This window comes from Variovorax sp. V15 (assembly GCF_041154425.1).
GTDB classification, from domain to species: Bacteria; Pseudomonadota; Gammaproteobacteria; order Burkholderiales; family Burkholderiaceae_C; genus Variovorax; species Variovorax guangxiensis.
Genome location: NZ_AP028660.1, coordinates 284921 through 395367, shown reverse-complemented (window position 1 = coordinate 395367; position 110447 = coordinate 284921). Strand labels below are relative to the sequence as shown.

The 110447-nt window shown below is 65.0% G+C and carries 109 protein-coding genes and 9 pseudogenes (2 of these 118 running past the window's edge); 65 read left to right on the top strand and 53 right to left on the bottom strand.

All coding sequences use genetic code 11. The annotated features are described in order from the left end of the window. Together ACAM57_RS34250 and ACAM57_RS34245 are read left to right on the top strand one after the other, a co-directional pair. Window positions 1-507: the 3' portion of a putative zinc-binding metallopeptidase gene (locus tag ACAM57_RS34250; RefSeq protein WP_369662915.1), read on the top strand. Its footprint begins 555 nt before the window's first position; the window shows 507 of its 1062 coding nt (coding positions 556-1062); the start codon falls outside the window, past its left edge; its stop codon occupies window positions 505-507. 38 nt (window positions 508-545) lie between these two features. Further along, window positions 546-632, top strand: a pseudogene (locus tag ACAM57_RS34245) (3-oxoacyl-ACP reductase); the annotation flags it as partial. A 23-nt stretch (window positions 633-655) separates the two neighbouring features. Here the strand turns inward: ACAM57_RS34245 and ACAM57_RS34240 are convergent. Then, a complete protein-coding gene (locus tag ACAM57_RS34240; protein WP_369662637.1) occupies window positions 656-874 on the bottom strand; it encodes a TetR/AcrR family transcriptional regulator C-terminal domain-containing protein in 219 nt (72 codons plus the stop codon). Between the two features lie 93 nt (window positions 875-967). On the opposite strand from ACAM57_RS34240, the gene ACAM57_RS34235 reads away from it, so the two are divergent. After that, window positions 968-1105, top strand: coding sequence for a hypothetical protein (locus ACAM57_RS34235; RefSeq protein ID WP_369662636.1), 138 nt, complete (start codon window positions 968-970; stop codon window positions 1103-1105). A 956-nt stretch (window positions 1106-2061) separates the two neighbouring features. Here the strand turns inward: ACAM57_RS34235 and ACAM57_RS34230 are convergent. Beyond that, window positions 2062-3765, bottom strand: coding sequence for a phage integrase family protein (locus ACAM57_RS34230; RefSeq protein WP_369662635.1), 1704 nt, complete (start codon window positions 3763-3765; stop codon window positions 2062-2064). A gap of 236 nt (window positions 3766-4001) precedes the next feature. Here ACAM57_RS34230 and ACAM57_RS34225 point away from each other — a divergent pair, with 236 nt between their 5' ends. The 3 genes from ACAM57_RS34225 to ACAM57_RS34215 all read left to right on the top strand — a co-directional run bounded on the left by ACAM57_RS34225 (window position 4002) and on the right by ACAM57_RS34215 (window position 9089). After that, a complete protein-coding gene (locus ACAM57_RS34225) occupies window positions 4002-5711 on the top strand; it encodes a tannase/feruloyl esterase family alpha/beta hydrolase (protein WP_369662634.1) in 1710 nt (569 codons plus the stop codon). A gap of 380 nt (window positions 5712-6091) precedes the next feature. Continuing rightward, on the top strand, window positions 6092-8233 hold the full coding sequence (pabB, locus tag ACAM57_RS34220; protein ID WP_369662633.1) for an aminodeoxychorismate synthase component I: 2142 nt from the start codon (window positions 6092-6094) through the stop codon (window positions 8231-8233). Window positions 8234-8264: 31 nt separating this feature from the next. Beyond that, window positions 8265-9089, top strand: a complete 825-nt coding sequence (locus tag ACAM57_RS34215; RefSeq protein ID WP_369662632.1) for a DMT family transporter — start codon at window positions 8265-8267, stop codon at window positions 9087-9089. A gap of 79 nt (window positions 9090-9168) precedes the next feature. Here ACAM57_RS34215 and ACAM57_RS34210 read toward each other — a convergent pair whose 3' ends face one another. Next, window positions 9169-9741: a helix-turn-helix domain-containing protein gene (locus ACAM57_RS34210; RefSeq protein WP_369662914.1), complete on the bottom strand. Its 573-nt coding sequence runs from the start codon at window positions 9739-9741 to the stop codon at window positions 9169-9171. A 477-nt stretch (window positions 9742-10218) separates the two neighbouring features. On the opposite strand from ACAM57_RS34210, the gene ACAM57_RS34205 reads away from it, so the two are divergent. After that, window positions 10219-10803: an acyl-homoserine-lactone synthase gene (locus tag ACAM57_RS34205; protein ID WP_369662631.1), complete on the top strand. Its 585-nt coding sequence runs from the start codon at window positions 10219-10221 to the stop codon at window positions 10801-10803. A 51-nt stretch (window positions 10804-10854) separates the two neighbouring features. On the opposite strand, the gene ACAM57_RS34200 is transcribed toward ACAM57_RS34205, so the two are convergent. After that, window positions 10855-11607 (bottom strand): autoinducer binding domain-containing protein, encoded by a 753-nt coding sequence (locus tag ACAM57_RS34200; protein ID WP_369662630.1) that lies wholly within the window; start codon window positions 11605-11607, stop codon window positions 10855-10857. 261 nt (window positions 11608-11868) lie between these two features. Between ACAM57_RS34200 and ACAM57_RS34195 the strand changes: the two genes are divergently transcribed. After that, the gene (locus ACAM57_RS34195; RefSeq protein WP_369662629.1) at window positions 11869-12804 is read left to right on the top strand and encodes a GlxA family transcriptional regulator; all 936 of its coding nucleotides are present in this window, start codon (window positions 11869-11871) and stop codon (window positions 12802-12804) included. A gap of 31 nt (window positions 12805-12835) precedes the next feature. Here the strand turns inward: ACAM57_RS34195 and ACAM57_RS34190 are convergent, their stop codons facing one another. Together ACAM57_RS34190 and ACAM57_RS34185 are read right to left on the bottom strand one after the other, a co-directional pair. Beyond that, window positions 12836-13750 (bottom strand): ParB/RepB/Spo0J family partition protein, encoded by a 915-nt coding sequence (locus tag ACAM57_RS34190; protein ID WP_369662628.1) that lies wholly within the window; start codon window positions 13748-13750, stop codon window positions 12836-12838. Further along, window positions 13740-14546 carry a ParA family protein gene (locus ACAM57_RS34185; protein ID WP_369662627.1) on the bottom strand — a complete coding sequence of 269 codons (807 nt, stop codon included), beginning with the start codon at window positions 14544-14546 and terminating at the stop codon, window positions 13740-13742. The genes ACAM57_RS34190 and ACAM57_RS34185 overlap by 11 nt, the downstream gene beginning before the upstream one ends. 157 nt (window positions 14547-14703) lie before the next feature. Between ACAM57_RS34185 and ACAM57_RS34180 the strand changes: the two genes are divergently transcribed. The 16 genes and pseudogenes from ACAM57_RS34180 to ACAM57_RS34105 all read left to right on the top strand — a co-directional run bounded on the left by ACAM57_RS34180 (window position 14704) and on the right by ACAM57_RS34105 (window position 30574). Beyond that, the gene (locus ACAM57_RS34180; RefSeq protein WP_369662626.1) at window positions 14704-15249 is read left to right on the top strand and encodes a hypothetical protein; all 546 of its coding nucleotides are present in this window, start codon (window positions 14704-14706) and stop codon (window positions 15247-15249) included. Beyond that, complete coding sequence (locus ACAM57_RS34175) at window positions 15246-15623, top strand: TrbC/VirB2 family protein (RefSeq protein ID WP_369662625.1); 378 nt, start codon at window positions 15246-15248, stop codon at window positions 15621-15623. Before ACAM57_RS34180 ends, ACAM57_RS34175 begins: the two co-directional genes overlap by 4 nt. Before the next feature lie 11 nt (window positions 15624-15634). Further along, a complete protein-coding gene (locus ACAM57_RS34170) occupies window positions 15635-15997 on the top strand; it encodes a type IV secretion system protein VirB3 (protein WP_369662624.1) in 363 nt (120 codons plus the stop codon). 23 nt (window positions 15998-16020) lie between these two features. Then, window positions 16021-18528, top strand: coding sequence for a VirB4 family type IV secretion/conjugal transfer ATPase (locus ACAM57_RS34165; protein WP_369662623.1), 2508 nt, complete (start codon window positions 16021-16023; stop codon window positions 18526-18528). Next, window positions 18521-19258, top strand: a complete 738-nt coding sequence (gene virB5, locus ACAM57_RS34160; RefSeq protein ID WP_369662622.1) for a P-type DNA transfer protein VirB5 — start codon at window positions 18521-18523, stop codon at window positions 19256-19258. Before ACAM57_RS34165 ends, virB5 begins: the two co-directional genes overlap by 8 nt. Before the next feature lie 271 nt (window positions 19259-19529). Beyond that, a complete protein-coding gene (locus ACAM57_RS34155; protein ID WP_369662621.1) occupies window positions 19530-20582 on the top strand; it encodes a type IV secretion system protein in 1053 nt (350 codons plus the stop codon). Window positions 20583-20735: 153 nt separating this feature from the next. After that, window positions 20736-21458 (top strand): virB8 family protein, encoded by a 723-nt coding sequence (locus ACAM57_RS34150; RefSeq protein WP_369662620.1) that lies wholly within the window; start codon window positions 20736-20738, stop codon window positions 21456-21458. Next, window positions 21455-22285 carry a TrbG/VirB9 family P-type conjugative transfer protein gene (locus ACAM57_RS34145; RefSeq protein WP_369662619.1) on the top strand — a complete coding sequence of 277 codons (831 nt, stop codon included), beginning with the start codon at window positions 21455-21457 and terminating at the stop codon, window positions 22283-22285. Before ACAM57_RS34150 ends, ACAM57_RS34145 begins: the two co-directional genes overlap by 4 nt. Further along, a complete protein-coding gene (gene virB10, locus ACAM57_RS34140; protein WP_369662618.1) occupies window positions 22282-23607 on the top strand; it encodes a type IV secretion system protein VirB10 in 1326 nt (441 codons plus the stop codon). The genes ACAM57_RS34145 and virB10 overlap by 4 nt, the downstream gene beginning before the upstream one ends. Next, the gene (gene virB11, locus ACAM57_RS34135) at window positions 23576-24724 is read left to right on the top strand and encodes a P-type DNA transfer ATPase VirB11 (protein ID WP_369662617.1); all 1149 of its coding nucleotides are present in this window, start codon (window positions 23576-23578) and stop codon (window positions 24722-24724) included. Before virB10 ends, virB11 begins: the two co-directional genes overlap by 32 nt. Next, window positions 24690-26594, top strand: coding sequence for a type IV secretory system conjugative DNA transfer family protein (locus ACAM57_RS34130; protein ID WP_369662616.1), 1905 nt, complete (start codon window positions 24690-24692; stop codon window positions 26592-26594). The genes virB11 and ACAM57_RS34130 overlap by 35 nt, the downstream gene beginning before the upstream one ends. 46 nt (window positions 26595-26640) lie before the next feature. Continuing rightward, window positions 26641-27753 (top strand): LPD7 domain-containing protein, encoded by a 1113-nt coding sequence (locus ACAM57_RS34125; protein WP_369662615.1) that lies wholly within the window; start codon window positions 26641-26643, stop codon window positions 27751-27753. A gap of 196 nt (window positions 27754-27949) precedes the next feature. Further along, window positions 27950-28126, top strand: a pseudogene (locus ACAM57_RS34120) (phospholipase D-like domain-containing protein); the annotation flags it as partial. Between the two features lie 142 nt (window positions 28127-28268). Beyond that, window positions 28269-28868 (top strand): TraX family protein, encoded by a 600-nt coding sequence (locus tag ACAM57_RS34115; RefSeq protein ID WP_369662614.1) that lies wholly within the window; start codon window positions 28269-28271, stop codon window positions 28866-28868. A gap of 252 nt (window positions 28869-29120) precedes the next feature. Then, window positions 29121-29732: a type IV toxin-antitoxin system AbiEi family antitoxin domain-containing protein gene (locus ACAM57_RS34110; RefSeq protein ID WP_369662613.1), complete on the top strand. Its 612-nt coding sequence runs from the start codon at window positions 29121-29123 to the stop codon at window positions 29730-29732. Continuing rightward, on the top strand, window positions 29729-30574 hold the full coding sequence (locus tag ACAM57_RS34105; RefSeq protein WP_369662612.1) for a nucleotidyl transferase AbiEii/AbiGii toxin family protein: 846 nt from the start codon (window positions 29729-29731) through the stop codon (window positions 30572-30574). The genes ACAM57_RS34110 and ACAM57_RS34105 overlap by 4 nt, the downstream gene beginning before the upstream one ends. Before the next feature lie 113 nt (window positions 30575-30687). On the opposite strand, the pseudogene ACAM57_RS34100 reads toward ACAM57_RS34105, so the two are convergent. The 4 genes and pseudogenes from ACAM57_RS34100 to ACAM57_RS34085 all read right to left on the bottom strand — a co-directional run. Beyond that, window positions 30688-31062: pseudogene (locus ACAM57_RS34100) on the bottom strand (LysR substrate-binding domain-containing protein); the annotation flags it as partial. Window positions 31063-31147: 85 nt separating this feature from the next. Further along, window positions 31148-32254, bottom strand: coding sequence for a relaxase/mobilization nuclease domain-containing protein (locus ACAM57_RS34095; protein ID WP_369662611.1), 1107 nt, complete (start codon window positions 32252-32254; stop codon window positions 31148-31150). Next, window positions 32247-32828, bottom strand: coding sequence for a hypothetical protein (locus tag ACAM57_RS34090; protein WP_369662610.1), 582 nt, complete (start codon window positions 32826-32828; stop codon window positions 32247-32249). Before ACAM57_RS34090 ends, ACAM57_RS34095 begins: the two co-directional genes overlap by 8 nt. Before the next feature lie 409 nt (window positions 32829-33237). Continuing rightward, on the bottom strand, window positions 33238-33540 hold the full coding sequence (locus tag ACAM57_RS34085) for a LysR substrate-binding domain-containing protein (RefSeq protein ID WP_369662609.1): 303 nt from the start codon (window positions 33538-33540) through the stop codon (window positions 33238-33240). A 522-nt stretch (window positions 33541-34062) separates the two neighbouring features. On the opposite strand from ACAM57_RS34085, the gene ACAM57_RS34080 reads away from it, so the two are divergent. The 3 genes from ACAM57_RS34080 (at window position 34063) to ACAM57_RS34070 (ending at window position 35466) form a co-directional block, all read left to right on the top strand. Then, window positions 34063-34374, top strand: coding sequence for a type II toxin-antitoxin system Phd/YefM family antitoxin (locus tag ACAM57_RS34080; protein ID WP_369662608.1), 312 nt, complete (start codon window positions 34063-34065; stop codon window positions 34372-34374). Window positions 34375-34559: 185 nt separating this feature from the next. Next, entirely contained in the window at window positions 34560-34778 is a 219-nt protein-coding gene (locus ACAM57_RS34075) for a hypothetical protein (protein ID WP_369662607.1), read from the top strand. Between the two features lie 313 nt (window positions 34779-35091). Next, the gene (locus ACAM57_RS34070; protein WP_369662606.1) at window positions 35092-35466 is read left to right on the top strand and encodes a helix-turn-helix domain-containing protein; all 375 of its coding nucleotides are present in this window, start codon (window positions 35092-35094) and stop codon (window positions 35464-35466) included. Here the strand turns inward: ACAM57_RS34070 and ACAM57_RS34065 are convergent. Both ACAM57_RS34065 and ACAM57_RS34060 read right to left on the bottom strand, forming a co-directional pair. Further along, window positions 35445-36071 carry a hypothetical protein gene (locus tag ACAM57_RS34065; protein WP_369662605.1) on the bottom strand — a complete coding sequence of 209 codons (627 nt, stop codon included), beginning with the start codon at window positions 36069-36071 and terminating at the stop codon, window positions 35445-35447. The two genes, ACAM57_RS34070 and ACAM57_RS34065, sit on opposite strands and share 22 nt — an antisense overlap. A 396-nt stretch (window positions 36072-36467) precedes the next feature. Beyond that, window positions 36468-37304, bottom strand: coding sequence for a DUF932 domain-containing protein (locus tag ACAM57_RS34060; RefSeq protein WP_369662604.1), 837 nt, complete (start codon window positions 37302-37304; stop codon window positions 36468-36470). 239 nt (window positions 37305-37543) lie between these two features. On the opposite strand from ACAM57_RS34060, the gene ACAM57_RS34055 reads away from it, so the two are divergent. Beyond that, on the top strand, window positions 37544-38059 hold the full coding sequence (locus tag ACAM57_RS34055; RefSeq protein ID WP_369662603.1) for a DUF6283 family protein: 516 nt from the start codon (window positions 37544-37546) through the stop codon (window positions 38057-38059). A 200-nt stretch (window positions 38060-38259) separates the two neighbouring features. On the opposite strand, the gene ACAM57_RS34050 is transcribed toward ACAM57_RS34055, so the two are convergent. From ACAM57_RS34050 to ACAM57_RS34015, 8 genes are all read right to left on the bottom strand, one after another. Further along, window positions 38260-38652: a hypothetical protein gene (locus tag ACAM57_RS34050; RefSeq protein WP_369662602.1), complete on the bottom strand. Its 393-nt coding sequence runs from the start codon at window positions 38650-38652 to the stop codon at window positions 38260-38262. Beyond that, complete coding sequence (locus ACAM57_RS34045; RefSeq protein WP_369662601.1) at window positions 38649-38942, bottom strand: type II toxin-antitoxin system Phd/YefM family antitoxin; 294 nt, start codon at window positions 38940-38942, stop codon at window positions 38649-38651. The genes ACAM57_RS34050 and ACAM57_RS34045 overlap by 4 nt, the downstream gene beginning before the upstream one ends. A gap of 260 nt (window positions 38943-39202) precedes the next feature. Next, window positions 39203-39481 (bottom strand): type II toxin-antitoxin system RelB/DinJ family antitoxin, encoded by a 279-nt coding sequence (locus ACAM57_RS34040; RefSeq protein WP_369662600.1) that lies wholly within the window; start codon window positions 39479-39481, stop codon window positions 39203-39205. 173 nt (window positions 39482-39654) lie between these two features. Next, a complete protein-coding gene (locus ACAM57_RS34035; protein ID WP_369662599.1) occupies window positions 39655-40014 on the bottom strand; it encodes a DUF2958 domain-containing protein in 360 nt (119 codons plus the stop codon). 738 nt (window positions 40015-40752) lie between these two features. After that, a complete protein-coding gene (locus ACAM57_RS34030) occupies window positions 40753-41652 on the bottom strand; it encodes an ArdC family protein (protein WP_369662598.1) in 900 nt (299 codons plus the stop codon). A 676-nt stretch (window positions 41653-42328) separates the two neighbouring features. Continuing rightward, window positions 42329-42724, bottom strand: a complete 396-nt coding sequence (locus ACAM57_RS34025; protein WP_369662597.1) for an ATPase — start codon at window positions 42722-42724, stop codon at window positions 42329-42331. Between the two features lie 308 nt (window positions 42725-43032). After that, on the bottom strand, window positions 43033-43659 hold the full coding sequence (gene radC / locus ACAM57_RS34020; RefSeq protein WP_369662596.1) for a DNA repair protein RadC: 627 nt from the start codon (window positions 43657-43659) through the stop codon (window positions 43033-43035). Window positions 43660-44319: 660 nt separating this feature from the next. Continuing rightward, on the bottom strand, window positions 44320-45258 hold the full coding sequence (locus ACAM57_RS34015) for a hypothetical protein (protein ID WP_369662595.1): 939 nt from the start codon (window positions 45256-45258) through the stop codon (window positions 44320-44322). A 291-nt stretch (window positions 45259-45549) separates the two neighbouring features. Here ACAM57_RS34015 and ACAM57_RS34010 point away from each other — a divergent pair, with 291 nt between their 5' ends. The 3 genes from ACAM57_RS34010 (at window position 45550) to ACAM57_RS34000 (ending at window position 47871) form a co-directional block, all read left to right on the top strand. Further along, the gene (locus ACAM57_RS34010; protein WP_369662594.1) at window positions 45550-46689 is read left to right on the top strand and encodes a hypothetical protein; all 1140 of its coding nucleotides are present in this window, start codon (window positions 45550-45552) and stop codon (window positions 46687-46689) included. Continuing rightward, complete coding sequence (locus tag ACAM57_RS34005) at window positions 46686-47507, top strand: GSU2403 family nucleotidyltransferase fold protein (protein WP_369662593.1); 822 nt, start codon at window positions 46686-46688, stop codon at window positions 47505-47507. Before ACAM57_RS34010 ends, ACAM57_RS34005 begins: the two co-directional genes overlap by 4 nt. 127 nt (window positions 47508-47634) lie before the next feature. Next, on the top strand, window positions 47635-47871 hold the full coding sequence (locus ACAM57_RS34000; RefSeq protein WP_369662592.1) for a hypothetical protein: 237 nt from the start codon (window positions 47635-47637) through the stop codon (window positions 47869-47871). 25 nt (window positions 47872-47896) lie between these two features. On the opposite strand, the gene ACAM57_RS33995 is transcribed toward ACAM57_RS34000, so the two are convergent. Both ACAM57_RS33995 and ACAM57_RS33990 read right to left on the bottom strand, forming a co-directional pair. Then, entirely contained in the window at window positions 47897-48913 is a 1017-nt protein-coding gene (locus tag ACAM57_RS33995) for a TRAP transporter substrate-binding protein (RefSeq protein WP_369662591.1), read from the bottom strand. A gap of 26 nt (window positions 48914-48939) precedes the next feature. Beyond that, window positions 48940-49722 (bottom strand): IclR family transcriptional regulator, encoded by a 783-nt coding sequence (locus ACAM57_RS33990; protein WP_184642289.1) that lies wholly within the window; start codon window positions 49720-49722, stop codon window positions 48940-48942. A 152-nt stretch (window positions 49723-49874) separates the two neighbouring features. On the opposite strand from ACAM57_RS33990, the gene ACAM57_RS33985 reads away from it, so the two are divergent. The 5 genes from ACAM57_RS33985 to ACAM57_RS33965 all read left to right on the top strand — a co-directional run bounded on the left by ACAM57_RS33985 (window position 49875) and on the right by ACAM57_RS33965 (window position 54629). Beyond that, window positions 49875-50876, top strand: a complete 1002-nt coding sequence (locus ACAM57_RS33985) for a TRAP transporter substrate-binding protein (RefSeq protein ID WP_369662590.1) — start codon at window positions 49875-49877, stop codon at window positions 50874-50876. A 20-nt stretch (window positions 50877-50896) separates the two neighbouring features. Further along, the gene (locus ACAM57_RS33980) at window positions 50897-51352 is read left to right on the top strand and encodes a type II 3-dehydroquinate dehydratase (protein WP_184642287.1); all 456 of its coding nucleotides are present in this window, start codon (window positions 50897-50899) and stop codon (window positions 51350-51352) included. After that, window positions 51349-51912: a TRAP transporter small permease gene (locus ACAM57_RS33975; protein ID WP_369662589.1), complete on the top strand. Its 564-nt coding sequence runs from the start codon at window positions 51349-51351 to the stop codon at window positions 51910-51912. Before ACAM57_RS33980 ends, ACAM57_RS33975 begins: the two co-directional genes overlap by 4 nt. Further along, entirely contained in the window at window positions 51909-53189 is a 1281-nt protein-coding gene (locus tag ACAM57_RS33970) for a TRAP transporter large permease (protein WP_369662588.1), read from the top strand. The genes ACAM57_RS33975 and ACAM57_RS33970 overlap by 4 nt, the downstream gene beginning before the upstream one ends. 69 nt (window positions 53190-53258) lie before the next feature. Beyond that, entirely contained in the window at window positions 53259-54629 is a 1371-nt protein-coding gene (locus tag ACAM57_RS33965; RefSeq protein WP_369662587.1) for an ELWxxDGT repeat protein, read from the top strand. Here the strand turns inward: ACAM57_RS33965 and ACAM57_RS33960 are convergent. The 10 genes from ACAM57_RS33960 to ACAM57_RS33915 all read right to left on the bottom strand — a co-directional run bounded on the left by ACAM57_RS33960 (window position 54610) and on the right by ACAM57_RS33915 (window position 65001). Further along, window positions 54610-55536, bottom strand: coding sequence for an alpha/beta fold hydrolase (locus tag ACAM57_RS33960; RefSeq protein WP_369662586.1), 927 nt, complete (start codon window positions 55534-55536; stop codon window positions 54610-54612). The two genes, ACAM57_RS33965 and ACAM57_RS33960, sit on opposite strands and share 20 nt — an antisense overlap. A gap of 69 nt (window positions 55537-55605) precedes the next feature. Continuing rightward, window positions 55606-56784: a pyrroloquinoline quinone biosynthesis protein PqqE gene (pqqE, locus tag ACAM57_RS33955; RefSeq protein WP_369662585.1), complete on the bottom strand. Its 1179-nt coding sequence runs from the start codon at window positions 56782-56784 to the stop codon at window positions 55606-55608. Beyond that, window positions 56762-57031, bottom strand: a complete 270-nt coding sequence (gene pqqD, locus ACAM57_RS33950) for a pyrroloquinoline quinone biosynthesis peptide chaperone PqqD (RefSeq protein WP_369662584.1) — start codon at window positions 57029-57031, stop codon at window positions 56762-56764. Before pqqD ends, pqqE begins: the two co-directional genes overlap by 23 nt. Continuing rightward, window positions 57028-57774, bottom strand: a complete 747-nt coding sequence (gene pqqC, locus ACAM57_RS33945) for a pyrroloquinoline-quinone synthase PqqC (RefSeq protein WP_369662913.1) — start codon at window positions 57772-57774, stop codon at window positions 57028-57030. The genes pqqD and pqqC overlap by 4 nt, the downstream gene beginning before the upstream one ends. A gap of 33 nt (window positions 57775-57807) precedes the next feature. Further along, window positions 57808-58728: a pyrroloquinoline quinone biosynthesis protein PqqB gene (gene pqqB / locus ACAM57_RS33940; protein ID WP_369662583.1), complete on the bottom strand. Its 921-nt coding sequence runs from the start codon at window positions 58726-58728 to the stop codon at window positions 57808-57810. Between the two features lie 53 nt (window positions 58729-58781). Continuing rightward, complete coding sequence (pqqA, locus tag ACAM57_RS33935) at window positions 58782-58856, bottom strand: pyrroloquinoline quinone precursor peptide PqqA (protein WP_080898329.1); 75 nt, start codon at window positions 58854-58856, stop codon at window positions 58782-58784. Between the two features lie 38 nt (window positions 58857-58894). Further along, window positions 58895-61117 (bottom strand): PQQ-binding-like beta-propeller repeat protein, encoded by a 2223-nt coding sequence (locus ACAM57_RS33930; protein WP_369662582.1) that lies wholly within the window; start codon window positions 61115-61117, stop codon window positions 58895-58897. Window positions 61118-61223: 106 nt separating this feature from the next. After that, window positions 61224-62285: a ThuA domain-containing protein gene (locus ACAM57_RS33925; RefSeq protein WP_369662581.1), complete on the bottom strand. Its 1062-nt coding sequence runs from the start codon at window positions 62283-62285 to the stop codon at window positions 61224-61226. Window positions 62286-62746: 461 nt separating this feature from the next. Beyond that, window positions 62747-64645, bottom strand: a complete 1899-nt coding sequence (locus tag ACAM57_RS33920) for an ATP-dependent DNA helicase RecQ (RefSeq protein ID WP_369662580.1) — start codon at window positions 64643-64645, stop codon at window positions 62747-62749. Further along, the gene (locus tag ACAM57_RS33915; protein WP_369662579.1) at window positions 64645-65001 is read right to left on the bottom strand and encodes a hypothetical protein; all 357 of its coding nucleotides are present in this window, start codon (window positions 64999-65001) and stop codon (window positions 64645-64647) included. Before ACAM57_RS33915 ends, ACAM57_RS33920 begins: the two co-directional genes overlap by 1 nt. Before the next feature lie 529 nt (window positions 65002-65530). Between ACAM57_RS33915 and ACAM57_RS33910 the strand changes: the two genes are divergently transcribed. The 3 genes from ACAM57_RS33910 to ACAM57_RS33900 are packed head-to-tail and all read left to right on the top strand — an operon-like array spanning window position 65531 to window position 66998. Further along, window positions 65531-66181, top strand: coding sequence for a glutathione S-transferase family protein (locus ACAM57_RS33910; RefSeq protein WP_369662578.1), 651 nt, complete (start codon window positions 65531-65533; stop codon window positions 66179-66181). Continuing rightward, a complete protein-coding gene (locus ACAM57_RS33905; protein ID WP_369662577.1) occupies window positions 66181-66522 on the top strand; it encodes an ArsR/SmtB family transcription factor in 342 nt (113 codons plus the stop codon). Before ACAM57_RS33910 ends, ACAM57_RS33905 begins: the two co-directional genes overlap by 1 nt. Then, complete coding sequence (locus ACAM57_RS33900) at window positions 66519-66998, top strand: SRPBCC family protein (RefSeq protein WP_369662576.1); 480 nt, start codon at window positions 66519-66521, stop codon at window positions 66996-66998. Before ACAM57_RS33905 ends, ACAM57_RS33900 begins: the two co-directional genes overlap by 4 nt. 213 nt (window positions 66999-67211) lie before the next feature. Here the strand turns inward: ACAM57_RS33900 and ACAM57_RS33895 are convergent. The 4 genes and pseudogenes from ACAM57_RS33895 to ACAM57_RS33880 form a co-directional block, all read right to left on the bottom strand. Further along, window positions 67212-67873 (bottom strand): annotated as a pseudogene (locus ACAM57_RS33895) (nucleotidyl transferase AbiEii/AbiGii toxin family protein). Beyond that, window positions 67870-68361 carry a helix-turn-helix transcriptional regulator gene (locus tag ACAM57_RS33890; RefSeq protein WP_369662575.1) on the bottom strand — a complete coding sequence of 164 codons (492 nt, stop codon included), beginning with the start codon at window positions 68359-68361 and terminating at the stop codon, window positions 67870-67872. The pseudogene ACAM57_RS33895 and the gene ACAM57_RS33890 overlap by 4 nt, the downstream one beginning before the upstream one ends. Window positions 68362-68384: 23 nt before the next feature. Continuing rightward, window positions 68385-68984, bottom strand: a complete 600-nt coding sequence (locus tag ACAM57_RS33885) for a hypothetical protein (protein WP_369662574.1) — start codon at window positions 68982-68984, stop codon at window positions 68385-68387. Between the two features lie 159 nt (window positions 68985-69143). Continuing rightward, window positions 69144-70010 carry a LysR substrate-binding domain-containing protein gene (locus tag ACAM57_RS33880; protein ID WP_369662573.1) on the bottom strand — a complete coding sequence of 289 codons (867 nt, stop codon included), beginning with the start codon at window positions 70008-70010 and terminating at the stop codon, window positions 69144-69146. Window positions 70011-70293: 283 nt separating this feature from the next. On the opposite strand from ACAM57_RS33880, the gene psrA (ACAM57_RS33875) reads away from it, so the two are divergent. The 4 genes from psrA (ACAM57_RS33875) (at window position 70294) to ACAM57_RS33860 (ending at window position 74812) form a co-directional block, all read left to right on the top strand. Then, window positions 70294-71388: an iron-containing alcohol dehydrogenase PsrA gene (psrA, locus tag ACAM57_RS33875; RefSeq protein ID WP_369662572.1), complete on the top strand. Its 1095-nt coding sequence runs from the start codon at window positions 70294-70296 to the stop codon at window positions 71386-71388. Window positions 71389-71467: 79 nt separating this feature from the next. Further along, a complete protein-coding gene (locus ACAM57_RS33870) occupies window positions 71468-72781 on the top strand; it encodes an MFS transporter (protein WP_369662571.1) in 1314 nt (437 codons plus the stop codon). Window positions 72782-72930: 149 nt separating this feature from the next. Further along, complete coding sequence (locus tag ACAM57_RS33865) at window positions 72931-73137, top strand: hypothetical protein (protein WP_369662570.1); 207 nt, start codon at window positions 72931-72933, stop codon at window positions 73135-73137. A gap of 241 nt (window positions 73138-73378) precedes the next feature. Next, window positions 73379-74812 (top strand): PAN domain-containing protein, encoded by a 1434-nt coding sequence (locus ACAM57_RS33860; protein WP_369662569.1) that lies wholly within the window; start codon window positions 73379-73381, stop codon window positions 74810-74812. Between the two features lie 85 nt (window positions 74813-74897). Here the strand turns inward: ACAM57_RS33860 and psrA (ACAM57_RS33855) are convergent. The 4 genes and pseudogenes from psrA (ACAM57_RS33855) to phnD all read right to left on the bottom strand — a co-directional run bounded on the left by psrA (ACAM57_RS33855) (window position 74898) and on the right by phnD (window position 78567). After that, window positions 74898-75985 (bottom strand): annotated as a pseudogene (gene psrA / locus ACAM57_RS33855) (iron-containing alcohol dehydrogenase PsrA). An 82-nt stretch (window positions 75986-76067) separates the two neighbouring features. Then, complete coding sequence (phnE, locus tag ACAM57_RS33850; RefSeq protein ID WP_369662912.1) at window positions 76068-76823, bottom strand: phosphonate ABC transporter, permease protein PhnE; 756 nt, start codon at window positions 76821-76823, stop codon at window positions 76068-76070. A 74-nt stretch (window positions 76824-76897) separates the two neighbouring features. After that, complete coding sequence (phnC, locus tag ACAM57_RS33845) at window positions 76898-77698, bottom strand: phosphonate ABC transporter ATP-binding protein (protein ID WP_369662568.1); 801 nt, start codon at window positions 77696-77698, stop codon at window positions 76898-76900. After that, window positions 77695-78567, bottom strand: coding sequence for a phosphonate ABC transporter substrate-binding protein (gene phnD, locus ACAM57_RS33840; protein WP_369662567.1), 873 nt, complete (start codon window positions 78565-78567; stop codon window positions 77695-77697). The genes phnC and phnD overlap by 4 nt, the downstream gene beginning before the upstream one ends. A gap of 111 nt (window positions 78568-78678) precedes the next feature. On the opposite strand from phnD, the gene ACAM57_RS33835 reads away from it, so the two are divergent. After that, window positions 78679-79608 (top strand): LysR substrate-binding domain-containing protein, encoded by a 930-nt coding sequence (locus tag ACAM57_RS33835; protein WP_369662911.1) that lies wholly within the window; start codon window positions 78679-78681, stop codon window positions 79606-79608. 189 nt (window positions 79609-79797) lie between these two features. Here ACAM57_RS33835 and ACAM57_RS33830 read toward each other — a convergent pair whose 3' ends face one another. The 5 genes from ACAM57_RS33830 to ACAM57_RS33810 are packed head-to-tail and all read right to left on the bottom strand — an operon-like array spanning window position 79798 to window position 85207. Continuing rightward, on the bottom strand, window positions 79798-81186 hold the full coding sequence (locus tag ACAM57_RS33830; RefSeq protein WP_369662566.1) for an FAD-dependent oxidoreductase: 1389 nt from the start codon (window positions 81184-81186) through the stop codon (window positions 79798-79800). Between the two features lie 9 nt (window positions 81187-81195). After that, window positions 81196-81768, bottom strand: a complete 573-nt coding sequence (locus ACAM57_RS33825; protein WP_369662565.1) for a phosphonate degradation HD-domain oxygenase — start codon at window positions 81766-81768, stop codon at window positions 81196-81198. 6 nt (window positions 81769-81774) lie between these two features. Beyond that, window positions 81775-83223, bottom strand: a complete 1449-nt coding sequence (gene phnY, locus ACAM57_RS33820; protein WP_369662564.1) for a phosphonoacetaldehyde dehydrogenase — start codon at window positions 83221-83223, stop codon at window positions 81775-81777. Between the two features lie 27 nt (window positions 83224-83250). Beyond that, window positions 83251-84477 (bottom strand): phosphonoacetate hydrolase, encoded by a 1227-nt coding sequence (gene phnA, locus ACAM57_RS33815; protein ID WP_369662563.1) that lies wholly within the window; start codon window positions 84475-84477, stop codon window positions 83251-83253. 1 nt (window position 84478) lies between these two features. Beyond that, window positions 84479-85207: a phosphonate utilization associated transcriptional regulator gene (locus ACAM57_RS33810; protein ID WP_369662562.1), complete on the bottom strand. Its 729-nt coding sequence runs from the start codon at window positions 85205-85207 to the stop codon at window positions 84479-84481. 226 nt (window positions 85208-85433) lie between these two features. On the opposite strand from ACAM57_RS33810, the gene ACAM57_RS33805 reads away from it, so the two are divergent. The 5 genes and pseudogenes from ACAM57_RS33805 to ACAM57_RS33785 form a co-directional block, all read left to right on the top strand. Further along, entirely contained in the window at window positions 85434-86408 is a 975-nt protein-coding gene (locus ACAM57_RS33805) for a putative 2-aminoethylphosphonate ABC transporter substrate-binding protein (RefSeq protein ID WP_369662910.1), read from the top strand. A gap of 192 nt (window positions 86409-86600) precedes the next feature. Then, window positions 86601-87743 (top strand): putative 2-aminoethylphosphonate ABC transporter ATP-binding protein, encoded by a 1143-nt coding sequence (locus ACAM57_RS33800; RefSeq protein WP_369662561.1) that lies wholly within the window; start codon window positions 86601-86603, stop codon window positions 87741-87743. After that, window positions 87740-89473 carry a putative 2-aminoethylphosphonate ABC transporter permease subunit gene (locus ACAM57_RS33795; protein WP_369662560.1) on the top strand — a complete coding sequence of 578 codons (1734 nt, stop codon included), beginning with the start codon at window positions 87740-87742 and terminating at the stop codon, window positions 89471-89473. Before ACAM57_RS33800 ends, ACAM57_RS33795 begins: the two co-directional genes overlap by 4 nt. A gap of 61 nt (window positions 89474-89534) precedes the next feature. Beyond that, a complete protein-coding gene (locus ACAM57_RS33790) occupies window positions 89535-90662 on the top strand; it encodes a 2-aminoethylphosphonate--pyruvate transaminase (RefSeq protein ID WP_369662559.1) in 1128 nt (375 codons plus the stop codon). Between the two features lie 195 nt (window positions 90663-90857). Further along, window positions 90858-90977: pseudogene (locus ACAM57_RS33785) on the top strand (LysR family transcriptional regulator); the annotation flags it as partial. A gap of 124 nt (window positions 90978-91101) precedes the next feature. Here ACAM57_RS33785 and ACAM57_RS33780 read toward each other — a convergent pair. Next, window positions 91102-91335, bottom strand: a pseudogene (locus ACAM57_RS33780) (hypothetical protein); the annotation flags it as partial. A gap of 113 nt (window positions 91336-91448) precedes the next feature. Between ACAM57_RS33780 and ACAM57_RS33775 the strand changes: the two are divergent. From ACAM57_RS33775 to ACAM57_RS33760, 4 genes are all read left to right on the top strand, one after another. Continuing rightward, on the top strand, window positions 91449-91847 hold the full coding sequence (locus tag ACAM57_RS33775; protein ID WP_369661885.1) for a transposase: 399 nt from the start codon (window positions 91449-91451) through the stop codon (window positions 91845-91847). Then, on the top strand, window positions 91844-92191 hold the full coding sequence (gene tnpB / locus ACAM57_RS33770; protein WP_126184714.1) for an IS66 family insertion sequence element accessory protein TnpB: 348 nt from the start codon (window positions 91844-91846) through the stop codon (window positions 92189-92191). Before ACAM57_RS33775 ends, tnpB begins: the two co-directional genes overlap by 4 nt. 68 nt (window positions 92192-92259) lie before the next feature. Further along, on the top strand, window positions 92260-93852 hold the full coding sequence (locus ACAM57_RS33765) for an IS66 family transposase (RefSeq protein WP_369661884.1): 1593 nt from the start codon (window positions 92260-92262) through the stop codon (window positions 93850-93852). A 58-nt stretch (window positions 93853-93910) separates the two neighbouring features. Next, window positions 93911-94408, top strand: coding sequence for a hypothetical protein (locus ACAM57_RS33760; protein ID WP_369661883.1), 498 nt, complete (start codon window positions 93911-93913; stop codon window positions 94406-94408). A 48-nt stretch (window positions 94409-94456) separates the two neighbouring features. Here ACAM57_RS33760 and ACAM57_RS33755 read toward each other — a convergent pair. The 3 genes and pseudogenes from ACAM57_RS33755 to ACAM57_RS33745 all read right to left on the bottom strand — a co-directional run. Further along, window positions 94457-95089, bottom strand: a pseudogene (locus ACAM57_RS33755) (hypothetical protein); the annotation flags it as partial. Further along, window positions 95077-96159: a type IV toxin-antitoxin system AbiEi family antitoxin gene (locus ACAM57_RS33750; RefSeq protein ID WP_369662558.1), complete on the bottom strand. Its 1083-nt coding sequence runs from the start codon at window positions 96157-96159 to the stop codon at window positions 95077-95079. The pseudogene ACAM57_RS33755 and the gene ACAM57_RS33750, both read right to left, overlap by 13 nt. A 51-nt stretch (window positions 96160-96210) precedes the next feature. Continuing rightward, window positions 96211-96534: a hypothetical protein gene (locus ACAM57_RS33745; RefSeq protein ID WP_369662557.1), complete on the bottom strand. Its 324-nt coding sequence runs from the start codon at window positions 96532-96534 to the stop codon at window positions 96211-96213. A 51-nt stretch (window positions 96535-96585) separates the two neighbouring features. On the opposite strand from ACAM57_RS33745, the gene ACAM57_RS33740 reads away from it, so the two are divergent. Next, window positions 96586-96855 (top strand): type II toxin-antitoxin system prevent-host-death family antitoxin, encoded by a 270-nt coding sequence (locus ACAM57_RS33740; RefSeq protein WP_369662556.1) that lies wholly within the window; start codon window positions 96586-96588, stop codon window positions 96853-96855. Window positions 96856-96862: 7 nt separating this feature from the next. Next, window positions 96863-97180 (top strand): CcdB family protein, encoded by a 318-nt coding sequence (locus tag ACAM57_RS33735; protein WP_184642815.1) that lies wholly within the window; start codon window positions 96863-96865, stop codon window positions 97178-97180. Window positions 97181-97397: 217 nt separating this feature from the next. Here ACAM57_RS33735 and ACAM57_RS33730 read toward each other — a convergent pair whose 3' ends face one another. Together ACAM57_RS33730 and ACAM57_RS33725 are read right to left on the bottom strand one after the other, a co-directional pair. Beyond that, a complete protein-coding gene (locus tag ACAM57_RS33730; protein ID WP_369662555.1) occupies window positions 97398-98099 on the bottom strand; it encodes an SH3 domain-containing protein in 702 nt (233 codons plus the stop codon). Between the two features lie 57 nt (window positions 98100-98156). Next, on the bottom strand, window positions 98157-98423 hold the full coding sequence (locus ACAM57_RS33725; protein WP_369662554.1) for a hypothetical protein: 267 nt from the start codon (window positions 98421-98423) through the stop codon (window positions 98157-98159). A 184-nt stretch (window positions 98424-98607) separates the two neighbouring features. On the opposite strand from ACAM57_RS33725, the gene ACAM57_RS33720 reads away from it, so the two are divergent. After that, window positions 98608-99432: a YihY family inner membrane protein gene (locus tag ACAM57_RS33720; RefSeq protein ID WP_369662553.1), complete on the top strand. Its 825-nt coding sequence runs from the start codon at window positions 98608-98610 to the stop codon at window positions 99430-99432. Window positions 99433-99507: 75 nt separating this feature from the next. On the opposite strand, the gene ACAM57_RS33715 is transcribed toward ACAM57_RS33720, so the two are convergent. Beyond that, complete coding sequence (locus ACAM57_RS33715) at window positions 99508-100260, bottom strand: hypothetical protein (RefSeq protein WP_369662552.1); 753 nt, start codon at window positions 100258-100260, stop codon at window positions 99508-99510. A gap of 206 nt (window positions 100261-100466) precedes the next feature. On the opposite strand from ACAM57_RS33715, the pseudogene ACAM57_RS33710 reads away from it, so the two are divergent. From ACAM57_RS33710 to ACAM57_RS33685, 6 genes and pseudogenes are all read left to right on the top strand, one after another. After that, window positions 100467-100556 (top strand): annotated as a pseudogene (locus ACAM57_RS33710) (NmrA/HSCARG family protein); the annotation flags it as partial. A gap of 87 nt (window positions 100557-100643) precedes the next feature. Continuing rightward, the gene (locus tag ACAM57_RS33705) at window positions 100644-102173 is read left to right on the top strand and encodes a Fic family protein (protein WP_369662551.1); all 1530 of its coding nucleotides are present in this window, start codon (window positions 100644-100646) and stop codon (window positions 102171-102173) included. A 347-nt stretch (window positions 102174-102520) separates the two neighbouring features. Beyond that, entirely contained in the window at window positions 102521-102817 is a 297-nt protein-coding gene (locus ACAM57_RS33700) for a hypothetical protein (protein WP_369662550.1), read from the top strand. A 202-nt stretch (window positions 102818-103019) separates the two neighbouring features. Next, window positions 103020-103196 carry a hypothetical protein gene (locus ACAM57_RS33695; RefSeq protein ID WP_369662549.1) on the top strand — a complete coding sequence of 59 codons (177 nt, stop codon included), beginning with the start codon at window positions 103020-103022 and terminating at the stop codon, window positions 103194-103196. 161 nt (window positions 103197-103357) lie between these two features. Continuing rightward, the gene (locus ACAM57_RS33690; RefSeq protein WP_369662548.1) at window positions 103358-103678 is read left to right on the top strand and encodes a hypothetical protein; all 321 of its coding nucleotides are present in this window, start codon (window positions 103358-103360) and stop codon (window positions 103676-103678) included. Window positions 103679-103789: 111 nt separating this feature from the next. Then, complete coding sequence (locus tag ACAM57_RS33685) at window positions 103790-105514, top strand: cyclic peptide export ABC transporter (RefSeq protein WP_369662547.1); 1725 nt, start codon at window positions 103790-103792, stop codon at window positions 105512-105514. Window positions 105515-105696: 182 nt separating this feature from the next. Here ACAM57_RS33685 and ACAM57_RS33680 read toward each other — a convergent pair whose 3' ends face one another. Next, window positions 105697-106626, bottom strand: coding sequence for a LysR family transcriptional regulator (locus ACAM57_RS33680; RefSeq protein ID WP_369662546.1), 930 nt, complete (start codon window positions 106624-106626; stop codon window positions 105697-105699). Between the two features lie 154 nt (window positions 106627-106780). Here ACAM57_RS33680 and ACAM57_RS33675 point away from each other — a divergent pair, with 154 nt between their 5' ends. The 3 genes in view from ACAM57_RS33675 to ACAM57_RS33665 are tightly spaced (at most 15 nt apart) and all read left to right on the top strand, a layout consistent with a single transcriptional unit that may run on beyond the window. Continuing rightward, window positions 106781-107632: a fumarylacetoacetate hydrolase family protein gene (locus ACAM57_RS33675; RefSeq protein WP_369662545.1), complete on the top strand. Its 852-nt coding sequence runs from the start codon at window positions 106781-106783 to the stop codon at window positions 107630-107632. A 15-nt stretch (window positions 107633-107647) separates the two neighbouring features. After that, complete coding sequence (locus ACAM57_RS33670; RefSeq protein ID WP_369662544.1) at window positions 107648-109750, top strand: hydantoinase/oxoprolinase family protein; 2103 nt, start codon at window positions 107648-107650, stop codon at window positions 109748-109750. Beyond that, window positions 109747-110447: the start of a hydantoinase B/oxoprolinase family protein gene (locus tag ACAM57_RS33665; protein WP_369662543.1), read on the top strand. The gene runs 1087 nt beyond the window's last position; the window shows 701 of its 1788 coding nt (coding positions 1-701); it begins with the start codon at window positions 109747-109749; the stop codon falls past the right edge of the window. Before ACAM57_RS33670 ends, ACAM57_RS33665 begins: the two co-directional genes overlap by 4 nt.

Here is a 110447-nt window from a genome sequence, read left to right as displayed (position 1 = left end):
CACGAGATTGGCCACTACTACTGGGATCGGCTGGTGCGCGACACGCCATGGGTCACGGAGTACCGATCTCTCTTCGGAGACGAGCGCGCGGACTATGACTCGGCATTGAACACCCACTATGCATGGCCGGCCCTCGATTGGCCTCAAAACTTCATCAGCGCATACGCGAGTTCGCATCCGTGGGAAGACTGGGCGGAGACCTGGGCCCATTACCTGCACCTGGTGGATGGCCTGGAAACAGCCGCGTCATGGGGCACACACCTGGAGTTGCCCTCGCCGTCCGGTCCGGCCTTGAAGGTGCGTCCACTTGACCTGAATGCCGAATCGATCCGCGAGCTCATCGTCCTACAATGGCTGCCGGTCTCACAATTCATCAACGCGATGGACCGAAGCCTCGGCGCGCACGACAGCTACCCATTCATCATTGTCCCGCCGGTGATCGAGAAGCTTGACTTCATCCATCGCGTGGTGCGAGCCGGAAGCGCGGGCCGTGTACCACCGAGTTGAATCCACGAAGTCCACGTCGCCAGCGGTACGGAGGCTGGGAGGTCGTTGGGGCTTTCGGACGGATCGACATCGTCGTCAACAACGCCTTTGATCTATCAATCCCCTTCTCCTCCGTTCTTGATCTGTGAGTGGAACAGTTGCAGTGCAACTACGCGCCGTAGGCCGCCATGAAGACCCGAACAGCCTCTCGCAGAAGAGCCTTGTTTTCCTGGGTGTCCGGCATTTCGAGCTTCAGCAGTCCGCGGATGTGCCCGGAGCCCAGGAACATCGACAGGAACAAGTCCGCTGCCTGAAGCGGGTTGCGTACCTTCAGCGTGCCCGCCGAGTTGGCAAGACGCAGGTATGCAGCCAGCTCGGCTGGGCACACGCTCCGGCCCCTCCTTGTATAACGTGCGGCAGACTTCCGGCTGAGTCCCCGCAACGCTATAAACAACGTGCGCCAGACTTCTGGCGAAAACTCGTGCAGGCGCTCGAAGGGATGAACGAGTCCTATGTTGACAACCTGGAAACGCGCATCCATGCGCTGGAAATCGAAGTCGCCCGGCTGGGCGCGCTGGAAAGAAGATGCAGCAATTTTTCGACGCCCGATTCCACCTAGCGGGGGTAAAGGTGTCGGACCCGAGGGCTTGCATCAGCCCGAAACAAGCGTGCTGGGCGGCTCCGACCAGACTCGCTGTCGCGACCATTTTTCGTGCCGCCTTGGCGGTGACGACGATCGGATCGCACAAGGCACTCACTCCGCGTGTTCGCGCACGTACGCTCGAAGACCCTCGATGTTCAGCACGTTGATGCCGCCGTAGTGAATGTGAAGCAGGCCCCGCCTCCTCCAGCTCGTGCAGGGCACGGTGGCCGCGACCACGCTCGATGCGACGCCAGACCTGCGCTCCTTCTTCGGACAAGGCGGCAAGATGATCCTTGCCCATGAAACGAACGATTGGGCGATCAGCTACAAGGGTTTCGGTCAAGTATTTCAACGACGTCGCGACCGCCGTGGGCGGCACATCCACGCGCGATGCTTCGATGGAATTCTTCCTCCAGCCCGGCGTTCAACATTGCGCTGGGGGCGGGAGCTACAGCTGCCAGAGTTCTTGAGAGGTCCGGCGACTTGGAGCCGCCCGAAGGTCATATCGCAAGGGCTACCCGCCCATCGGAAAACCGCCAGTCCACCGGGCGACTTCCTCAATTCGGCCGCTCTCAAGTGACTACAGAGAGGCGTGCGATCTACTCTCGCCGCCTCACAACCATTCGCTGGCCTGTTCCGAAAGCAATACCTGCAAGGGTGGATCGAAGCCAGGATCGATCATTTCGGGGTAGCAGCGACGGTAGCCTCGTCGTCCGCAGGATGCTTCGCCCGGGTGACCGTGAGAAGGACGTCGGGCGGACTGGGGCATGGCACACCTTGCGAACAGATTTTGCGAAACCGAGATTCTGCGAACAATTTGTGCAAGCGAAATAGCCAAGAGTGTGCATTCCAGACAGCCCCTCGACCGTTATAAATCAATGACTTGCCGCCGGTTTGTAACGTACGCATTTGTACAAATCAACGGCAGCAACCTACGCCGCGCTGGAGGAGCGAGCCGGAAAAGCCTCTCCCATTTGCCGCGCCCTCTTGACCTCGTCTGTATGCAGGTACACCGAGGTGGTCGCTACCGAGGCGTGCCGCAAGTTGTCTCGCACGGTCACCAGTTCGGCGCCACGTGCCAAGGCATGGGTTGCATGGGTATGCCGCATCCAGTGTGGGGTTGCGCGTCTGAGCTTGTCTGCAGTGGACGCATTCACCTTTTCCAGCGCGTGTGCGGCGTGAAGGAAAAAGCGGCGCATCACGGACCACAGGCGCGATGCACCGATACCGGTTTCGTCCTCGGCCAGGCCAGGTATCAGGGCGGTCTTGGGGCTCCAGTGCGCCGGGGACACCGGCAAACTCCGCTGCGCCAAATACCGGTCAAGCGCACCACGGGCCAGCAGCGGCAAGGCGACTCTGCCGTACTTGAGGCCTTTGCCTACAACTCTCAGCCAAACATCGCCCTGAGCATCGTGCTCGATGTCGCCCAGTCGAGCGTCGGCCATTTCACTGGGTCGAAGGCCTGTCGCGTACCAGAAATCCAGCACGAAGCGCAGTCGCTGGGCCCCCTCCCTGCTCCAACCACCGATCCATTCGATGCCGTCGGCCGTGGTGCGGATCAGTGTCCAGTCGTGTTCTGTGAACACTCGGGATCCATCGAATGCACCGCTGCGCCCCGCACCCTTGACCTTCACGCCGGCGAAGGGATTGGCCAGCGCGTAGCGCTGCTCGATCAGCCAGCGGTACAACGCCCCGATCACGGACAGTGCATATGCGATCGAACGCGGCGCCAGGGCGCCCTGGAAGGGCCTCCACTCGGAGGAGGTGCGTGGTCGTGCCGGACCGACCCATCGATCCTGCGGAGATGGTCGACGCAAGAAGGCGCGGTATGCGATGGCATCTTCCGTCGTCAATGACGACAGCGCCTTGCCACGCTCGAAGATGGCCCACAGCATGAGCCGCTCGGCCTCCTTTCGATAGGCTCGCTGCGTGGCTGCGGATTCCTGCAGAGAAAGCCAAGCCTGGACGGCCTGGTAGTCGTCTTGCGCCGACAGCGTGCAGGTGGCCTGCGGGGCCCTGAAGGTACCCATGGAGCCATCGACCTCCTGCGGCACAATCAAGTGCTCCCAAGGCGAAATCTCGGTCCTGAGCGTGACCACCAACGCCCTCGCCCGCTCGGTCAGGACAGGGTTCGCAGCAAAGAACTCCTCGATCTGGCGTGCGCTGCGCGCCCCCAGTCCGGGCACGGTGGCCCACCACCTGCGCCGGCGCGGCACCCGGACCGTCAGATCTGCCAGCGTCCGAATGCCGCAATCTTGCAGAGCACGCGCTGCGCGCACCGGCAGCCAGCGATCGACAGCATCGGTCACCACGGGGACGGGCACGCACAATTGCTGCAGCTTTTCGATCGCGTCTTGCACTGCCCGGGCACGCCCCTCCCGCCCCGCTGCGGGATGAGTGATCAGCAAGGCCAGGTCGTCACGGTGCCGCCGCCGCGCGTACTGCGCCAGTTGGCGCCGGATTCCTCCCAGCATGGCGCGGGACGATTGGCCCGTCGCCCTGCTCTGTCCGAGGTACTGGGCCACCGCGACCCGGGCCGACAGGCCGGCATACCACGCACGCAGCGCAGCCAACTGCGACCGGGTCGGGAACTCGCTGCTTTCTGCGCCGCTTCCACACGGTGTGGTCGTTTTCATCCCCGCCAGTTTAGCCAAGGAATGTGGCTATCGTGATAAGAATACTTATCTGCATAGCATTGATCGAACGCGTCGAGCCATGCCTGGCAGGCCCGGTGCCGCGTTCAAATGGTGTTCCGGGCCGCTGCACACGGCAGCCTTGCGAACACGCCTGGTCAGTGTGGACCACCGCATGTCTGTGTACATTGGTGCTGTGACCACGACAGCTGGTTGAATTCAAGGAATCTGGAGACACCATGAATCAGCTCAATATCTGGGCACTCTTGCGTGCCGGCTTCGCGCTGCTTGCATTGACCCTGTCGGCGTGTGGCTCGGCCCCGACCGCCGACAAGCTCGCAGGCTCCTGCGCCGACCTTGCCCGCCATGCCATCGCACCGGGCGCGATAGCTTTGCCCAGCGGCAAGGCCTTGATCACATCGGCTGTTCTTGTGCAGGCCTCGGCCGCGACCGTTGGCGGCGGCGCGTTCACGCCTGCGCTTCCGCAGTTCTGCAAGGTCAGTGGCACGATTGCGTCGCGCGACCCTGCAGCCCAGGCGATCAACTTCCAATTGAACCTGCCGACAGCTTGGAACGGCAAGGCCGTTCAGTACGGGGGCGGAGGATTCAATGGCGTGCTGATCACGGGCTTGACGCCTCTGCGAGACGCGGCGCCGGACGACGCTCTCCCGATCGCGCGAGGCTATGCGACCTTCGGCCAGGACTCCGGCCACCAGTCCTCGGTATTCCCGGCCGGCGAGCCCGGCGCCTTTGCAATGAACGACGAGATGCTTGAGAACTTCGCTTTCGCCTCGTACAAGAAGGTGAAGGATGTGGCCGTGGACGTCATGGGCGCGTACTACGCGCGTGCACCGCAGCACATGTACTACTTCGGTGGCTCCGAAGGGGGGCGTGAAGGGCTGACCATGGCACAGCGGTTTCCGGCCGACTACGACGGCATCGTCAGCGTCGTTCCCGTGATCAACTGGACCGGCCTTTTCCACGCCTTCGTTCGAAACCAGGTCCCGCAACAGAAGGATTGGCTGCAGGCCGGGAAGGTGGCGCTCATCGCCAAGGCCACCTCCGAGGCTTGCGATGCGCTGGACGGGCTGGCGGACGGCGTCGTGAACAACTACATGGGCTGCCAAGCCCGGGTGGACTTGCAGCCCCTGCGCTGCCCTGACGGCAACGATGCGGGCACGCACTGCCTGTCCGACGCCGAGCTGCGCCTGATGCGAGCCGTCCACTCCCCCTACGTATTTCCCTTCACCATCGCCAACGGCCTCACGACCTATCCCCAATGGCTCTACGGCCACGAGGACAGCCTCGATGGCCCCTCCGCCGTCAGCATGGTGCGCTGGGTGACCGGCTCCGCGGCCCCCGCTGTGCCGCCGGACGCCGCACGCAACTCCACGCAGTGGATCTATGGGAGCAGTTGGATCCGTTATGGGATCGCGCGCGACAAGAACTACGACGTGCGCCACTACCGCCCCGAGGACTTCCGCGATCGGGTGCAGGCGACCTCGGCGCTGATGGACTCCACGAACCCGGACCTCTCGGCTTTCTTCGCTCGCGGCGGCAAGCTGATCCTTCGAGAGAATGCGGGAGATCGCGCGCAGAGTGCGCTCATGGGCATCCAATATCACGATGCCCTCGTGGCGCGCATGGGCGCCGCGGCAACCGAACGGTCTGTGCGGCTTTACGTCTCGCCCGGGTCGACGCATTCCGGCAACTCGCGCGCGGTCGCGGGCGGGCCGGCGCTACCGACTATGGTGGACCTGCTGGGTCCGTTGGACCGGTGGGTGAGCGCCGGCGACGCACCCCCGAATGCGCTGGTGCAGGTCGTGAAGGCGCCCCTTCCGCCGTTTGCGATGCAAGCCTCGCGCCCCATGTGCCGCTATCCCGGCTACCCGCACTACATCGGCGGTGACCGTGCACAGGCGTCCAGCTACGAGTGCCGGCATCCCTGAACGGCGACAAGGAGGTTCGAACTTATAGGAACCCAGACGGCTGCATTCGCCGAGCTTCGCGCGGTGGGCAGTCCGCCGGCCCTGTCGAAGGGGCTGGGCTGGCTCTTGAAGCTGGTTGGCGGCCCTGGACGCGACCAGGCGCGCCGGCAAGGTGAGCGATGGCGGGCGCGCTTCCCGGAACGCCCGGCGAATGGACCGCCCCTCGTGTGCCTCCAGGCACCGCAGCCGCGAGATTCGTGGTTCTGCGCTGTCGCGGTCACCCCTTTCCTGAGCGCGTGCTTCGCACATGGTCTTCTCTGAGGCAACTGACACATTGCGCAGTGGCTATCCACCTCCGGTTCGTCAACGATGCAAGTGCGGCCACGCGTCCAGGAGTCCCCATGCGCACCCTCTTGATCGACAACCACGACTCGTTCACCTACAACCTGTATCAGTACCTGGCCGCCTGCAACGCCGAGCCGCCCGTCGTCGTCCGTAACGATGAAATGAGTTGGGACGAGGTCGAGCGCATGCCGTTCGACAACATCGTGATCTCGCCAGGTCCCGGGCGTCCGCAGCGCCCCGCAGATCTGGGCATCTCGGCGGATGCGCTGCGGCGCTCCCGCAAGCCCGTCCTCGGCGTCTGCCTGGGCCACCAGGCCATCGCCCACCATTGCGGAGCGCTCGTCGATCTGGCCGTACGGCCCATGCACGGGCGCCTGGACCGCATCTCGCACACCCAGCGCGACCTCTTTCTCGGCATCCCCGACCGCTTCGAGGCCGTGCGCTACCACTCGCTCGCGGTCACGCAACTGCCGGCCTCCCTGGAGCCGCTCGCCTGGACGTCTGACGGAACCCTGATGGCACTGCGCCATGTCTCGCGCCCCTGGTGGGGCGTGCAGTTCCATCCGGAGTCGATCTGCACGGAGTTCGGCGCAAGGCTGCTGCGCAATTTCAGGGAATTGACGCAGGAATGGCATGCGCAAGCGTCGTGGCGCGAGGCCCAGGATCGCCTCGGACCGTCGCTGCGGCTCGAGGGGCCACAGGCGCTCACACTCCACGCAGAATGCCTGGACACTGCGGTCGATGCCGAAGCCGTCTTCGCGGCCGCATTCGCCCGCAGCGACAGCGCTTTCTGGTTGGACAGCAGCCTTGCCGAAGTCGGGAGGGCACGTTTTTCCTTCATGGGTGATGCGAGTGGCCCTCGCGCCCTGGAACTGACCTACCGCACGGCGCCGCGCGAGCTGCTGGTACGCCGCGGCGACATCGGCCAGGTACGCGCAGAAAGCATCTTCGACTACCTGCGCGACCACATTCCCGGCCAGCAACCCGCCGGTCCGCGCCTGCCTTTCGACTTCGCCGGCGGTTTCGTCGGGTATTTCGGCTACGAGCTCAAGCGGGAGCTGGATGGCGCTCTGATGCACGACGCCGACACGCCAGACGCGATGTGGATCCTTGCCGACCGCTTCCTTGCCTTCGACCATGCCGAGCAGCAGGTCTGGATCGCCTGTCTGGACGACCCCGCCCTGGGCGACAAAAACCGACGCTGGATGCAAGCCATGCGCGAATGCATCGAGAGCCCTCAACCCCCGACCGGCGGCGCAAGCGCGGATGCGGCCCGCGATCTGCACTCGCTGCAATGGCGCATGGACCTGAGCGCCTACCGCGATCTCATTCTTCGTTGCCAGCACGAGATCCTGCAGGGCGAGACCTACGAGGTCTGTCTCACGAACCAATTGGTCGGCGAGGGGCGCATCGACCCCTTCAATGTCTACCGGGCTCTGCGCAAGCACAACCCTGCCCCTTATGCAGCCTACCTGCGCATGGGAGGGCATGCCGTGCTGTGCGCCTCCCCCGAGCTCTTCCTGCATGTATCGGCCGATCGGTCCGTGGAATCCAAGCCCATCAAGGGCACCGCAGCACGCGGTGCCACATCGGACGAAGACCTGGAGATCGCCGAGGCGATGGCCGCCGACGAAAAGACGCGCGCGGAGAACCTCATGATCGTCGACCTCCTGCGAAACGACCTCAACCGGGTGTGCGAAATCGACAGCGTCCACGTGCCCAGCCTGTTCGCGGTGGAAACCTACGCGACGGTGCACCAACTGGTCAGCACCATCCGCGGCCGGCTGCGTCCGGACCTCGGGGCCGTGGACTGCGTGCGCGCAACCTTCCCGGGAGGTTCGATGACCGGTGCCCCCAAGGTGCGCACGATGAAGATCCTGGATGAACTCGAGGGCGCATCGCGCGGCATCTACTCGGGCAGCATCGGCTATCTGTCGCTCAACGGCGCAGCCCAGCTCAACATCGTGATCCGCACCCTCGTGGCTGCCAACGGCCGGATTTCCATCGGCGCCGGTGGTGCCATCGTTGCGATGTCCGACCCGGATGCCGAAGTCGAGGAGATCGTCCTGAAGGCACAGTCCCTCTGGGACGTGCTCAAGCGCTGCGGGGCACCGCTCGGGCCGAGGCCGGGAACGACGGCCCAGACGGTGCCCATGCAAGACCCGCCGTCGCCCCCGTCCTCTGCCCGCAATGGCTAGCGCATCTGCCAACCGTCGGGGGATCGCCCTCATGCTGGTGGCAATGGGCTGCTATGTGCTCAACGACGTTTTCGTCAAACTGTCTGCGCAGCAGCTGCCTCCTGGCCAGGTCCTCGCCGTGCGTGGCTTCTTCGCCAGCCTCTTCGCCGTGGCCCTTGCGTGGGGAGCGCGCACCCGTTGGCGGACAGCGTTGTGCCCGCTCGTCGGGGCGCGCTGCGGGCTCGAGATCACGACCGCGCTCACCTCCGTGCTTGCCCTGTCGCTGGCGCCTCTTGCCACGGTCAGCACGCTCATGATGACTGCGCCGCTCATGATTGCGGTCACTGCCATGGCTTTGCATTGGGAGCCCTGGAAGAGCAGCCGGCTTGTCGCAGCCGCCGTTGGCTTCGTGGGGGTCTTGCTGGTGATCCAGCCGTCCGCGCGGGCCGATGTCGCAGGAAGCGGCCACGCGTGCGCCGTGCTGTGTGCCGCCTCGCTGGCCGCGCGCGACCTGGTGACGCGTCGAATCCCGGGTGCGATCCCCTCGGTGGTCATCACGGCCGCGGCCACGCTCGCCGTGTGCCTGGCCGGTGTGTTCCTGGGCCTCACCGAGCACTGGAAGGCGCTTGCACGGCATGAGATCACCGCCCTGGCTGCCGCCGCCAGCTGCGCAACGCTCGGCAGCTATGCACTGGTCGCCGCCTGCCGCGATGTCGATCTGTCCGTTGTGACGCCCTTTCGCTACAGTTTCATCGTCTGGGCCTTGCTGCTGGGCTACGTGATCTGGGCAGACGTGCCGGCCCCCTCTGCAGCACTCGGGCTCATCCTGATCATCGCGGCAGGGGCCTTCACCATCCGGTCGACGCGTCGATCATGAGCACATGATCAACCAGGGCGCCGCTTGGAGGCCACCACGCGCGGGCGATCGACGCCAGTGGCCGGCCAGTCCGCTGCGCTCAATCGCGCAACGAGAAGACAGCGCACAGGCAGACGACCGGCCCCTCGGCGATGACATCAACCCCGTGCGGTGCCCCAGCCTCGAAAAGCAGCGAATCTCCAGGTCCGACCCCCACCACCTTCGTGCCATAGCGATAGCTCAACCGCCCCGAGAGCACGTAGAGGAACTTGAGCCCTGGGTGCTGCGACGCTGTATCGGACCGTGCGCCTTGCGCCAGGTGCATCAGACAGGGCTCGATGGCTAGCTCTCGGGACTGCAGCCGCCCGAGCAGCTCATAGTCATAGCCTTCCATCGCGTCGGCGCAGTCCACGCGCAAGCCCTTGCCGGCCGGAACGTGGCTGAAGTCGGCCCTGCCGGAACCCTCGGAAAAAAAGCGGGAGACAGCCACCCCCAGTCCGCTGGCGATGCGCTCCAGTGTCTCCACCGAGGGGGAGACCAGGCCACGTTCGACGCGCGACAGCATGGAGGCCGAGAGGCCGGTGTGCTGCGCGAGTTGCCCGCCCGACACACCGGACGCGATGCGAAGCGCCTTGATCTGCGCTCCGATGCGCGAAGCGCAGAGACTTCGCACCGGCGTCGCTGGCGCGCGCGGCGCCGTGACCGATGCGGGGAGCCTGAGCCGTCGGACCGAAGGAAACGGGGATGCGATCTGCTTGTGCGCCACGTGCTCAGCCCCTTGCCGTGCCGCGCAGCGCCGCCACCGCCGTGCGCGCGGCGGTATCTGCCGCGCGACCAGGGCGTCGCCGATGACTGACGCGACAGAAGCGGAAAGGAGGCACGGCCAGGCTCGATAGAAAGGAAAAGGAAAGAGTCTTCCCGGGACCGCTCCCTAGATCAACCATTGCGCACGGCGTCATTCCGCCAACAGCTCTTGAGATGGCCAACCAGCTGCTGCCTGCGATCCGTCCGATTGGCTTGCATCGTATGCAAGAAGCTCGGACACCTCGAAGGGGCGAAATACCCGTCGCCGCCCCTGTCAACTCTGTCAGTGTCCTCGCGCTTTTCATCAAGCTGTAATCCGGCCTCGTTCGTCGAGAGGAGACAGGCCATGGAGTTCATCGCAGGAACCGTCGATTCATTCTCCGCAGGGCTTTTGTTCGACATGGCGCGCTATCGACACCAGGTCTTCGTCGAGAAGCTGGGCTGGCAGCTGCACACGCGTGCGCGGTTCGAGCTGGACGAGTTCGATCGGAAGGACACCATCTACCTGATCGCGCGCAATCCGAAGGGCGAGATCGTCGGGACCAGCCGGCTGCTGCCAACGCATCGGCCCTACCTGCTGGCCTCCGTGTTTCCCCAGTTGCTTGGCGACATCCCGGCCCCCTGCTCGCCGCAGATCTGGGAGCTGTCGCGATTCGCCGTGGTCGACGGCACACATTTCGGAGGCAACGAGGTTCCCGGCGAGCCTTCGCTTGCGCTGGACATGCTGGGCGTGGCGATGCAGGTGGTTGCCGGCGAGGGCGGACAGCGACTGGTCAGCGTCTCGCCCATGGGCATCGAGCGCATCCTTCGCCGGGCTGGCCTGTACGTGCACCGGATGGCGCCGCCGATGCTGGTGGAGGGCCAGTACCTGTTCGCCTGCTTCATCGACGTGGACGGCGCGTGGCGCCCGCACCGCATTTCCTCGAGCTAGGCAGCATCCATACCAGAGGCGCCATCCCACGTCCCGATCAATGACCTTCGCTCAGTTCAAGAGCCCGAGGCGCGCGGAGAGCGCCACGGCCGAGTTCTTGTTGTTGGCGTGCAGCCTGGCGATGGCGTTGCGCAGGTGATAGTTGACCGTCGACTTCGACATGCCCAGGATGACGGCGATCTCCGCGCTCGTCTTGCCGTCGGCCGTCCAGCGCAACACCTCCAGCTGCCGCCTTGTGAGCGGCTCGATTCCAGCGAGGGGACTGCCACCCAGATGATCCATGAGCGCATGGTGAGCGGTGTTCACCAGCCATTGGAGCCACGGGTCCTTGGCGCGCATCTCGGCGGCCGTGAGCGGCTCGCTCGAACGCGCCAGCGACAGCATGCCGATGCGCGCGTCGGGTTCAAAGACGGACTGTGCCCAACCGATGCAAAGACCGAAAGAGCGGGCCTCGTCCCACATCTGCGGCGTTCTGCGGAAAACCTGATCGCTCCAGATCACGGGTGCCGCGCTGCGCACCCCATGGGCGATCGTGGGATCGATCTGCAGATAGCCCGCTTCCAGATACCGATGGTTCCAGCGCGCGTCGTAGGTGCTGAGCATCCGGGTCTTGGGTCGGGTGAATGGCAGGAAGGTGCGCAAACCGTAGGCACATTGCTCGAAGCCCAGGTGTCTCGCCGCCGCGCTGACCTGCTCGAGCACCTGGGACGGCTCGCTTGCTTCAATCAAATGACCAAGAACCTCTTGTGTCCAGTCGTTCATCAGATGCTCTTCCCACCTCGCCGTCACCTCCAGCTCGGCCATTGGCACATGGGTACTCTCCCACGGGCCATGAGGATGACGGGCAGACAGTCTAGAAGCGCCGCACGCTCCTGAAGCGGCAAATGACCACCATTTCTGCCAATCTGGCGGACTCTGACTTCACCAAGCGATGAGGTTCAGCGTGGGTTCAGGAAGATGGTTCGAACTGCGACTCTGTTCCCAACATGAAAACAATGGTCTCACGCAATGCACAAGGTATGGCTCCTGCTGCTGCCTGGATTTCCTCTCGTCGACGTCAGTAGCATGCTGGCGGTCTTCGAAGCGGCCAATGCCGCGCACGAACGTGAAGACCGCGAAAGCGCTTACGAGGTGCATCTGGCCTCCGTCTCGGGAGGTCCCGTCCTCAGCTCCAGTGGCGTGCCGCTGTCCACGAATGCTTTGCCGCCCCAGCTCGTGGGTCGCGCGAACACGCTCGTCGTGACCCGCAGGCCGGGGCTTTTTCCGGCTACCAGCGAGGCAGCGAATGCGTTGCGCCTGAATGCCTGGCTCATGAGCAGCCGAGGGCACCTGGTGCGCTGTGTCGTCCTGGAAACCGGATCCCCATCGCCACCCGGGCCGGATGTTGGCGTTGCGCCACGGCAAAGGGCCCCTGTGGTGCGGGCTTCATTGCAGGTGCGCGAAAGGGCGGCTTCTTTCACCGAGCGCATCGCCACACACGGGTGGCCGAGCATCGAGCCGGGTCAGGGGCTGGACCTGGCCCTGTCATGGATCGAAGAAGACTGGGGAGAAGCCTTCGCGAACACGCTCGCTTCGAACCTGCCCTATCCGCGCAGCCAACGCTACGGCGCGAAGCGCTATCGCAGTCCGTTGATCGAGCAACCCTCGGACGACGCCCGGCTCACCGCACTGCATCAGTGGATCGCGATGCATCTGCGCGAGGACCTCAGCATTCAGCGGCTGGCCAAGCAGATCCACATGTCCACGCGCTCATTCGCGCGCTTTTATGTGCGCGCGACTGGGCTCACGCCGGGATGCGGCGTCCAGCAGATCCGTCTCGATTTCGCCTGCCGACTGATCGAAACGAGCACACGCCCTCTGAAGGCCATCGCCGCGCAATGCGGCTATGGGTCCCAGGAAGTGATGCGCAGGGCCTTTGTGCGCGGCCTGAAAATGACGCCCCGTGAATACCGGCGCCTTCACGCCGTTTCGACAACAACGAGCGCCCTACAGTCCTCGTAGCCGGCAGCAGCGAGACAGGACGGCCACGTCGCTATTCCTCCGTCGCCCAGCACACCGGCCGCAGATCCGCCAGGGGAAGCAGGCTGTGCTGGCGATCACCGAAGCGAACCTCGCCAACGTTGCCATCTTGGGCCTTGAGGCGCAGGGCTCCACGTCGCCCATCGTGCTCTACCACCAAGACCGTGTGGCCACCGCTGACCACCTTGGTTGCCGCGCGCATGTCCACCGACGCTGTCGTCGACCCAGGGGAACTTCTTGGCGCTGGAGGCGGAAGCCCAGCAGCCATCGCTTCAAGGACGGCCCGACTGATCGGCTCACCTTCCGCCAGAAGTGCTTGAACCGCCTCCGGCCGGTCGCGCGCGACCCCGACCAACCGATACAGCAACCGCACATCCCCACCGATACGTCCTTCCTGCACCGCTCGGCGCAGGTCCTGCGGTGCCTCGCAGAGCTTTGCAACCTCGGTGATGAAAGAGCGCGGCTTGCCCAGCCGGCGTGCGATCTCTGCGCGCGAATGCCCTTCCCTCTCCCGCTCCATGATGAAAGTGGACAGATCGAACGGCGACATGTCCTCGCGATGCAGGTTCTCGGATGCCTGGGCGAACGGATCGACGCGCTCGTCTAAGAAAGCGGGAATGACGCTCAGGCCGGCACGGCGTGCGGCACGCACCCTGCGCTCCCCTCGATTGACGATGTACCAGCTCGCCTGCCCCGGATGCGATCGAAGAGATACCGGCTCCAGCACGCCGTGCAGTCGAATCGACTCGGCAAGCTCTGCAAGCCCCTCATCCCGCACGGCACGACGCGGTTGGGCAGGATCAAACTCGATGCTGTCAAGCATCACCTGCAGCGGCGCGCCCGCCGCGGTGTGGACGGCAGCCGCCTGCGCCAGCAGGTCGGTCGCCCTGAACTGGCACAGCGCACTCAGATCCAGGCTACCGCCCACATTCACCTCCCGTCCCCGCCCGCACGACTTCGCCATCCCCCTCGACGCGCTGCTGCAGCAACTCGAACGCCTGCATCACCTCGGTGCTCGCCGCGCGGGCCGCGCTCTTCGGCAACTGCCACACCGGGAGCCCCTCGGCCAGCGATTCCGGAATCGCCGACCGGATCGAGATACGAGCAGGAATGACGAACTCGCGGAAGTTCAAGGCCAGCTCCTGCATCGCAGATTTCTGCCGCAGCGAATGCGGGTTGAACCGGTTCAGTACGATGCCAGCCAGCCGCAGCCGCGGGTTGTAGCGCTGCCTGACGCCGAAGATCGTTTTGAGCATGTCAGTGACACCGTCGATGCTGTACTCCTCCAGCTCGATCGGACAGACTGCGGCTGTCGCAGCGATCAGTGCCGCGCTCATGCGCAAGCCGAGCGCCGGCGGTGTGTCGATCACGACCGTGTCGAAGTCCCGCGCCAAGCAGATCACTTGCCTGCGGAATGCGGGAATCACCACCTCCGGCTTCGCGAGTTCGACATCGGCCAGTTGCTTGCCGCCTGCCACCGTCGCGATCGCGATGGCTTGCCCGCTGGGCATCTCGACCGAGGTCTCTTCCTCCCCGAACAAAGCGATCACCCCGGTGCCGGTTGCGAACCGGCGCAGTGACTTCGAGCTGTTGGCCTGCGTGTCGAGATCGATCAGGCACACGGATTGACGACGGACCTCGGCCAGCCAGTATGTGTACAGAACGGCCAGCGTCGACTTGCCGACACCGCCCTTCTGATTGCCGAAGACGACCACATGGCCCATGGCTTGTTCCTCGCGACTCGTGCCCGCGCTGGGGTCGATCGCGCGAATCTAGCGTCCAGAATGGTCGCACCGCCACTGATAAAAGAGACAGTCGACACGCGCACAGTCACGGGTAGACAGTGCGGCCATGCGCGCAAGGAATGCTCACTGCATCGGCATGACACTGGAAGGCGGACGAGCCGCCTGCCTCTTGCTGAGCGCCTTCGCGGGACTGGCTGCCTTCGCAAGCGACCTGTCCGCGCAGTCCCGACCCGCCTCGGCGCAAGCGATCGCTGCGGCCGGACAGGGAACTCGCGACCAGGAACGCATCGACATTCTTCGCCAGGAGCTGAAGAAATCAGAGGAGCAGCTTGAAAGCCTCGCCCGCCGCAGGGCAGAGCGCCTGGCCTTGTCCGACATGCAGGCCGTCCGCGAGGCCGACGAACAGCATGCCCGTCTGCTCGGTGACATCGCAGCCCTCAAGCGAGAGACAGCCTCGGCACTCCGCGATGCCGGGCGTGCGTTGCCGACGAAACCCATTGTCGCCCCAGGCAGGCATCGCGCGATCGCGGGCTGGACCGAAGCACCACGCCCCTGGTGGGATGTCTACGGCAATGGCCAAGGCAGCAAGCGCCCTGTGATGCCCGCTGAGGCCGCCGCGCCGGAGCAGGACGCCCGAATCGTTCCTGTTATTTCCCTGCCATCCGCCGGAGCAACGCCATGACCGCCTACCTGATCCACAGGGCGAAACCCCTCACCTGGTCCGGGAGCACCGCCGCGCCGGAATGCCCAAGCCCCGTGCATGAAAAGGATCGCCGTCCCGGCCGCGCCGCGCTGCTCGTGGTTGCGGTGCTCGCAGCGAGTCTCCCTGCGATCGCCTTCGGAGGCAGCCCCTTCGCCACCGGCGCGAACGCCACGCAGCAGCAACTGGTGGCGATCCTGACGCCGCTGGCAGCGGTCGCCGTGATGGTTTCCGGGGCGATGGCCTGGTTCGGACGCCTGAGCTGGTGGTGGATGGTCGCGGTGGTGATCGGCACCGTGCTGGTTTTCGGGGGGCCGCAGATCGTGTCCTGGATCCGGGGCCTGTTCGGGGTCTGAGGAGATCGACCATGAGTCGCAGCCAAGGCATCGTCGCCGATCCGCTGTTCGTGGGGATGACCCGGCCCCCGATGGTCTGCGGTGTGACCTACACGGCCATGATGTTCAACATCGTCGTCACGACCGAATCCTTCATCGTGACAACGAATCTTGCCTGGCTCCTGGCCTTCGTGCCGATCCACGGGATGCTCTACCTGGTGTGCCTGTACGAGCCCAGGTTCTTCGATCTGCTGCACCTGTGGGGGCGCACGCGCCTGCCGTCGATGCTGGTTGGCAACCTGCGGTTCTGGCGTGCCAGCTCCTACAGCCCGCTGGGAGTGGATCTTCCGGACCACCGCGGCCGCCGGCGCTCAAGCTGTGCCGACGTCGTCTAGGCGCCCAGTCCAGGGTGTACGCCATGCCACTGCTCTCCCGATCCGAGAAGACCCTGCGCCGCGAGGTCCGAGCGGCAGCCATGATTCCGCTCGTGACCCATGTGGACGAGCATGTGGCCCGGACAAGTGCAGGCGACTATGTCCAGACCTTTCGGCTGGCCGGCGCTTCCTTCGAGAGCGCGGACGACGAGGACATCAACAACTGGCACGAACGGCTCAACGTCCTGCTGCGCAACATCGCTTCACCCAACCTGGCGCTGTGGACCCACGTGATCCGGCGCCGCGAGATGACCTACCGGCAGAGCCGAACGGTGCCCGGTTTCGCCCGCGAGGTGGAACAGCGCTACCGTCAGAAGATGGCCCGCGAGCGGCTCATGGTCAACGAGCTGTACCTGTCGCTGGTCTTCCGGCCGCAACCCACGCACATCGGCAACGCTGCGCTGCGCGTTCTCAGGCGCACGGATCCGGCAGGCGCACGAATGGAATTAGACGATGCCCTCGATGCCTGCGGCAAGCTGCGCCAGGAACTGCTTGCAGCCCTGGAGCGCTATGACCCCGAGGTACTGGGCATCTACCGGTTGCCGGAGAAGGACGCGCTTTTTTCCTCACTGCTGGAGTTCCACGGCCTGTTGGTCAACGGGGAGTGGCACCGCATGCCCTTGCCTCGCGCCGCACTGAATGAAGTCCTGGCCACCACCCGCCCCTTCTTCGGCAACGAGGCCATGGAGTACCGCATGGACACGCGCACCCGCATCGGCGCTTTCCTGGGAATCAAGGAATATCCGACGCCCACCGCGCCCGGGATGTTGAGCGCCCTGCTGACAGCCCCTTTCCCGTTCGTCCTGACCCAGAGTTTCACCTTCCTCGCCAAGGGCACCGCCACCGACATGATGAGCCGGCAGCACCATCGCATGGCGGCCGCGGGGGATTTGGCGGTCTCGCAGGCCGAAGAACTCGAGGATGCACTCGACGACCTGATGAGCAACCGGTTCGTGGTGGGCGACCACCATTTCAGCCTCCATGTGCTGTCCGACAGCGACGACACCCTCGGTGAATCAGCACAGACCCACAGGCTGAAGCAGCTCAACGACAGCGTGGCGCGGGCCCGTTACCTGCTCGGCGACACCGGCATGGTGGTAGCCAGGGAGGACCTGGCGCTGGAGGCGGCCTTCTGGGCCCAATTGCCGGGAAATTTCACCTACCGCAGCCGCAAGGCTCCCATCACCAGCCGCAACTTCGCGGCCATGTCGCCCTTCCACAATTTCCCCACCGGCCGCGCGACAGGCAACTACTGGGGCGACGCGCTGACCGTGTTCATGACCAGGGCCGGCTCTCCCTACTATTTCTCGCTGCACACCAGCGATCCGCGCAGTCCGGAAGGCGGCAGCCGGCGGGACGTCGGGCACATCACGGCCCTGGGGCCGGTCGGCTCCGGCCGAACCACCCTGCTGGGCTTTTGCATGGTCGCCATCTGCAACCGCCTCGATGCCACCCAGATCATCTTCGACAAGGACGAGGGACTGCATATCCTCGTACGGGCGCTCGGCGGCCAGTATCTGCCGCTGAAGAACGGCACGCCCACCGGCTGCAATCCGCTTCAGCTGGACGACACCGTCCCCGACAACCTCGAGTTCATGCGGCACTGGCTCAGGCGCCTTGTCATGCGCTCACCGCATGATCCCCTGACGGTGCGCCAGGAGGACGACCTCGAGCAGGCCCTGCGCGGGACTCTCGAGCTTGCCAGGCCCTTCAGACGGCTGTCCCGGCTCGCGGCCTTCCTCGACATCACGGACCCGGAAGGCGTGCACGCGCGCCTTCGCAAGTGGTGTGCCTCGGAGCGCGGGGACTACGCCTGGGTCTTCGACAACGACCGCGACGAGGTGGCGTCCCTGCTGGCTCGTCACGCCCTGATCGGCTTCGACGTGACCGATTTCCTCGACAACGAGACAGTCCGGGCACCACTGACCATGTACCTCTTCCATCTGGTCCATCACATGGTGGACGGTCGTCCCCTGGTGTGCTGGATGGACGAGTTCGCCAAGCTCCTCGGCGACCCGGCCTTCGCGCAGTTCGCCAAGAACGGGCTGGAGACCTGGCGCAAGAAGAACGCGAACATCGCCACCTTCACCCAGAGCACCAGCCACGTTCTCGGGTCCAGCATCGCCCGGACCATTGTCGAGCAGACGCCGACCAAGATCCTGTTTCCCAACCCGGATGCCGACTACGACGAATACACCCGTGGTTTCAACCTGACGGACCGCGAGTTCGCGCTCATCAAGCAGGAGCTCGAGCCCGGCTCACGCCAGTTCCTGATCAAGCAGAACCATGCGAGCGTGGTCGCGCAGCTCGATCTGCGAGGCTTCGACGAAGCCTTGCACGTCATCTCCGGGCGCACCGGCAACGTCCGTCTCATGCGCGAGCTCATCGAAAGGCACGGCCCCCATCCCGATCAATGGCTGCCTCCTTTCCGCGCGGCCCTGGCCGGCAACCCTGCAAGTTCAACCCCGCCCCGGGAGGTCTCCCATGCGTAGGCGTCTTCTCCTTGCTCTTCTTTTTGCCGCAACAGCATTCATGGCATCTCCGGGGGCGAAAGCCGGCATCCCGGTGATCGACGTCACGGCCGTTGCCAACCTGATGCAGCAAATCATGTACTGGCAGCAGCAGATCTCCTCCATGCAGAAGCAGTACGACCAATTGAAGGCCTCGAGGGATCAATTGGCCCAGACCCATGGCGCCATGACGGGCACACGAGGCATGGAACAGCTGCTACCGATCCCGGAGCTCGCACGCAACTACCTGCCGCCCAGCTACGGCGAGTTGATGAGCACACTCAACGGCTCGACGACCGGCTATGCCGGACTGGCGAACCATGTGCAGTCGATCATGAGAGCGAACAGCGTCCTCTCCGGAACGCAGATGAACGCGCTCAGCCCCGAACTGCGCCAAATCGTCGAGCAAGGTCGACAGTCCGCAGCCCTGCTCAACGGGATGACCCAAAGCGCATATCAAAACACCAGCCAGCGCTTCTCGACATTGCAGCAACTGATCAACCGCATCGCCACCGCGCAGGACCCCAAGGCCATCCAGGATCTTCAGGCGCGGATCCAGGCCGAACAGAGCATGCTCACCAATGAGCAGACGAAGCTGCAGAGCCTCTATCAGGTCGCTCAATCGGAAGAGCTCATGCGCAAACAGCGCATCCGGGAGCAGTCCGCCTCGGACATCGGCTCCACGAGGTCTCTTTTCACCGTCACCTACTAGTGCTGCAGGGCCGATCCATGCGGAAACCAAACTCACTCCTCGTCGCGATCATCGTGGCTACAACGGCAGGAATCGGGGCGCATCAATTCGGTCAACATCGGTCTGCGGAGACGGCACCGCCAGCACACGCAGGGCCAGCCATTTCCCGAGCGCCATCATCGAAACCGTTTGATGGCGACCTGATCAGACGAAAGCCAGAAGGAATCAGCAACACGCGCGAGCTGAAGCCGGTCCTCGTACCGGAGGCTGTTGCTCAGTAGCGAGATTGATCATGGGCTTCTTTGCTCAATTCTTCTCGTGGCTCGACGGCCAGCTTGCTAACTACGTTGGTTTGCACTCGACGCGGGTCGCATCCGCCATCGAGCCTGCGGCAGTGACGCTTGCGACCATCTACGTGATGATCTGGGGCTGCCTCAGCCTCGCCGGGCGAATCCAGGAGCCCATCTGGGAGGGCGTCAAACGCATCCTCACCATCGCAATCGTTCTGGGCGTAGGCCTTCGCTTGTGGACCTACAACCAGGTCATCACGGATACGTTCTATCGCGCGCCTGAGCAGCTGGCGACATCTGCCATCGGGGCGTCAACCGTCGTGAATGTGATTGATCAGGTTTGGCTTGACGGAACGTCAGTTGCCGAGCAGCTTCTCAATAAAGGGAGTGTGTTTGATCGCGACTTCGCGTTCTACATCGCAGGCTTCCTGGTCTATCTGCTGGTCGGCCTGACTGTGGTCGTCACGGCATTCATGCTCGGTCTCTCGAAGGTGGCCATTGCGATCCTGCTCGCCCTGGGTCCGATCTTCATTGTCCTGCTCTTCTTTGACGCCACCCGGCGATTCTTCGAATCCTGGACCGCACAGCTGGCGAACTACGCGCTCGTCGGCGTGCTCACGATACTTGCAGCTGCGCTGCTTCTCAACATTGTGAAAGCCTACGCGGCCAGCGCAGCGGCAGCAGGTGCCGGAATCACCATCGCAGCCAGTGCGCGAGTCTGCATCGCCTCAGCGTTGGTCTTCCTGGTGATGCGGCAAGTCATGCCGATCGCGGCCGGGCTTGCGAGCGGTGTCGCGCTGAGTACCTACGGGGTCATCAGCGGCGCGCTTCAATGGGGGCTCGGCACCACGAAGCGAACCAGCAACGAATTCGGCCGCGGCGTACTCGACGGCCTGCGGCGGGAACCGGGCGGACGATGGGATTCACTGCGCCGCCTGGCGGGGAATCGCGCCGGCGCTGGCATCGCTTCCATCGGTCAGATTGGAGCATCGCGCCGCGGCGGAACTGTTGTTCCCAGGGAGCGAGTCATGCCGGGCTCACTTCGCAGTCGCTAGCCGTGGAGCACGCAATGAAGCCCTCCATCGCATTTGTCCTGTTGACTGTACTCCTGACGGCATGTGGCACCCGCCCACCCCAGCCGGCGCAATGCGAAGGCCCGCTCGCGCCGATCAACGCGCCCGTCGGTGCGCTTCGCTCGGGAGCCGCCAATGCCCCATGACGCCGCGCCGCGGACCTACCTGCTCGAGGCCCAGAGCTGGGAACTGGATCGCGCGCGTCGAGCAGAACGCTCTATCAGAGTCGCCTGGATCGTTGCCGCCGTGGCGGCTGTCATCGCAGTCCTCGCGGTCGTTGCCGTCGGAGGCCTGACGCCCCTGAAGCAACCGGTCCCCGTTCTGATCCGAGTCGACAGCAGCAGTGGGATCGTCGACATCGTTCCGACCTACGAAGGAACAGCCGACATCGAGCCGTTGGTGACCCGAAACCTCCTGCAGAACTATGTGCTCGCACGCGAGCGGTACTTCTATGGCACCGTGGAGGCGGACTACGAACTGGTCGCCTCCCAGAACTCGCCGCGACTGAACCAGGAATGGGCGAACCTGTGGGCCACCGACAACCCGGCCTCGCCACTGAACATATACAAGGATGGGACCTCCATTCGCACGCAGGTTCGCTCGACCACCTTCCTGAAGCTGGACAGCCGCAAGGACCGGCTGGCCCAGGTACGCTTCACCCGCTTCATGCGGCCGGGCGGGACGGGGGAAGAGCAGTCCAGTCACTGGGTTTCCACGATTGAGTTCGCCTATGTACGCCCGTCGAAGGACAACAAGACGCGCTCGCTCAATCCCTTGGGCTTCCGTGTCGTGGAGTACCGACGCGAGCCCGAGGTCACCGCAACGGACGTGGCATCCGGCAGGCAGGATGGACGATGACGCCCCAAGGCGCACAGCGCGCGATCGGCTTTGCGGTGAGCCTGGTGTTCGCCGCGCCTTTTGTCACGGCTGCCACCGTACCTCCGGCCGGGAAGGTCGACGCACGGGTGCGGGTGGTCGCCTACAACGCCAACGATGTCGTCACGCTGCAGGGCTACGTCGGCTACCAGATCCATCTGCAGTTCGCTGAGGGCGAGGAGTTCGTGAACCTGGGCTCGGGCGACAACGGCGCCTTCGACGTCGGCACCGAGCGCAATCACTTCTTCATCAAGCCCAAAGAGTCGCACGCCTCCACCAACTTCACCGTGCTGACCAACCGTCGGGTTTACCACTTCGACTACGCCGTCTCCACGACAGCGCCCGCCGGCGCGGCCACCAGGCGGATGATCTATTCGGTGCGCTTCGTCTATCCGGAGGACGACGCACGCGCGGCGGCAGCGGATCGGGAACGCCGCCGCGCCGAGACCCGCTTGGAACGGGAGGCGGCTGACCGGCCACGCAACACGGACTACTGGTTTTGCGGCAGCGATTCGCTCAGGCCTGTGAGCGTCTATGACGACGGCGTGCACACCCGGCTGCGTTTCCAGGCGCGCTCGGAATTCCCGGCGCTCTTCGTTCAGAACGACGACGGATCCGAATCGCTGCTGAACTTCCATGTCGAAGAAGACGAGGTCGTCGTCCACCGCGTCGCGCGTCGCCTGGTGGCGCGCCGGGGCATGCTGGTCGGCTGCATCGTCAATCGATCCTTCGCCGGCGGTGGCGCACGCGCGCCGAATCACACCACCGCCCCCAGCGTACAGCGTGTCATCACGGGAGACGGTCCATGACCGATCCAGAACGCTTCCCCCACAACGCCCGGATCGAGCCTTCGAAGGAATCCGCAGTGCCCGATGTCGACCCGGACACCGGGGAGATCCTGTCATCACGACGTGCCCCGAGTTCACAGCGCGAGCCTTCTTCTTCAACCCAAGGAAATGCGGCGATCCCGGGCGAGCGCACCATCCCCTCGGTCAATCGCGAGCGCTCCATCCAGTCCCGGGTCAGTGGATCCCTGGCGCTGGCCACGATCATCCTTCTGGGTGCCGGATTCCTTTTCTGGTACTACAGCACGCAGTACGCCAGAACAAAGGATGCCGAAGAGACCGCAAAAAAAGCGAGCGCGGCCCGCGCTGACGGAGAGATGAAAGTGCCGCCGCTGGGCCGCTTGGCCCTTCCCGGGGCGCCGCCGGGCCCGGCGCCGGTGACCGTCGACCCGCCCGCACCACCCTCGGCAACACCTCCCAACGCGGGACCACCACCAAAGACGCCCGAGCAGATCGCTCTGGAGCGCCAATTGGGCCTCCCTGTGCTGCGACGCGCCCAGTCGCTATCGCAAGCAGCAGCCCTGACATCTCAGGCATCGGCAGAGCCGGCGATGGCGTCCAGTGGCGTTCCGGGGATGGCGCAGTTGATCGGGGCGTTGCAGGCGCCCCAGGCCGTCTCGGCAGCGCCCGGGAGCGGTGGCCTCGCCACCAGCCTTCGCTCCACCTCCACCCCGTCGGTTGCAGCCCAGATGCATCCCACGCGGCGAATGCTGCTGCCCAAGGGGGCTTTCATCGATTGCACCCTGGAAACAGCCATCGACTCGACCCACGAAGGCATGACCACCTGCATCGGCAGCAGCGACATCTACGGTGCAGACGGGAAGGTCGTCCTGCTGGAGCGCGGCACGAAGTACGTCGGCGAGCAGCGTGGCGTTCCGCGCCAGGGACAGGGCCGCGTCTTTGTCGTGTGGAACGAAGCCCGCACGCCTGCTGGCGTGGTGGTTCAGTTGGCCTCACCTGGCACGGATGAGCTGGGACGCAACGGCCTCCCGGGATTCGTCGACACCCATTTCTGGGATCGTTTCGGTGCTGCGATCCTGATCTCGGTGATCGACGGCACGATGCAGGCGATCACCGCCCACCAGCAGCGCGGTCCCCGTCTCGGCAGCGGCGTGGTGCTGGCGCCTCAGGGCAACCGGGACGTCATCACGGAGGTGCTGCGCAACACCAACGCGATCCCGCCCACGGTCATCAAGAACCAGGGCGAGCGGATCCAGATTCTGGTCGCCCGCGACGTGGACTTCAGGAGCGTCTATGCGCTTCGAGCGGCCCCCACCACACCTTGACCGGGAGTGCGGCGACGCCGCACAAAACGGGCACGCGACGCGTGATTCCGCGCCGACCGCGGCATCCGCGGAGACGCCCTCCTCCCTCGCCCTCTTCCTGGGCCCGCTCGACCGTCTCCTTGGCGATCCCGAAGTCACCGAGATCTGCATCAACGAGCCCGGTGTGGCCTTCGTGGAACGGCAATCGGGCTGGACCCGCGAGGCACTGCCGTTCGCCAGCTTCGACTGGTGCATGGCCATCGCCAAACTTGTGGCCAACTTCACCAGGCAGCGTGTCTCGGCGAACGAGCCCCTGTTGTCTGCAACCCTGCCAGGTGGCGAGCGAATCCAGGTCGTGCTGCCGCCCGCAACGCTGGAGCGGACAGTTTCGATCACTGTGCGCCGTCCGTCCAACGCCCTCTGGACGCTCGAAGACCTGGAGGGCATGCATATCTTCGCGCCGACACGCTGCATTCCCGCGACGCTGGAGAGGCAATCGGACGCCACAGCCCGATCTGTCGAAGACAGGGAGCTGGCGGCCCTTCTCGCGCGCATGCAGTTCGCATCGTTCCTGCGCCGCGCCGTCCAGCTGCGCAAGAACATCCTCCTGTCCGGTGCAACCGGGTCCGGCAAGACGACCGTCAGCAAGGCACTGATTCTCGAGGTGCCTGCCGAGGACCGCCTCATCACCATCGAGGATGTCAAGGAGCTTTCGCTGCGCAACCAGCCGAACCATGTGAGGCTCTTCTATTCGCAGGGCGCCCAGGGGCAGGCCGAAGTCACGCCCGGCCAGTTGCTGGCCAGCGCAAAGCGACAGCGACCCGACCGGGTGTTCGTGTCCGAGTTGCGTACGGGCGAGGAGGTCTACGACTACCTGGTGTCGGTGAACACCGGCCACCCGGGCTCCATCACCAGCGTGCACGCGGACAGCGCCGAACTGGCCTTCGTGGCGCTGGCGCAGCTCATGAAGCGCAGCCAGGCGGGCCATGGCATGAGCACCCGCGAGGGCGTAGAGCTGGCGCAGATGAGCGTGGACATCGTCGTGCAATGCGCGAGAGACCGGCAGGACGGCCGGCAGCGGCGCATCGTGCGGGAGATCTGGTATGACCCTGGCACCAAGCTCCGAGCGTTGGCCTAGCCCGTTCAGGATTGCGGTCGCGCTGCTGGTTGCGGCGGCGGTCGGCCTGTATGTCTCGGCCCATGTCTTTCTGATGGCTTTGGGACTGCCGACACAGGAAGCCTCGTTGCTCACGATTCACCGCTACTGGAGGGCCCACGGCGAGCGGCCTGATGTGCGGCGTACGCTGATCATGGCGCTGGCTGGCTCTCAGGCACTGGCGCTGGGCCTGGTGGGCGTGGCGATGTGCCCCAAGCGCCGGCCCTTGCACGGGAATGCGCGCTTCGCCACCCGGCGCGAGATCGGACAGGCGGGCCTTCTCAAGGAGAACGGCATCATTCTCGGGCGCCTGGGGCATCGCTACCTGGTCCTGCCCGGCCAGCAGGGCGTCGAACTCGAGGCGCCACCGCGCAGCGGCAAAGGCGTCGGCGTCGTCATTCCCAACCTGCTGAACTGGCCCGGCTCCGCCATCGTGAGCGACATCAAAGGCGAGAATTTCATGCGCACGGCGGGTTTTCGAGCCGCGCACGGCCAGCAGGTGCATCTGTTCGACCCCCTGTCGGAACGCGAGTGCTCGGCGCGCTGGAATCCACTCGGCTATGTGTCCGAATCGCCCTACCGCTGCATCGATGACTTGCAGCGCATCGGGACGATGCTTTTTCCCGACCCGTTGGCCGGCGACCCGTTCTGGACCTCGTCGGCCCGCTCCTTGTTCCTGGGCATCGCCCTCTATCTCTTCGAGACCGAGGGCGCGACTCGGACCCTGGGCGAGGTGCTGCGCCAAGGGATGGCCAGCGATGCCGAGGGCTTCCAGAAGCACTGGAAGCGCGTGATCGAGGCATGCGAGCGTGCCGGCTACCCCTTGTCGCAGGAGGCGGTGCGAAGCCTCTACGACGTCATCGACCTGGCACCAACCACAGCATCCAGCATCCGCAAGACCTTCACCAGCCGTCTGGACCTGTGGCTCAACCCGATGATCGATGCCGCGACCTCGGCCAACGACTTCGATCTGCGGGATCTGCGCAAGCGAGCGATTTCGATCTACGTGCAGATCAATCCCGACAACATGGCCCGGCTGCAGCCTCTGCTCAATCTCTTCTTTCAGCAGGCCATCGGCTTGCAGACACGGGAACTCCCCGAGGCCAACCCAGAGCTTCGTCTGCAGCTCTTGCTGATGCTCGATGAGTTCCCCGCCCTCGGTCGCATTCCCGTCATCGCCGAATCCACGGCTTTCCTGCCCGGCTACAACGTGCGCACCGTCGTCATCGTGCAGTCCGGCTCGCAGCTGATCGAGAAATACGGCAGCGAGGGCGCGAAGTCGATCCGCAAGATGCTGGCCGCGCGCATCGTGTTCCCGCCCAAGGAATACGAGGATGCGGAAGCGATCTCGCGCGAACTGGGAACATGTACCGTTCGCCAGAAGACAGTGAGCAAGCCGATGTGGGGCGGCACGCACGGTCCAGGCAGGGCGTCGACGGTCAGCATCAGCGAACAGGCACGTCGTCTGCTCCTGCCCCAGGAGGTCAAGGAGTTGGGACCGGATCGGATGATCCTGTTCTACGAAGGCCTGCGCCCGGTGCTCGCGCGCCGCATCTTCTATTTCCGCGACAGGTTCTTTGCCGCGCGCGAGCTGCCGCCGCCATCGGTCCCGAAGCTGGACGTGGGCCAACACGGCCAGCTCGCCACACCCGCCTGCGCGGCCACGGCCGATGCCGAACAGGGAACAACCGACAGGCGTGTCCAACCCTTTACCAGCCACACAACAGGTGGCGACCTGAATCTGGACGACTTCTCCTTCGACTTCGGAGATGTGGTGATCCCCGCCGAGCAGCTCAGCGACGGGGAACTCCGGCGCCACGCCGACGAGTTCATGGCGCGAATCCTGGACTGACGGACAACCCACGCTCGCATGGCTGCACCCGCCTGGAAAAACTTCTATGCCCAGAGATCCCTCCCCCGAAAAGTCCCGGACGGACATCGAGGACACCGTCTCACAAGGCTTCGCCGGTGAAGCCCAGGGTGACAAGCCTGCTGCGAGCCACGGCCGCCCCAGAGTGCCCGATGCCGTCGAGCGTCTCTACCTGCATATCGGCGATCGCTACTTCTTCCCCGACCGCACCCTGGCCTTCATCGACGACGGCGATCGCATCCGCGTGTGGACCGAGAACCGCGCCGTGCTGCAGGGGGTCGTGGCGATTGCCCAAGCGCGCGGCTGGCAGGAGCTCTGGATCAGGGGCACGGAGTCCTTCCGGCAAGGCATGTGGCGCGAAGCCACCCTGCGCGGCATCGAGGTCCAGGGCTACACGCCAACCGCTGCCGAAGTACTCCAGGTCCAACGTGCTCTGAAGAGCTCACAGCCCCCGCAGGAGACCGAACGAAAGCCAACGCCGCAGGCCGCTACAACGCACGAAAATGGCGCCTCTTCAAGGCAACAGATCCAGGGCATCCTGCTGGCAGCCGCGCCGGCGCCGTACCGGTTCGATCCGAGCGAGCGGATGTCCTTCTACGTGCAGCTTCGTACGGAAGACGGCGACCGCACCATCTGGGGATCCGACCTCGAACGCGCCCTTGCTGAATCGGTTTCGCAACCGCACATGGGCGACCAGGTTGTGCTCACGCAGCAAGGCACCCATCCGGTCGACGTTCGCGTGGCGACCCGCAACACGGAAGGCGAAACGATCGGCGAGCAGAAGATCGTCGTGCAACGTACCCGGTGGCGTATTGAAACGCCGGATCACATCCAGGCGATGGAACGGTTCATCCACCAAGTGCGCACCGGAGAGCTTCAGCCCGACGCGGCGGCGCCCGAACAACCGGAACTACGCACGGCGGCCCAATGCCTCAGGCTGGCCGAGCAATACGCCGACCGCCTGACCACAGATCAGGCTGGACAGCAGCGACTGATGCAGCTGATCCGCGAGCGGATGGCAGATGCATTGGCACAGGGTCGCTTCATTCACCTTCCGGAGCGACGTCCTCGTCATGCGGCGCAACATGTCCGCCTGCATCCGACGCGCGATCGCGAGGAGCCGGACCATGAGCGTGTCTAGGCTCCGCGCGAGCGTGCCACTGAAATTCGCGGCCATCGTCGCAAGCTTCACCTGTGTCGCGCCCTCAACGGGGCTTGCGCAACTCGCAACACCTACCCCGTCCCTCACACAGACCGTGCCCTACACGGCAGCCTTCACTTCCGGCTCGGCCTTGCCACTCGTTCTGGACACCATACGAAACGCCCGCTCGACACTCCTGGTTGCGGATGGAACCCTCGTGCAGACCGGCAGTTTCAACTACACATCCTCGGCCGCACTACGCAACGCCGAAAATGTGCTGGTCGTGCGCAACGCACCGGCACTCGCCGCACAGTACGGCGCCGAATGGCAAAAGCTGTGGGACGAAGGCATCGACCTGCGCCCTGGGTACTGACACGTGCCAGCGTCCCCAGCCTGCTCTCTCCATGGCACGAAACCCAGCAGCGCGCGCCCGAACGAACCTTCCGGCGGCAATATCCCCTTGGTCGATCTCGGCCGGCTCTCTCGAAGCACTCAAGTGGATAGGCCTCGCGCTCATGACAGGCGACCACATCAACAAGTACCTGCTGCATGGAGCGATCCCGGCGCTCTATGCACTCGGACGCATGGCGATGCCGCTCTTCGGCTTCGTGCTCATGGCCCATCTGGCGCACGCCACCTCTCTGGCGATCGGCGTGCATGTGCGTACCATGAAACGACTGGCGGTCTTTGCGTTGCTGGCCACACCGCCCTTCGTTCAACTGGTGGGCTGGTGGCCCTTGAATATCCTGGCCACACTCCTGCTGGCAGTGCTGATCGTCTGGCTGCTCGAACGTGGCGGACGGCTCTGCCGATGCACCGCAGCGATCGTCTTTCTCTTCGGCGGCTCGATGGTCGAGTTCTGGTGGCCAGCACTGCTTTACTGTCTAGGCGCCTGGGCCTTCGCGCGCAGCCCGGGACGTCTTCGGCTTGTGCTGTGGATTCTGGCGACAGCCTCGCTCGTCATCATTAATGGCAACTTCGCGGCCTTGGCCGCGTTACCTCTGATCTGGGGGGCGGGTCAGATCGACATTTCGATCCCACGCAGCCGATGGATCTTCTATGTTCTTTATCCATTGCACCTCCTGCTGATCGCGATCGTGCAACGATGGATGTGAAATTTCCTGGGGACGGGGCTGGGGCTGGTTCAAAAAGACCTCCGCACGCGCGCCAACACTCACTTTTCCCAAGCTGTCCTGATTCCTTGGTACACCGTTGTGTATACCCAGACCAGTAGCGGCGATTCGATTCCGGTTTGGAACCTGATCGCCGTCCGAAATTGACCCACTTTGCCCGATTGAATGCGGCGGCAGCGTTGCATTTGTACGTCTTTTATTGACAAGTAACTAACAAATGCAACAAACTCCAGCATGGCATCTGCTGAGACTCTCGAACAAGCCGTCCTCGCGCTGGCCAAGCAGCGGCCGCTGCTGCGCGCGCGCGATCTGGCTGAACACAGCCTCCCAACGATAACGCTCACCAGACTGGTCGCCGCAGGCCGGCTCGAACGAATCGCCCGAGGCGTCTACAGCCTGCCCGGGCGCACACTCAGCGAGCACCGCTCTCTTGCAGAAGCATCCCTTCGCGTGCCGCAGGGCGTTGTCTGCCTGCTGTCGGCGCTGCGCGTCCATGGGATCGGGACGCAAGCGCCGTTTGAAGTGTGGATCGCAATCCCGCCCAACTCACCAACCCCCAAGCTCGACCAGCCTGCGCTGCGCGCCATCCGCATGTCTGGCACTGCACTGTCCGAGGGCATCGAACCCATGCAGATCGATGGCGTCAGCGTCCCGGTCTTCAATGCTGCCAAGACCATTGCCGACTGCTTCAAGTTTCGCAACAAGATCGGCTTGGACGTGGCGCTGGAAGCGTTGCGCGAGGGATGGGCACAGCGCAAGGTGACAGTCGATGCGCTTTGGCACTACGCCACGATCGACCGCGTGTCCAATGTGATGCGCCCCTACCTTGAAAGCGTCATCACATGAGCCGCAACATCGCAGCTTCGGTCCGCGCCCGCTTGAAGCAACATGCGGATGCCAAGAAGCAGGACTTCAACCTGACGCTCACCCGCTATGGCCTTGAGCGCCTGCTTTACCGGCTGTCTATCTCGCCCCATGCTTCCAACTACCTGCTCAAGGGAGCATTGCTGTTTTCGCTCTGGTACGACCAGCCGCATCGGCCCACCCGCGATGCCGATCTATTGGGGTTCGGTCCAGACGACGTCGAATCAGCGGTGAAGGCCTTCCATGAGATCTGCCAGATCGCAGTGGAGGATGGGATGGTCTTCGATGCAGGCTCGGTGCAAGGGACCGTCATCCGCAAGGAAGCCGGCTACGGCGGCGTGCGGGTCGATCTGCGAGCGACGCTCGACGGCGCGCGCATCACCCTGCAGGTGGACATCGGCTTCGGCGATGCAGTGACTCCCGCGCCGGAGGCCGTCAGCTACCCTGTGCTGCTCGATGACTTGCCTGCCCCACAGTTGCGCAGCTATCCCAAGTACACCGTCGTGGCCGAGAAGTTCCATGCTGTCTGCCTGCTGGGCATGGCCAATACCCGGATGAAGGACTACTTTGACCTCTGGGTACTGATGACCGAAGACACGCTGGACCCCGCCGAGTTACGCCGCGCCATTTCGGCAACCTTCGAACGCCGGAAATTCGCCATGGTCAGTGAACTTCCTAGTGGATTGAGCGACAACTTCTCTGGCGATGCGACCAAACAAACGCAGTGGACAGCATTCTTGAAGAAGAACCGGCTGGAAGCCATGGATCTGACGAACGTCGTGAAACGGCTGCGGGAAGAATTCCAGAAACTCGGCATCTTCTGATGCTGCCGCCAGGAGGCAAAGCCTCCGCTTGTCCGAAATTTGTACCCATGTTTCGGACATTTCAAGCCACAGCTCTATCCACTTCACGCCGATGGATCAGATGCGGAGTCAGCTCAGCGCTTGGATGGACTTGGGTTCGCAAACCGCAGTGTCTTGACCACCAGCGTGAACGCGGGTGAAGGCTGGCGCCTGCTGGGGCACTACAAATGGTAGCCCTCGAACTTCGGACACCAATCCTCCAGCACGCGCAAGAGCTGGCCTGACTGCATGTACGGCATCAGCTCATCTTCCGGCAGCAGCACAATGCCCAATCCGACCAGCGCCGCGTCGATCTGGAGCTGTGTGGTGTTGAAGATCAAGGGGTCGTCCACGCGCACATTGACTTGGCGCCCGCGGCGCTCGAAGTCTCAGACATACAGTCCGCCCGAGCTTTGCATGCGTTGGTTGATGCACTGGTGCGCCATGAGATCCTGCGGCACCTTCGGTATCGCGTAGATTTCCATGTCCCCTGCTGTCACTCGCAAAGCTACGGCACTGCGCAAAGCTTCATCGGCCGCTGCAGGAGTGTCAGGGTTACCGAACAGGCGCCCCAGGTGACTTGGCATCCGTACGCTCTTGCACTCGGTTTCTCTCCGCCTCCCCCCAGCGCTCGGCCATGCGCTGCGCATCGGTCCGCACAGAGGGCATGCGCTCGACAAAGCGCTCGACCTGAACCGCCAGTCCGGATTCACCCTGCCGTCGCAGGACCTCGGCGGTCTCGCGCCAGTTTGCCAAGACCTGCTGGCGGGTACCCTGCATCACGTCCTGACCAGCATTCAAGGCGCCTCGCCTCGTCCGAAGAACATGGAGCACGCCATCCAACTTGGCACGCATGAAGGTCGAGGTCTTCGGCGGCCGCTGCCCTGCCCGCTCGCCCGTCGGCAGTTGCCCGAACGCACGAAGTGCACGTAGCCGATGATGGATGGCGTCCTTCTGGGGCTTGCGGATCTGCCCGCGCACCTGCCGCGGCGTCGCATTGGCCGCCACGCCCTGCTCGCGCATCAGCACGGCGAACTGCTCGCGCCACTGGCGCAGCGTGTCCTTGCGGATGTACAGGCGCTTGCCAGGCTCGAACTCGTGCTCGCACTTGACCACCAGATGCACATGCGGATGCGCCTGGTCGGTGTGCAGCACCATGGCGTACCGGTACTGCAGCGCGAAGTTCTCGCGCGCGAAGATGCGTGCCGCCGCCAGCACCTTCTCTGGAGGCGTGCCCGCCGGCATCGACAAGACGATGTTGTGGGCGAGCTTCGCGCGGGTGTCGTTCTGGCCGGGCTCCGGCCTTGGCTTGTGCTGGCCTCTGCAGAGGTCCAGTTGCCAGTCGAGCGTGATCTCCCCGGCTGCGCTTCGCCCCTGACGCGGCAGCCCTTCGTCGGTCTCGATGGGCAGCTTGCCGTGGCGTCCGATGTAGTCCAGATGCGCCTTGACGCCGCCGGCATCGCGACCGCCGCCGGAGACCTTCACCATCACCTCGGGGGCGCGGCCCACCGTGCGCTGGATCTGCGCAATCTCACCGGCGCCGAAGCGCAGGGTGCCGCCGGGTCCGCGCCGGCCGTAGCTCACGATGTCCAGCGCCATGTCGCGCGAGGCACCGTTCGGCCCGCCACGGCTTCTGCCCATGCGCACGGTCTGCTTAGGCATGGCCTGCCTCGCGATCGCTCTCCCAGCTCATGAGGTTCCAGCGCACGACGGCAGCGGTGGCCTCGCGCGCAGCTTCGACCTCCCGCCGAATCGATTCGAGCGCATCACCCGGTTCCAAATCCATTTTTTGAGCCAAAGTGTTCGGCATGCCGAACACTTTGAGCTGCCGCCCGAGCGCCGCCAGCTGAGCGCAGACTGCCTTTATCTGGCCCAGTTCGTTCGGCGGCATCACGGTCGAACCGCGAACATGGTTGTGGATCAACATGACCAGGTAGCTGCCCGTCTTCATCCCACGGGCCTCGGCGCGCTGTGTCGCCAGCGCTCGATCGCCGGGGCGAAGCCGCAGTGTGATGCGATCCCTGGCGGCGGCATCGGCGGTCGCATCACGCGAGCCCCGCCGTCCGCTCATGTTGCTCGTGCCTGCGCCGTGGGCGGTCAGCACATCGTCGATCAGCTTGGCCAGCAAGCTGGATTCGCTCAGTTGGTGGTGCGAGGCCAGCGCTGCGAAGCTCGCCCGCATACCGAGTGGCACTCGGGTACTGATCACGCTGCTTGATTGAGGGATCTGGGCCATCGCAACACCATCGCTGTAGACAATGTCTGACGGCAGTCTATCCTGCGATCATCGCCGCACAAGAACCCGACTGTTGGCCGCCAGTCTTTTTTCGCTTTCAGTCCAAGCTCGCACCGGATGCCCGATACGAGGAGCGACTGCGTCCCTTGGTCTATGACGAGCCTGCACCTTCATTCGAGACATCCTTCGAGCTTTTTGAAGCGGTCGCCGAGGACTTTCTTCGGCCTGGGAGGATGTTCGATAAACAAGTCGGATCGCCCGCGCGTTATTGCCTTTCTCGATGAATCAAGAGTCCTGCAGGTCCTTGCTCCTCCCCCGCCCCCCGAACGTCAGACCCGAACCACACCCTGGCGGCCCTACAGTTGCCCTCGCCCAGACAGCAGGCTCGGTCCGCTCCTACCTTTGCCTGCTAAGCACCTCCCGCAGGTGATCCAGAAAGGCGCGACAATGGCCCGGCACCGTGCGTGCTGCCGTCGTCTGGATCTCGAAATGGCGCTCGGTCGCGCAGCGGCACGGCCACCAGGTCGCCCGCCTCGAGCCGTCTGTACGGCGCCGCCTCGCCGCTGAGCGCGATGCCCTCGCTGCCGACCACGTACGAGATCATGGCGTCGAGCCGGTTGCTCAGGAAAGCCGGCTCGCAAGCCAGACCCTGACGGCTGCAACTGATGTCGAACAGCTGCCGCAGCGTCGAGTACGCGCCCGGCAACGCCATCGGATAGCTGATGAGCTGTGCCCCTTAGCACCCTGGGCATGCAGGCCGCCCCGGCCCAGGGCAGCTTCCCCACCCGGGCGATCACCCTCGTGATCCCATTCCCCGGGCGGCGGAGGCGACGTCCAGGCGAGGCTGCTGGCCCAGAAGCTGGGGCAAAGCGTGATCGTCGACAACCGCCCGGCCGCCGGCACCGCTTGCCTTGCGGGGTGTTCGGCATGCCGAACATCTCGCGGAAGGCGAAAGGTGAAAAGACGCAGACGGCTCCGCCCCCTGACCTCCCGTCGAGCAGCGTGGCTGTCGCGAGCACGCGCAGCAGTACAGATAGCCCGCGCAAGCCCTCTAGCCTGACAGTGCAATGCCGCAACAAGTCCACGCTTTCCAAGCAGACCGCCTCGCGGGCCAGAGACTGTGCGCAGCGGAAACATTGCCCAAGAAACGAATGCTCCATCCACTCCCCAAGAGCAGGACTTCTTCTTGATGAGCAAAATAGTGAGCAATTTCAGGCTCACAGGAGAACATCTCATGGCCATTGCGGTGCGCGACATCGTCCCTTTCTCTACGGCTCGAACGCATTTGTCTGATCTTGTGCTGGAAGTTCAGAATGGCGCGGAAAAGATCATCACAAAAAACGGTGAACCCGCAGTGGCGGTGATCGATGCCAAGCGGCTTGATCACTACCACCGGCTGGAGCGCGCGCGCATTCATTTGCTCTTGCTGGAAGAAGTAGACCAGGGTTTGGCGGATGTCGAGGCTGGGCGCACCGTTGACGCCACGGCGGGCATCAACGCCTTGAAGCGGGCGCGCAAGGCGGCCGGCGGGCGTGCTGCCGGCTGAGATGCAGCACACAGGCGAGGACCAGTCGCTGACGGCCGTGCTGTACACGGCCAACTTTGCGGTCAATCTTGAGAATATCGAAGCGTACTGGTCGGAGAACGGTTTGGCCGAAGGCTACGGCCGCCTCCCGGACGTACTGAGGTATTGAGCGAAGTCGTTGTTCCCAATCTGAGCGACATCCAGCCATGGGGCGCCTGTTTTTCGAAAGAGTTATCGGCTCGGTTGAAGCTGAACGAATCGTCAAGCGCATTGCGTCTCGACTGACCGGCCTGGCACGAAATGCCCAGATTCGAGAATACGTGATGGACGAGTACTTGGTTCTTTACGTTCACGTCCCTGCCAAGGCCAAGCAAGCAAGCGCTGTGCATTTATGCGATCAGGCATCAGAAGCAGCTCGGCTTTGACCTGCTTACAGGACGATGATCGAAAAAAGCAGCGCTTCTCGTGCCTTGCCCGAAGGAAGACCCGCCTGCAATCTGTTCACCTGCACGCAGGCACGCCGCAATGCGGCCTGACCTTACTCCCTAATGCCTTGCCTCGGTAAGGCTGCGTCTTTCGCTGCCGGATCGCCAGCCGCTCAGTCTGCGGCGTCCTATCGGCGGTCAGAGGAGGCATGCGCCGAGCCCTCGCCGCAGTTGCGGCGCGACCAACGGAGCAATTCGGCCCCAGACTTGATGAGAAGATGCCTTGCGTTGCGGACCGATTCAGGAACCCCAAATGCCCTCTCCTCCCCCCGTCCTCATTGCCGAGGCGAACCACCACCTCGCCGCCTTGGGCCAACGGCTTCACGCACATCGCAAGGCGATGAAGATCAGCGCCCAGGCGATCGCACAAGCCGCGAACATCTCGCGTGTGACGCTGCTCAGGATCGAGCGCGGCGTGCCCTCGGTCACGATGGGGGCCTACATGAACGCGCTGGAAGCGCTGGGGCTTTCGATCGACCTGCACACACGGGCGCTGCCACCCACTTCCCCACCTGACCCGTTTCCGGAAAGGATCCAAACCGATGAGATCGCCAACGGCCCGAGGCTCGCGCAGACAATGCGCAGGTCCACGGCAGGACGCGCTGCTCAGCCGATCACCGTCAGGTAGGGATGCATCACGCGGGCAACCCGGCAGATCTTGGCGTAGTGCCAGAGCTCGGCCACGGAGGCCTTCTGCTGGGTGCGCACCTCCCGCAAGGCTTCCAGCGCCACCTCCAGGCCGACCCTGTTGCGGTGCTTGAAGCAGTCCGCCACCGTCTTGGCCACAGCATGGACGCGCAGCGGGACATGGCCCCGTTCGATCGTCTCGATGCCGGCCACATAGGCATCGCCGAAGGCCCGGACGATCTGCAACTGCAAGTGATCGACCCGGGGCACATGGCTGCCACTGGGCATCGCGATCCAGACATCGCGCGGCGGCTGTGTGGTCAGTCCATGGAGATGCAGTGCGCTGAGCAGGCAGAAGACCGCCCGCGGGATCCTGGTCGCGACGGCCGCGAGGCGCGCGTGCTCGGCATCGTCGCCCACAGACAGGCGATGCGGGTACCGGCCGAGTCCGGCATCCGCGAGGGCGGCCCAGGACGCCCCGATGGCATGGCCATCGTCCGAACGCAGGATCCCCTCGCGGGTGGGTAGATCGAGGGTGCACCGGCCGCGGATGTCCCGCCGGACGACCCGGGCAGCAGGGGCCATGTCGTTGTCAGTTGCGAGCATGGGACGCAGGCAGGCATGAGCCCGCGCCGATGGCGAGACACGCCGGCGCGTGCGCACCGGGGCCCGGGCCACGCGCTCGCTCATCCAGGATGCCTGCATGGCGCGCACTGCCGGCCCATGCCGGCGCGTTCGGATGTGCACTCATCTGCGCGGGCGAGAGAAGCCGCCAGGTTTTTTCCAGGGTACTGATGTCCATGCTCCTGAGGATGTGAAAGAAGGAAGCCACGAGGTCCGCGCTGCGCCCCGAGGGCGATCGCTGCACGGCGCTCGAAAGATTCCACCACCCTTGCATCAAGAAATGAACCAGAGGCCTCGGCGCCTGCTGTCCGCCGGGGCCGAGACGCAAAAAGGAGAAGGAAAAAGAAAAGGCCGGAGCCGAGGCCCCGGCCTGCCACGTCAGCGGCCGATGCGCGCGAGCGCGAGACGCCACAGGCCCGCATTCAGCCGCACGGTCTCACGGATGGCGCGGATGCCGCGCGTGTGCATGGCGCGTCCTGCGGCCGTACGGCCGCACACGCCGCCGCGCAAGGCGTGCTCCTGGATCGCGTTGAAGGTCCGCCAGACGTCGTCACCGACGTCGGCCAGGCGCCGCCGCTCGAGCCACTGCGCCGGCTGCACCGGCGGCTCGCCCCGGTCCGGATAGCGCAGCGCCAGCGCCTCGCGCGCGAAGTCCAGTTGCTGCGCGCCCGAAAGCACGGTACCGCGCATCGCCTCGACCGCCTCACCCACCCGGACGAACTCGCCGGCAATGCGCTGCGCGGCCTCCACCACCTGGGCCACTACGTTGCCGCGATGGCTCACATGCACCAGCCCGAAGTCGCCGATCGCCGTGAGCAGCCCGTTGGTGCACACCGGACGGAACAGTCCGGCGCGCAACTCGTAGGCGCTGCGCCCGTCGTGCGAGTTGATCAGCACGATCTCGCCGAGCACGTCCTCCAGCGACAGCGACTGCACGACAGGCTGGAAACGCAGCATGTGCAGCGCATGGCCTGCGCGGTCCTCACCACCACGGCGCGATCGCGTCTGCACGGCCCAGGTCGGTACGAAGCCGGCCTGCGCGAGCGCGGCGACGACGTCGCGCGTGCTGATGAAGACGTACCTTCGCCCGGTGCAGGCCGCTGCCTGCTCGGCGAAGACCGCAGGCGCGCTGCGCGCGAGTTCCTGTGGCGACAGGGAGGCCTTCGCGGCAAATGCGAAAGAAGAAGAGGACGGGTCTGAACGAAAGACAGTCATGATGAGGAACTCCTGAAGTGACACAGGCGGGATGGCCTGCGTCGCTCCTGGCTCACGCGGCAGCGCAGCGCTCAAGGTCGCCGCAGGCGCGCGGCACGCGCCGAGCGCGCACCGCAGGTGAGCGCGCAGGGCCTTGAACGCGAGAACCGCGTGACACCCTGGGCGCACACAGGCAAGCCAAGCCCGCCCCGCCTGTCCCTTCTTCTCATTGCGTTCCCTCCCCGCCCCGGCACCCCACGATGTCGCCCTGCACCCACTCAGGAACAATGCCCGGCATGCGCGTCCCGAAGCCACCTCGCCAGCCCTGTCCCACGTGTCCGTGGCGCCTTGACCAGGACGCGCGCAGCATCCCGAATTTCAGCCTGGGCCTGGCGGAGGCGCTGGCAGCTACCTGCCCGGATGTGCGCAACATGGGGCCCGACCATGGAGCGGCCATGTTCGCCTGCCACCAGTCCAGGCCCGGCGCCGAAGTGCATTGCGCCGGATGGCTGGCGACCGTGGGGCATAGGCACCCAGCCGTGCGGCTGAGCGTCATGCGCGACCGGCTGGACCCCGTCCACCTGCAGCCCGGCGCGGACTGGCCAGCCTTGCACGGAAACTATGGCGAGGTGCTCGATGAGCTGCGCGCTACTGCCGCCGAGAACGCGCAGGACAGCGGCGTCGGTGCTCGACCACCGCGCAAGGTTTGCCCGTTGGCCCAGGATGCTCCGGCAGGCACGCCTGCGCCGCGCGAGCCGGGAGTCAAGAGAGCCTGAGCGAAACCAGCGGTGCCGGCGTCCCGGGCTCTCGACAGACTCCTCATGCCTCCTGAGGCCGGGGCATGCCGTCAACTGCGGCTGGATGCGCGACGTGGGCGCACGATTCACAGCCCCTTCGAGCGCATTGCCTGCACCGCGGATAGCTACAAGCTCTGCAAGAACCCACTGCTCTCAGGGGGCAGCTGTCCCACCCCGGGTCAGTTGGATGGCCTGGGCAATCCGTAACCGAGTTGTCGCTCATGCCGCATTGAAAGCAATACGACCTCGCGCTCGGAATGCGCATAGAGCACCACGTGACGAGCTAGCACCAATTCCCGCAACTCAGGCAGCCCCAGGGCTCGTGCACTTTGCCTTGCCTGTTGAGCTTGAAACTGCCCCCAGTCCGACTTGGCGTCAAGAAACCGGGCAGGTCGTCCGCTTGTGGGGGCGAACGACAGGAGTGCCCGCGCCTTGACCACTTCGGCCTGCAACTTCTTGAAGCGCAACGACGCAGAAGCAGCGTCCTGCTTCTCCATGAAGTCGCGCGCAGCTTGCAAACAAGTCAGAAAGTTCGGAACCGCTCGAACCTTTGCGTTGACGGGAATGCTCACGGTGCCGGTGGAATGCCGAGCGCCCGGTCCAGGTCCTCGTCAGACACAAACTGCCCCGCCGAGGCTTGCTGCAAGCCCGCGATGGCGTCTTCGGCCAACACAAGATTGGCGTGTTCCGACTCAAGGGCATGGTAATAGTCCAGCCTGCGTGCATCGACCAGCGCAACATAGCTCGCGCCGTTCTTGGTCAGCACTTTTTCCGAGCCGTTGCCGACCACGTCTTCAGCCAGTTCCGTCAGCCGGGCGCGCGCTTCACTGATGGGAACGATATCTGAAGCTCTCAAGGACATATTGCAGTATCCGTTAAGGTTTTCGTTAATCAGTCTAACAGACGGACCTTCGGCCTGCAACCACAGAGATGTTCAGCAGCCTCAAATCGCTCGGGCTGAACTGCCGAACCCCGGACGTCCCTTCCGGGAACCGCAGCAGCACCAGCATTTGCGCGGGCGGCGCGATCATCCACCGAGATCGCGGCGTGGGGATTGCCTTTCTCGATGAAATCGAGAATGCGCTCCGATCCTCCGTCGCCAACGGCGACCACTCCACGGCCTCACGCGCCGCGGCGCGGCGCGGCGCCCGGCGAAATACGACTCGACTTCTTCATGAGGTACGCCCGGGGCGGATCGTCCAGAGCCTCCTGCACCTTGGCCCGGGACCAGGCATCGCGCGCAGCGACATCCACAGTCAAGCCTGCCGGCAGCGCGCCCTCCTTGGCCACGCGCGTCGGAACGATCCTCATCACATCGGAGACGCTCAGGCCGATGTTGTCGAGTCTCTCGGTGGCCCGCTCCTTGACCTCCGGAGTCCGAACCCGTGCGCTTACGACCATGAAGAGGCCCCCGTCTATGCAGAATGAATGAGAACACTCTCATTCGATTGAATGGCAACCACAAAGCGACGGGTTGCGACGCCTTTGCCCAGACAGCGCGAGTAACGCACCTGCGCACGCGCCAAGTGACCGCCAGTCGTGCTGGCGGCCAAGCTCAACGAGCGGCAGCCCTTTCAGACCTGGATCCGCCCCGCGCTGCGGGCCTCCCTCGCATAGACGCTCAGGCGCCGGTCGGCGCGGAAATGCAGGTCCTGCTCGATCGGCAGATTCAGCATCCCGCGCAGTTGGGACAGCTCGGCGAGGCTCACGCAGCCCAGCTCCGGAAAGCCCATCCCGAGGTCGCACAGGCCGAAGGCGATGTCGGGTGCATCGGGATCGATCCCGCCCAGCAGCCAGGTGGCACCGGCATCGGGCGTGAACAGCTTGACCACGGGCAACGGATCGAAGTCCCACCGCACCTGTGACTGCCGGCCGTTGGCCAGCAGCTGGTCGAACTGTGCATCGGTGAGAAAGGGAAAACTGGAAGCAGCCATGGCGTTCTCCTTGAACGGTTGCGGGCGGGATGGCCCGGCACCGTCACCGGCACGCCGCAGCGCAGCAGTCAAGGTTCGAAGACGGCCGAGAGGCCGCGAGCGCGCCAGCGGCGCGCGCAGACCTTGACGGCGAGAACGGTGTGCCACGCTGAAGGAGCCAGCTAGCCAGCCACTCACTCACATCACGGCCTCTTTCTTCTTTCTCCCTGCTGCCGCCTTCCCCGCTTTCTCAGCTTCGGCGCGCCCCGGGGATCGCTCGTTCGCACACGCCGGGCCGTCGGTGTCGCTGAGCCCGCCGCCAACCCGGACCGCCTCGCACCCCGTAGCCCGTGGCGGCGGCTTGTCGACGGCGGGCCAGCGCGCAGACGCCGATTCCATCCGGCCTGCAACGCGCCGGCATTTCTCGCACCGGTCGTGCGAGAAATCGCACACGCGCAAGACTGGCGCGCCGCCCGGCGATCGGTAGCCGTCTCGGCCAGAGCCGAAGGTTCGCGACGCACGCGCGCCATGGACGCGCGTGACGGCCGGCCTCCGGGCTGGAGGTCCAGCACGGAGCGAAGCGGCCGGCGGCCTGCGCCCGCGCGGCATCCAGCGAGATGCCCGATGTCCTCGCGCCGTCGCACAGGACGATAAGGAAGCTCGAGCATCGCCGAACGAAGTCACCAAGATCCTGAGCGCCTTGGGCGCAGGATCCATCGGCTGAAGATCGGCAAGCTCGGTCGCCTGAAGGCGATCGTGTCACGAGAGTGGCGCGAGCACCGGCATCTCCCGCTCCATGATGAAATCGAAGGCCTCGCCGGCAAAGCGCATGGCCGTGAAGATCGCACTGCGGTCATGGCGCAGCACCTCCAACCAGTCCGCGAGATGGTCCGCATGGCCTTCGACGACGGCACCAACAAGCGCGCAATGCCCCATCAGCAAGACCGCACCGAGTTCGGCCACGAGCGCCTCGAACGCGCCGGCGGCGTCCCCGAAGCGCGCGCTGAACTCGCGATGCAACCGCCGCGGATGTCCGCTCCAGTGCACCAGCTCGTGCAACAGCGTCGCCCCATAGTTCTCTCCGCTCGCGAATCGCCTCGGCCACGGCAATCGGATCTCGTCGAACTCCGGCACATACGCTGCGCGATCGAACCCATGGCGAATCGTTGCGTTGCAGCCACCGACCAGACGCAATACCCTTTCCATCGCGCTCTGCCCGGCGGCCGAGGGGCCTGCGGCAGCGGCTGCCGGCGGATCGAGGCGCTTCGCCGGCAGCCCGTCAACCTGCGCGACATTGAACAACCAGAATGGCCGGCATTGCAGGAGCCCGTCCTGTAACTCGGTGTGCGAGTCTCCATCGCCGCGCCCCCCCGTCCGCTCGAACTGCGCGCACAGCACGCCGCGCTCGCTCTTGCGCACCTGGGCGCCCAGAGCCTTGGCCTGCCTGTAGGTCAGCCACAGCGGCACCTCGTAACCCTGCACGATCGCCGCGTCCCACAGCAGCAGCGCATTCACGCCCCGGTAGGACCACCCGGTGCCAGCATTGCGCGGCGCCCCGCGCGTCGCAGCCTGGACCCAGCGCGCACGACACACGTGTTCGCCCTGCGCCAGCATCGCCATGATCCGGTCCGTGATCACGCGCCGGACATCCATATCCATGCCCACGCGCTTGCCCGAACGCCGCCAGGCGCACCCCTCATTCGATTCACCTGCCGTGGGAGAGTCCTCGGGGGGCACGGGGGGAACGCCCAAGGTCTTCGGATCCTGCACCACGGCCGGAGCGGGCACGGCGCAACGAGAAGAGCGAGAAGTGCGAGAAGACGTGGCCATGGCGAAGCCTTTCTGCGGCGCATGCCGCGATGGTGGAAGGAATCTGCTGTCGGAGCCGCCTCGACGCAAAGCCGGCAAGGGGCCAGCGAGACGGTCCGGGGCCCGCCCGCAGGCCGCAGCCGAGCGTCGCGAGGACCGGGCGAGGACGGGGGCGGCGCCTTCACCCTGGAGCAGAGAGCGACCCGCGCCATGCGTCGATCCAGAGGCGGAACGACCGCAGACCGACCACCGACAGCGGCCATTCGCCACAGCCACAGCCACAGCCACAGCCACAGCCACGGCCACGGCCAACGAGACCACACGCCATACGCATCGAGCGCCTCGATGCGCCGGCTGACGCACGCGCGCGCATGCCGGGACTTCAGCAGGTCGTAGCGGACAACCGCGCCCGTCGCCCCGGAGTCGACGTCCCGCCATGCGCCGCCGGAACGAGACACGGCAGGCAGGAAAGAAAGTGCGCCGCTTCGCAGTCGCGAAACGGCGCACCGAGGACCTCAACGGATCCTCAGTCCTCCTCGGGCCCGACCATCGCCTGCAGCTGCTCGATCACGCCCGGCTCCACGAAGACGCAGGGCACGTCGGCCGCCAGCGCAACGTGGGTCACCCTGGCGAGGGCTTCGCGCTTCAGGTGCGCCAGCCGCCCCGTGCGCCAAGCCTGTTCGGGCCGCATGTGGTCCTGGTCCGCCGGCACACCGCTGCGCTCGGGGTCGCATTCGATAAGTGCGACGAAGCCCGCGTCAAAGAGCCGGCGATGCTCGCCGCACAGGCCCCAGCCCGTCACCGTGTGACGCTGCATGCTCTGGCGCAGGCGCCTGTCGAGCAGGATGCCGCCGGTATCGAAGTTCAGGCCGCATACCAGGCAGAGGTGCTGTTCCAGCGAAACGTGTGATTTCTCGTCCATGACGATCTCCGGTTGTCCGGGCGAAATTGCCCGCGGCCGGAACCCGCACGGCGCAGCGCAGCAGTCAGGGGTCGACGACGGCCGCCAGGCCGCCAGCGCCGCAGCGCGGCGCGCAGCCCTTGACGGCGAGAACGCCGTGCAACGCTGAAGGCCACAGCAAGACCGCTCTCCCCTTCCTGCTCCTTCCCCCGCTTCCATCTCTCGGCTTCCATCTCTCCGCATCCTCACAGCGCAGGACGGACATATGCAGCGCATGAGCCGCCCGGACCGGATCGCTTCAGGGGCGCCCAAGCGCCCCCGCGGCCGCCTCAGAGCAGGCCGCGCTCGGCCATCGAGGCCACCCGGTTCGCGCCCACCACGATGTGGTCGAGCACCCGCACGTCGATCAGCGCGAGCGCCGACTTCAGCGCCTGCGTCACGGCCAGGTCCTCCTGCGACGGCTCTACCGCGCCCGACGGATGGTTGTGCGCGAGGATCACGGCCGAGGCGTTGTGGTGGAGCGCGCGCTTGAGCAATTCGCGCGGATAGACCTCGGTCTGCGTCACGGTCCCGCGAAACAGGTCCTCGAACGCCAGCAGCGTATGGCGCGCATCGAGGAACAGCACCGCGAAGCTCTCGTGCGCCTGCCCCGCGAAGTGCAGCTTGAGGTAGTCGGAAACCGCGTACAGCGACCGGAACGCCTCGCCGGGGCGCAGTTCCTCGGCCAGCAGCTCCCGCGCCAGGCGCAGCCCGCACAGCAGCTGCGCGCATCCCGGCAGCGACGAGTCTCGCGCGAAGCACACCAGCCGGTGCAGCGAGCGGCCCTGCGCCGCGTACAGCCCCTCGGTATCGGCGCCGAGGAACGGACGCAGCGCATCGAGCACCTGGAGCTCGCGCGCCGTGAAAACGGAAGGCATGGAAGAAGAGGAGAAGGAAGAGAAAGAGGAAGCGTTCATGACGAACTCCTGTGGGTGACACAGGCGGGATTGCCTGCGAGACCCCGCCACCCCGTCGCAGCGCAGCGCTCAGGACCGCCGCAGGCGCGCGGCACGCGCCGAGCACGCACCCACGGTGCGCGCGCAGGGCCTTGAACGCGAGAACGAGGGGGTAGCCTCAGGGCTCACAGGCAAGCCCTCCCCCCGAACTCCACCGGGGCCATGGAGTTCCCCGCGTGCGATTCCAATTACCGCTGCGCGGCGAGCGCCCTCAACGTACCGCGCATAGGCAGCGGCACGTCACCAGGGCCGACTCTGGAAGCCCTCGAGCGCAGCGTCCTCAGCATCGCATCGCAGCAGACCACCCCGGTTGGAATCGATAGCGCTCCCGAGCTCCGCCGACACAGGCGCAGTTGCTGCAAGCGCTGACGAAGCTTGAGCAACATCTGCTGGAGGGGCGCGTCCCGAAGCCGACGGCGAAACCACAAGGTGGCCGAGGCAGCCGGTCGACACGCTGCAAGCCTCACCGCACCGTGATATCGATCTGGTTGTCACCTTGCCGCCCTCCTCTGCGTCGGAAGGACTGGCAGCGTCTGAGCGGTTCCCTCAGCGGAAAACCGCCGGGAGGTACGACACCGGCCCCGGATGGACGACTTCGATGTCGCGGCGCCGTCGCATCGACTAGAAGCCCTCTGGAACGTGCAGACGCCAACGTGGAACGTACGAAGTACGTCCCATTCGATGGGCCAGATAGAAGTCCCGCTCCATCGGCAAGTGCGCGAACAGGTTGACGAGCGTTGACTTGTACCCTGCCCGCTCCAGGTAGTAACCGATGGCCTGGTGATAGGGGTAGCCCAGTGAAAGCCGCTTGAGCATGGCCGCCATCGCGTCGACCGACAAGCTGCCCCGGGCGCTCTCGAAGGCCTTGGCGACCTCGCTGACACCACCCGCATAGAACGGCCGCACCACGATGTCGATCAAGGTCCGCTCCAGCGTGGAATAGCGCAGACAAAGGGGCTGCGCCGCGCCCCAGGAGACGGCGCCCGACACGATCCCCAGTTCTTGCTGAGAAGCACCTTCAAGGAACACCAGACGCATTTCCTGCGCTTTGAGCTCAATCTCGTTTTGCGAAACCCGCGGAGGCTGGGCAAATGCTCGATCGATGGCGTCCTGATCGTACGGCCCTGGCTGCGCAGCCCCGTCGTTCTTGGGCTCGGCTCGTTCACGAGTGAGGTAGACGGTCTTGGGGATCTGCTCGGTGAGCCCATGAATGCGCACAGCAGTGGAGTGGCTGTAGTAGCTGCGCTCGACCAGTCCGAGCAGGGTCTCGAGCACGGGAACCTCGCCCCAGGTGTAGCCAGAGATTGCCCGGTTCGGAAAGCCAAATCGCACTTCGCGCAGCTGCGTTTGCTCCGTCAGGAATCGGAGAAACGCGTCCAGGGACATGCTCCGGGCGAGCCGCCAAAACGCACGGTTTCTGTTGAAGATCTCACCGACCGCCTGAGCGCGAAGCACGCGTGGCCCCTGCGCAAAACTCTTCACGATGTCTGGCTTGGCGATTTCTATGCGGGAAACCATCACAAAAATGCCAAGTTGGGCGGCATATATGCCGCCCAACATATCACACCTCAAACTTCAATACAGGCAAAAACCCTTTAAATTCAACGGCTTAGCATTGGATTGGCCTTGACACCTCCACGGATTCATGGCAGCCTCGCTGCCGTATATATACGGCAGCGAGGCAGTGCCCCGAGGGAATACGAAGAGCGACTGGACTCCGAGCGATGCAGCCCTGACCCTGACGCGTCAGGACTTGGGCACCTTTCGAAGCCTTTACCATGGCCGTGGTTGACACCATGGCCGTGTTATATAAAATGGCCGTGTTAGATTTGCACTCCTTCTCTTCGCCTGATGCCCGCCTCCATTCCACCGAACAAGCGAGTGGCTCTTGCCGAGCAGTACGTTGCCGACTTGTTCCGGTCCAACGATTGGTCCGTGGAGGTGCCGCCTGACGCCCCGTCCAACGCAGACTTGATCATCCAGCGTGGCGTGCACCGGTTCGCCGTCGAGGTCAAAGCGCTTTCCGAAAACCGTCCGGACCGCGTGCTACCGCTGCTCTCGATGGCGATTCTTCAAGCCCGGGCCGCGGCAGAGCAGTCTGGCAATGCCCTCCCCCTCGCGATCATCCATGTGCCAGATGCGCCCCCGTCCCTGGTGAGACATGTGGACTCCTTTGCCCAGAGATTCGCGAAAGGTGTCCCCATCGGCCTTATCTCGGGACACGGCGAACGCTATTTCAGTGACGCAGCGCTCCAAGAGTTGAACCGATTGCCGGAAGAACCCAGGCGTTCCGTCACCAATCATCCGCCGCAGACCATCAATCTGTTCTCGGACCTCAACCAGTGGATGTTGAAACTTCTCTTGGCATCAGAACTGCCCGCCGGTCTGATGAGCGCTCCGCGCAAGAAACTCCGAAACGGCTCCGACCTGGCTGAAGCCGCGCAGGTGTCCGCCATGAGTGCCTCCCGATTCCTGCAGCAACTGCGCAGCGAGGGATACCTGAGCGGTTCGTCTTCCTACCTGAAACTCGTCCGCCGCGAAGAGCTGTTTCGCCGCTGGGGCGCCGCCACGATGCGCGCATGTCCGGAAATGCCATGCCGCTTTCTTCTGCGGGCCCCTGTCCCACAGCAAATCCGAGAACTGCTGGGCAAGCATCGGGAAGACGCTTGTCTGGGGCTTTTCGCCGCTGCCGATGCACTGGATATCGGGCACGTCAGCGGCGTGCCTGCGTATATCTATGTCCACAAGTTGCCCCAAGTGGGCTCATCGGGCTGGCCAGGGGTGATGGCCTATCCAACCGAGCGCCCGGACCTGATCTTGCGGCAAGCGCCTTTTCCGCAGTCGACGTTCAGAGGCGCCATCGATCAGGACGGAGTCATGGTGACTGACGTCATCCAGATATGGCTGGACGTCATGAACCATCCGACACGGGGCGCTGAACAAGCCACCCTGATCTACGAGAAATTTCTCTTGCCGATGGTCGACGCATGAAGCAGATGAATGACCTGGAAGCTTTTGCAAGGCTGATCCAAGCACTGGCGCCCTGGCGCCAACAATTGATCTTCATCGGAGGATGGGGCCATCGCCTGCACAGGCTGGACCCCAGGGCCAACCAGCCGGATCATCAACCCGTGTTCACTCGCGACACGGACCTCGCCTTTGCCAACAAGGAGCCCATCGAGGGCGATATCAAGCAAGCGCTGATGCAGCACGGATTCCAGGAGGAGTTGAGCGGCGATCATCGACCTCCGGCGGCGCACTACACGCTTGGCGACGAGGCGCGCGGCTTCTATGCCGAGTTCCTCACGCCTCTCGCAGGAAGCGGCTACAAACGAAGCGGGGAAGCCGACGCGACGATGACGAAGGCAGGCATTTCCGCTCAGAAGATCCGACACCTCGACATTCTGTTGCTCGATCCCTGGGTCATTGGCTTGGGACAGCAGGAAGGCGTTCCCCTGCCAGGGCGCATGGATGTTCAGGTGGCCAATCCGCTGTGCTTCATGGTTCAGAAGTTCCTGATCCAGCATCATCGCCCCCCAAGCAAAAAAGCCCAAGATATTCTGTACATCTACGACACGATCGAGCTCTTCGGCGCGCTGCTGGATGACTTCAATGCGCACTGGCATGCACGTGTCGCACCCGCGCTCGGACAAAAGTTGGCCGATGATGTGCAAAGGCTCAGCGTGCAGACATTCGACGAGGTCAATGACCTGGTTCGCGCAGCCGCGCTCATTCCTGTGGATCGCAATCTGCCTGCGGAACAGATCCAAGCAACGTGCAGGTATGCCCTCGAGCGCATGTTGCGCTAGCAACTGCCCCCCGTGTGAGGTGGTCAAGTGGTACCAGCCCATCACGGCTGCGTCGCCCCCCCGACCTCAGGAGCCGCGTACTCAAAGCACTGATCTGGCCAAGGATGTCCCCTCCCTGACCTCCAGGATGAAGCTGCTGCTGCGCAGGAAGGGCACGCCATACGACAAGCTGCAGATCGAGGATTCCAAGTGGATCGGCGAAGACTTGCTGGAGTTCATGCAGCAGCATTCGGTCCTGAGCAACCGGCCGATCAAGAGGCCGCGAGCGCAACGCCGGCGCGCGCGGGCCTTGACGGCGAGAGGCGACCGGCTCCATCCACGCCCACCTGCAGATGAAGCAATCGCAGGAAGCAAGATGAACTGAAATCACGCATCGGCTGTCGCGCCGGCTACTTGCGCACCTTCGCGATTTCCGCCATCAACTCCTTGACGGTGGCCTCGCCCACGGACGCCGAGTACTTGTCGATCACCGGCTTGACCTTGGCGCGCAGCCTGGCCATCTCCTCGGGCGGCAATTCCGACACGGTCATGCCTGCCGTCTTCAACGCATCGAGCGCGCTGTCGGCCGCGCCACGCGAGGCCTGGCGCTGGAACAGCGTCGCCTCGGCCGAGGCTTCGGCAAGGATCTTCTTCTCCTCGGCGCTCATGCCATCCCATGTTTTCTTGCTGACCAGCAGCGCCTGCGGGTTGTAGATGTGCCGGGTCTGGGTGATGTGCTTTTGCACCTCGGCGAACTTGGACGACAGGATGGTGGTGTTCGGATTCTCCTGGCCGTCGACCGCCTTCTGCTCAAGCGCGGAATACAGCTCCGGGAACGGCAGCGGCGTGGCGTTGGCGCCCAGTGCAGCGAACATGTCGATGTAGATCGGCGACTGGATCACGCGGATCTTCAGGCCCGCGATGTCGTCCGCCTTGGTGATCGGCCGCTTGCTGTTGGTGACGTTGCGAAACCCCAGGTCCCAATAGCCCAGGCCATGCAGGCCCTTGTCCTCCAGCTTGGCCATCAGCTTCTGGCCGAAGGGGCCATCGGTGACCGCATCGGCTTCCTTGCCGCTGTTGAACAGGAACGGGAAGTCGTAGGCCGCGAACTCCTTCACCTGCGCCGAGAGGATGCCCGCGTTCAGCACCGTGAGTTCGACCGTGCCGCCCTGCAGCGCCGACACGGTCTGCAGGTCGCCGCCGAGCACGCCCCCCGCGAACAGCTTGACGGCGATCTTGCCGCCCGACTTGGCGGCCACCAGATCGGCGAACTTCTGCGCGCCCTGTGCCTGCGGATGGCCGGTCTGGTTCTGGAACGCGAACTTGAGCGTGCGCTCCTTGACCTGTGCGAGCGCACCTGGCGCGGCAAGGACAGCCGTGGCGGCCACCGCGGCCAGGAACAGCTTGCGAATCGGATCCTTCTTCATGGCGGTTGTCTCCTCGTTGGGGTTGGTCAGGCTCTCTTCTTGAACAGCGCCGAGGCGCCACTGGCGCGTGCGACTTCCTCGGCCGTGCCGAGCAGCGCCGGCCCCAGCGCCTCCATCCGCTGCGGCGTCAGCCTGACGGCCGGCCCCGCGATGGTGACCACGCCGATCACCGCGCCGTGGACGGAGAAGACCGGGGCGGCCATGGCGGTCATTCCCGGCGCGAAGACCTCGTTGATCATGCTGAAGCCGCGCTGGCGGGCCGCCTTCACGTAGGCCATCACGGCCTTGAGCGTGGTGGGCGCCTTCGGGCCGAAGTCCTCCGGCTTGCCCAGCCCCTTCTTGGCCACCAGGGCCATCGCATCGTCCTCGCTCATCGTCGAGAGCCAGGCATGCCCCGCGGCGCTGCACGACAGCATCACCGACAGGCCCATGTCCGGGTCATAGCGCAGCCCGTGCGTGGCCCCTTGCGCCTTGGCCACGAAAGTCAGGTCTTCGCCGTCGACCACCGCCAGGCGCACCAGTTCGCCCGAGGCGGCGGCGAGCTGGTCCAGCAGCGGCTGGGCCACGTCCACGATGCCCGAATTGCTCAGGAACGACAGGCCGACGGAAACGAGCTTGATGGTCAGCACATAGTGGCCGTCGATCAGGTTCTGTCGTACGTAGCCACACCGAATCAGCTCCGTGAGCAGTCGGTGCGATGCGCTCAGGGGGATCTTCAATTCACTGGCCACGGTGGACAGCGCAACACCCTGCGGGTGTTCCGCCAGATATTCCAACACTTTGAAGCTGCGTCCCAGCATCTCGCTCATCTGATGTCTCCCGGTTCAATCGCGGCCAGCCGCCTGTCTCGACGGCATCACTCTATCAGATCGCGGGAAGGGATTTCCATAATGGAAAGATTTTCCGGAAAACCCAGAATCGCCGCAATCCGTCCTTTCTGCCTTCCTTTTGGAGACCTTCCGTGAAACTTCTTCGTACGCTTGCCGCAGCCGGCCTGTGCATCGGCCTTGTCGCCCCGAGCTGGGCCCAACAGGAACGGGTGATCCGCTTCGGCCATCTCAACAATGCGGACCATCCGGTGAGCTTCGGCGTGAAGCGCTTCGCCGAACTGCTCGCGGCCAAGAGCGGCGGCAAGATGAAGGTGCAGGAGTTCCCGGCCTCCCAGCTCGGCAACGAGATGCAGCAGCAGTCCGCGCTGCAAGGCGGCGTCCAGCAGATGTCGGCGCCGGCCACCACGTCGCTCGCGGGCATCGTCAAGGAGTTCGGTCTGGTCGACTTCCCCTTCTCCGTGAGCAGCTTCGCCCAGGCCGACGCCCTGCTCGACGGTCCACTGGGCCAGGCCCTCATCGCCAAGCTGCCCGACAAAGGCCTCGTGGCCCTCGGCTACTGGGACCTGGGGTTTCGCAACGTCACCAACAGCAAGCGTCCCATCGGCAGGCCCGAGGACCTCGAAGGCCTGAAGATCCGCGTCATTCCCAACCCCGTGTTCCTGGAGACCTTCAAGGCCTTCAAGGCCAACCCCGTGCCGATGCCGTTCGCGGAACTCTACGGCGCGCTCGAAGCCAAGGCGGTCGACGGGCAGGAGAATCCGTATTCGGTGATCCTGTCGAACAAGTTCTTCGAGGTACAGAAGTTCGTCAGCGCGACGAATCACGTGTATGCCGCCAACATCGTGCTGGTCAGCAAGAAGTTCTGGGACTCGCTGTCCCCCGCCGAGCAGAAGATGATGCACGAGGCCGCCGACGAGGCGCGCGGCTACCAGCGCCAGGTCAGCCGGGCGGCGGCCCAGAAGGCCGTGGGCGAGTTGCAGGCCAAGGGCGCCCAGTTCAACGAGGTGAGCGCGGCCGAGCAGGTGCGCATGCGCGAGATCGCCAAGCCGGCGATCGACAAGTTCGCGGCCCAGTACGACCCCGCCATCGTCAAGCTCTACAACGACGAGCTCGCCCGCATCCGCAAACAATGACTGCTGCACGCCCCACCTCCATGAAGATCCTCGTCCTCCACGGCCCCAACCTGAACCTGTTCGGACGCCGCGAACCCCACATCTATGGCAAGACCACGCTCGCCGAGATCGATGCGCGGCTGCAGGCGCTGGCTGGCGAACTCGGCGTGACGCTGGAGACCCTCCAGTCGAACCATGAAGGCGACCTGATCGACTTCCTTCACGCGCACATCGACGACGCGCAGGGCGCGCTGGTCAATCCCGCCGGGCTCACGCAGCACGGCGTGCCGCTGCACGACGCGATCAAGGCCATGCCCTTCCCGACCATCGAGGTGCACATGTCCAACATCGCCGCGCGCGAAACCTGGCGCGCCCACTCGATCATCTCGCCGGCGGTCAAGGGCACCATCCAGGGCCTGGGGCCCCAGTCGTACCTGGCCGCCCTGCGCGCGCTGGTGGAGATGCACAGGCAGACCGAAGCGCGGGCCGCCGCATGAGCCGCTGGATCGAGCGGTGCTGCCGCGGCATCGAGGCGCTGATCGCGGCCGCGCTCGCGGTGATGGTCGTGCTCGTCTTCGGCAACGTCGTGCTGCGCTACGGCTTCAACTCAGGCATCACCGTGTCCGAAGAGGTGTCTCGCTGGCTCTTCATCTGGATGACCTTCCTGGGCGCCGTGGTGGCCCTGAAGGAGCACGGGCACCTGGGCGTGGACATGGTGGTGCAGAAGTTGCCGCCCCTGGGCAAGAAGGTCTGCCTGGCCGTCGGACATGTCGTCATGCTCTACATCGTCTGGCTGCTGTTCCAGGGCAGCGTCGCGCAGGCGCGCATCAACTGGGACGTGACCGCGCCCGTCACCGGCGCGTCGATGGCCATCGTCTATGCCTCGGGCGTGGTCTTCTCGATACTCGCCGGCCTGATCCTGGCGCTCGACCTGCTGCGCCTGCTCACCGGGCGCATCGCCGAGAGCGACCTCGTGATGGTCCAGGAGTCGGAGGAAGCCGTGCAGCTGCAGCAGATCCTCGGCGCGAAGGACGAGGCGCAGGGAGCGCGCCGATGACCATCCTCGTCTTCGTGGGCACCCTGCTGCTGGCCATGGCGATGGGCATTCCCATCGCGTTCTCGCTGCTCGCCAGCGGCGTGGCGCTGATGTGGCACCTCGACCTGTTCGATGCGCAGATCCTTGCGCAGAACGTGATCGGCGGCGCCGACAGCTTCCCATTGCTGGCCGTGCCCTTCTTCATGCTCGCCGGCGAGATCATGAACGTCGGCGGCCTGTCCAAGCGCATCGTCGACTTCGCGCTCGCGCTGGTGGGCCATGTGAAGGGGGGCCTGGGCTACGTGACCATCATGGCCGGCTGCCTGCTGTCGGCGCTCTCCGGCTCGGCCGTGGCCGACGCCGCCGCGCTGACCGCGCTGCTGCTGCCGATGATGGTAAGCGCGGGGCACGACAAGGCACGCGCGGGCGGCCTCATCGCGGCCACCGGCGTGATCGGCCCGGTGATCCCCCCGAGCATCGGCCTCGTGATCTTCGGCGTGGCGGCCAACGTGTCGATCTCCAAGCTGTTCCTCGCGGCGATCGTGCCCGGCCTGCTCATCGGGGGTGCCCTGTGGATCACCTGGGCATGGCTGGTGCGGCGCGAGAAGATCGTGCCGCCGCCGCGCAAATCCTCGGCCGAGATCGTTTCGGCCTTCCGCAAGGCGCTGTGGGCGCTCATGCTGCCCGTGATCATCCTCGTGGGCCTGCGCATGGGCGTGTTCACGCCGACCGAAGCGGCCGTGGTGGCTGCCGTCTACGCGCTGTTCGTGTCGGCGGTGGTGTACCGGGAAATCACGTGGAAGGATCTCTACGGCATCTTCGTGAGCGCGGCCAAGACCAGCGCCATCGTGATGTTCCTGATCGCCGCGGCCATGGTGAGCGCCTGGCTCATCACGGTGGCCGACCTGCCGTCGAAGGTCGTGGGCCTGCTGCAGCCCTTCATGGGCAATCCGGTCCTGCTGATGGCGGCGATCATGGTGCTCGTCATGGTCGTGGGCACGGCGATGGACATGACGCCGACCATCCTGATCCTCACGCCGGTGCTGATGCCGATCGTCAAGGCCGCGGGGATCGATCCGGTGTACTTCGGGGTGCTTTTCATCATCAACAACTCGATCGGACTGGTCACCCCGCCAGTGGGCACGGTGCTGAACGTGGTGGCCGGCGTCGGCAAGATCTCGATGGACGACGTCACGCGCGGCGTGGTGCCCTTCATGATTGCCGAGTTCGCGATCCTGTTCGCGATGGTCGCATTCCCGCAGCTGGTCATCGCGCCCGCGCGATGGTTCGGAGGCTAGGCGGTGGCGATCTGCGCTTTTTCCGGCCTGCTGCGGCGCGGCCGCATCTTGCTGTGCATGCTCGCGTTCATGACGCAGTTGCCCGCGGCCGCGCAGGATCCCGAGCGCGAGGTGCTGCCCGAGCAGCGCCAGCCGCTGGCTTTCGTTTCGCCCACGGGCCTGACGCCGCTGGGCGGCAAAATGATCTTCAGCGCCTTCCATGCCGAAAGCGGGCAGGAGCTGTGGGTCACGGACGGCAGCCGCGCGGGCACCGCGATGCTCAAGGACATCCGCCCGGGCTTCCGGGGCGCCTTCCCCGCCGGTCAGACGGCGTTCAAGGGCCATGTCTACACCGCCGCCACCGATGGCGTGCACGGGATCGAGCTCTGGCGTACCGACGGCACCGCCGCGGGCACCGCCCTGGTGATCGACCTCCAGCCGGGCGAGGAAAGCGCGCTGCCGAGCGAGCTGACGGTGTTTCGCGATGCGCTGTACTTCGTGGCCAACGACGGGCGTTCGGGATTCCAGTTGTGGAAGACGTTGGGCACCGCGTCCACCACGGTGCGCGTGTCCTCGATCGACGCTGGCCCGCGCGCGCTGGCACGCCAGCTCACGGTGGCCGGGCAGCGCCTGTTCTTCACCGCGACCACGCGCGAGCACGGTCACGAACTCTGGGTCAGCGAAGGCACCCCCGAGAGCACGCGCCTGGTGAAGGACATCCGCCCCGGCCCCGAGGACGCGGGCATCCAGAACCTGACGGCGGTGGGCGACGAACTCTATTTCACCGCCCACGACGGCCTGCACGGGATCGAGCTGTGGAAGACCGACGGCACGGCACGCGGCACCCGCATGGTGAAAGACCTGCGGCCCGGTCCCGGGCCCTCCCGCCCGATGCACCTGACGGCCCTCGGCCGCACCCTGTACTTCGCCGCCGACGACGGGGTGCACGGCCTCGAGCTCTGGAAGAGCGACGGCACCGAGGGCGGGACCACACTGGTGAAGGACATCCGCCCGGGGCCGTCCGGCGCCATTTCCAGCCCGATCACGGCCATGGGCGGCCGGCTCTATTTCGCCGCGACCGACGGCGCCTCGGGCGCGGAACTCTGGCGCAGCGACGGGACGGCCGCAGGGACCGTCCTGGTCAAGGACATCGCGCCGGGCGCGCAGAACGGATCGCCCGCGCGCTTCTCGGTCGTCGGCTCCCGCCTCTGGTTCTCCGCCAACGGCGGCAGCGCCAGCGGCGTCGAGCCGTGGACCAGCGACGGTACGCCAGCGGGCACCCGCGCCGTGGCAGACATCGCGCCGGGCGCGCGACATTCCATGCCGCAGGGTTTCCGCCGCCTGGGCAACTCGGTGCTCTTCGTTGCAGACGATGGCAACGGCAACGAACGGCTGTGGGCGCACCGCAAGGACGGCCAGCTGGTCCTGGTCGGCGATCCGCTCAGCCAGCGCCTGCGCTGATCCGCAGGCCGGGCGTGGGTTCTGCGGCGCCGCTGAAGGCCTGCGTGACCGCATAGTCGTGCAACGCCCGCCGCATGGCTGCGGCAATGGCCGGGTCCGTGGGGTCGTGGCCGGCGCCCGCCGCCCACCGCAGGATGGCGCGCCCCTGCAACGCATGCGCCAGCGCCCGGGCGCCCTGCGGCGGGCACAGGCGGTCCTGCGTGCCATGCACGATCAGCGTGGGGACCGTGGGCAATGCGACGCAGCGCTCCAGGAGCGCGGGCGCGCGCAGCCAGCACCCGTGCCTCAGGTAGTGAGCCTGCACGCGGTAGCGCGCCACCAGCCGCTGCAGCGTCGCGTCGTCGGGCTGCGGCGCGGGCCTTCCCGTGGCCATGCGTTGTTCCCACCCGAACCAGAGCGCGGCGATCCGGCACTGGCGCTGCGGCGTTCCGTGCGCGAGGACCTGCGCGATCACCTCGGTGATCGGGCATTGCCGCTGCCACGCCTCGTTCCACAACGCGCGCCATTCGGGGTCACCGTGGCGTACCGCCTGCGCGAAGAAACCGTGGATGTCGCCGCCGCGCGCCAGGAACACGTTCCTCAGCAGCAGGCCCGCCACGACGCCGGGCTGGTCCAGCGCATGGGCCAATGCGAGCGTGGCGCCCCAGGAGCCGCCCACCACGAGCCAGCGCTCGATGCGCAGGTGATCGCGCAGGCGCCGCAGGTCGTCAAGCAGATCGGCGAGCGTGTTGGCCGTGATCGCGCCTGCCGGCGTGCTGCGACCCGATCCTCGCTGGTCGGGACAGATGATGCGGTAGCGCCGCGCATCGAAGTCGCGCCGCAACACCGGCGAGCCGCCCGAGCCCGGTCCGCCGTGGAGCACGAGCGCCGGCAGGCCCGCCGGATCGCCATGCTCCTCGACATGCATGACATGTCCGTCGTCCAGCGGCAGCCGGTGAACGATTGGACGAGAACCCTGCGTCACACGCGGGTCCGCTCAGTCCTGCGCCCGCGCATTGGCGTCCGTGCGAAAGACCAGTTCGCCCGACCGCCTGGCGCCCGGCACGAAGCGAAGCGGCGTGCCGCCATCGTCGCGCACGTCCACCGCGGCCGCGACCATGGCCTCGACCTGCGCGTGGCGCGGACTCTTCGGGCAGACCGGGTCGGTGGCGGCCGCATCGCCGGTCAGCAGAAAGGCCTGGCAGCGGCAGCCGCCATGGTCCTTGTCCCGGTCGTCGCAGCTTGCGCAGGTGCTGCTCATCCAGCCAGTGCCGCGGTAGGCACCGAAGGCCGGACTGTCGTGCCAGATGCTGCGAATGGCCTGCTCGCGAATGTTGGGGAACTCCAGCCCGGGCAGCATCCGCGCACTGTGGCATGGAAGGGCCACGCCGTCGGGCGCTACCACCAGGAACACGCTGCCCCAGCCGGCCATGCAGGGTTTGGGCTTTCCCTCGGCATAGTCGGGCACCACCCAGAGGATCTTCATGCGTCCCTCCAGGCGCGGCCGGTGCGCCTCGACCACCGCTTCGGCGCTCGCCAGCGCCGAGCGCGAAGGCATCAGCATCTCGCGGTTGCGCCATGCCCAGCCGTAGTACTGCACGTTGGCGAGCTCCAGGAAATCCGCCGCCATGGACTCGGCCATCTCGATGATGCGACCGACATGCGGCAGGTTGTAGCGGTGCATCACGCAGTTCAGCACCATCGGATAGCCCAGGTCCTTGATCGTGCGGGCCACGCGCTGCTTCAGGTCGAAGGTGCGCGTGGAGCTCAGGAAGTCGTTCAGCTCGCGGCTGGAATCCTGGAACGACAGCTGGATGTGATCGAGGCCGGCCTTCTTCAGCGCCTGGGCGCGCTGCGGCACGAGGCCCACGCCCGAGGTGATCAGGTTGGTGTAGAAGCCGAGCTCGTGCGCGGCTGCGACGAGCTCCTCGAGGTCCTCGCGCACCAGCGGCTCGCCACCCGAGAACCCCAGCTGGACGGCCCCCATGGCGCGCGCCTCGCGGAATACGCGGATCCATTCACCCGTGTCGAGTTCGTTGCCGTAGCGCGTGTAGTCCACGGGGTTCGAACAGAAGGCGCAGTGCAGCGGACAGCGATAGGTCAGCTCCGCGAGCAGCCACAGCGGCGGTTTCACAGCGGCCGCACGGGCACGCTCAGCGGATCCAGTGGCGTCCACGGGCCTGCTCCAGGAACTCGAGCACGTCGGTACGCAGATCGGGTTCGCCGAAGGTGCTTTCCAGGTCGGCCACGAGCGCCGCGACCGAGGTCTTGCCGTCGCAGCGCTTCAGGATCTCCGCCGCCGGCTGGTTCAGCCTGATCATGCCCTCGGGGAACAGCAGCACATGGCACTGCTGCGCCTCTTCCCATTGCATCCTGTACATCGTGCCGAGTGCCGGCTGCGCGCTGTCGGTCCATGCGCTCATGGCTGGTGCTCTTTCGCAAGGTCGTCGGGATAGGCCTTCTCGATCGCGTCGAGCATGGCCCAGAGGATGTCGAGCTTGAAGCCCAGGATCTGCAGGGCACGGGCCTGTCGTTCGCGCGTGGTGCACCACTGCATCGCCACCTCCAGGCCGTGCTCGACATCGCGGTCGGCCAGCGGGATGCGGCTGCGGAAATAGTCCAGGCCCGAGATGTCGATCCACGGATAGTGCGTGGGCCAGCCCGCGAGCCGGTCCTTGTGGATGCGCGGCGCGAACATCTCCGTCAGCGAGGAGATCACGGCCTCCTGCCAGGGTGCCGTGCGCGCGAAGTTGACGTACGCATCCACGGCGAAGCGCACGCCCGGCAGCACGAGCGCGTGCGACTCCAGCACATCGCGGCGCAGGCCGGTCGCGAGGCCCAGGCGGGTCCATATCTCGATGCCACCGGCATGGGCGCCTTCGTGGTCGCCGTGCCCGTCGTGGTCGAGCATCCTCACCACCCAGCGCCTGCGCGTCGCGCGATCGTCGCAGTTGGAGAGGATCGCCGCGTCCTTCACGGGAATGCGGCACTGGTAGTAGAACCGGTTCGCCACCCAGCCCCGGACCTGGAAGGGGTGCAGTTCGCCGGCGTTGAGCCGCCGGTTGAACGGATGATGGCTGTGGTAGCGCGACTCCATCGCGCGCAGCTGCGACTCGAAGACCTGCGGCGGCCAGGGCTCCTGTTGCATCTGCATCTGCATCTGCATCTGCTGCTGTTGTTGTTGCTGGTGCGTCACGCGTCAGATCTCCAGTTCCATGCCGTCGAAGGCCACCTCGATCCCACGGCGCACGAGCTCGGCGCGTTCCGGCCCGTCTTCGTCGAGGATCGGGTTGCTGTTGTTGATGTGGATGAGCACTTTCCTGCGCGCGGCGCAGGCGTCCAGCGCCCTCAGCATGCCCGGGCCGTGCGGTCCGTCGCACTGCGGCAGGTGGCCCATGTCGGCGGCGTGCTTCTTGCCGAGGCCCGCCGCGACCATCTCGTCCTCGCTCCAGAAGGTGCCGTCGACCAGCACGGTGTCGCAGCCGTCGAGGCTCCGGCGCTCGGCCTCGCCCACGCGTGCGAGGCCTGGTGCATAGAACAGGCGCCTGCCGCTGGCCGGGTCTTCGATCGTCACGGCCGCGTTGTCGCTTCGCGCCTCGGCCTGCCGGCGCGGCGAGTAAGGGGGCGCCTTGCCGGGAACCGGCACCGCCTGCAGGCGCAGGCCGGCGACCTCGTGCCACGCACCGCCGCCGGGCTCGAGCGGCATCGGGTGCCAGCGCACACCGCTGTAGCTTTCGAGCGCCTTCAACAACGGCAGGCTGCCGGTGAGGTCTTCATGCGATTCAGGCGTGCAGTAGAGCTGCAGCCGCGATCCCTCGCGCAGGCTCAGAAGCCCCGCGACATGGTCGATCTGCGAATCCATCAGCACCACGGCCTCGATCGCGGAGTCGCGCAGGCCATGGCGAGGCCACAGCGCCGGCGACGCGCGCAGCTGTGCGCCGATATCGGGCGAGGCGTTCAGCAGCACCCAGCGTTCGCCATCGGCCGACACGGCAATCGAACTCTGCGTGCGAGCAAGGGCCCGGATCCGCCCGGTTCGCTGGCCGGCGCACAGGCGGCAGTTGCAATTCCATTGAGGGAAGCCACCGCCCGCTCCCGAACCAAGAACCAGAATCTTCATGGGCACAAGAAAAAGACGGCACCGGCGCGAAGCCGGTGCCGTCGGGGCCGCGCTCAGCGCGCGGAGATGTACATCGTGATCTCGAAGCCGAAACGCAGTTCTTCGAACTCAGGCTTGCACCATTTCATCGCATTGCTCCTTCATGGTTGGGGGTTGGGAAACGGAATCAGTACACGACGATCTTGCCCGTCGGGCGCGGGCTATGGCAGTCGTTGTAGAAGTATTCGCCCGGCATGTCAAAGGTGTGGGTCGCGGACTGGCCCGGAGCCAGCCTGAAGTCGAACCGACCTTCGAAGAACTGCGTGGCGCAGTGCGTGTTCGCATTGGTCCCCGGATTGGTGAAGGTCACGGTGGTGTTCGCCGGCACGCGCATGAAGGTCGGCGTCATGGCATTCACGGCCGTCGATTCGGTGGTGCCCGGCTCGTTCGCGGCGGTCTGCACGCGCGCCAGGAACACCGTGTTCGGGGTCGGCAATGTCGCGCCTTCCACCGCCGAGCCCGACACCGGCCGGCGCACGACCGGCGGCACCGGCGTGGGCGCGGGCGCGACGGAGCCGCCGACCTTGAAGGCCCACAGGCGATCGCCGCGCGGTGCCGAATCGCCGTACGGAATGCCCGTGCCGCCCGAGAACACCGCGATGTACTGCTCGCCATCGATCTCGTAGGAGACCGGACTGGCACTGATCGCCGCGCCGGTCTGGAAGCGCCACAGTTCGCTGCCGTCCTGCGCATCCAGGGCCAGCAGGTTGCCGTCGGGCTGTCCGATGAACAGCAAGTCGGAGGCCGTGCTCAGGATGCCGTTGCCGTGCGCCAGCGAATACGGCATCTGCTTCTTCCACTTCACGAGGTTGGTGCTCGGATCGACCGCCACGACCGCACCGGTCATGTAGGTGCCCGGCGGGCGCAGGCCGTTGCTCGATTCGGTGAGCGAGTGCGCCGCCGACACGTACCCCATGCCCGTGTAGACCAGGCCCGTGCGCTGGCTGAAGGACTGGTGGTTCCAGTTGGCGCCGCCGCCGTGTCCCGGAATGGAGAGGATCGGCACGTCCCAGTGCGCGTCGTAGAGGCAGCCCTTCACGTAGTTCGGGACCGCGCGGTTGGGATCGCCGGGGATCGTCGTGCCCAGCGGCTGGTCCACGATGCAGGTCTCGGTCCAGGCGCCCTGGCGCGGGAAGGGCTGGGTCGGCCAGCTGGCCTGGCGGGCGTCCTGCTTCACCGGCACCTCGTCGATGCCCAGCGGCGCGCTGCCATCCTTGCGGTCGAGGATGTAGTACATGCCCGTCTTGCTGCCGTAGATCACGACCTTGCGGTCTTTCCCGTCGATCTTGACGTCGGCGAGCACGGGAGACATCACGTTGTCCATGTCCCAGATGTCGTGGTGCACGGACTGGAAGTGCCACTTGTACTCGCCGGTCTTGATGTCCAGCGCAACGATCGAATTGGCAAACAGATTCAGGCCCGGGCGCGTGGAGCCGTTCTGCGACGAACCGCCGCGCACGTTGCCGAAGGTCCAGTAGACCAGGCCCAGTTCGGGATCCACCGCGGGATGGATCCACGGGGTCGCACCGGTACGTTCCGACTCGGCGGCGCCGCCCCAGGTGTCGTAGCCGATCTCGCCTGCGCGCGGCACGCCCCAGAACGAGGTCAGCACCTTGCCCGTCAACGCATCGGCAGAGAACGCCGCACCGCGATTGCCGTCGTTGGTGCCGAGATAGAGCCGCTTGTCGTGATAGACGAGCGCCACTTTCTGCAGCGCGCCCTGGTAGTCGGGGTCGGTGCTGCTGCTCGGGTACTGCTTGATCCAAGCGATGGCGCCCGTGTCCGTCCTGAGTGCTACCAGGCGGTTGCCGGTGGCGACGGTGAACACCAGGCCCAGGTCCTTCGCGACCGCCACCCCGCGGCGGGTGATGGCCCCGTAGGGCGTGGTCCATTTCCACTTCGTGAGGCCGGTCTTGCCGTCCACCGCGATCACGTTGCCCAGCGCGGACTCGATGTAGAGCACGCCGTCGACCGCCACCGTCGTGCTCTGGTTGGTGCCGGTGGTCATGCCGCCCTCGATCTGGTTGACCCAGGCGCCGCCCAGCTGGCCGACGAGGCCCTTGTTGATCTTGCGCAGGCTGGAGTAGTTCTGGTTGCCCAGGTTGCCGCCCACCTTGGGGAAGTCCTTGTCGCCGGCCGTGCAGCACTCGGACAGGCTGGCCGCGGGCGCGGCGGCCGCCGGCGGCGATGCCGGTGGCGGCGCGCTCGATGCTGGCGGTGGCGCGGGGGCTGGGCTGATGGGCAGCACCGGCGCGCCGCCGCCGCTCGAACCGCCACACGCGCCGAGCAACAAGGGGGATGCGAGCACGCCGCAGGAAACCAGCAGCGTGACCAATGATCTTTGTTTCATGGATGTCTCTACCTGGTGAAGTTGGGAAACGGATGTGCGCGAGGCCGCACGCACCGCAGGCAGGGCGCGGTGCGCGAAGCTGGCCTGGCAGCCAATTGCTCGATCGTTATTCGGTGCAGAAGGGCGTGAGGCCCATGGCCGACTTGACGCCCTGGACCACGAGCTTCTGGAACTCGATGGCCCCCACGCCCGACAGGTCCGCAGTGAACGAGTGGGCGTTGTGCCCGAGGGTCGTGAGCCATGCGCGACCACCGTCGTAGTACTGGCACCAGGCGACCGGATGGAAGTCCGCATGGCCCGGATGCGGCGCCGCGGTCAGCGGCTTCAGCGTCGAGGTGTCGACCTTGGCCAGGAACTTCACCTTCGTGGGGAAGGGCATGAGGTTGTACCACTCGTCCTGGAAGGAAAAGCGCTTGGGCACATCCTTCGTCGACGGGTCGTCCGAGACGATCTCGACATCGCCGGCACGGTTCGGCCCGTGGTTGTAGAAGTTCGCGTTGCCGAGCAGACCTTCGTAGTAGGGCCAGTTGTATTCCGCACCGAACGCGTTGTGCAGGCCGACGAAGCCGCCGCCGCGGCGCATGTAGTTGCGCAGTGCGGTGCGCGCGGCGTCCTGGCTCGTGCTGACCGCACCGTTCCACAGCGTGTCGCGGTTCGAGCTCGCGAAGATGATCGCCTTGTAGTTGTTGATGCGGCTGCTGAGGACCGCCACGTCTTCGGTCCAGTCGACCGTGATGCCTTCGGCCGACAGCATGCGCACCAAGCCGGCCTGCATCACGTTGTCCGGGTTCATCACCGGGTTCAGGCCAGCGCCCATCGGCGTGCCCAGCACGGCATGACGCGGCCCCGCGGTGCGCGAATAGACCAGCACCCGGTCCGGCGTCGAAGCAAAGGCGCCCCAGTCGTTGTAGCACTTGGGATTCGTTCCCCTGCAGACGTTGTAGTAGGTGTCGAAGCTGTCGTCGGGGGCTTCGGCCACCGGGTCCGTGGGCTGGACCGGTGTTTCTCCCGCGGGCTCGGTCGGGTTGCTCGGTGCTGTCGGCGACACGGGAAGTGCCGTGAGCGGCACCCCTCCCCCGCCTCCGCTTCCTCCTCCGCATGCAGTCACGGCCAGCGTCACGGCCGCCGCCAAGGCGAGCCGGAGAGTCAATGATTTGGCAAGTTCCAAGGGAGTCTCCTCGTTCTGATCGATGGCGCAGAGTGCGAACGCTCTGCCGATGCCGGCCGGCCGTGTCCGCTGCGGCGGGGCTGACCGGAAGCGATCATAAGAAATTTATGGAAAATATTTCCATAATGGAAATCCCTTCCTATTTCAGGCGGATGAAGCCGCTCCCAGGTTGAAGAAGTTGTGAGCGCCGGCCAGAAGCTGCGTCTTGCCGGTGGTCGCAGTGAGCCCACACGGCTGCCCACTTGGCCCGCTTCGGCGGGTTTTCTTTTGCCGCCGGGTTTTCCTCGTTGTTTTGCTGGCCAGGGTTCTGTCGCGGCGGGCAAGGCTCAAGCCGCCCCAGGAAACAGCGCCCCGAGGCCTGACCTGCGCTCGGCGTTGCCATGCTTTCGAGACCTCTGTCTGAGGCGACATATCGCTCAGGCCGCGCCGCTCAACCCGGCCACTCCAACTTAAAGAGACACTCAGGCCGGCATGCCTGCTTTGAGCAGGCCGCGCGCCGACGCGCCGCCGGCCAAGAGGGCACCGGTCTCGCTCTCGCTCTCGCTCTCGCTCTCGCTCTCGCTCTCGCTCTCGCTCTCGCTCTCGCTCTCGCTCTCGGAATAGGAGCTCGCCGAGTTTCGCGGCACGCGACGACGAGTGACGTAGGCCGGGTGAATGCAGCGCTGCGTGCCATCCTCGAAAGCCACCGTGACGGATCCCTCCGTCGAGGCGACGACAACGCCCGCCCCAAAACGCCTGACCTGGACCAGATCGCTTTTGGCGAAAAGCACCGGCTTGCGTGCGCGCGCCTTCGCCTGAGGGTTCGCAGCCCCGGCCGCAGCCGCCGTTGCCGACGGCGTGCCCACGAGGATCGGCTGCGCCAGCGTGGCCTCATGGGCTGCAATACGACGGCAGTTGTCGCATGTGCCGCAGCGCTTCGCCTCGGCCGAGGGGTCCAGTTCGGCCAGCAGCAGTTGCCAGCGGCACTGCCCCGTCTGCGCGTACGACAGCATGCGCTCGAGCGTCTGCCGGTCCTGCAGCCGGCGCTCCTTGTAGGCGTCGAGCATCGTGCTCAGATCGACGCGCGAGGCGGCCTTCTGTCGAAGTGCCATCTCTCCTCGCCGGCCGATGCGCAGCAACTTTGCCTGCCGCAGCAAAGCGACAGCCGCCTGCATTTTGCTGCGCGGGCGATCCAATGCCTCGAGGAGGCTGGCGGTGGTCCAGCCCTCGTCCCCGGGCGGCGTGGCGAGCAACTGGCGATAGACCGCATCGAGGTCCTCGAGCTGGGGATATTTTCCGGCCAGAAAGAACTGCTGAACCACCCTGTCCTTGGCCTGGAAGAGCAGCACACAGCGCGCTCGCTTTCCGTCACGACCGGCGCGCCCCGCTTCCTGGTAGTAGGCGTGCAGACTCGACGGCATCTGGCAGTGAACGATGAAGCGAATGTCGGGCTTGTCGATGCCCATGCCGAACGCGTTGGTCGCCACCATCACCCGCGCGGCGCCGCTCATGAAACGCTCCTGTGCCTCGCCACGCTCGCGCGTTCCCAACTTGCCGTGATAGATCGCGACCGACTCGTTCCGCGCGCGCAGAAGCTCGAAGGCCTGCTCGGCGGCCTTCACCGTGGCGGCATAGACGATGCCGCTGCCGGCTTCCTGCTGCACCAGTTCCACGATGCGCTGCTGGCGATCCGCCTCCTGCTGCATCTGCTCCACCGCGAAGTGCAGGTTGGCGCGATAGGCGCCTGTCTCGACCAGTCCTCCGCGCGGGATCGCGAGGTGTTTCATCACGTCGGCGGCGACCTCCGAACCGGCCGTCGCGGTGAGCGCCAGCACGGTGGGATTGCCCAGCGCCCGGATGGCAGGGCCGATGTCGAGGAAGGCCGGCCGAAAGTCATGGCCCCATTGCGAGATGCAGTGCGCCTCGTCCACCGCCACCAGGGCCACAGGATGGGCCGCGAGCTGCTCCAGGAAGGCGTGATCGGCGAGCCGCTCGGGTGTGGTCAGCACGATGCGCGCGCTGCCATCGCGCAGCGCCGTTTCGGCCGCAGCGAGCTCGTCCGCGGAGAGGGCGCTGTTGACCTGGATCGCCTGGATCCCCAAGGCTCTGAGCTTGTCGCACTGGTCCTTCATCAGCGCGATCAGCGGGGAGACCACCACCGTGCGTCCCTCGCGCAGCAGCGCCGGCAACTGATAGCACAGCGACTTTCCCGCGCCCGTGGGCATCACGGCGAGGGTTGACAGCCCTTGCATGACCCGCTCGATGACTTCGGCCTGGCCAGCGCGCAGCCGGGTGTGTCCGAACACGCGGCGCAGGGTGCGGTTCAGCGGGTTGGACGATGGCCACTGTCTGGTGGCGGCAGGGGAGCGGGTGGAGGGCATCAGCGGTGCCGGCGACCTTCGCCCTCCCCGCCCTCTCCACCCTCTTCGCGCCCACCCGCTTCCTCTTCGCCTTCTCGATCGGCTGCGACTTCGTCGGCCAGGTCCTGCACGCTGAGCGCCTCCGGGTCGTCCACCGAGTTCGCCACCTCGGCCGCGGCATCCGGGAGGACACCTGTGCGGTCCGGGAGTATGTCGGCATTGGTGGGGGTCTCGAGCCCGCCTTCGGCCGCCGCGCGGTTGTCGCCCGATGCGTCGCTGCCGCTGTCGCTGGAGTCACTCGGCCCGAGGCTCTCCGCATCGGTGCCCTTCGGTGTGACGGGCGCGTGCTCGCCGCCGAGGATGCTACTGGTTGCCATGATCTCTTTGCCTCGATAGGAAGATGCGCCAAGACTGCGCGCCGCCGGACGCCGAGGAAGTAGGAGATTTGCGCGTTCCGGCCGCTTCTGATTTCGGTCGAGACGCAGCAGGTCATGGCAGGTCCATGCGCGACGCAGGCAAGCCCAGGGGGCCGCCGAACCGTTTGATCCACCGAGGTCCGGTTCCCGGTCCCTCAAGCGCAGGCCATGCGGTGCGTGCGGACAGCACTGCTTCAGCGCAACGCGTCTGCCACGCCGCGGCACTTCTCGAACCTGTTGCCGCTGCCGCAGGGACAAGGACCGTTGCGCCCGATCTCGTGCTGCATCGCCGGCATCGCGCGTGCACGGGAATCGGAGTGCTCAGCGCAACGTCATGGAGCGTGAGCACGACAACAGCGCGAGCCGTCGATTTTTCGGAGCAAGCACGCCACGGAACAGGCATCGGTCCGGATCTGGCCACCGACAAACCGCTTGACGCTTCACTGGCCACCCCAGATACTTAAGCATCTTCTTAAGTTTTAGGCCGGCGATGTCCTTCACCCTCTACTACCACCCGCTGTCTTCTTTCTGCTGGAAAGTGCTGATCGCACTCTATGAGGCCGACATCGCTTTCGAGTCGCGTCTGGTGAATCTCGGCGATTCCGCCGACCGTGCTGCCTTCCAGGCGGTCTGGCCGCTGGCGAAGTTCCCCGTGCTGCGCGACAACGCGCGAGGCAAGACGATCCCGGAGTCGAGCATCATCATCGACTACCTGGCGCGCACCGAGCCCCGCGCCGCTTCCCTGCTTCCAGGCGATCCCGAGTTGGCGATGCAGACTCGTCTCACCGATCGACTTATCGACAACTACATCCACGCGCCCTTCCAGCAGGTGGTGGCCGAACGGCTGCGCCCGGAGGGACAGCATGATCCTTTCGGCGCCGAACAGGCGCGTCGCCAGATCCGATCGGGCTATGACCTCGTCGCCCCCATGATCAGCGGACCCTGGGCCATGGGCGAATCCTTCACCATGGCCGACTGTGCAGCCCTGCCGGCGCTGTTCTACGCCGACCACGCCGTTCGGCTGAGCGAATGGCCCGAACTCGCGGCTTATCTCCTTCGCCTGAAGGCACGCCCCAGCGTGGCCCGCGTGCTGGCCGAGGCCGAACCCTACTTCCAGTACTTCCCCTTGAGGAATGGCTGATGCCCCATGCGACCGCCAATCTCGACCTGACGTTCCAGGCGCTCGCGGATCCGACGCGGCGCGGCATCGTGGAGCGCTTGTCGCGCGGCCAAGCCACTGTCAGTGAGATCGCCGAACCCTACGCGATGTCGCTGCCGGCCATCGTCCAGCACCTGGCAGTGCTGGAGGCCAGTGGCCTGGTGCGCTCCGAAAAGATCGGGCGGGTGCGCACCTGCCGCATAGATACCGCCACGCTCAGCTTGGCCGAGCAGTGGTTCAACCGGCGCCGGGCGGAGTGGGACCAGCGTCTCGACCGCCTCGGCGAACACCTCAAGCGCCTTCCAGACGGAGAACCCAAATGACCCCTCAGACCCAACCCAACCGCAGCGTGTCCCACGGCGTCTTCACCATCGAACGCACCTATCCCGACGTGAGGCCGCAGCGGGTGTTCGACGCCTTCGCGAGCATCGAGGGCAAGAACGGCTGGTTCACGGCACCCAACGACAACTGGGAGATCGTCGAGCGGACCATGGATTTCAAGGTCGGTGGCCGCGAGCGGCTGAAGGGCCAATGGAAGTCCGGCATGGTGACCGAGTTCGACGCGACCTACTTCGACATCATTCCCGGTGAACGGATCGTCTATACCTACGAGATGCACCTGGACGCACGCAAGATCTCGATCTCGCTGGCCAGCCTCGAGTTCAAGGCGTCGGGCGCAGGGACCCGGCTGATCATGACGGAACAGGGGGCATTCCTCGACGGCTTCGATGACAACGGCAGCCGGGAGCGCGGCAGCCGCGAGATCATCGACAAGCTCAGTGCCTATCTGCAGCACTGACGGAAGGCGATGCCTGAGTTCAAACTCGACGTAAGCATCATTTCCCAGATCGTTCTGCAGATCGATCTCTTGGAATGTGCAGTTGTGACGCTCAACCAGCGTACGCACGAAGTTGATCCCTTCCCGGCCGGTCGCCTGGGAGCGCTTTCTCGTGATAGCCCCCACCCTGCATCAGCATGTCCCTTCGCGCTAAATGCTGTGCCGCTCTAACAACTACAACAGACTGTCCAGGAACTCGCCGACCACCGCCACGCAGTGATCGAAGCCTGGCGTGTAGTCCAGCGTAGCGATCGCATCGAACGCAGCGATCAACCCTGGATGTGGCTGCCGGATCTGGGACACGAACGCCTCTCGGTAGCGCACCAGAAATGGCATCGCCGCCAAGAGTTGCTGGGGCTCCCGCTCGACTACGAGCGCAAGGTCAAACAGATCGCGCGCCGTGGCCCGGTCACCGCGGTGGTACATCTTCTTCGCAATGATCTCGGCGGCCGTCTCCACCTTCACGCAGCGACCGCCGAAGTCCCAGGTTTCCCAAGCGTCGGCCAGCAGGTTGGGAGAGGCCACGAAGTCGACCTTGCCCTCCTCGAACTGCAGTTTGACGAAGGCGCCGGGCTGCTCGGTGTAATCCTGCGTCAGATCTGCCGCCGTGTCACTCAAGCGAGGTGTGACGAAACCGAGATACTGCGGATCGGGGACGAAGATATCGATATCCTTGCTCAGCCGATGTCGGTAACGGAACATCAGCACAGTCCCGCCGCCGAAGGTCCAGAACGGATCGACAATCCCCGCTAAAGCGGGCGATCTCGTCGATCAATGCCAGCGCGCGCGGAAAGAGCTTCTCCCACGCACCGGCGTGGCAGCGATCCTGAACTCATACCCACAACGCTCGCCGATGCACGGACAAAGATTCGGCCAGCTTCGCCACATTTCGCCATACCTGTCTTGGAGGCAGGTGCGCGCGTGAGGCCGTCTCCTCCACGGCCATCACCATGATCGGCACGGGTGCCTCGTCAAGCAAATGCATCAGATGCGGGGCAAATGGAGGCGGCACGTCGCCGCTTGCCAGGACCTGTTCGAGCGCCTCGGGGGCCAGTTCGCGCGCATAGCTGACGCTGGCCGTCTTGGCGGCCATCCACAGGCCGCGCTTCTTGCGCCGCGCCAGCGGATCTGGTTTTGGGGTGTCCAACCCCAGCACCGCCATCACCTGCCCTACACGATTGACGCCAAGATCGCTCAGAGCACCGCTTTCCAGGCCGATCAGGGTCTGACGAGACAAGCCACTCAGGTGTGCCAACTGCAGCTGGGACAAGCCCAGTTCCGTACGTCGCACCCGCACTGCATGGCCGATGTCGATGAGGTTCATGGAAAGTCGCAGCCGAAAAGATATCAAAAATATTTGACATACTGCGCTGATCCATACCCTGCTGCAACGACGGCTGCTGCGTCTTCGCCCTGCACGGCACGCCTTGACCTCACATCATGAAGCAGCGCCCCCGTAGGAACAGACCACCCGACACGCTGCCGCTGGCTGGCTACGCGGCGGGAGCGGTGCCCTCGCCCTTTCATCGCACCGCTTGCGCAACGGAGCACGTCTCGCGATAACCGCGGGCCACAGCGCCCATAGGAGGCGCTGAAATCTACGCCGCCCGGCCACGTGGACCACGGTCGAGCGTCACGGCGACGCCCTTCTTTCACTTCCAGTTCTTTCCGATCCAGGTGCGCATTGGCCCAATCGGGCGAGTTCTCGATGTAGTTCTGCGCCGCACTCACCAACTCGCCCACGTTCTTGTAGTCGTCCAGGCCGAAGGGCTGGGCCAGTGGCACGTTGGCGCGCATGTAGTTGCCGCCGAGCAGTTGCGCAGCCTGGTGCGCCGCGGGTTCCGCAGTGGCATCCATCGTGAGGTTGAGCAGTGCCGTGGCCGGGACCACACCATTGCTGAACGGCCACAGCCAATGCGTGACGCCCCAGTCCAGAGGGTTGGACACGGCGCCGGTCGGCACCCCCGCCGATTGACGCCGGTGCCCAGCGACAGCATCACGATGTCCGATATGGCACTCGCGTAGCCTTGGTAGATCTCCTGAGCGTCGCGGCTTCCCGACGAGCGACACCCCGGGTGCTTCCAGCATGCGATGCGGTAGGACTTGTCAGCGAAGAGCGACGTCGAAGAGGGCCTTGATCAGCGGTCTCTGACTGCGCACCTCGAGGCAACACAGCGAGTAATTGATCGACAGTTGCTCGTCATCAACCACCACTGCAGCCAAGCCGGGCAAGGGAATGAACTCCACTTGGGTGACGAAACTCACGCCCATGCCATTGGCAACCGCATGCAGGATGGCTTCGCGGCTGTTGATCTCCATGATGCAGTCGAGCGGCACATTGGCCTGCTCGCATGCACGCTCCACCCGGTGTCTTGTCTTCGAGCCGGGTTCACGCAAGATCAGCGCCTCACCCTGGATGTCGCCGGTGGCGATGCTGGTTCGCTTCGCCCATGGATGGGCCTGCGGCACGACTGCGACGATGCGCTCGCTGCGGTAGTGCACGATGTGCAGCCCCTCGACGCCCGGAGGTTCAGCAACGATGCCCACATCGATGTCGAAGTCTTGCAAGCCCTGCAGCGTCGACTTCTCCGAGCCGATAGAAACCGTAAGTTCGATCGATGGATACGCCTGTCGAAAGGTGCGCGCAAGCTCCAGCGCGATAGGCGGCGACACCGCGCCGACGCGGACCAGCCCCGCCTTGAGCTTATGCACGCTCTGGAGAAACTGGAGCGCCTCTTCCTCCTGACCGAACAGTCCCTGCGTGATCGCATAGAGCCGCTCACCTGCGGCAGTGAGTTTCACGCCTCGCCCACCACGCAGGAAGAGCTCGACATTGAAGCGCGTCTCGAGCGCCTTGACCTGATCAGTGACGGTGGGCTGCCCGATGTGCAAGTACTGCGCCGCTGCAGTGAACCCTCCCGTCTTGGCGACGGCGTGGAAGCAACGGATCGATTTGTAGTACTGGTGAAACATGTCAAGGCTGTCCGCGGAACAAATGCGAGGGATGACAGCGAGACTCTCACACGCGATCGCGCAGTGCATGCGCGCTTACCCGTGTTTTCCCTATGCAACGCCCATCACGTCGCGTCGTCAGGGTCTTCACTTCGAGGCGCGCTCGGCGATCCATCGGTTTTGGACCAGGCGCGCACCGCAAATGCGATTGGACGACGCACCGCCTCGCCCAGACACTGCGCCCAATGCCAATACGCGAAGTCGCGCGGCGCTGATGAATACATCCCACACGGAGACCATTTCGATGCCCCACACTTATCACAACCCCGTTTCGATCCATAGTGGCCGAGGCAGCCTCGAGCGGCTGCCAGCAATTCTCCACGGCCGTCGGGTCGTGCTCGTCACTTTTCCAGAGGCCCGCGGCCTCGGTCTCATCGCGCGACTTGAGGGACTGCTGAAAGACAGCCTGGTCGGCGTTGTCGAAGACGTGCGTCCCAACCCCGACGTCGAGCAACTCGAGGCCCTGTACAACAAATTCTGGAGCGAAGGCGCCTCGTGCGACGCGATCGTCGCAGTGGGAGGAGGCAGCGCCATCGACACGGCGAAGGCGCTGATGGTCGGCACGGCGGGCGGGAAATTCCATGAGCTCGTGGGCCTGCTTGCCACGGGCCAGCCCTTCACTCCGACAAGCGTCAAACCGCTGATCGCCGTGCCCACCACCGCCGGCACCGGCAGCGAAGTGACTCCCTGGGCAACGATCTGGGACGCCGGCAACCAGAAGAAGTACTCGCTGCACCTGGACATGACCTGGCCTGAGGCTGCCATCGTCGATCCCGAGCTCATGACCACGGTCCCGGCGGGAACTACGGTGTCGACGGGGCTCGATGCGCTTTCGCACGCACTGGAGTCGATCTGGAACGTGAATGCCAATCCGGTTTCCGACACTTTTGCCGTTTCGGCGATACAGGACATCTTCACCTGCCTGCCAGCGCTGCTGAGGGACCTGGGCAATCTCGACCTGCGCGAGCACATGGCGCTGGCCGCGCTCAAGGCCGGCATGGCCTTCTCCAACACAAAGACGGCGCTCGCACATTCCATCTCGTACGAGATGACGCTGCGCCACGGCTTGCCACACGGCATCGCTTGCTCTTTCACGCTGCCGATCGTGCTCGAGAAGGCCTGGGCCAAGTCGGCAGACCGCGACCTTACGCTGCAGCGCGTGTTCGGGCCCGACCTCTCGGCCGCAAAGCAGCGCTTGCGAGACTTCCTCAACGGCCTGGGCGTCAAGACCGAATTCTCCGACTACGGCGTTGCAGACGCCGAGGCGGCAGCCATGATTGCGCGCGCCATGGAGGGCGCGCGCGGAAAGAACTTCATCGGCGCGCCGATGGCCGCCTAGCCATCCAAGCTTTCCCAACCAGACATGTCGGCAAAGAACCGGCACCGGGGAATCAGTCGGTAAATCAACGGAGACAAAAATGCAGATAGCCAACCAGACCTTGACGGCAGGCACCTACGTATCGCCGCTCGATAACTCGTTTCGCAAGGCGCAGTGGCGAATGCTGCTCGCGGCCATGTTCTGCTACTTCTTCTTCTACACAGGACGGCAGACCTTCGGCTTCGCGATCCCGGGCATCCAGAAGGAGTTCGGGCTTTCGAAAGAGGTGCTGGGCTGGGCCTCGACCTCGTTGCTGTGGTGCTATGCCATCGGCCAGGCCATCAACGGCAACCTGGGCGACAAATTCGGCGGACGTCGCGTGATGACGGCAGGCGCCATCCTCTCGTGCGCGGCCAACTGGATCGTCAGCTTCGCGGTGGGCTTCAAGAGCCTGGCCGTTCCCTGGGGCATCAACGGCTATTTCCAGGCCCTGGGCTGGGCGCCGGGCAGCCGGCTGCTGTCGAACTGGTGGGGCGCGAGCGAGCGCGGCAAGGTCTACGGTTTCTACGTGTTTGCCGCCGGTTGCGCTTCGGTGCTGTCTTTCGTGACCTCGATCATCGTCATCAACGTGCTGCACCTCGAATGGCGATGGATCTTCCGACTGCCGGTGCTGCTGATGCTGGTCGGCGGCATCGCCTTCTACCTGATTGCCCGTGAGCGTCCGGAAGATCTGGGTTTCAAGTCACCCGACACCGGCGCAGCCGACAACACCCCCCAAAAGCCCCCGGGCGGGCTGACCAACAGCGGGCCCGCGGAAAATTCATGGTCACGCTACAAGGCCGTGCTCAGCAACCCCAGGCTGATGATCGCCGCATTGGCCATCGGCTTCCAGAACGCCGCACGGTATGGCCTCATCGTCTGGGTGCCGGTGCACTTCCTCGGCAAGGACTGGGCCAAGGCCGCCGACAGGATGATGGATCCCGCCTGGATCTCGGTGGCGCTGCCGGTGGGCATGGCCTTCGGTGCGCTCACCAACGGCTGGATTTCCGACAAGGTGTTCGGCTCCACGCGTTACAAGGCCATCGTGCTCTACATGCTGCTGGGTGCCGTTGCCTCGATGGGCATGTATCTCGTACCCACCAGCATCCTCGGGCTGGGGCTGCTCTTCCTGGCGGGCTTCTTCGTCTATGGACCAGCATCGTCGTTCTGGGCACTGTGCCCCGACCTGGTGGGCGCCCAGCGCGCCGGCACGGCAACCGGCGTCATGAACTTCTTCTCATATCTGCTGGCCGGCCTGGGCGAACCGTTGATCGGCCGGATGCTGGACCATTCGGGCAACACGTCGGTGGTGTTCCCCATCGTCGCGGCAAGTTGCCTCATCAGCGCCTTCATTGCGGTGTTCATCCGTCGTTGACGGCAACTGCACAGTGGCGCTTCTGCGTGCCCTGCCGCGCGGCGGCACGACACTGGCGCATGACGCTTGCGCGTTCGAGGTCCACAAGATGCTCGCGCAATCTCGACGCCACATGGACTCTCCAAGCAACCAACCACCGAGGACCTGCAATGACTTCATCAGCGACCAAGTCGGCAGCGGTGGCCTGCGTGGCCGCGGTCCCGATCCTCGCTCCAAGCGGCAGCGAAAACACGGTCTCGGATTCAAGGAATGAACGCGAACTTGGCATGGCCGGGGAACGTCTGCATCAAGACCTGGCCTTCGAAGTCGCCGCCAAGTGGATCCGCAGATACCACCGGCAGCTTTCGGGCGAGTGACCACGGCGACGCGTTCGCAATCTGCGCTCACGTGTTGGCATCGATGCTCTTGAACTACGCAAGCACGGGTCGTCTCACGCGACACATGCGGGCAACCCTGCAGTGCCACAACGTGAGTGTTCCGCCAGCGCGCAGCGTCGCAGTCCCCAACCACTTGAACACGACTTCGAGCACATGGATCGCGCCGAGCAGGCTGCCATTGAAACGACGACATCCTTCACCACACCATCAGGAACATCACATGAAAGCATTGGTTCGCGCCGGACTGACGTGTCTGTTGATTGCGCTCACCGCCCCTGCGAGTGCCGCGACGCTCGATGCATTCGAGCAGTCGCCAAATGCTGCGATCTCGGGTTACAACGTCGAAAATCTCACTCAGATTACACCTGAAACGTGCGCCACGGCCTGTCTCGGCGCGCCACGCGCCGCATGGTGCGTGTCCTTCGATTTCGACAAGGTCAACATGAGTTGCGACCTCAGCGACAAGCGCGCGGTCGACATAGGCGGCCTGAAGACGGACTACCCCAACAATCCCTATGACCACTACAGCCTCAAGCCCGACCCGCTGAAGCCTTTCATGCGCACGCCCGACGCAGCGATCAGCGGTCACAACACCGAGAGCCTGCAAGCCGTGACGCCCGGCGATTGCGCCAACGCGTGCACCGACGCGAGCCGCTCCGGATGGTGCAAATCCTTCGACTACTACAAGTCCCAGCAGCGCTGCGACCTCAGTGACAAGCGCGCCAGTGATGTGGGTGGACTGAAGAACGACTATCCCGGCAACCCCTACGACCACTACTCGCTGATTGCCGGCGAGGGTATTCCCAACCCGGTGCCGGGCAACAAACACGTCCTGCTGATCGGCATCGACGGCCTGCGCGGCGACGCGATCCAGTGCCAGGGCTGCGTGCAGACGCCCGCGATGTCGGCACTGATCGCAGGGGGTGCTTTCCATGGCAATTTGCTGGCGGGCGGCACCAAGCAGGCGACGGTGAGCGGGCCCGGCTGGTCCTCGGTGTTCACCGGCTTTTGGGCCGACAAGCACGGCGTGACCTCGAACGACACGAACCTGAAGCTGCTCAAGACCCACGTGTTCGATCTGATCAAGCAGACCTGGCCGACGGCGACGACGGCGGTCGTGGGCGACTGGTTCAACATCACCCACAACCTGCGCCCCGCGAAAGCGGACTTCGTGGTCGCCAATGCAGCGAAGAACTCCCAGGAGGCCACTGATGTGGTCAAGGGATGGCTGGGCTGGAAGAACCCGCCTACAGCCATCTTCTACTATCTCCACAACGTTGACATCCACGCGCCGAGCTATGACCCGCTCAATGCCTACTACCAGGGCAAGATCGCCGGGGAGGACCAGCAGATCGCACAGGTGCTCTCCGCACTCACTGCACGGGCGAACTACGCCAACGAGGAATGGCTGATCGTGGTGACTTCGGACCACGGCGGCACGGGCAGCGGCCATGGCGGGCAGACGGCGGCGGAGCGAAGCACCTTGCTCATCCTGAACAACAACTATCTCAACCCGCTGAAGGCCAGCTACTGTCAAGGCAATCTGAGTGCGACAGCGAAGTTGCAGGTGGATGGCGCGACGCCGCACATTCTGGACTTTCTGGGATTGCCCAATGGCTCCGAAGGACAGAAGCATTCGGCTTGCGGAAACTGACTGAAGACGCGCGCATTGGTATGTGCGGCGAAGGGGGCGGCACAAGACCAGTCCAAGGCGGAGGAAGATAGAACCAAGAACCGGCTTAGCCGGCGGCGATGAAATTGCGCCCGCGCGGCCCTTGCAGCGCCTGGTCGACCCGCGCCGACCAATCGGCTTCCGCGATGCCGTAGTCTGACGGGCGTGTGCTCACGCCCAGCGCATGCAGGAAGTCCGTCAGCGCGGCAACGGCGGCGGCCGGGCTGGGTGCGTCGAAGACGGCCATCAGTTGCGCGTCCACCGCCGCGTCGCGCCCCAGCGCCAGCGCCATCACGCGCGGCAGGCTGAACGAGCAGGCGATGCCGTGCGCGGTGCCGGTCGCCAGCGTGATGTCGTAGGACAGCGAATGGGCCAGCGCGGTGCGCGTGTTGGAGAAGGCCAGGCCAGCCTGCAGCGCCGCGGTGGCCATGGCCTCGCGCAGGCTGACTTGCCCGGGCTCGCGCATCAGCGCCGGCAGGGTGCGGACGATGGCACGCGCGGCATCGACGGCCAAGCTGGCCGAGATCGGGTTGCGATGCACGTTCCACAGCGCCTCGAAGGCATGCGACAGCGCGTCCAGCCCGCTGGCCAGCGTGGCTGCGGGCGGCAGGCTGCCCATCAGCGAGGCGTCGACGATGGCCGCCTCCGGCCAGGTGCAGTCCAGTGCAGCGAGAGCTTGCGCGCGCCCGCCTGGTCCCACACCGTGGCCCACGGCGTCACCTCGCTGCCGGTGCCGGCGGTGGTGGGCAGCGCGATCAGGCGGCGATGGCCGTCGACGGCCAGCCCCTGCAGGTCACCTTCCATGGCGCGCACGAGCTCGTGGAAGTGGCCGCTGCGGGTGCGCACCAGCATGGCCTTGGCGCAGTCGATGGTGCTGCCGCCGCCCAGCGCGACCACGCACTCGGCCTGCGCGCTTGGCGCCCACAGGCGCTCGTACATCGGCGCCAGCCAGTCCACATCGGGGTTGGGGCGCACGTCGGTCTCGAGCGCTACCAGGCACTCGCCTAGCAGCGCACGCACGCGCGGCAGCAGGCCCACCTGCTGTGCTTCGGGGAAGGCGATGAGGATGGCGCGGCGCGCGCCGAGCAGCGCGGGCAGGTGCCGCAGCGCGTCGGTGCCCGAACGGATGACGACGGGGTTGTGGTAGCTCCACATGGGAATTCGCAAGTAGTGAGAAAACAGGAACGCGGCCGCGCCCCGCGCAGCACGGCTGCGCGGGGCGCGGAATGCAGGCCGCTCAGTGGCGGCCGCTGCTCTGAATGCGGTGGCGCAGCTGGCTCGACACCAGGTCGGCCACGATGACCATCGCCATGATCACGAGGATGCAGGTGGCGGTCTCTTGGTAGCGGAACAGCTTGAGGCTGCCGACCAGCTCGAAGCCCAGCCCGCCCGCGCCGACCATGCCCAAAACGGTGGCCGAGCGCAGGTTGACCTCGAAGCGGTACAGCAGCACGGCGATCCACGCCGTCAGCACCTGCGGCAGCACGCCGAACACCACCACCTGCAGTGGCCGCGCGCCGGTGGCGCGCAGCGCTTCGAGCGGGCCCTGGTCGATCTCCTCGATCGCCTCAGCGAAGAACTTGCCCAGCATGCCCGCCCCGTGCACGGCCAGCGCCAGCACGCCCGGGAAGGGGCCGAGGCCGACGGCCGACACGAACACTAGCGCGAGGATCAGCTCGTTGATGCTGCGTACCACGTTCAGCAGTTGGCGCGTGCCCTGGTAGACCCAGCGGTTGGACTGCAGGTTGCGCGCCGCCAGGAAGGACAGCAGCACCGCCGCCGGCACCGCCAGCAAGGTGCCCCACACGGCGATCTGGATCGTCTCCAGCGCCGGAGCCACCAGGCGGCCCAGAATGGCGGTGTCGGGCGGCATGGTGCGGCCGATGAAGTCGGCGATCTGCGGCAGGCCGGCTGCCAGCTCGCGCCAGCTCAGCTGCGCGCCGGCCGCGCTCCAGTCGAGCACCCAGACCAGCGCGAGCGTGCCCAGCGCCATCGTGATCCAGCCGCGGGTGTCGCGCGGCTCGGGGCCGGTCCAGCGCCAGCGGGTATCGGTAGAGGCTTGCATGTTCAGCCCTCCAGGCCGGCGGCCAGCATGATGGGGGCGCCCGGCGCGGGCGCGGGCGCGGGTTGGGCGGGCTCGGCCGAGGGCGCGTAGATGCGCTCGATGTCGGCTTCGGTGAGCGTGTCCGGGCGGTCGTCGAAGACTACACGCCCGTGCGCGAGGCCGACGATGCGATCGCCGAACTCGCGCGCGTAGTCGACCTGGTGCAGGTTGCACACCACCGTGATGCCCAGCTCGCGCGCGGCGCTGCGCAGGTCCTCAAGCACCGCGCGGGCGGTGTGCGGGTCGAGGCTGGCGACCGGCTCGTCGGCCAGGATCACGGCCGGCTGCTGGGCCAGCGCGCGGGCGATGCCCACGCGCTGCATCTGGCCGCCGGAGAGCGCGTCGGTGCGCTCGTTCGCCTTGTGGGCCAGGCCCACGCGCGCCAGGCAGGCGTGCGCCAGCGCGATGTCCTGGCGGCGGAACAGTTGCAGGCAGGAGCCGAGCACCGATACCGAGCCCAGCCGCCCGGTGAGCACGTTCTTCAGCGCCGTCAGCCGCGGCACCACGTGGTGGTGCTGGAAGATCATCGCCACCTTGCGGCGCAGCGCACGCGGGTCGCGGCAGCGCATCGCGTCGATGCCGTCGATGCGCAACTCGCCGCCGTCAGCGATTGCCAGCCGGTTCATGCAGCGCAGCAGCGTGGACTTGCCCGCGCCGGACTGCCCCAGCACCACCACGAACTCGCCGCGGCCGGCCTGGAAGTCGACGCCGCGCAGCACCGGGTTGCCGCCGTAGCGCTTGGTCAGCTGGCGAATGTCGATCACTTCATGCTCCGCAGGTCCAGCTTGAGCGTCTTGGCGGTGTCGCGGATCACGTTGTAGGCCGCGTCATTGGTCGGCTGGAAGCCGTTCAGCACGCCTTGGTCGCCCCACGGCAGGTCCTTGATGTTGGCCAGGGCCTTGGCGACCTTCTCCTTCAGGGCCGGGTCCAGGTCCTTGCGCCACACCATCGGCGATTCGGGGATCGGCTGCGAGGACCAGACCACGCGCAGGTCCTCCTGCTTGACCTGGCCCTTGGCGATGGCCGACGCGAGGATGCGGTCGGCGACCGCCGCCGCATCCACCTTCTTGTTGGCCACGGCGAGGATGCTGGCGTCGTGGGAGCCCGAGAAGATCACGCGGCTGAAGTGCGTCTCGGGGTTGAAGCCGCCCTGCAGCAGCCCGGCCTTCGGGAACAGGTGGCCCGAGGTGGAGGTCGGGTCGACGAAGGCGAAGGTCTTGCCCCTGAGGTCGGCGGGTGCGGTCGAGCCGCTGTCGCTGCGCGCGATGATCACGCTCTTGTACGAGCTCTGACCGGTCTTCTTGGTCACGGCCACGGCGAAGGCCTCGACGTCCGCCACCGAGCTGGCGAGCACGTAGGAGAACGGGCCGAGGTAGGCGACATCCAGCTTCTTGGCGCGCAGCGCCTCGATCACGCCGTTGTAGTCGGTGGCGACGAAGGGCTTGACCGGCATGCCCAGCTGCTTCTGCAGGCTGTCGATCACCTGACGGCTGCCTTCGATCATCGCCTGCGAATCCTCGGCCGGAATCAGGCCGATGGTTAGCGTCTGCTGGGCCAGCGCGGGCCAGGCCAGCAGGGGCAGCACCAGGGCGAACAGGGCGCGGCGCAGGGGAGAAAAGTGCGAGGGTCTCATGGAGGTGGGGGCTGTGAGGAAGACGACACCCGAGAGACTAGAAAGCCAAGATGACGCAGAGATATCAAATCGATCATGAATTTGTCATCGCAATATCGTAAAAATCTATGGATGTCGGCCGTCCAACTTCGCGCCTTCCTCGCCGTGGCCCAGAACGGCAGCTTCAGCGCCGCGGCGCGCTTCCTGAAAGTCAGTCAACCCACGCTCACCACGCAGGTGCAGGCGCTGGAGCGACGGCACGGTGTGCAGCTGTTCTACCGCCGCGGCCACGGGGTCGCGCTGACGGACGTGGGCGAGCGGCTGCTGCCGTTGGCGCGCCAGCTCGGCGCGCTGGAGGTCGAGGCCTACAACCTGCTGCACGACAACGGGGAGCTCAACGCCGGACACCTCAAGCTGGGCGCGGTCGGCCCCTTCCATGTGATCGAGATGGTGGACGCCTATCGCAAGCGCTACCCCCGCATCGATGTCTCCATTCGAATGGGGAACTCGACAAGCGTGTTTCGCGATCTGGAGGACTACACCGTCGATCTCGGTGTGCTCGCCCGCTTCCACGAGGCGCCTGGCTTCTCGGCCATGCCGTATGCACGGCACGCCGTGGTGCTGTGCGTCAACACCGAACATCCGTTCGCCAGGCGCCAGGCAGTCGCACTCGAGGAACTGCACCGGCAGCCGCTGCTGCAGCGGGAGAGCGGCTCGAGCACCCGCAGGGCGATGGAACAAGCCATGAAGGCCGCAAACGTGGTGCCCACATTGGCGATGGAAATCGGCAGCCGCGAGGCACTACGCGAAGCCGCGATCCGGGGAATGGGCATCTGCACGGTCTCCGAGGCCGAGTTCATCCCCCACGAGCAATTGCGCATGGTGCGCATCGCGGGCGACCCCGCCTGGACAGAAACCTATCTCTATTGCCTCGAGGAACGACGCCAGAGCCCACTGCTCGATTCGTTCATCGATATCGTTTCGACTCTTTCACCGTCACGGCCTTGTAGACCGGTTGCCAATGGCACCGAAGGGCACAAGCACGCTGCCTGCGGAGACTGAAAGAAGAAAGTGTGCGCCTAGAAATGCATCGGGACGCATCCTGCGCGTTCGACCTTGCTGCCCCGGGGAATCGCCTGGTGACGACGTTTCATCGTACCCCTCCCCCTCCTTCGGGGATTCCCGGATTGCCGGTTCCGTACCTCCGTCTCGCGGTTCCGGCCTTTCCTCGAAGGCTTGAACGTCGGACGTTCAGGCCTTGTCCGCCTTGCCTGCAGCGTTGGCTAGTTTGCTGAGCAGGCGATCGACCAGCCACGGCGAGCGGTCCTCGTCCTCGGCCCGCTCCTTGCGGCGGATTGCGTTGCGCACTGCGATCGAGCCGAGGTAGCGCATCGGCTCCGGCGGAAAGTGACCGAGCGGTCCGTTCGTGATCGGGCTTCGCGTCCAGGCGTTGTCCTGGTCAAGCACCAGCGACGAGAGGATCTGGCCGCCCATGTAGGTCGGCCCGACGCCGTTGCCTGAATAGCCGAAGCCGTAGTAAATATGCGGCGCACCGTCGAGCTTGCCGAAGAAGGGAAAACCCGTCACCGAGCGGTCGGACGGCCCGTTCCAACTCGCGGTGATCGGCGTGTCGCGCAATGCCGGGAAGAACGAATGCAGAGCCTGCGTGAGCTCGCCCTCGTAAGGCGAGCGCTCGTCGAACACCTTGGCCATGCGACCGCCCCAGGCGAAGGTGTTGCCTCCCTTGCCCAGCATGATGCGGCCGTCGACTGTGCTGCGGTAGTAGTACACGAAGGTGCGCGAGTCGAGCACCGACACGCCGTCGGTCAGTCCGATCTGCTGCAGCAGATCGGGGCAGCGCTCGGTGATGATCATGTCGCTCGACACGATGGCGATGGTCCGCTCGAACTGCGGGAAGCGGCTGGCCATCCACGCGTTCATCGCCAACACCAGTTTCTTCGCGCGCACGCGCCCGGTGGGCGTGTGCACCAGCACGGGCTGTTCGGTGCTGAAGTCGAGCATCGGCGTGCGCTCGTGGATGCGGATGCCCATGACCAGCGCCACGCGCCGCAGCCCGCGCACCAGCTTGCCCGGATGCACGGTGGCGGCGATCGGCGAGTACACGCCGGCCAGGTTGCGCGCCGAGCCGGAGCGCCGCGCCACCTCGTCGGGCGAAAGCGCGTAGTACGAGTGGATGCCGCGCGCCTCCAGCGCCTGCATCATCGGATCGAGCGTGCCGATTTGCGCCTGCGAGGTCGCGGTGTAGAGCGTGCCGTCGCGCCGCAGCTCGGCGTCGATGTTGTGCGCCGCGCAGAAGTCGGCGATGTGCCCCACCGCCGCTTCCGACGCCTTCACGAGGCGCACCGCCTCGTCTTCGCCGAACAGCCGCTGCAGGGTCAAAAACTTGGCCGACCAGGTGAGCAGGCAACCGCCGTTGCGCCCGCTGGCGCCGGCGCCACACAGGTCGCTTTCGAGAATGACGATGTCAAGCGACGGCGCCTGCAGCTTGGCCTGGATGGCCGTCCACAGGCCGGTGAAGCCGCCGCCGACGATGCAGACGTCAGCGCTCGTTTCGCCTTGCAGCGCCGGGGCCAGATCGCCATCGTTGAAGAGCGCTTGTTCGATCCAGAAGGGGCGCATCCGTGTGCCTTAAGCGGTGGCGAGGGCTTGCCTGTGTTCGGCGGAACTGATCTCGAGGTGGCGCACGAAGTGCGCGAGGCCGGGCATGTGGGCATCGGCCAGCTTGGCCGTGTCGTCCCACTGCCGCAGGCGTACCGCGTCGATCGCATACGGCAAGACCTCGAAGGCTTTCGCCTGGGCCTCGTCGAACACGCCGCCCTGCAGTTGCAGGCTGCGCTTCGAATCGGCCGACAGCGCCTCCAGGTAGCCGGGCACGCGCGCGCATAGGAAGCGCTTGGCGTCCACGTGCAGCCGGATCGGCTCCAGCGTGGCCGGACCGAACAGCGCACGCAGGAACGGCAGGCAGCGGTACTGGTGCAGGTCGTCCAGGCCCTGCTGGGTCGGCGTGCCGCCGAAGTCGTGCAGCAGGTGGCCCAGGTCGTGCAGCAATGCCGCGGCGATCAGCGCGCTGCCCGCTCCCTCCTGCTCGGCGAGATGAGCCGACTGCAGCGCATGCTCCAGTTGCGTGACCGGCTCGCCGTCGTACTGAGCGCCGCCCTTGGTTTCGAACAGGCCGACGATGTCGGGAATGCTCAGGCTCATCGTTGTCTACCAGGGCAGCGAATAGGTCTTGGTGTTGGTGAAGCTCTTCATGGCCTCAAGCACGCCTTCCTTGTAGCCCAGGCCGGAGTCCTTGATGCCGCCGAAGGGTGTCAACTCCAGCCGGTAGCCCGGCACCTCGCGCACGTTGACGCTGCCCACGTTCAGCTCGCGGATGAAGCGCGTGATGTAGTCCATGCGGTTGGTGCACACCGCCGACGACAGGCCGTAGGCCGTGCCGTTGGAGATGCGGATCGCCTCCTCGATGTTCCTGAAGCGGATCACCGGCGACACCGGCCCGAAGGTCTCGTGCCTGGCCACCGTCATCTGCGGGTCCACATGGTCGAGCACCGTCGGCGAGTACAGCGCACCGCGGCGCTCGTTGCCGTAGAGCAGCTTCGCACCGGCCTTGATGGCCTCGTTGACCACCGCCTCGAACTGGATCGCCGCGGCCTCATCGATCACCGTGCCCATGTCCGTGGCCGGGTCCATCGGATCGCCGTACTTCAAGGCCTTCGTCTTGGCCACCAGCAGCTCGACGAACCGGTCGGCCACCGACTCGTGCACCAGCATGCGCTTGATGGCCGTGCAGCGCTGGCCCGAGTTCTTGTACGACCCGCTGGCCGCCAGCGTCGCGGCTTCCTCGACGTCGGCGTCCTCCATCACGATGATCGGGTCGTTGCCGCCCAGCTCCAGGACCTGGCGCTTGTACACCGCCTTGCCCGCGATGTACTTGCCGATGGCCACGCCGCCGGTGAAGGTGACCAAGTCGACGTCGGCGCTGGTGAGCATCTCGTCGGCGATCTCCTTCGGGTCGCCGGTGACCACCGACAGCATCTGCGGCGGCAGGCCCGCCTCGTACAGGATGTCGGCCAGGATGAAGGCCGTCAGCGGCGTCTTCTCGCTGGGCTTGAGCACCATGCGGTTGTTGGTGGCAATGGAGGGAGCCACCTTGTGGATCACTTGGTTCAGCGGATGGTTGAACGGCGTGATGGCGGTGATGGCGCCCTGCAGCGGCTCGCGCAGCGTGTAGACCTTGCGGCTCTTGCCGTGGTGGGTGAGGTCGCAGGAGAACACCTGGCCGTCGTCCACCAGGGCCTGGTTGGCCGCGAACAGCAGCACGTCGGAGGCGCGGCCCACTTCGTACAAGGAGTCCTTGCGGCACAGGCCCGACTCCATGGTGATGACGCGCGAGATCTCGTCCAGGCGCGAGGCGATGATCTCGCCGGCGCGCATCAGGATCTTGTAGCGCTCGTAGCGCGTGAGCGTGGGCTTGTAGTCGCTCGCGATCTTGTAGGCCACCCGCACGTCCTCCAGCGTGGCCTTGGGCACGGTGGCGATGACTTCGCCGGTGTAGGGGTAGGTGACCTCGATGGTGCGGTCGCGGTGCACGCGCTCGCCGGCAATGCGCAGGGCCTCGCGGTGGACGGTGCCTGGCTTCAGGATGGCTTGGCTCATGGGGAAGTGCTCCGGAAGTCGTTGTCGTTACTGGGCGTGGTTCAGCGCGATGTCCAGCGCATCGAAGTTGCGCAGCCGGCGACCGGCGGCAATGCCGGTGACCGGGCGGTTGCAGATCAGCGGCACGCGCTGCTCCGAGACGCCGCCGTGCGAGCGCAGCGGCACTTCCAGCGCCGAGAGGTCGTGGCGGCTGGCCGAGGTGCCGATGACGGTGCTCTGCTCGCTGACCACCACGATGTCGCCGATGCGATCGGGCGGCAGCTCGAAGCGTTCGGCGGCGTCCTTGCGCGAGAGCACCAGCTCCATGCCGGGGATGCCCTTGATGCGCTCGATCCAGCCGGGCACGCTGGCTTCAGCGGGCGCGTACACGGTGGCGAAGGAGCCGAGCGCACCGTGGTGCACCACGTAGGGGTCGGTGATCGGCAGGATGACCCGCGCCTCGTCCTGGCCGTACCAGCCGTCGAGCACGTCCTGCAGGTAGATGACCTTGGGCGCGCCGGCTGCGTCGTGCTTGTCGTTCATGCCGTGGTCGGCGGTGACGACGATGGTGGCGCCCAGGGCGTCGAGCTGCGCGAGGTAGCCGTCCATCATGGCGTAGAAGGCGTTGGCGGCGGGGCTGCCGGGGGCGGCCTTGTGCTGCACGTAGTCGGTGGTCGACAGGTACATGAGGTCGGGGCGGCGCGACTCCATGAGCTTGACGCCGGCGGCGAACACGAACTCCGACAGTTCGGCGCTGTAGACCGAGGGCACGGGCATGCCGACCATGTCGAGCACGTTGTCGATGCCGTTCTCCTCCATCGTCACCTGGTCGGACTTCTCCGACGAGAAGCAGATGCCCTTCATGCGGTGGCCCAGCAGCTTGCGCAGCTTGTCCTTGGCGGTCACCACCGCGACCTTGGCACCCGCGTCCGCGAAGGCGGCCAGCACGGTGCCCGCGCGCAGGTACTTGGGGTCGTTCATCATGACTTCCTGGCCGAGCTCGCGGTCGAAGAAGTAGTTGCCGCAGATGCCGTGCACGGCCGGGGGCACGCCGGTCACGATCGACAGGTTGTTGGGGTTGGTGAACGAGGGCACCACGCAGTCGGCCAGCAGGTCGGCGCCAGACTTCCTCATGCGGTCGAAGTACGGGGCTACGCCGGCGGCAATTGCCGCGTCGAGGTACGCGGGCTCGCAGCCGTCGACGCACACGACCACGACCGGGCGCGACATCCAGCGGTAGCTGCGGGCGTTGACTTCGAGTGTCTCCTGTGTCATTTCAGACTTCCTTTTGGGGTGGGTTGTTCGGTGCTTCAATGGGAGCGGAATCGGCGCGGCCGAAGGCCTTGTGCATGCGGGCGCGGCTGTCGGCGACGTGCTTGCGCAGCGCCTGCCCCGCGATGTCGGGATTGCCGCTGGCAATGGCATCGACGATCACGCGGTGCTCGTCGGCCGAGACCCGCAGGCCGCCGCCGCTGTCGAGCGCGCGCATTCTGAAAAGGTGCAGTTCCTTTACCAGGCGCTTGTAGGTTTCGGTGAGCTTCTTGCTGCCTGCGGTGTCGAGCAGGATTTCGTGGAACTGCAGATTGAGCTGCGCGTATTGCTCCACGTCCTGCGCCTGGGCTGCCGAACGCATCGCGTCGAGCATGGCGCGCAGGCGCTCGATGGCGTCGGGCTTGATGGCAACCGCCACGCGCCGGCCGATGACTTCTTCCAGCGCCTCGCGCAGTTCGTAGATTTCGTCGGCTTCCTCGAACGCGATCTCGCGCACGAAGACGCCACGGTTCTTTTCGTTGCGCACGAGGCCGGCCTCTTCCAGCGCCCGCAGCGCTTCCCGGATGGGGCCGCGGCTTGTGTTGAAGCGCTGCGAAAGCTCGCTCTCATTGATGCGGCTACCGACGGGGAGCTCGCCCGTCATGATCAAACGCTCGATTTCTTCCTGCATCAGCATCGGCAGCGAGCTGGACTGGAGGAATGCGAGGGCGGCGGAGTGATTGCTGGTGACCATGGGGCGTATTTTCCCGATGAATTGAAAACTGTCAACAATTTTTTATTGACAGTCTCCAATCAGCAATCTACATTGCAAACACCGAACGGCGTTGGCCACCCTCGCGACGGCGCCAGCCCTCACCCTCTTCAAGTGACAGCCAGCCTCTCAGGAGAAACGACAGATGACGATGAAACAAAGCACGCGCCGTCTCACGGCCGCCCTGTGTGTTGCAGCCCTCGGCCTCATGTCCGGCGGTGCGCGGGCGCAGAAGACGCCGCTCCTGGTCTATACGGCGCTCGAAACCGACGCCATGAAGCTCTACAAGGACGCCTTCGAAAAAGCCAACCCCGACATCGAGGTGAAGTGGGTGCGCGACTCCACCGGCATCGTCACCGCCAAGCTGCTGGCCGAAAAAGCCAACCCGCAGGCCGATGTGGTGGCCGGCTTGGCCGCCAGCAGCCTGGCACTGCTGCAGCAGGAGGGCATGCTGCTTCCTTACGAGCCCAAGGGTTTCAAGGACCTGAACCCCGCGTACTCCGACGCGGCGCGCCCGCCTGCCTGGGTTGGCATGGACGTGTGGGCCGCCACCATCTGCTTCAACCACGTCGAGGCGAAGAAGCTCGGCCTGCCCAAGCCCGAGAGCTGGAAGGACCTGACCAAGCCCGTCTACAAGGGCACGATCTCGATGCCGCACCCGGCCTCCAGCGGCACGGGCTATCTCGATGTGTCGTCGTGGCTGCAGAACATGGGCGATGCCGAAGGCTGGAAGTACATGGACGCGCTGCACCAGAACATCGCGCAGTACGTGCACTCCGGCTCCAAGCCCTGCAAGCAGGCGGGCGCGGGCGAGTTCCCCATCGGCATCTCCTTCGAGTTCCGCGCGCACCAGGTGAAGAAGTCGGGCGCCCCGGTTGACCTGATCTTTCCGAAGGAAGGCCTGGGCTGGGACATCGAGGCCACCAGCCTCATGAAGACCAGCACGAAGCTGGAGCAGGGCAAGCGCTTCGCCGACTGGATGGCGAGCAAGGAGGCCAACCAGATCAGCGCGCGCTGGTGGGCCGTGGTCGCCTACCCGGGCGTGGTCTCGAAACTCGAAGGCATTCCCGACAACTACGAGAAGCTGCTGGCCAAGAATGACCTGAACTGGGCGGCCAAGAACCGCGAACGCATCCTCGCCGAGTGGAGCAAGCGCTACGAAGGCAAGGCGGAGCCCAAATAAGAGCTCGCCCCCCCGGGGCTGCGCGCACCCCGCGTCGCTCTGCCCCCTACCCGGGACGACGCCAGCGGCCCGGCGAAGCCGGTTCCGCAGCGTCCCCGCGAAGCAGACACCTTGTGAATTGATGGCCGCGCCGGCCTTTTTCCAACCCGCGACGCCAAGTGCAGCGGCGCCTACTTCCAACGAGTGCGAAAAATGGACATGACCGACACCCGCTTCATCGCCAGCCAGTTGCCCGCCGCCGCACCGCCCGCGGCGCTCGAGATCATCGGCGTTCGCAAGGACTTCGAAGCCTTCAGCGCGCTGCGCGATGTGCACCTGCGCGTGAACCCGGGCGAGATGCTGTGCTTTCTGGGCCCCTCGGGCTGCGGCAAGACCACGCTGCTGCGCATCATCGCGGGCCTGGAAACCCAGACCTCCGGACAGATCCTGCAGAACGGCAAGGACGTCTCGTGGCTGTCCGCGGACAAGCGCGACTACGGCATCGTGTTCCAGTCGTATGCACTTTTCCCCAATCTCTCGATTGCCGAGAATGTCGGCTACGGCTTGGTCAACAGTCGCGCCAAGCGCGACCAGATCCATGCCCGGGTCGATGAATTGTTGAAGCTCGTCGGCCTTCCGACCTCCGGCCACAAGTACCCCAGCCAGCTCTCGGGCGGCCAGCAGCAACGCGTGGCGCTGGCCCGCGCGCTGGCCGCCCGCCCTGGCCTGCTTCTGCTGGACGAGCCGCTCTCAGCGCTCGACGCGCTGGAACGCATCCGGCTGCGCGGTGAGATCCGCCGGCTACAAAAGCAGGTCGGCATCACCACCATCATGGTTACACACGACCAGGAAGAGGCGCTGTCGATGGCTGACCGCATCGTGGTCATGAACCACGGCGTGATCGAGCAGGTCGGCACGCCGATGGAAGTGTACGAACAGCCGGCCACCCCTTTTGTGGCGGACTTCGTGGGCAAGGTCAACGTGCTTCGCTCGGTGGCGCTGGGCAACCACCGCTTCCGGGTGGGCGACATGGAGCTCGAATGCGACGCCTGCGATGGCGCTTTCGAACCCGGAGAGGCTGTCAACCTGTACCTTCGCCCGGAGGACCGCGCGGTCGAGCAACTGCGCGATGACACGCCCAACCGCCTGCAAGCGAAGGTGACGAAGGTCGAGTTCCTCGGCGGCCAGTGCATCGCCGAGGTGACCGCCGATGCGCTGCACGGGCAGGTGCTGGGTCTGCACTTCTCCCTCAACCAGTTGCACGACCTGGACATCCGCGAAGGCAACACCATCGACATCGCGCTGCGCGCCAACCGCATCCGCGCCTTTTCCGCCACACGCACGCCAAAGCCATGAACGCGCTGGCCCACCCTACTGCCATCAAGACCGCCTTCGCCGCACGACCTGCGCTGCGCTGGAGCCGCGACGAAACCATCGCGCGGGCCATCCTGTTCGTGGTGATGGCGATGCTGTTTGTCTTCCTGATCGCACCGCTCGCCACCATCCTCGCGCATGCGGTGCAGGACAAGGACGGGCGATTCATCGGTCTGGCCCACTTCATCACCTACTTTCAGACGCCGAGCCTGCTGCGCGCGGCCTGGAACTCAGTCTGGGTCTCGGCCGCGGTAGTGATGATCTCGGTACCGACGGCCTTCGTCTTCGCCTATGCGCTCACGCGCAGCCGCATGCCTGTGTCGCTGAAGGCGCTGTTCCGACTCATCGCGCTCATCCCGCTGCTCGCGCCCTCGCTCTTGTCGGCGATCTCGTTCGTACAGTGGTTCGGAAACCAGGGGGCTCTCAAATTCCTGCTGGGCGGCGCATCGATCTACGGTGCACCGGGAATCATCCTGGCCGAGGTTTACAACACCTTTCCGCATGCGCTGATGATCCTCGTCACTGCGCTGTCGCTGGCCGACGGTCGGCTGTACGAAGCCGCCACCGCGCTGCGCACGCGGCCACTGCGTCAGTTCATGACGATCACACTACCCTCGTGCAAGTACGGCCTTATCAGCGCGGCCACCGTCGTCTTCACCTATGTGGTGAGCGATTTCGGCGCGCCCAAGGTGATTGGCGGCAATTTCAATGTGCTCTCAGTGGATGTCTTCAAGCAGGTCGTAGGACAGCACAACTTCGCCATCGGCGCGGTAGTGGGCATGCTGCTGTTGCTTCCGTCGGTGGTCTCGTTCGTGATCGATTACGTGGTACGGCGCAAGCTGAAGGCGCAACTCACCGCCCGCTCGGTCCCCTACAGCCCCAAGCCTCGGAAGGTGGCCGATGCGCTGCTGACGCTCTTTTGCGCAGTGGTGTGCGGCCTGCTGCTGGCCACCATCGGCATGGCGGTCTATACCTCGCTGATTTCGCTCTGGCCCTACGACCTGTCATTCACGCTCAAGCACTACCACTTCGTGCTGTTGGAGAGCGAGATGGCAGCCGCCTACGGCAACAGCCTGCTCGTGGCGATTGTCACTGCCGTGGCCGGCTCGCTGATCGTCTTCATGGGCGCTTATCTGATCGAGAAGACGCGCAATCTGGGCCTCATGCGCCGCGGCATGCACCTGATGGCCGTGCTTTCGATGGCGGTGCCGGGTCTGGTACTCGGGCTGGGCTACGTGATGTTCTTCAACCATCCAGCCAACCCACTGAACTTTCTCTATCAGACGATGGCAATCCTGATCATCTCGATGGTGGTGCACTACTACACCTCGAGCCACCTGACGGCCGTGACGGCGCTCAAGCAGATCGACAATGAGTTCGAGGCCGTCTCGGCCTCTCTCAAGGTACCGTTTTTCAAGACCTTCCTGCGTGTGACGGTGCCCGTGTGCCTGCCAGCCATTCTCGACATAGGACGCTACTTCTTCGTGGTGTCGATGGCCAGCCTGTCATGCGCGATCTTTCTCTACACGCCGGAGACCATCCTCGCGTCGGTCGCGATCATGCACCTGGACGACGCTGGGGACATCGGCCCGGCAGCCGCACTCGCGAGCCTGATCGTCGTCACCTCGACGCTGGTGTGCATCGCCTACGCATTGCTCACGCGTGTGCTGCTGGCACGAACGCAGGCCTGGCGCAACCTCGGCCGCGGCTGAGCTATTCCCTTTTTTCTCCCGACCCTCCTTCTCACTTTTCTTCCACTGCCTTGGAGACACCATGAGTCAAGCCGCTCCCATCCTGCTCACGCCCGGCCCCTTGACCACTTCGGAGCGCACCCGCCAAGCGATGCTGCGCGACTGGGGATCGTGGGACGGCGACTTCAACCAGATCACCGCGCGCATCCGAAAGAACGTGCTGGACATCGTGCACGGCACCGGCACGCACGAGTGCGTACCATTGCAGGGCAGCGGCACCTTCTCCGTCGAGGCAGCCATCGGAACGATCGTTCCTCGAAGCGGCCATGTGCTGGTGCCTAGCAACGGCGCCTACTGCCAACGTCTGGCGAAAATCTGCAAGGTGCTCGGCCGCAAGCTCAGCACCATCGACTACACCGAAGACAAACAGATCTCGCCGGCAGACGTCGACCGCGCCCTGACGGCTGATCCAAGCATCACCCATGTCGCGGTGGTGCACTGCGAAACCGGCGCCGGCGTTCTCAACCCGCTGCACGAGATTGCCCTGGTCGTCGCCAGGCACGGCCGCGGCCTGATCATCGACGCCATGAGCTCCTTCGGCGCACTGGAAATCGACGCACGCAAGACGCCGTTCGACGCTGTGGTCGCCGCTTCAGGCAAATGCCTCGAAGGGGTGCCGGGCATGGGCTTTGTTGTGATCAAGCGCACAACGCTCGAGCAATGCGAAGGCAACTGCCACTCGCTGAGCATGGATCTTTACGACCAGTGGGTCTATATGGAGAAAACGACCCAGTGGCGCTTCACGCCGCCTACACACGTGGTCGCAGCGCTCGATGCGGCCATCACGCAATACATCGAGGAAGGCGGCCTGGCCGCGCGCGGCGCACGCTATGCGCGCAACTGCAAAACGCTCATCGAAGGCCTTGCTGCCCTAGGCCTCCGCAGCTTCCTCGACCCCGCCTTTCAAGCGCCGATCATCGTCACCTTCCACGCTCCCGACGATGTGAACTACGACTTCAAGACCTTCTATCAAGAGGTAAAGAAGCGCGGTTACATCCTCTATCCCGGCAAGCTCACGCAGGTGGAAACCTTCCGCGTGGGATGCATTGGGCACTTCGGCGAGGCAGGCATCCCGGGTGCGGTTGCAGCCATTGCGGAGACGCTGAAGACCATGGGAATTCAGCGTATCGAAGCATCCTTGCCTGCATGACCGCGAGGTGTTGCCACGCTTGCGGCTGAGCGGACAAGGAGATCCAAGTGGATATCGGCCCCCACTCAATGTCGCCACGTCGATCACTCCTGTGCTGCGGCTCTTTGCAGCAGGTTAGGGGTGTCACGTGGGTTCAGATTTGGATGGAGAACACATGGCCGACTGGGGCACTTCAGGGAGGAAATCAAAAGATGGCCCTTGATCTTCAATACCGCCCAACCGCAGGTAGACCCGGCACTGGCAAGCTTGGGCCTTGCGCTGTCGCCCGAAGACGAGCTGATGTCGCCCATCAAAGCCGGCCGGCCCATTCGTGTACGTACTGATTCGGTACAGGGTCAGAATCAGGCCGCATGAAGCCATTGGACTCCTCGCTCAGCGCGTCTGGATGCGTTCGACCACTGCGCATCGAAGTTGTTGAAAGACGCTTGCGCCACGGTACCTATCCTCTCAAACCCAGTGCGCGCAACCAGGCATCGACCTGACCGAAAGCATCCTGCTGCCACTGCTCGGGGCTGCGTTCACCGAGCACTTTCGTTTCCTCGACAAAGCGACGCACACAGGTCGGCCCAAAACCATCGACTGTGTCGAACTTGCCAGCAATGAATCCGTAGCCTGCGGCGCCGCTGGCATGTTCAAGCAGCGGCCGGCACTCCTCGGCCAGCACCTCCGGCCCTCCGTAATAGTCCGGCGAAGGCCGTCCTTGCCTGAGGCGCGGGCCGCGGGAAGCATCTGACCCGAATCGCAGACCCGCTTGGAGGTGTGCGCTAAACGGAGATGGTGCACACCATGAAGAGTGAGCAAGACACAGGGAAGACCAGCCGGCGGCATCATGACCAGGCATTCAAGCAAGAGTTGGTGCGACAGAGCCTGGTGCCAGGCGCTTCCGTGTCGGCGATTGCGCTGCGCGGTGGCGTCAACGCCAACATGCTCTTCAAGTGGCGCAGGGAGCATCTTCGGGCTGTGGGCGCAGCGCCAGCCGCTGTGCTGTTGCCGATAGAGGTGACGTCTGCAGCCGAGGTTGTGGCGATTCCAACGTCGACTGGACCCACCCCCTCGCCATCGAGGCCGGCACCGCGCAACGGCGTCATCGAGCTGGAGTTCGCTGGCGCGCAATTGCGCCTGCGCGGGGCCGTCGACGAGGACAGCCTGTGCCTTGTCCTGCGCGCACTGCGCCAGAGTGCATGATCGGCCCGCGTGCGGGCACCCGAGTATGGCTGGCCGCTGGCGTGACGGACATGCGCTGCGGCATGGACACGCTGGCGGCGAAGGTGCAAACGGCGCTCACCGAGGATCCGTACTCCGGCCACGTCTTCGTCTTCCGTGGCCGCCGGGGCGACCTGATCAAGCTCCTGTGGAGCGACGGTGACGGTATGTGCCTGCTGGCCAAGCGGCTGGAGCGAGGTCGATTCGTCTGGCCCCAAGCCGAGGGCGGAGTGATCTCGCTAAGCACTGCACAGCTATCGATGCTGCTTGAAGGCATTGACTGGCGAAGACCCGAACGCACCTGGCAGCCACGCGCGGCGGCTTAGCCGGCTGCCCGACGTTGACAGAGCAACTACTGTGGCGGGAGTTGGCGCCGGCGAGCACAGTCGCACCGATGACCTCGCAGGAACTGCTTGCTACCAACGCCATGCTCAGCGGCGAAGTGGAGCGTTCGAAGGAGGCACTGAAGATCGCGCTGCTCACCGTCGAGAAGCTCAAGGTCGAGGTGGCGTATTTGCGTCGCATGAAGTACGGCCGCTCCAGTGAGCAGCTTGAACACGCTCAACTTGAGCTCGTGGGTGGGCATCTCACGCAACCGGCAGTGGCATCGGCGGAGCAAGCCGGGAGTACCGAAGAGGGTGAACAGCCTTCTAACGTCACGCCCATCGAGCAAGGTCGCAAGAAGCGGCAGGCCCGCGAGCGCACCGGGGTGCGTGATCTGCCGGAGCACTTGCCGAGACGCACCGTGATGCATACGCCGCACAGCGGGTGCAACTGCCAGGCCTGCGGCCGTGGCCTTCGCGAGATCGGCCAGGACGTCTCGGAGGTACTCGACTACGAGCCGGGCAGCTTCCATGTCGTGCGCCACGTTCGGCCCAAGCTCGCCTGCGCGAGCTGCAGCACGATCACCCAGGCGCCAGCGCCGAGCCGCCCCATCGATCGCTGCATGGCCGGCACCGGACTGCTCACACACGTGCTGGTGAGCAAGTATTGCGATCACACACCCTTGTATCGGCTGTGCCAGATCTACGTGCGTGAAGGTGTGGAGCTGCAGCGCTCGACACTGGCGGACTGGGTGGCCCAAGCGGCACGCCTGTTAAGTCCGCTGGCCGAAGCCATTGGCCGCTACGTACTGGCGGCCGACAAGATCCATGGCGACGACACGCCAATCCGCGTGCTCGGCGGCGCGGGGGCCAAGGCGCGTACCGGACGCCTGTGGGTGTACGTGAGGGACGACCGACCCAGCGGCGACACGGCGCCGCCGGCCGTGTGGTTCCAGTACTCGGCAAACCGCAGGGGCGAACATCCGGTGCGCCACCTGCGGCACTTCAAGGGGATTCTGCAGGCCGATGCCTTCGCCGGCTACCACCCGCTGTACGAAGACGGCCGGGTGGTCGAGGCGGCTTGCTGGAGTCATGCACGCCGCAAGGTGTGGGACATCCACGATCGCCAACACAAGCTCGGCGGAACGCTGGCGCACCAGGCGCTACAGCGCATTGGCAAGGTCTTCGGTGTGGAAGCCGAGATCCGAGGCAAGCCGCCACACGAGCGAATGCGGGTTCGCCAGGAACGCACCGCTGCGATGCTGGGCGAACTGAAGGAGTGGTTCAACGCAGCGCTGTCGCAGGTCTCAGCGAAGTCGCCGATGGCGTTGGCGATCGGATACTCGCTGAGCAACTGGACCGCGCTGACGCGCTTCGTCGACGACGGGCGGATCGAAGCGCACAACAACGCGGCCGAGCGCGCGCTGCGAGGCGTTGCGATCGGGCGCAAGAACTACCTGCATCTCGGTTCCGACAACGGCGGGCACAGCGCGGCAGTGATCTACACCTTGATCGGTTCGGCCAAGCTCGTCGGCATTGATCCGCAAGCCTACCTGCGCCACGTGCTCGACCGTATCGCTGACCACCCAATCAACCGCATCGACGAACTGCTGCCGTGGGTGGTCGCCAGCGAGTTCGCCAGGACTGAAAAGCTCGCTGCCTGAGCGCATCGCCGCTGGCAAAATCGCCAGCATGCGTGTCAAGCAGATCGAAGATCTCCCCATGGCCACCAACGCCGAGCTGTACCAGCTCAGTTGGGTCATCGAGCAACTCATGGCTGACCCAAGACGCATCGTGCAGGCACGCTCGCAGCTGCACATGGGCCAACTGGTGCAGTACTGGGATTGGGGTACGGGCAAGCTGCGCGAAGCCCGCATCGTGGCCATGAAGGACCGTCAGGCCACTCTTATCGACGAACTCACCAATCAGCGCTTCAGCGTACTGTACGCCGCCATCGTCCCGGCCGAAGAGCAGCCGAATGGATCGACCGCCACGTCATCCTCGCCGGCGTCTGTAGCGCCGCTGCGGCCGCCGCCGGAGATCAACGGCAAGCAGGACTTCCAGATCGGCCAGCGCGTCAGCTTCCCGGACCAGAGCCTCAAGCGTCACGTTGGACAGATCGTGCGCCTGAATCAGCGCACGGCCACCGTGCACTGCGATGGCCGTGCATGGCGCGTGGGGTTCGGCCTGCTCCAGCACGTTGCAGACGTCACGTCCTAAAACGCCCAGCCGTCAATGACGGCCTTGGGCGGACTATTACGGCCCTCCGGGATAGTTCCGGACACAGTAGTAGATGTCGTAGGCGTCTTTCTGCTTGTAGCGCCCCTCGATCGCATGCCCCTTCATGGCCAGAAGGGCCGGTATCGAACTAACTGCGATCTCGACGCGGTTCGTACCGCCGGCGGGCATCGATCCGGTGATCGCCACCAGTTGATAGAAGCGAAGGGCCAGATCAGCGCCGTCCGCTCGTTGCACCGCGAAGTCGCTGATCAACGGCGGCACGTTCTTGATGATCTCGGCATTGCGAGGCATCAGAAAGTCGACAACGATGTCGATCGGGGCACCGCCATCTTCAGTCGCGATCTGGCGCACGAGCTGAAAACGCCGAAGGTCATGACGCTGCTGGTAGCCGTGCCCCTGCAGAGCCTCGACCAGCGTGGCGTATTCGCCGTCACCCAAGGCCTCGGCATCTAGCCCGAGATCCACATCGAGCGTGCCGACGTGCGGCATGTCCTCATTGCCAAGCAGCAGCCACGGGACGGCACCGCCGACGATGGCGAACTTGCCCTTGAAACTTCCGAGGATCTGGCCGATTTCGAGCAACACCGTTTTGACGGCCGCCGTCGTGCGGTCGTCGTAGTCGGCGGCGGACTGTGGCTCGCCTGGGGTCACTTCTGCCATTTCAACCTTTCTTGTCGTAGATGATCGGCCGCCTCCCGCCCCCGCTCGCCGGCTGCTGCGAGATCCAGGTAGGTCTGGACGGGACTGGTGCAGGTGACGCCAGGTGCCGGCTCAACCGTATCGCGGAATACACCGAGGTCTTTGAGCAAGGTCACCGTCACGTTCTCGCCCTTCGAGGCGGAAGACAGCTTCAGGCCCGACCGCAGATGTTCCAGACCAGCATCGTCCGCATAGAAGTACTGCGTGCCGGTGCGGCCATACGGAGCAAGCCAGTGCGCCGCCGAGAAGGACGCCATTGCCAAAAGTCCCGTTGCATGCTGCGAACTCATCACTCGCCGCGCAGCCTCCTCGAACGAACTGCCGTGCAACGTCGTGTAGAAACTCATACGCCGGCCGACTGGCGGCTCGTAGGCGTCGCGCCATTCATCGAGAAGCGCGTCGGGCTCGGACAGGTACAGGCCTTCGCTGGAGACTTGCGCCCACTCGCGGTCCAACAAGCCAACGCGCACATTGCTCACATGCCCCAGACTGACCTCGGCGGCCTCTGCAAGCTCCGTAACGCGCCATGCACGCTGCGGATCCCGAAGCATCACGCGCAACACCTGGGCGGACTTCGGCTTGAAAAGCGACCTGAGTTCACGCCGCTCCACAGCAGGCTTGCTCGCAACCTGGCGCTCGATGAAAACGCTGTCGAAAGCCAACCTCGCGTTACCTTCCAGGTCAAGGTAGCCCACCTCGTGCTCGCGGCACAGCGCCTGGGCTTCAGGCGACAGGTAGGGTGCGATGAAGACGGGCACGGCATCCTTTGCTTGATTCATCACGTAGTCGCGCAGTTGCAGCAGCGCGAGGCGGACGTGGCGCGGCTGGCCACTGGACCTCACTTCGCAGACCAACGCCTGTCGCCTGCCGTACACCTCGAAGTGCGCCACGATATCGACCCCGTGATCGGGGCTCAGCGTTTCGTGCTCGATGTCCAGAAGCTGGATAGCTGGCACTTGTTCTAGGAGCAGGCGAAGGGCAGCAGCAGCCTGGCGCTCGACATGTTTCACCGAATCATCGATTTTCAGCATCCGCTGAAAATACCATTTTTGGTGAAATCATCAAGGGAATTTCATCAAAATTCAAGATTTCAGCAACCGCTGAAATGCAGCAAACTGGTGAAATTGCGACAAATCGAACGCATCGACGCCGGACCAGCTCCTCGAGCTAGTCAGGATCGATCGTGCGCCAGTGGTGGCCAGCCCCAGGTCCAGGTCGCAGCGCAGCTCGCCGCGATGCGCCTCGAGGAAGGCCCGCACCAGCTCGCCGGCCTCGCGCTCGAACCCCTCGACCTCGGCCAGCCGGCCCGTGCAGGGGATGACATTGGCTCCGAGGGAAATTCCAGGATTGCCAGCGATGAAGCAGCAACTCTTCGGTGCGTTGACTCCATGGGAATGCCAGGGCATTCCTGCTGAAGAATAGCTAAAATGGCTAATCACTCTCACCCGAGTCCAATCATGCAAGTCAGTGCCACCGATGCCAAGAACCGCTTCGGCTACTACCTGGGTCAAGCCGAGCGCGAGCCCGTGCAGGTCATGAAGAACGACCGCGTCGCAGTTGTGATGGTCTCGGCAGCCCGTTACGCCGAGCTCGAGGCAATCGAACGGACGAAGACGCTCGGCCAGCGCAAGCGCGAATTCAACGAAACCTATGCGGAGTGGATTGCAGCCCAGAACGAGCTTGTCGAGCGCGTGGGTGTTTTCGGCGAGGACTACCGTCCCTGGTGATTGCACGATGGCCCAGTTCGACGTCTATGCCAACCCGTCCAAGACCCAGCGCGGCGAGATTCCCTGGATGGTGGACATCCAGAGCGAGATCCTCGACAAGCTCCCGACCCGCCTCGTGATGCCGTTGGCGCTGCGTGCCCACATGCCGGCGGCGATGCCGCGGTCCCTCTGTCCGACCATCGGCTGGAACGGAGCGATGCTGGTGGCATTGCCCCATCTGGCTGCACCCTTTCGAGTCAAGGATCTGGGCTCTGTCCAGGGCAACCTGCGATCTCAAGCCAGCGACTTCGTGGCCGCGCTCGATGCAGTGATTAGCGGAATCTGAGTCGAGCCTTCGGCAGGGGGTGCGGACGAAAACTTGGACTGGTTTTCATGCCGCCCCCCGCCGGGTCAGGATCCATGGAAATCAACACGGCGCTACGGCGCACCACTGCGACTACACAGCCCTCAAGGCCTGCTACGGGCACAATGGCAAGCCCGAGCTGAGCGGGACGCACTCACTCGCGAGAACGCCACAGGGCGAGGCGCCCGGATCGAACGGGTCAGGAGCAACTGGTTTCCTGGATGCCACAGAGGCGATCCACCCAGACGCGGAAACGACCCGACGGCAGGCCCGCGCGCGCAGCGGGTTCGACCTTCAGCGTGGCGCGATCCTGGGCGGGGAAGCGCTGATCCGCGAACTCGACTTGCGCCCATTCGCCCTCGCAGTCGCTCAGGCGGGCGGCTTCGATGAAGTTGTCGCCATCGAAGGTTTCGCCGTCGCCCACGCGCAGGTGGACCGCCGCGGCCCGGGCCGGTCGCGCGCGGCCCGCATCCGCCTGGGACTTCACGGTGAGCTTGCTGCCGCCGACCCATCCCCTGCCGCTGTACATCGGCCGCGCCGGACGACCGGTGAGATCGGCGTTGTCCTTGGCGTTGCGAATCAGGAACCAGCCGTCGCGCACGCCGATGACCTCGACCTCGACGCGGACACCGTAGTTCATCGCAGGCTCGACGAAGGTCGGCGGGAGCCTGCCCAAGACCCTGGCCGCAGTGCTCGGCGCCTCGCGGACGTTGAGTCCGGCCGGGTCGGTCTCGGCGACGAAGGCACCGAAGCTGCAGGATCTGGCCGGTGTCACCGCCGGCGACTCCGGGCGTGAAGCACCGTCGGCGGGACCCGCGGCCTTCGCGCCGCTGGCGAGCGCGGCCAGACCGGCAGTGATGGCGATCAGGATCGCCCTGTGGAGGTGGAAATCAGCAGCCATCGGTAGCCATCGAAAGAATGTGGTGGAACGCCGGCCTCTTCTACACCTTCTACACCATCAGCCGGCCCTGCGACGTGCAACCAGCGGCACCAGACAGGCCACGGCAAGCAATACCGCCCATGTCGCCAGGTAGCACCAGTCCGCAGGCCCCGAATGGCCGACGGACTCCCAGCCCGTGGTGGCCTCCCACCATGACCAGAAGGGATACAGGACGAGTGTGAGGACCGGGCCGGCCGGCACCACCCAGGCAAGGATGATCAGCAGCCGCAGCACGGGGTGGCGTTGCGCGGGTCGCGTCGGCGAAGGATCGGAAGGGCGCGGCATGGTCCATTCTGTTTGGCCTGCAGCATTTCCGGAAGGGTCGAAAGCCCTCGGATGGCCCGACAACAGCGCCGCCTGGAGCACCTGATGGCCGCTGTTATCGTCTGCCGGTCACAAGCGGCCCCAGCGATGGCCGCTCTTGCCGCCGCGACACCGGTCGACTCCTCCTCTCTTCTCCCAGCGATACATGTTTGCCCTGATCAGCCTGACCATCGACCGCGCCCGGAAGGAGCGCTTGCCCCAGGTCGCCGGAAGCCTTGCGTTCACCACCTTGCTGTCGATCGTGCCCCTGTTCGCGACGAGCTTTGCGCTCTTCACGCGATTCCCGGTCTTCTCGCGGTTCCAGGACGCGCTTCAGGAGTTCTTGCTGAGGAGGCTTCTTCCCACGGACATCGCGCGCACGGTGCTGAAGTACCTGAACCAGTTCGCCGCGAATGCAAGCGGCATGACCTGGGTGGGCTCGCTCTTCCTGCTGGGCACCGCCATCGCGATGCTGCTGACGGTGGAGAACGCACTGAACCAGATGTGGAAGGTGCGCAGGAACCGGCCGTTCTTCAAAAGGGTCGGCCTGTACCTGCTGATGCTGGCGATCGGCCCGCCCGCCCTCGGCTTGAGCCTGTGGGCGACGTCGTACCTGCTGGGCATTTCCATGGGCCTGATCGGCGCGCTGCCGCCGTCGCTCGCGTTCGTGCTCGACCTCGGGCCGTTCCTGCTCGGCGTCGTGATGCTGACCAGCATGTTCTACCTCGTGCCGAACACCAAGGTCCGGCTGCGCGATGCCTTCGCGGGCGGCTTGATCGCCAGCATGGTTTTCGAACTCGGCAAGCGGGGCTTCACCGCCTACCTGGTCAAGATCCCGACATACAAGGCCCTGTATGGAGCCTTCGCGGTTCTTCCCATGTTCCTGCTGTGGGTGTACTTCTCGTGGCTGGTCACCCTGCTCGCGGCCATGGTGACGGCCAACCTGGCGCTCAACCGCCGGCAAGCGGCAGGCAAACCTGCCCGGGCGTGAACTCGGCCTCCGGTCGCCCCATCGGCGAGGAAGGCGTCTGCGCGCCGCACCGGCTCCAGTCGCGGCGCAAGGGCCTCAGCCTCCGCCAGGTTCGACAAGCTCCCGCAGATTGACCTTCAGCGGAAGCTCGTAGTCGCGACCGATGAGCTCCGCCCGGAAGGACTTGCGAGGATGGATCGTCAACACCTCGTCCACGATGGACAGCCGGTCGACCAGGCTGGGAGCATCGTCATGGAACCGGACCTGCGCGACCTGGACCTCCAGAGCGCGCGAAGTGGCGCGTTCCTCGATGCGTGCGAACACCCGGCTCGGCGCGGGATGGACCGGAATGTCCTGCTCCACGCGTATGCGGTATTTCTTCGTTTCCCTGGTCCGCAGCGTCACCCGCAGCGCGTTGCCTTTGCTGGCCATCTCTTGCCGCAGCAGGGGCAGCAACTCCACACCCCTTGTTGCCAGCGCCGCGATCGCCCCGAAGGTCGCGCTCTGAACCACTGACAACTGCTCGCCCGGCGGGCGATCGCTGTGGTCGCTGGCCAGTCCGACCATGACAAACCTGTGCCATCGCTCCAGGGCGTAGTCGGTGTGCAGCAGGCTGGCCTCAGGGATGCAGGGCGTGAGGCAGACATACAGGTGGTCGGCATCCCCGAGCGATATGCCGAGTTCCTCGCACTTTCTGCCGATGCGCTGCCCCAGGGCGATCGCGCCCTTCGGGAGCTTGAAGAGCTCGCCCGCGTAGCCCGGCATGGGAGAACCGGGCCGCAGGTGCTCGGGACTCTCGAAGTAGCGAACGTCCCGCAGCGGCTTGGCGCGTTTCACAGACTTTTCCATGGTTGCAATGTATCGCGCGGCATCGCGGCGTCCCCGGGACTTCGCGCGAAGGCAGAAGCCACACGAATGCGTTTTTCGCCCATCGATTTCGATCTGAAACTGCAGCCCATGCCCCCTACCCTCGCCACACGCAAGCCGTCGATGAACTCACGGCCGCCGAACTGGAGACGTTCCCTGTCTGGGAGTTCGCCATGGATGAGGAGGGAGTCATCCACGCGGACAAGTTCGCCAACGTGCCGCACCTCACCGGCAAGCACTCTGTCGAGCGGATGATCGAGTCCCTGGACATTCCGGCGTGGCATTGGGCCAAGCGCCGGCGGAATGACAAAATTCTGAGGCCCAAGGCCTAAAATGCAAGAAATCCTGTAACACTTAGGAAAATAATGGCCTACGTGGGTTACGAGTATGTGCGGTCAAGCCTGGACCTGCCCATCTTCGAAGTGCGCCGTCCCGCTTTGGTCAAACCGGTCACGCGCATCATGTCATCGGCGGACGCACTTGGTGTGCCGGCCGCCATGGTGCCGGCCGCCGGCGATCTGGTAGCGCACCTGCTCTTTGCCCTCAAGCATGAGGGAGTGAACCTGCAGGTGCTTGCGGGCGCATCCAAGCACCTCGCCCGCGCCGACCTGGCCGCGGCGCTTGCGGCGACTCCCAATGGACAATACGTGCGAATGCTCTGCAGCACGTGGGAACACTTCACCGGCGACCAGGTGGTGGCCCAGCCGGTCATCACTGCGGGCTATGTTGATTTGTTCGACGAGGGTCGTTACTACACAGGCGGCACCGACCGCGACTCTCGATGGCGAGTCGATTTCAACGGTCTCGGAACCTGGGACTACTGCGTCACAGTGGAGCGCACGCCGGCGATCAAGAACGCGCTGGACTTTGATGTGCTGGGGGCCACTCGTGAATTCGTCGCCTCCCTCAACCGCGAACTCCTTGATCGCACGTTGACCTGGGCGTATCTGCACGAAACCCAAGACAGCTACGCGATAGAGAAAGAGGCGCCGTCGGAAGACAAGGCGCGCGCATTCATCCGCCTGCTGCATCAGGCGCACGAGCCGCGCTCCCTTGACGAGCAATATCTGGTGGAGTTGCAGGCCTCGATCGTCTCCAATCCTTACAACCAGGCGGTTCAGTACCGGACGGAGCAGAACTGGCTGAGCGACGGCGGCCGTGGTGCGCTGGGCGTGACCTTCGTGCCTCCACGGCCTGATGATCTGCCGAAGCTGATGGATGCGTGGTCACGTTTCGCTAACGACACAGCGAAGCATCTGGATCCACTGATGGCCGCCAGCATTGCCTCTTTCGGTTTTGTCTACTTGCACCCATTCATGGATGGCAACGGGCGCCTTTCCCGCTTTCTCTTTCACAAGGTCCTATGCCAGTCCGGTCAATTGCCCGACGGCATGCTCCTCCCAGTTTCCGTGGCCATGAAGCGTCATGAGTCACAGTATCTGAGCGTCCTACAAGACTTCTCGCGTCCGGCGCGCGCGCTGGTCAACGCCAAGGCGGCCGGCGAGGGCGACTTTGAATTCACCTTCAAGTGTGACGACACGATCTTTCGTTTCTGGGATGCCACGCGCTGTGTGGAATTCGGCCTGAGCATGGCGCGCGAAGCACTGGAGGTCGAGTTGCGCAACGAGACGAACTTCATCGTTCATTTCGACGCGGTGCGCAAGCACATTGACGACCAGTACGACCTGCGTGGTTCGACGCTGGCAACGCTTGTATCGATTGCGCTGAACAACGACGGTACGATCTCCAACAAAAAGCGAAAGCGCTACGCGGATGAGGTCGCGCCTGAGATCTTCGATGCAATCGAGGGCAAGGCCCGAGAAGTTCTCACTGAGGCCCTTGACGAATCTGATGGCGCGACAAACGACACCGACCGTGACGGGGTGCCCCGCTAAACGCGGGTCTAGCGGACTTCTTCAAGAGCATCGGCCGCCAGCGCCACGCCAAAGAGCCGACCTCTGTTCCCTTTGCACGGCCCGCCCGTCGAAGCGATCGAGGCAACAACTGCCTTTGCCTGTTGACGCGTATTCACGGATTTCATCGCCGAAGCATTTTCAAAGGTTCCAGCACTCGATATCCGCGATGGATCGCCTCAAGTGCAATGAACCGGACGTTTGGCGCCGCCGCGAACACGCATGTCCTGGCATGAGCTTCTCGGTCGTCTACGCAGCATTGCCTCCAGTCCAAGGCATTCTTCCTGAAGATAGCCACAATGCCTCATCACTCTCACCCGAGTCCAATCATGCAAGTCAGTGCCACCGATGCCAAGAACCGCTTCGGCTACGACCAGGGCCAGGCCGAGCGCGAGCCCGTGCAGGTCACGAAGAACGATCGCGTCGCGGTTGTGATGGTCCCGACTGCCCGTTGCGCCGAACTCGAGCGGACGATGACGCTCGGACAGCGCAACGTCGAGACTGGGCGATTCTCTCCCTGGGAACCTCTCGAACAGCCTTTCAACCGCAACGGTGAGAGTGCGGATCGGGCCGAAGCTGTTCAACGATCAACAGGTGGCCGTGCCCGCGTTGCTTCAGGGTGCTGAACTCGTCCACGAACTTGCGATAGCCGTCCAGCGCCGAGTTCGGGCCGCATTCTGACCCAAGCCGATGTCGCGGTGGGGCCTTGAGCGGAAGTCTAGTTCCATTAAAAAAACACCGCGGCTGCGGAGTGGATTGCCGCCCATAACGGACTCGTAGACCGGGTGCGTGTCTTCGGCGAGGACTGCCGTCCCTGGTGATTGCACGATGGCCCAGTTCGACGTCTATGTCGGCCCGTCCAAGATCCAGCGCGGCGAGAAGCAGATCAACTGGCGGATAAGCGTTCCTTCCCGGGAGGGAGGGAGTAAGCACCGTTCGAAGCGCCGTTCGCCTGCTCACGGCGCAACGTCGCGCTACAGAGCTTTCGAAAAGAAGGCCGCTTGACCAATCCTTGATGCTGCGCCCACCGAACTTCGATGAAGCATCGGCAGCATGGCGGCATGGATCAATTTCAGGGCCCCGGAAACCGCACGCCGTTGCTGCTTCCGCAAACGCAGGTCCGCCCCTCCTGTCACACCTCAAGGACTTCAATGCAAGGACTTTTCATGAAGAACCCGCAACGCAAAAGACTGTGCTCATCCGCAATGGCTGCGCTCTTGCTGCTGGCAGCGGGGTCGGCGACCGCTGGCGTGAGCTGGTCCATCGGCATCGGTTCGCCGAATGTGGTCGTGGCGCCCCGGCCGCCGGCCGTGGTCTATGAACCCGCGCCGACCTACGTGGTCCCGGCGCCGGTGTATCCGGTCGTGCCGCGGGTCGTCGTTGCTCCGCCGGTCATCTATCAGCCGCCGTCCGTCGCCCTGCGCGTCGACCATGACCCCGACCCTTACTACCACCACAGGCACGACGACGACTGCGATGACGACTGACGCTCGCCGGTGAGCTGCGCGGCGCGAGGCGCCGCGCAGCACGCACCTGCCCTGAAGTCATCGTCCAACCGCAGGGTCATCGCTCGCCTGCGCCGCTGCCCGACATGCCCGTTGCATGCGCGGCGGCAGAACTCCATTGCTCCGATGAATGCCTTGCCTGCGGGCCTTTCCCCTTTTGCCACCGACATGTGGCGTCTCCTGAAACCCTTCGCCGGTGTCGCTGCGGTCGCGACGCTCATCGGCAGCGTGGGTGGCCTGGCCACGGCCGCCCTGCTGGAGCAGATCAATTCAGCGCTGCACGGCAGTGCGGCCATTTCCGTTTCCGCCATCGCCGGGCTCGCGGTCCTGGCCGTGTTCGCCGTGGGCGGGCATACGGTGGCAGGCGTTCTCAACAGCGTCACCGGCCAGCGGGTGGTCGCGGCCCTGCGCAAGGACGTCTCCCTGCGGATCATGGGCGCGCCGATCGCTGCCGTCGAGCGCATGAAGAGCCACCGGCTGCAGGCGATCCTCAACGAGGACATCGACACCATCAGCGACTTCACGTCGGAGTTCGCCGGCCATGCTTCGGCCTTCGCGGTCACGGCGGGCTGCGCGATCTACCTGTTCAAGCTCTCGCCCGTTCTCTTCCTCGTCAGCGCGCTCGCGCTGGTCGTGGGCGTCTGGATCAATTTCGCCGCGGCAAGGGCCTGGAGCAGCAACTTCGAGAAGGCCCGGACCGGCGAGGACGAACTGCAGAAGCACTACCGCAGCGTCGTGGAGGGCGCCAAGGAGCTCCGGCTCAACCGGATGCGCCGGGCCCAGGTGCATGGCGTGCGCCTGTCGGGCGCGGCGGATCTCATCGCGCGGCTCAAGGCCCGGGCGCTCGGCCTGTTCTGGGCCGCCGAAGGTACGAATTCGGCCATCTTCTTCCTGGTCGTCGTGTGGATCCTGGCCGCGCGTCCGTCGCTGGGAATCGATGCCCAGGTCGTCAGCGGCTTCATCATCGTGCTGCTCTTCGTCAAGGGACCGATCGAGGAATTGGCCGCCCTGCTGCCTTTCCTGAGCCAGGCCCAGGTGGCTTTCCGCCGGATCGCGCGCCTGTCGGCGGAGTTCCGGAAGGAGCCGCACGCCGTCGATTCCGCACTGCCGGCATTTCTTGCGAGCCACATCGAGCTGCGGCAGGCTCGCTACCGTTTCGAAGCGCGGCAGGAAGGCGCCAAACCCTTCGAGGTGGGGCCGATCGACCTCAGGCTCCGGCGCGGCGAGACGCTGTTCATCGTCGGCGGCAACGGCAGCGGGAAGACGACGCTCGTCAAGCTGCTCCTGGGCCTCTACCAGCCGAGCGAAGGACAGCTTCTGCTCGACGCAGCGCCCGTGAACGACCGCAGCCGCGAAGCCTATCGCGGGCTCTTCTCCGCCATCTTCTCCGACTACCACCTGTTCGATGAACTGGTTGCGCAGGATGCCGAGCACATCCGGGCCGCCGGCGAACTGATGCGCCGCCTGGGAGTCGCGGACAAGGTCCAGCTCGTCGACGGCAAGTTTTCCACGACGGACGTCTCGACGGGCCAGCGCAAGCGCCTCGCGCTCGTGCATGCCTGGCTGGAAGACCGCCCGGTGGTCATGTTCGACGAATGGGCCGCGGACCAGGACCCGGAGTTCCGCAGCGTCTTCTATCGCGAGCTGCTGCCGGAACTCAAGCGCGAGGGCAAGACCCTGATCGTGGTTTCGCATGACGACCGCTACTTCGACGTCGCGGACCGTGTGATCCGAATGAGCGCGGGTCGGGTCGTCGAAGAGTTCGTCCCGCCTGGAAAGCCGAAGTCATCCAGGGCCTTCATGGCGGATGTCCGATAGGCCTGGTTGCGGCTGCATCACTGCAGTCGGAACAGCGATGGCAACTGCGCAAACCGACCGAGCCTCAGAGCCTTTGCTGGACGTGGCAAGGCGAATGCCGCCCCCGCAGACACCCCGACCATTTGTCGTCGAGGCTTGCTCGATGTTCATCCCGAAGGCAACCTGGGCAGGTAGCTGACTACCTATTTGCCTTCAGTCGCCGGTTCGGTAAGTTGGCCGCCCCAAGCTTCAACCAGCTGCTGAACCAACTCCGCGACAACGCGGCTCGCCGGCGAGAGCTTGCCTTGCTTCGGAAAAGCCAACGTCACATGTCGGACCAGGTCGGGCTTCACCAGTTTGCTGGCTTGCAGACGGCCACTCTGCAGCTCGGCGGTCATCGAGTACGGACCGAGCACCGAGTACAGACCCGGCGTCCGGGCCACCAGTTCCTTCTGCACCGTCAATGAGTCCGCTTCGGCGACGGATACGAGCTTGAATCCGAGGCTGCGTGCCGCCTCATCGAGTGCTTCGCGCCAATGACTGGGCCTGCGCGGAAGAACCAACTGCAGTCCGGACAGACGAGAGAAGTTCACGGTGGACTCGCGCGTGATCTCGTCGCCAGGGGCAGAGACCAGGTACGTATGCGCGACGCTCAACAGCTTCTCCTCTCGGCCGCTCGGTCGGTTGAAGCGAAAGAGAACCGCCATATCGACAGCACCGCTGTCCAGCAGCGTATCGAGTTCAGTGCCTTGAGACTCGGTAATGTTGAGACGGATGCCCGGGTGCTCCGAGCGCAGCCGCTCGAACAACCGGGTCACCAGTGGATGTGCGCCTGAAGGAATGATGCCCATCCGGACTTCACCGAGCAGCTTGCCTGACTCCGTGCGCAGTTCCTCTGTAAGGCGTTCCGTTTCCTGCAGCCATGAGCGCAGTCGCACCGCAGCCCTTGCGCCCAGTTCGGTCAGGGTCATACCACGGCCGGTGCGGCGAAAGAGCGGGCCGCCCAGTGCCGCTTCGAACTCGCTGATCTGGCGACTGACATGCGATTGCACCGTCTGGCGGCGTGCTGCCACCTTGCTGAGGCTACCGGCCTCGACCACGTCGAGGAAGAGCCTGACGCTTGCGATGTTCATAGGGATTTCCCTTAATAGCCATGCCTAAATTGGCAATTCTGAAACACCTGAATTCTATCTAGGCGGATGGCTCGCCGATTTCTACATTTGCTCCAGCGCTTCGCAAGAGCAAACGAAATTCCAAACCCGCAGAGATCCATCCCAAGGAGATACCTTGAAACTCGCCAGCTTCAAACACGACGGACGAGCCACCTATGGAGTGGCACAGGCAGACCGCTATCTGCAGCCCCCTGCCGACTTTCTGAACCGCTATCCGGACCTCGCCGCAGTGCTGCGCGCCAACGCACAACGCGAGCTCGAACAGGCCGCAATCAGCAGTGGTATTTCGATTCAGGTCGCTGCGACGCAGGCCCTGCCGGTCCTTCCCACCCCGCAGAAGTTCATCTGCGTCGGCCTGAACTACAAGACCCACGTCGCTGAGACCAAGCGCGACGACAGCGAATATCCCGCCCTGTTCGTGCGCTTCGCGGATTCACTGGCCGCGAACGGGGACGTCGTGCATCGCCCGTCTTTCTCGGAGCGCTTCGATTGGGAGGGCGAGCTCGCCGTCGTCATCGGCAAGGAGGGGCGTGCGATCTCTCAGGCACAAGCCTTCGACCATGTTGCCGGCTACGCGTGCTTCAACGACATCACCGTGCGCGACTGGCAGCGCCACACGCATCAGTGGACGCCGGGCAAGAACTTTCCCGGAACCGGTCCGCTGGGCCCCTGGCTCGTGACCGCCGACGAAGTCCCGGACGTCAACGCGTTGACCCTCGAGACGCGCCTCAACGGCGAAGTCATGCAGAAGGCTTCGCTTGCCGACCTGATCTTCACCATCCCGGTGCTGATCGAATACATCTCGCGCTTCACCCCCCTGTCCCCTGGTGACGTGATTGCCACCGGCACGCCCGGTGGCGTGGGCGACCGCCGCACGCCGCCTGTGTACATGAAGGACGGCGATGTGGTCGAGGTCGAAATCACCGGCCTCGGCATTCTCCAGAACCGCATCGGTACCGCGGCCTGACCGCACGAAATCACCATGGCAAACAAATCCCAGGCGGTGCCTCCCGTCAGCGCCAAGCTGCGCATAGCCGTCGACATCGGCGGCACGTTCACCGACATGGCGGCTTTCGATGAAGTCTCCGGCAAGCTCCTGTTCGGCAAGGCGCTGTCCACGCACGGGCAACTCGTGGACGGCATCCAGCACACGCTGGACAGCGCAGACATCGACGTGCACAACGGCAATCTTTTTCTGCACGGCTCGACCATCGCGATCAACACGCTGCTCGAGCGCAACGGCGCCAAGACAGCGCTGCTGATTACCGAAGGGTTCCGCGACATCTACGAGATCGGCCGCGTCAATCGCCCGGACGCGTACAACCTTTTCTTCAACAAGCACACGCCGCTGGTCAAGCGCTCCTTGCGCTTCGAAGTTGCGGAAAGGCTGCGCGCAGATGGGAGCACGCACAAGCCGCTCGACGAGGCGGCCGTGCGCGAACTCGCGCGAGAAATGCGCGGACAGGGCATCGAGGCGGTGGCCGTGCTGCTGCTGCACTCCTATCGCAACCCCGCGCACGAGCAGCGCGTCAAGCAGATCCTGCAGGAGGAACTGCCGGGCGCGTTCGTGAGTGCCTCGCACGAACTCTCCCAGGAGTACCGGGAGTTCGAACGCGTCTCCACCGTCGTGGCGAATGCCTACGTCGGCCCCCGCGTGTCGGCCTATCTCGGCGAACTGGAGAAGCACCTTGCCAAGGGCGGGTTCGAGGGCGACTTCTACGTCGTGCAGTCCACCGGCGGGCTCTTTCCCAGCGAGCATGCCCGGCGAGACTGCGTGCGCATGCTGGAGTCGGGCCCGGCGGCCGGCGTCATCGGCGCGCAGGCCATCTGCGCCCAGCTCGGCATGGGGGATGCGATCGCCTTCGACATGGGTGGCACGACAGCCAAGGCCGGCGTGATCAGCGAGGGGCGCCCCCTGACGACGGGCTCGGCGTTGATCGGTGGCTACGAACGCGCGCTGCCGATCCAGATCCCGATGATGGACATCCACGAAGTGGGCACCGGCGGCGGCAGCATTGCGCGCGTAGAAACCGGCAGTGCACTGCGCGTCGGCCCCCAGAGCGCCGGCTCGATTCCCGGTCCTGTGGCCTACGGCCGCGGCGGCACCGAACCCACCGTGACCGACGCCAACCTGCTGCTGGGCCGGCTCGACGCCGACCACTTCCTGGGCGGAGAACTCAAACTCGACATGGCCGGCTGCGAACGCCAGATGCGCGAGCGCGTCGCCGGGCCGCTGGGGCTGGATCCGACCGAGGCGGCCGACGGCATCCTTCGCATCGCCGTGACGCAGATGTCGCACGCTGTAAAGGCAGTGACCACCGAGCGCGGTCTTGATGCCGGCAGCTTCACCATGGTGGTCTATGGCGGTGCGGGGCCCCTGCACGCTTCGGCCATTGCGCGCGAGATCGGCATTCGCAAGGTGCTCATCCCCTTCGCTCCCGGCTACTTCTCGGCCTACGGCATGCTGTTTTCCGATCTGCGCTACGACTACGTGCGCTCGGTGTTCCGCAAGCTCAACGACGTGTCGTTCGAAGAGATCGAATCGCTCTACCAGGGGATGGAAGACGAAGGCCGCGCCGCGCTGGCGCAGTCCGGTGTCAAAGCCGACGGGATCGTCATCGAGCGGGCCGCCGACATGCGGTATGTCGGCCAGGAGCACGCAGTGACCGTCGACCTCCCGATGGCCTTCTTCGAGAGCAAGGACCGCTCGGCGATCAAGCGCCAGTTCGACGAACTTCACAAGGTTCGCTACGGCACTTCTGCGCCGAAGGAACCTGCTGACCTGGTGAGCCTGCGCGTCACGGTGCTGGGCACCATGAAGAAGCCGCCAAAGCACAGTGTCGAGGCGGGCTCCGGGCAGCCCGAAAAGGCGGCCCTGCGCGTCGTCAAGCCGGTGTATTTCCGTTCGGGAGGCTGGGCGGATACGCCGGTCTACAAGCGCGACCTGCTGCTCTCGGGCAACGTCGTGGCAGGGCCCGCGCTGATCGAGGAGCACGCCTCCACCACCGTGGTGCAGCCGGGCGATGAACTGCACGTCGACGAACTGGGCAACCTTCAAATTTCCATTGGGAGCGACAGGACATGAGCAACCCGCACGACAAGCCGATCGACCCGGTCACCGTCGAGATCATCCGCAACGGCCTGTACGCGGTCACGGAGGAGATGAAGACCAACCTCACGCGCACCGCCTACAACCTCATCATCTACGAGGCGCTGGACTTCACGGTCGGCCTTTTCACCAAGGAGGGCGACACCGTCTCGATCGGCCTGGGCCTGCCGATGTTCATCCGCGGCATGTCCGAGACGGTCAAGGCGAAGATCAAGCACTTCGGCTACGAGAACATCCTGCCGGGCGACATCCTCGTCACGAACGACGCGTACACCACGGGCAGCCATCTGAACCACTTCACGTTCACGATGCCGATATTCCACGAGGGCAAGCTGGAGGGCTTTACCTGCTGCATGGCCCACTGGCTGGACGTGGGCGGCACGCTGGGCAACGTGACCACCGATATCTTCAGCGAAGGGATCCAGATCCCCATCCTGAAGTATCAGCGCGAGGGCGTGGTCAACCAGGACCTGATCGACATCATCGCGATGAATGTGCGGCTGGCCGAGCGGGCCCTGGGTGATCTGCGTGCCCAGATCACGGCCATCACCACCGGCGAGCGCCGCTACGTCGAACTGCTGCAGCGCTACGGCGCCGAGGCGGTGAATGGTTCGATCCGCCAGATCATGGATTCATCCGAAGCGGTGGCACGCAAGAACACGCTGTCGATTCC

Excerpts from the sequence above, each read along its gene's own strand:
- ACAM57_RS34230 (WP_369662635.1), bottom strand. The coding sequence starts at position 3,765 with ATGAAAACGACCACACCGTGTGGAAGCGGCGCAGAAAGCAGCGAGTTC.
- ACAM57_RS34225 (WP_369662634.1), top strand. The coding sequence starts at position 4,002 with ATGAATCAGCTCAATATCTGGGCACTCTTGCGTGCCGGCTTCGCGCTG.
- pabB (WP_369662633.1), top strand. The coding sequence starts at position 6,092 with ATGCGCACCCTCTTGATCGACAACCACGACTCGTTCACCTACAACCTG.
- ACAM57_RS34215 (WP_369662632.1), top strand. The coding sequence starts at position 8,265 with ATGCTGGTGGCAATGGGCTGCTATGTGCTCAACGACGTTTTCGTCAAA.
- ACAM57_RS34205 (WP_369662631.1), top strand. The coding sequence starts at position 10,219 with ATGGAGTTCATCGCAGGAACCGTCGATTCATTCTCCGCAGGGCTTTTG.
- ACAM57_RS34200 (WP_369662630.1), bottom strand. The coding sequence starts at position 11,607 with ATGGCCGAGCTGGAGGTGACGGCGAGGTGGGAAGAGCATCTGATGAAC.
- ACAM57_RS34195 (WP_369662629.1), top strand. The coding sequence starts at position 11,869 with ATGCTGGCGGTCTTCGAAGCGGCCAATGCCGCGCACGAACGTGAAGAC.
- ACAM57_RS34185 (WP_369662627.1), bottom strand. The coding sequence starts at position 14,546 with ATGGGCCATGTGGTCGTCTTCGGCAATCAGAAGGGCGGTGTCGGCAAG.
- ACAM57_RS34180 (WP_369662626.1), top strand. The coding sequence starts at position 14,704 with ATGACACTGGAAGGCGGACGAGCCGCCTGCCTCTTGCTGAGCGCCTTC.
- ACAM57_RS34175 (WP_369662625.1), top strand. The coding sequence starts at position 15,246 with ATGACCGCCTACCTGATCCACAGGGCGAAACCCCTCACCTGGTCCGGG.
- ACAM57_RS34170 (WP_369662624.1), top strand. The coding sequence starts at position 15,635 with ATGAGTCGCAGCCAAGGCATCGTCGCCGATCCGCTGTTCGTGGGGATG.
- ACAM57_RS34165 (WP_369662623.1), top strand. The coding sequence starts at position 16,021 with ATGCCACTGCTCTCCCGATCCGAGAAGACCCTGCGCCGCGAGGTCCGA.
- virB5 (WP_369662622.1), top strand. The coding sequence starts at position 18,521 with ATGCGTAGGCGTCTTCTCCTTGCTCTTCTTTTTGCCGCAACAGCATTC.
- ACAM57_RS34155 (WP_369662621.1), top strand. The coding sequence starts at position 19,530 with ATGGGCTTCTTTGCTCAATTCTTCTCGTGGCTCGACGGCCAGCTTGCT.
- ACAM57_RS34150 (WP_369662620.1), top strand. The coding sequence starts at position 20,736 with ATGCCCCATGACGCCGCGCCGCGGACCTACCTGCTCGAGGCCCAGAGC.
- ACAM57_RS34145 (WP_369662619.1), top strand. The coding sequence starts at position 21,455 with ATGACGCCCCAAGGCGCACAGCGCGCGATCGGCTTTGCGGTGAGCCTG.
- virB10 (WP_369662618.1), top strand. The coding sequence starts at position 22,282 with ATGACCGATCCAGAACGCTTCCCCCACAACGCCCGGATCGAGCCTTCG.
- virB11 (WP_369662617.1), top strand. The coding sequence starts at position 23,576 with ATGCGCTTCGAGCGGCCCCCACCACACCTTGACCGGGAGTGCGGCGAC.
- ACAM57_RS34130 (WP_369662616.1), top strand. The coding sequence starts at position 24,690 with ATGACCCTGGCACCAAGCTCCGAGCGTTGGCCTAGCCCGTTCAGGATT.
- ACAM57_RS34125 (WP_369662615.1), top strand. The coding sequence starts at position 26,641 with ATGCCCAGAGATCCCTCCCCCGAAAAGTCCCGGACGGACATCGAGGAC.
- ACAM57_RS34115 (WP_369662614.1), top strand. The coding sequence starts at position 28,269 with ATGACAGGCGACCACATCAACAAGTACCTGCTGCATGGAGCGATCCCG.
- ACAM57_RS34110 (WP_369662613.1), top strand. The coding sequence starts at position 29,121 with ATGGCATCTGCTGAGACTCTCGAACAAGCCGTCCTCGCGCTGGCCAAG.
- ACAM57_RS34105 (WP_369662612.1), top strand. The coding sequence starts at position 29,729 with ATGAGCCGCAACATCGCAGCTTCGGTCCGCGCCCGCTTGAAGCAACAT.
- ACAM57_RS34095 (WP_369662611.1), bottom strand. The coding sequence starts at position 32,254 with ATGCCTAAGCAGACCGTGCGCATGGGCAGAAGCCGTGGCGGGCCGAAC.
- ACAM57_RS34090 (WP_369662610.1), bottom strand. The coding sequence starts at position 32,828 with ATGGCCCAGATCCCTCAATCAAGCAGCGTGATCAGTACCCGAGTGCCA.
- ACAM57_RS34085 (WP_369662609.1), bottom strand. The coding sequence starts at position 33,540 with ATGGCGTTGCCGGGCGCGTACTCGACGCTGCGGCAGCTGTTCGACATC.
- ACAM57_RS34080 (WP_369662608.1), top strand. The coding sequence starts at position 34,063 with ATGGCCATTGCGGTGCGCGACATCGTCCCTTTCTCTACGGCTCGAACG.
- ACAM57_RS34075 (WP_369662607.1), top strand. The coding sequence starts at position 34,560 with ATGGGGCGCCTGTTTTTCGAAAGAGTTATCGGCTCGGTTGAAGCTGAA.
- ACAM57_RS34070 (WP_369662606.1), top strand. The coding sequence starts at position 35,092 with ATGCCCTCTCCTCCCCCCGTCCTCATTGCCGAGGCGAACCACCACCTC.
- ACAM57_RS34065 (WP_369662605.1), bottom strand. The coding sequence starts at position 36,071 with ATGCTCGCAACTGACAACGACATGGCCCCTGCTGCCCGGGTCGTCCGG.
- ACAM57_RS34060 (WP_369662604.1), bottom strand. The coding sequence starts at position 37,304 with ATGACTGTCTTTCGTTCAGACCCGTCCTCTTCTTCTTTCGCATTTGCC.
- ACAM57_RS34055 (WP_369662603.1), top strand. The coding sequence starts at position 37,544 with ATGTCGCCCTGCACCCACTCAGGAACAATGCCCGGCATGCGCGTCCCG.
- ACAM57_RS34045 (WP_369662601.1), bottom strand. The coding sequence starts at position 38,942 with ATGTCCTTGAGAGCTTCAGATATCGTTCCCATCAGTGAAGCGCGCGCC.
- ACAM57_RS34040 (WP_369662600.1), bottom strand. The coding sequence starts at position 39,481 with ATGGTCGTAAGCGCACGGGTTCGGACTCCGGAGGTCAAGGAGCGGGCC.
- ACAM57_RS34035 (WP_369662599.1), bottom strand. The coding sequence starts at position 40,014 with ATGGCTGCTTCCAGTTTTCCCTTTCTCACCGATGCACAGTTCGACCAG.
- ACAM57_RS34030 (WP_369662598.1), bottom strand. The coding sequence starts at position 41,652 with ATGGATATGGATGTCCGGCGCGTGATCACGGACCGGATCATGGCGATG.
- ACAM57_RS34025 (WP_369662597.1), bottom strand. The coding sequence starts at position 42,724 with ATGGACGAGAAATCACACGTTTCGCTGGAACAGCACCTCTGCCTGGTA.
- radC (WP_369662596.1), bottom strand. The coding sequence starts at position 43,659 with ATGAACGCTTCCTCTTTCTCTTCCTTCTCCTCTTCTTCCATGCCTTCC.
- ACAM57_RS34015 (WP_369662595.1), bottom strand. The coding sequence starts at position 45,258 with ATGTTGGGCGGCATATATGCCGCCCAACTTGGCATTTTTGTGATGGTT.
- ACAM57_RS34010 (WP_369662594.1), top strand. The coding sequence starts at position 45,550 with ATGCCCGCCTCCATTCCACCGAACAAGCGAGTGGCTCTTGCCGAGCAG.
- ACAM57_RS34005 (WP_369662593.1), top strand. The coding sequence starts at position 46,686 with ATGAAGCAGATGAATGACCTGGAAGCTTTTGCAAGGCTGATCCAAGCA.
- ACAM57_RS34000 (WP_369662592.1), top strand. The coding sequence starts at position 47,635 with ATGAAGCTGCTGCTGCGCAGGAAGGGCACGCCATACGACAAGCTGCAG.
- ACAM57_RS33995 (WP_369662591.1), bottom strand. The coding sequence starts at position 48,913 with ATGAAGAAGGATCCGATTCGCAAGCTGTTCCTGGCCGCGGTGGCCGCC.
- ACAM57_RS33990 (WP_184642289.1), bottom strand. The coding sequence starts at position 49,722 with ATGAGCGAGATGCTGGGACGCAGCTTCAAAGTGTTGGAATATCTGGCG.
- ACAM57_RS33980 (WP_184642287.1), top strand. The coding sequence starts at position 50,897 with ATGAAGATCCTCGTCCTCCACGGCCCCAACCTGAACCTGTTCGGACGC.
- ACAM57_RS33975 (WP_369662589.1), top strand. The coding sequence starts at position 51,349 with ATGAGCCGCTGGATCGAGCGGTGCTGCCGCGGCATCGAGGCGCTGATC.
- ACAM57_RS33970 (WP_369662588.1), top strand. The coding sequence starts at position 51,909 with ATGACCATCCTCGTCTTCGTGGGCACCCTGCTGCTGGCCATGGCGATG.
- ACAM57_RS33965 (WP_369662587.1), top strand. The coding sequence starts at position 53,259 with ATGACGCAGTTGCCCGCGGCCGCGCAGGATCCCGAGCGCGAGGTGCTG.
- ACAM57_RS33960 (WP_369662586.1), bottom strand. The coding sequence starts at position 55,536 with ATGCATGTCGAGGAGCATGGCGATCCGGCGGGCCTGCCGGCGCTCGTG.
- pqqD (WP_369662584.1), bottom strand. The coding sequence starts at position 57,031 with ATGAGCGCATGGACCGACAGCGCGCAGCCGGCACTCGGCACGATGTAC.
- pqqC (WP_369662913.1), bottom strand. The coding sequence starts at position 57,774 with ATGCAGATGCAGATGCAGATGCAACAGGAGCCCTGGCCGCCGCAGGTC.
- pqqB (WP_369662583.1), bottom strand. The coding sequence starts at position 58,728 with ATGAAGATTCTGGTTCTTGGTTCGGGAGCGGGCGGTGGCTTCCCTCAA.
- ACAM57_RS33930 (WP_369662582.1), bottom strand. The coding sequence starts at position 61,117 with ATGAAACAAAGATCATTGGTCACGCTGCTGGTTTCCTGCGGCGTGCTC.
- ACAM57_RS33920 (WP_369662580.1), bottom strand. The coding sequence starts at position 64,645 with ATGCCCTCCACCCGCTCCCCTGCCGCCACCAGACAGTGGCCATCGTCC.
- ACAM57_RS33915 (WP_369662579.1), bottom strand. The coding sequence starts at position 65,001 with ATGGCAACCAGTAGCATCCTCGGCGGCGAGCACGCGCCCGTCACACCG.
- ACAM57_RS33910 (WP_369662578.1), top strand. The coding sequence starts at position 65,531 with ATGTCCTTCACCCTCTACTACCACCCGCTGTCTTCTTTCTGCTGGAAA.
- ACAM57_RS33905 (WP_369662577.1), top strand. The coding sequence starts at position 66,181 with ATGCCCCATGCGACCGCCAATCTCGACCTGACGTTCCAGGCGCTCGCG.
- ACAM57_RS33900 (WP_369662576.1), top strand. The coding sequence starts at position 66,519 with ATGACCCCTCAGACCCAACCCAACCGCAGCGTGTCCCACGGCGTCTTC.
- ACAM57_RS33890 (WP_369662575.1), bottom strand. The coding sequence starts at position 68,361 with ATGAACCTCATCGACATCGGCCATGCAGTGCGGGTGCGACGTACGGAA.
- ACAM57_RS33880 (WP_369662573.1), bottom strand. The coding sequence starts at position 70,010 with ATGTTTCACCAGTACTACAAATCGATCCGTTGCTTCCACGCCGTCGCC.
- psrA (WP_369662572.1), top strand. The coding sequence starts at position 70,294 with ATGCCCCACACTTATCACAACCCCGTTTCGATCCATAGTGGCCGAGGC.
- ACAM57_RS33870 (WP_369662571.1), top strand. The coding sequence starts at position 71,468 with ATGCAGATAGCCAACCAGACCTTGACGGCAGGCACCTACGTATCGCCG.
- ACAM57_RS33865 (WP_369662570.1), top strand. The coding sequence starts at position 72,931 with ATGACTTCATCAGCGACCAAGTCGGCAGCGGTGGCCTGCGTGGCCGCG.
- ACAM57_RS33860 (WP_369662569.1), top strand. The coding sequence starts at position 73,379 with ATGAAAGCATTGGTTCGCGCCGGACTGACGTGTCTGTTGATTGCGCTC.
- phnE (WP_369662912.1), bottom strand. The coding sequence starts at position 76,823 with ATGGCGCTGGGCACGCTCGCGCTGGTCTGGGTGCTCGACTGGAGCGCG.
- phnD (WP_369662567.1), bottom strand. The coding sequence starts at position 78,567 with ATGAGACCCTCGCACTTTTCTCCCCTGCGCCGCGCCCTGTTCGCCCTG.
- ACAM57_RS33835 (WP_369662911.1), top strand. The coding sequence starts at position 78,679 with ATGTCGGCCGTCCAACTTCGCGCCTTCCTCGCCGTGGCCCAGAACGGC.
- ACAM57_RS33830 (WP_369662566.1), bottom strand. The coding sequence starts at position 81,186 with ATGCGCCCCTTCTGGATCGAACAAGCGCTCTTCAACGATGGCGATCTG.
- ACAM57_RS33825 (WP_369662565.1), bottom strand. The coding sequence starts at position 81,768 with ATGAGCCTGAGCATTCCCGACATCGTCGGCCTGTTCGAAACCAAGGGC.
- phnY (WP_369662564.1), bottom strand. The coding sequence starts at position 83,223 with ATGAGCCAAGCCATCCTGAAGCCAGGCACCGTCCACCGCGAGGCCCTG.
- phnA (WP_369662563.1), bottom strand. The coding sequence starts at position 84,477 with ATGACACAGGAGACACTCGAAGTCAACGCCCGCAGCTACCGCTGGATG.
- ACAM57_RS33810 (WP_369662562.1), bottom strand. The coding sequence starts at position 85,207 with ATGGTCACCAGCAATCACTCCGCCGCCCTCGCATTCCTCCAGTCCAGC.
- ACAM57_RS33805 (WP_369662910.1), top strand. The coding sequence starts at position 85,434 with ATGTCCGGCGGTGCGCGGGCGCAGAAGACGCCGCTCCTGGTCTATACG.
- ACAM57_RS33800 (WP_369662561.1), top strand. The coding sequence starts at position 86,601 with ATGGACATGACCGACACCCGCTTCATCGCCAGCCAGTTGCCCGCCGCC.
- ACAM57_RS33795 (WP_369662560.1), top strand. The coding sequence starts at position 87,740 with ATGAACGCGCTGGCCCACCCTACTGCCATCAAGACCGCCTTCGCCGCA.
- ACAM57_RS33790 (WP_369662559.1), top strand. The coding sequence starts at position 89,535 with ATGAGTCAAGCCGCTCCCATCCTGCTCACGCCCGGCCCCTTGACCACT.
- ACAM57_RS33775 (WP_369661885.1), top strand. The coding sequence starts at position 91,449 with ATGAAGAGTGAGCAAGACACAGGGAAGACCAGCCGGCGGCATCATGAC.
- tnpB (WP_126184714.1), top strand. The coding sequence starts at position 91,844 with ATGATCGGCCCGCGTGCGGGCACCCGAGTATGGCTGGCCGCTGGCGTG.
- ACAM57_RS33765 (WP_369661884.1), top strand. The coding sequence starts at position 92,260 with ATGACCTCGCAGGAACTGCTTGCTACCAACGCCATGCTCAGCGGCGAA.
- ACAM57_RS33760 (WP_369661883.1), top strand. The coding sequence starts at position 93,911 with ATGGCCACCAACGCCGAGCTGTACCAGCTCAGTTGGGTCATCGAGCAA.
- ACAM57_RS33750 (WP_369662558.1), bottom strand. The coding sequence starts at position 96,159 with ATGCTGAAAATCGATGATTCGGTGAAACATGTCGAGCGCCAGGCTGCT.
- ACAM57_RS33745 (WP_369662557.1), bottom strand. The coding sequence starts at position 96,534 with ATGCCCTGGCATTCCCATGGAGTCAACGCACCGAAGAGTTGCTGCTTC.
- ACAM57_RS33740 (WP_369662556.1), top strand. The coding sequence starts at position 96,586 with ATGCAAGTCAGTGCCACCGATGCCAAGAACCGCTTCGGCTACTACCTG.
- ACAM57_RS33735 (WP_184642815.1), top strand. The coding sequence starts at position 96,863 with ATGGCCCAGTTCGACGTCTATGCCAACCCGTCCAAGACCCAGCGCGGC.
- ACAM57_RS33730 (WP_369662555.1), bottom strand. The coding sequence starts at position 98,099 with ATGGCTGCTGATTTCCACCTCCACAGGGCGATCCTGATCGCCATCACT.
- ACAM57_RS33725 (WP_369662554.1), bottom strand. The coding sequence starts at position 98,423 with ATGCCGCGCCCTTCCGATCCTTCGCCGACGCGACCCGCGCAACGCCAC.
- ACAM57_RS33720 (WP_369662553.1), top strand. The coding sequence starts at position 98,608 with ATGTTTGCCCTGATCAGCCTGACCATCGACCGCGCCCGGAAGGAGCGC.
- ACAM57_RS33715 (WP_369662552.1), bottom strand. The coding sequence starts at position 100,260 with ATGGAAAAGTCTGTGAAACGCGCCAAGCCGCTGCGGGACGTTCGCTAC.
- ACAM57_RS33705 (WP_369662551.1), top strand. The coding sequence starts at position 100,644 with ATGGCCTACGTGGGTTACGAGTATGTGCGGTCAAGCCTGGACCTGCCC.
- ACAM57_RS33700 (WP_369662550.1), top strand. The coding sequence starts at position 102,521 with ATGCAAGTCAGTGCCACCGATGCCAAGAACCGCTTCGGCTACGACCAG.
- ACAM57_RS33695 (WP_369662549.1), top strand. The coding sequence starts at position 103,020 with ATGGCCCAGTTCGACGTCTATGTCGGCCCGTCCAAGATCCAGCGCGGC.
- ACAM57_RS33690 (WP_369662548.1), top strand. The coding sequence starts at position 103,358 with ATGAAGAACCCGCAACGCAAAAGACTGTGCTCATCCGCAATGGCTGCG.
- ACAM57_RS33680 (WP_369662546.1), bottom strand. The coding sequence starts at position 106,626 with ATGAACATCGCAAGCGTCAGGCTCTTCCTCGACGTGGTCGAGGCCGGT.
- ACAM57_RS33670 (WP_369662544.1), top strand. The coding sequence starts at position 107,648 with ATGGCAAACAAATCCCAGGCGGTGCCTCCCGTCAGCGCCAAGCTGCGC.